Source organism: uncultured Marivita sp., from assembly GCF_947488135.1.
Taxonomy (GTDB): Bacteria; Pseudomonadota; Alphaproteobacteria; order Rhodobacterales; family Rhodobacteraceae; genus Marivita.
The window spans coordinates 1-110259 of record NZ_CANKYW010000006.1 but is presented as its reverse complement, the minus strand read 5'-3'; the positions used below and the strand labels follow the sequence as shown (position 1 = coordinate 110259).

Below are 110259 nucleotides of genomic sequence, written 5' to 3'. Positions count from 1 at the left end.
AAGGTTCTCGCGGGTGAAGGTGGTCTCGGTGGGGCCGTAGCTGAGCACCGTGCCCTTGACGAGAACCGTACGGTCGCAAAATTCGGGAACCGATCCAAGATTGTGGGTCGACACGAGCATCACCCGCCCCTCGTCCCGCAATTCGCGCAAAAGGGCGACGATCTGATCCTCGGTCTGCACATCGACACCGGTGAAGGGTTCGTCCAGCAGGATCACCTGACCGTCCTGCGCCAGAGCGCGGGCCAGAAAGACGCGCTTGCGCTGGCCGCCGGAAAGCTCACCGATCTGGCGATGCCGGAAGTCCTGCATGTTGACCCGCGAAAGCGCCTGATCCACCGCCTCGTAATCGGCAGCTTTCGGACGGCGCAGGAACCCCATCTTGCCGTAGCGCCCCATCATGACGACGTCTTCGACAAGAACCGGAAAGGCCCAATCCACTTCCTCGGATTGCGGGACATAGGCCACGAGATTGCGCTCGAGCGCTTCTTTCACCGTCATGCCGAGGATACGGATCTCGCCCTTTGCCGCAGGTACAAACCCCATGATCGCCTTGAACAGAGTCGACTTGCCAGCGCCGTTGATCCCCACTAGCGCCGTGACCGTGCCACGCGGAATCTCGAAGCTCGCATTCCAGAGCGCGGTATGGCCATTGCGATAGGTGACGGTGACGTCATGGGCCGACAGACCGCTTTTCTTGGGGTCGTGTCGTATCTCCGGTTTCAATTGGCTCTGCTCATCGAGCATGGCGTTTCCTTACATGGTTCGAACGCAGCCGGGAAAGCTGCGTCCAGACTTGGGTGCGTCACCTGCGGAATTGCAATCGGCAACGCGCCGAGCAGTGGCGCTTCGGATCAATTCGTGACCGAAGTCAGCCCGTCGGCAACCGTCCGTGTCGTGACGGTCAACAGATCGAGATAGGTCGGAACGGGACCGCCCTCCTCGCTCAACGAATCAACATAGAGCACGCCGCCATAGCTGACACCCGTCTCACGGGCGACCTGCTCGGCCGGGGCAGTGTTGACGGTGCTTTCGCAGAAGACGACCGGGATGTCGTTTTCCCGCACCCCGTCAATTACAGCCCGCACCTGCTGCGGCGTTCCCACCTGATCGGCGTTCATCGGCCAGAGATACAGCTCCTTCAGGCCAAGATCCCGCGCGAGGTAACTGAAGGCGCCTTCGCAGGTCACCAGCCAGCGCCGATCTTCGGGGATCGTCGCGATGGCGTCGCGCAGCGGTTCGATGGTGGCGCGAAGTTCCTCTTTGTACCGCTCCGCGTTTTGCGCGTAGACCGCCGCATTGTCGGGATCGTGTTCGGAGAAAGCGGCCGCGATATTGTCGATATAGACCAAGGCGTTATCCAACCCCATCCACGCGTGGGGATTGGGTTTGCCTTCGTAACTGCCGGACGAGATGGAAATCGGGTCGATCCCGTCGCTGAGTGTGACGGAGGGCACATCACCGAGGTTCGAGGTGAATTGCTCGAACCAAAGCTCAAGGTTGAGACCGTTCCAGAGAATGAGGTCCGCATCGTAAGCCCGCACAATATCCTGCGGCGTCGGTTCGTAGCCGTGAATTTCGGCGCCGGGTTTTGTGATCGACACAACCTCAGCCGCATCCCCTGCCACATTCGCCGCCATGTCGGCGAGAACCGTGAAAGTCGTGACGACCTTCATCTTCTCATCCGCCAAAGCCGCACCGGCTCCTGCCATCAGCAGCCCGGCAGACACCCACCTCAGAACCCAAGCTCTCATTCTTGCCACCTCCACGCTGAGTATGATCGCGCAAAACTGAAAATGCAAATCACTCGCAAATAGGTAGCGGCTAAATGGAGCGCTGCAAGAGGTCGGGCGGAAAAATATGCGCCAGACAGTCCGCCTGCCTTCGCATACTTTTTTTCAATCTATTCAGGAAGTCAGTGGTGAGCCGTGCAGGATTCGAACCTGCGACCCACTGATTAAAAGTCAGTTGCTCTACCAACTGAGCTAACGGCCCACTGGCGGGCTATCTAGAAAGAGGGTGGAGTGTGGTCAACCCCCAAAACGGCCTCATCGCGGCCTAACTTCAAGTTTGCCGCAGGGTGTGGGACGCGGCGCACTGGAAAGATGTAGCGCGCGGGCGTATATGCGCGGCCATGATGACCCACGCGACGCGCGATATCGCCTTCATGAAGATGCACGGGCTCGGCAATGATTTTGTCGTGCTGGATAGCCGTGCGCATCGCATAGACATGACCGCCGCGCTGGCGCGGGCGATCGGGGACCGGCATCGGGGTGTCGGGTTCGACCAACTGGCGCTCATTCAAAACGGAGCAGACGGTTCGGATGCGCAGCTCGTGTTTTACAATTCGGATGGGTCTACCGCAGGGGCCTGTGGCAACGCCACACGCTGTATCGCGCGTTTCCTGATGGATGAGAGCGGTCGCTCGGACGTGGTATTGAAAACGGAACGTGGGTATCTTGCGGCGCGCGACGCGGGCGATGGGCTGACGTCGGTGAATATGGGGCAACCGCAACTTGACTGGCAGGATGTCCCGCTTGCCCGCGAGGTGGATACGCTCGAATTGCCCATCGACGGCGCCCCGACGGCCACCGGTATGGGCAATCCGCATTGTACATTCTTCGTCGGAGATGCCGAATCGGTCGATCTTGAGATACGCGGTGCGGAGATCGAGCATCATCCGCTTTACCCACGGCGCACCAACGTGCAATTCGCCAGCGTGATCGGAAAGAACCATCTGCGGATGCGGGTGTGGGAACGGGGTGTCGGCGTGACGTTGGCGTCGGGGTCGTCATCCTGCGCAACGGCTGTCGCCGCCGCGCGGCGGGGTCTGACCGACCGGACTGTGGCGATTGATCTCGACGGCGGGCGGATCGAGATCGACTGGCGCGAGGATGGCGTCTGGATGACGGGACCGACGGCGCACGTGTTCTCGGGGATGTTCACTCGGGACTGGTTGGAGCAGGTACGATGACACCGCCCAAGTTCACCACGCTCGGCTGCCGGCTGAATGCTTACGAGACCGAGGCAATGAAAGATCTGGCCGCGCAGGCGGGTCTCGAAAACGCGGTCGTCGTCAACACCTGCGCCGTGACGGCCGAAGCGGTGCGCAAGGCCCGGCAGGAAATCCGCAAGCTGCGCCGGGACAACCCGGATGCCAAGCTGATCGTCACCGGCTGCGCCGCGCAAACCGAGCCCGAAACCTTTGCCCATATGGCCGAGGTCGATGCGGTGATCGGCAATACCGAGAAGATGACACCGGACACATGGCGCGGATTGTCGGCCGACTTCATCGGCGACACCGAAGCGGTGCAGGTCAACGACATCATGTCTGTCACCGAAACCGCGCAGCACCTGATCGACGGCTTCGGCACCCGCAGCCGCGCCTATGTGCAGGTACAGAATGGCTGCGACCATCGCTGCACCTTCTGCATCATCCCCTACGGTCGCGGCAATTCGCGGTCCGTGCCTGCCGGAGTGATCGTCGATCAGATCAAGCGACTGGTCGACAAGGGCTTCAACGAGGTGGTGCTCACCGGCGTCGACCTGACCTCTTGGGGCGCAGACCTGCCCGCACAGCCGAAACTGGGCGATCTGGTCATGCGCATCCTGAAGCTGGTGCCGGATCTGCCGCGCCTGCGGATCAGTTCCATCGACAGTATCGAGGTGGACGAGAATCTGATGCAGGCGATCGCGACGGAACCGCGTCTGATGCCGCATCTGCATCTGAGCCTTCAGCATGGCGACGACCTCATCCTGAAGCGCATGAAACGCCGCCATTTGCGCGAGGATGCCATTCGCTTTGCCGAAGAAGCCCGCAGCCTTCGGCCCGACATGACCTTCGGCGCGGATATCATCGCGGGCTTCCCGACCGAGACCGAGGCGCATTTCGAGAACTCTCTCCGGCTGGTCGAGGAATGTGACCTGACCTGGCTGCATGTCTTCCCCTACTCCCCCCGCGAGGGCACTCCTGCCGCACGGATGCCGCAAGTGGACGGGCGCGCGATCAAGGTCCGCGCCGCGCGTCTGCGGGATGCGGGCGCACAGGCGGTCGAACGGCACTTGCTGGCGCAACACGGCCGCAGCCATCGCGTCTTGATGGAAGCGCCCGACATGGGACGGACCGAGCAATTCACCGAGGTCTCCTTCGCCACCCCGCAGCCCGTGGGCGAGATCGTGCCAGCAATGATCACCGGCCATGACGGACAGCGGCTCGTTGCGTGAAGGTGACAGGTCAATCGAACTTGACCGAGGGCCATCGGCGCAACGGCACAGCCGCGTTGCAAGGTCGGAGCATTTGCGCCAAAACCGCCAAATGACCGATCACGCCCGCGCGCTTTGTGTTCATCTTCTGACCGCTACGGGTGCGGTGTTTGCCATGCTGGCGCTTCTGGCGGCGGCGCAGGAGGAATGGTCGATCATGTTCCTCTGGCTCGTGGTCGCCTTTGCCGTCGACGGCGTGGATGGGCCGTTGGCGCGCAAATTCGATGTAAAGCGGAACGCACCGCGCTTCGACGGGGTGCTGCTCGACCTCATCATCGACTACCTGACCTACGTGTTCATTCCTGCGTTCGCGCTGTTCCAGTCCGGTCTGTTGCCCGGCTGGACCGGGTGGTTCGCAATCATCGTGATCACCTTTGCCTCGGCGCTTTATTTCGCGGACAGTCGCATGAAGACATCGGACAATTCCTTTCACGGGTTTCCCGGCTGTTGGAACATGCTGATCCTCGTCCTCTTCGCCATCGAGCCGAATTTCTGGGTGTCATTAACCTTGGTTGCGGTCCTGGCGGTGGCGATGTTCCTGCCGCTCAAGTTCATCCACCCGGTCCGCACGGAGCGGTGGCGCAGCGTGTCGCTACCGATCGCGTTGGCATGGACGTTTTTCGCGGGTTGGGCGGCCTGGGTCGATTTCCATCCGGAAAGCTGGGCGCATTGGGGCTTGATCGCCACGTCGCTTTACCTTGTTCTGGTGGGCATCGTTCAGCAGATCGTGCCGATGCGCAGCCAGTAATTTCTGAAACCGACCAAGCGGCGCATGACGTCGCCCCCGTTCGGGTTCAAGGCGCAAACCCTGCGCTCGCCGTCCACATTATTTGTGTTGCGCAAAAGGCCGATCAGGCCTTCAGCCGGTAGCCGCGTCGGAAGAAGGACCACGCCAGCACGTTGATCGCAATGGTGCTTGCCAGCGCCACGATCGCTCCCAGAAGAGGACTGCTGTCCGACACGCCGATCATGCCCCAGCGCACCCCGTCGATCAGGTGAAAGATCGGGTTGCCGTGGGTGATGTCATTCAGCAGCGGCGGCAACGCATCGACCGAATAGAAGGTGCCCGACAGAAAGGCGAGCGGCGTCACGATGAAGTTGGTAATCGCGGCCATCTGATCGAACTTCTCGGCGTAGATGCCTGCGACCATGCCGATCCCCGACAAGAGCGCCGCTCCGACGATCACGAAGTAGAGCGCGGCCATCGGATGCTGCGGAACGATGCCGAGAAACACCCAAAGCGCCACGGCGATGGCGATGGCCACGATCAAGCCGCGGGCAACGCCTCCGGCGAGGTAGCCCAGAACCAACTCCCCGGCAGAGAGCGGCGGCATCAATGTGTCGACGATATTGCCCTGCACCTTGGACACCACGATCGAGGACGACGTGTTGGCAAAGGCATTCTGGATCACGGTCATCATCAGGATGCCCGGGGCGATGAAGGTGGTGAAGTCCACTCCCATCACGTCACCCCGGCGGGGACCGATAGCGATGGTGAAGATCAGCATGAAAAGACCCGCCGTGACGAGCGGCGCGAGCAGTGTCTGCGTCCAGACATTCAGGAAACGCAGGATTTCCCGCTGACCCAAGGTGTAAAGGCCCAGCCAGTTCACTCTTCCGAAGCGGCGTTCGTTCGCAATCATCTGCCCTGTCTGCTGCATTGGTGCCCTCTTGCCTGTCAGTGCGGGTTGTAACTCGCCCACGCATGATTAGAATAAGAAGCGACTTAGAGATTTCGGGCGGCCAACGCAAACGGCCGCTCTTTTTGATGGAGGGCACGATGTCCTGGACCGATGAACGTGTGGAACTGCTCAAGAAGATGTGGGGCGAGGGCCAGTCCGCAAGCCAGATCGCCAAAGAGCTGGGCGGCGTGACCCGCAACGCCGTGATCGGCAAGGTGCATCGCCTCGGGCTGTCGAACCGCGCCGGTGCGGCCGGGACGACCAAGGCCGAAGCCAAACCCGCGCCAAAGGCGGAAGCCGCGAAACCCAAGGCCGCGCCCAAACCGGCAGCGCCTGCCAAACCCGCGCAGCCCGAAGTGGTCATGGAAACAAAATCCGCGACCCCTCCGCCCAGCCCGCGAAAGCAGATCATTCCCGCAGGTCAGCCCCTCCCCCCGCAACCATCGGCCAACGAGATCAGCCCCGAGGCCTTGGCCAAGGTAAACGCGGTCGAGAAAAAGGCCAAAAAGCTGACGCTGATGGAACTGACCGAACGGACCTGCAAATGGCCGGTCGGCGATCCGGCAACGCCGAACTTCTGGTTCTGCGGGCTGCCGGTACAGCAGGGCAAACCCTATTGCGAAGCGCATGTCGGCGTGGCGTTCCAACCGATGTCGTCGCGGCGCGACCGGCGTCGGTGAACGAAGGCTCTTATCGACAGAATAGATCAACAAGATTGTTGGATTATAGGGGCGGGTCTACCGCCCCTTAATTCTTTCTCAGACTGGCGGACGGATTTTAAGGACCAATCCGGTCTCTGACGGCTCAAGGTGGATGCGTGTCGGACAAACAACTGCCCCTCCGGCATCGGCGGCGGCACAGCAGCCCAACCCGTCAAGGCAGACCGCCACGTCGCGCCCCGTCAACTGCTTCAAACGCCACGCCAAGCCGCGGGTGTCCAGAATGAACGCCTGCTGCGCGGACGCCAGTGGCAATACATCGTCTGCAATGACCACACGTCCCTCGACCGTCCGGAGATCGGCAGCAAGGACCCGCGTGTCGTCCTGCCACGCCCAATACGCGGAATAGTGGATGATCGTCTGCAATCCGTAGCTCCCGATGATCAGCAAGGCACAGTTGCGCGCCATACGGCCAATCAACCCACGATCCAGCGATACCAGATGCGTGGCCCGCGCGACGATCAGAGCATAGATCAGCCAAATAATCAGGCAGGCACGGGTCGGCACGTAGAGCCCCATTTTGAGAACCTGCAAAAGCAGTATCGCCACGCCGACAGCCATCACCGCAAAAAGATACGCGGCTTCAAGCGGGGCACGGCGCAATAGGATGACGGTCGAGCCTAGCAGCAATCCCAGATGGAAATAGATGGCTGGTTCGAAGTGAAAGGTAGTCTTGGTCACGTAGTCGCGAACGGTCTCGGCCAGAACCGGAGAATTCGCGACGATTCCCGCTAGATCGGACGCCGGTGTCGCGTTGCGCCAATCCGCCACGTGCACGCCAAATACACCGTGAATGTGATAATTGATCGCGTAGACCGTGAGAACTGCGGCGGCGAAACTGACCACGAAAAGCGCCAGCAGAATGGCCAGATCTCGGATTGACCGGTCTTCGGTCCGCAAGACGGCAACCGTGAGGATCAGGAGAGGGTAGTTCGTATAAGACATGAAGCTGAGGATGACGAACACCGGCATAAGGGCTCGCAGCGTGATGGCGGAGGTGAAATGGGCCAATACCGCGTAGGCTGCCACCAATGCGATGCCGGGAAGCAAGGTGTTGAACCAAAGTGAAATCAGCAGCGCCGACGGCGACACCAGCACCAACAAAGCGGCGACGGCTGCGAACCAGCCTGCGTTTTCATGACCCCTGAAGGTCAAGGCCCCAAGACTGGCGGCAATCGTCGCCCAGCATAGCTGGTAGAGGGCATGGTTGAGCCACGCCGGAGTGGTCACTTCGCGCAGGTGCCACAAATAGCCCAGCCACCGTCCTTCATCCTTTGTCTTGTGCCAATAGCCGGTCGGGTCGGCGAACAAGGCGGGATAATCATCGAACCGGATCATCGGGTCGATGAGGTTTGGCGAGGCGATGACCAGCAGCGCGACCAGCGTGACGCAAAGCGTCGGCCAGAGATGATGCGACGCGGCCGAGGCAGAAACGCGCCCGATCCCGATTGGATGTGCGGCGACGTCGGTCATGACTGATGGGCGCTCCGGCGCGCACGGGACGCAATCAGCGCCGCGCGGACCTGTGCGATTTGCGTCACAGCGGCCTGAGGAAGACGCGACACGATCCCGCAGCGCAGACGCCAGGTCAGGTCGCCGACATTCCGAAGTTGTTGACCGCGCGGGACCGCGTGTCCGGTGACGGTTTCGGGAAGGCCGACGAGACCTGCCTCGTTGACGTAGAGAACCGCGTTGTAGCGATACCACGGTTCGACATCGCTCCGGCCGCCGAGATGCGGGCGGATGCAGTCATAGGCGCAATACCCACGGTCTTCGAATTTGTCCTGCCAGAAAGACAGAGGCTGTTCGTTGACATGGCATTCGCCGCCCTGCCCGACCACAGCAGCGGAAAACAGAACGCGATCAGCTGATCGGGTCAAACTGTCGACAAGCGCATCCGATGCCTCAAGAGGCAGGTGTTCGCCGACTTCCAGGCTTTGTGCGAGGTCGAATTTGCGGCCAAGATCGATCGGCCTGGTCAGGTCTTTGGCCGAAAAACTGTCGGACGGAATGGCCAGCGTGTCGCGGTTGACGTAATCGCCGTCCACGCCGTGTACCGTCGCGACACCCGCGCGATGCCATTCGTCAAGCCACACACCGCGCCCGCAACCCAGATCGAGGACGCTTTGCGGCGCAAGCGCGCCTTGCAGCAGCCCGATGAATGCCTGTGCCGAGCGCCGTGCCCCGGTGTCGATATAGTCGAAAAAGGTGTCGCTGTAGACATGGGTCATGACGGGGTCTCCCTAGGGTCAGACGCGCGCATGAATACCCAGCGCGACATGATGAGGTAATTCTGGACCGGCAGGATCAGCGTGACGGTCACAGCCGCCGCGATAGGCGCAAGCCCGAGGCCGGGGCCCAGCCAGCCCGTGATGATTGCGGAGGTGACAAGGCCGCAGGCGATCATCGCGATAAAGCGCCCGATCTGCCGCGGATCGGCCATCGGCGCGCGAAAGGTGTAACCGGCCTGACCGGAATACTGCACCGCGACCGCCAGCAGGAAGGCCAGGCCATTGGCGGAAAATTGCGCCATTCCCAGCCACAGAAACATTGCGTAGAGCGCGATATAAAGTGCCGCGACAGCCGTGCCGACGCAGGCGAAGCGCAGTTTTCTACCCAGCCCCGGAGACATGTCAGGCTCGGGTTTTCAACTGAACCGGAACCGGTGTTTCGGTGTCTTCGGAGATGAAATAAAGGGGCCGGTTCTTGGCTTCGAGATAGAGGCGGCCGATATATTCCCCGAGGATGCCCAGCGTCAGAAGCTGTACCCCGGAAAAGGCGCTGATGGCGACGATGACCGAGGCCCAGCCCGGCACGGTCTGGTAGGCCAGCATCGAATGCAGCACGTAGATCATCATCAGCGCGGCGACGCCAAGGCTCACGAAGGACAGGCGTGTGGCAAGGCGTAGCGGGCGCGTGGAAAAGCCGGTCATGGCGTCCATCGCCAGACGGATCATCTTGCGCAGCGGGTATTTGGTTTCCCCGACGGTGCGCGCGGCACGGGTGTATTCGATGCCGATCTGGCGATAGCCGACCCAGGCGAACATACCGCGCACGAAACGGGCCTTTTCCGGCATCGCCAGCACCGCATCGAGCGCCCGACGGCTGACGAGGCGGAAATCGCCGGTATCGCGAGGGATTTCAACATCGGACATCAGGTTCAGAAGCCGGTAGAAGGCGCTGGCGCTGGCGCGTTTGAACCAGGTTTCGCCTTCGCGTTCCCGGCGACTGCCGTAAACCACATCATAGCCGCGATCCATCATGGCCATCATGTCGGCCAGCAGTTCGGGAGGATCCTGCAAATCAGCGTCGAGCATGAAGATGCGTCCGCCACGCGCCGCTTCGAGCCCCGCGGTCAGAGCGACCTGATGGCCCCGGTTGGACGACATCCGCAATCCGCGGAGTTGCGGAACACGCGATTGTGCGGCGACGATGGCGTCCCAGGTTGCGTCGGTGGATCCGTCGTCCACGAGAATGATCTCGGCCCGCTCCTTATAAGGTGCGATCACCACTTCGAGCCGGGCGACCAGCGCCGGGATGGCGTCTTGTTCGTTCATGCAGGGCACGACGACAGAGAGAAACATTTGGAAACTCCAATCCGTTTGGATCGGAATAGCGGCCGTTTATGTCGACAATCGGGCCAATATTGGATGATTTGCGAGAGTTTTCGGCGCACCGTGGTGGGCAGCGGCGTGCCTATCGTTCTAAGGAGCGTCCGGTTGTGGAGGCTTGCGTATCGGTTCGAGCGTGACCCGGCGGGACGCAAACCAGAGACCGAGCCAGATCGCCGCCCCGACCGCCGCGTAGGTTGCCAGCACCTGAACGAGATCGGACACCGGCATTTCGCCCACGTCGCTGACATTGCGCGACGCGATCCAGAGGCTCAGCGCGAAGGCGATACGGCCCGCGAAGCTCTGGATCGACAGGTAGGTCGCGCGGACGCCGTCGCTTAGCAACGGTTGGATCGTGGCGAGGATGAACGGCCGTGACAGGCTGTCCGGCACCATCCGCATGAAGAGGATCGCAATGGCAAAAAGGCTCTGGTTCAGGGCCAGCACCGCGCAAAGAACGATTTGCAGGGCGAACGCCAGAAGCAGGGTGGCCGCCAGACCGATCCGCGCGCGGAGTTGTGGCGCCGCGAAGGACGCCGCGACCGAGACTGCCATCATGATGCTGGTCACACCCCCGGACACAAGCGGCGCCTCGCCCGACAGTCCAACGGTTTCCAGCGCGCGCAGGATGAAGGGCTGACCGAACACGAACGGCACGTGGGAAAACCCGTACATCACGACGCTGAGTGCAAAGAGCCAGAGCAGGACCGGCTTGCGGAATGCCGATCCAATTGCAGTGCTGAAGGGAACCGAATTGATCTCGTCCACGAGATGCGCGCTGTCGCGCAACCGGGCTGCCAAGATCAGCATCGCAACAAACGCGACGCCCGAAAGCACGAAGGGCAGAACCGGAACTGCGCGCGCCATCAGTCCGCCGCTGACCGCAGAGACCATCAGTGCGGCAAAGGTGAACCGCCAGAAGCGCAACTCGTATTTTTCGACCTCGTCCTCACGCCCCTCGGCGGCGAGCGTTTCGAACAGGAGCGAACTGTCCGTGCCCGACGCGAAGGCCATCGATGCTCCAAGAAGAACCTGCGCCAAGGCGAAAGACGCAAAGCTGTCACCGACGCTGAAGCAGACCATCGCCGCAAGCCCTGCGAGTGCCGAGGCCAGAAGCGTGACGCGTCGGCCGATCTTGTCGGACATGTATCCCGATGGCACTTCGAACACCGTCGTCCCGATGTCGTAGACGGCATAAAGCAGCACGGCTTCGGCTGCGGACAGCGTGTCTTGAAGGAATAGAAACCACGTCGCCTGCCAGAACAGGAGGTTCTGCGTGAACTTGAGCCACGGCAGGAGCGTCAGGTTTCGGGAAAGCGGCGCGTGGTCGATGTTGAGCCTCAAGACTGATGTTCCGCACCGAAACACGATGCCGTTGCGGCTTGCAAGATATCTTACGGGTGACGGACATGCGTGTTCTGGGCTTTCGCCGCCCGGTGCAACGCATTATATGCCGCGCATGTCACAGAACCCTCCTTCCCTGCGCCCCGACCTTGCCCCAGCGGCCCGGATCACGGATGCGCCCCGCTCCGGCCAACCCACCATCGGCATGGTGTCGCTTGGCTGCCCCAAAGCGCTGGTGGACAGCGAGCGGATTTTGACGCGACTGCGCGCGGAAGGATACGGGATCAGCCCGGATTACTCCGGGGCGGATGCGGTGATCGTGAACACCTGTGGCTTCCTGGATTCCGCCAAGGCCGAAAGCCTTGATGCGATCGGAGAGGCGCTTGCCGAGAATGGCCGCGTGATCGTCACCGGCTGTCTGGGCGCAGAGCCCGAGTATATTACCGGCGCGCATCCCAAGGTTCTGGCCGTGACTGGCCCGCATCAATACGAACAGGTTCTCGACGCGGTTCACACTGCCGTGCCGCCGTCGCCTGATCCGTTTATCGACCTGTTGCCCGCCTCCGGCGTGAAGCTGACGCCGCGCCATTACAGCTATCTGAAGATTTCCGAAGGCTGCAATCACAAGTGCAAGTTCTGCATCATTCCGGACATGCGGGGGCTTCTGACCTCGCGGCCTGCCAAGGCGGTGCTGCGCGAGGCGGAAAAGCTGGTTGAAAGCGGCGTGCGCGAATTGCTGGTGATTTCGCAGGACACCTCGGCCTATGGCACCGATTGGAAAGACCGGGACGAGAAATTTCCCATCCTGTCGCTGGCCCGCGATCTTGGGTCCTTGGGCGCGTGGGTGCGGATGCATTACGTCTACCCCTACCCGCATGTGCGCGAACTGGTGCCGCTGATGGCGGACGGTCTGGTGCTGCCCTATCTCGACATCCCGTTTCAGCACGCCCATCCCGACACGCTCAAACGCATGGCCCGGCCTGCGGCGGCGGCGCGCACGTTGGACGAGATTGCCGCGTGGCGAGAGATGTGCCCGGACATCACGCTTCGTTCCACCTTCATCGTCGGCTATCCCGGCGAGACCGAGGACGAATTCCAGACGCTGCTGGACTGGCTGGACGAGGCGCAACTGGATCGGGTCGGCTGCTTTCAATACGAAAACGTTGAGGGCGCGCGGTCGAACGCGCTCCCCGATCATGTGCCAGACGAGGTCAAGCAGGACCGCTGGGACCGGTTCATGGCAAAGGCGCAGGCGATTTCCGAGGCCAAGCTGGCGGCCAAGGTCGGCACGCTCATGGATATCATCATCGACGATATCGACGAGGACGGTATCGCGACCTGCCGCACGAAGGCCGACGCACCCGAGATCGACGGCAATCTGTTTATCGACGAGGGCACCGAGGGCCTTTCGGTGGGCGAGATCGTGTCGGTCGAGGTGGACGAGGCCGGCGAATACGATCTTTGGGGACGGCGCGTTTCGTAATTGAGGTGCGCTTGCCCGTGGGCGCGTTAAACTGACGCCATGACACCCGAGAACCACAGCTTTACCCATCTGATTTCCAGGTCGGGGCGCGCCCTTGAGGCTAACGACCCCGACGCAGCGTATCGCTGGACCCATGTTCAGGGCGACGTGGATTATGTGGCCGGGATCCTTTCCGAATTGTCACTGGACGCGGTGGTCGCGGCTGCCCTGTCCGCCGCCGAAACCCGCCCGCGCTGTACCCCGCATGGCGAAGGCGCCGTGGTGATCCTGCGCGGGATCAACCTGATCGAAGGTGCCGATCCAGAGGACATGATCTCTTTGCGCGTCTGGATCGAGGACGACCGGATCATCAGCGTGGGCATCCGTCCCTTGGGCGCGCTGGACGACATCCTGTCGATGGTTTCCCGCAACCGCGCGCCGGTGTCGACCGGCGACATGCTGGCCAGCATCGCGCTGCGTTTGGTGGATCGTGCGGATCCGGTGATCGCCGACCTGAACGAGATACTGGATGCGATCGAGGACGGGCTGGACGACAGCGATATCGCTGAAACCCGCCGCAGCATTTCCGATACTCGCCGTGTCGCCATCGCGCTGCGACGGTATCTGTTTCCGCAGCGCGATGCTCTGACGACGCTCGAAGTCGAAGATTTTGACTGGATCTCGGAACTCGCAAGAGGCCACCTGCGCGAGGCGGTCGACCGATTGTCGCGGCTCTGCGAAGAACTCGACATGATCCGCGAACGATGCCAGGTGGTGCAGGATCACATGCTCGACATTCGCGCCGAGGCGATGAACCAGCAGATGCTGGTGTTGACGGTGGTGGCGGCGTTTTTCCTGCCGATCAGTTTCCTGACCGGGCTCTTGGGGATCAACGTGGGCGGCGTGCCCTTGGCGCAGAGCGACAACGGGTTCTGGATCATTTGCGGGCTGATGGTGGTGATCGGCGTGCTGGAGTACCTGCTGTTCCGCAAGTTCAAGCTGTTCTGATCAAGTAGACCTGCACTTAGGCTAATGATTTGGACGCTCCGCCTTCTAGCCTCAGAGACCTACTGAAACCAAGCAAGACAGATCGTGGCGCGCTTGACCATAGATATGCCCGGCATAGGTCTGCGGTATGGCAAAGACATCCGACACCCGCGTTCTTTTCAACAACCAGTGCCCGGTTTGTTCGTTCGAGATCAACCACTACGCGGCCTATGCGAAAGACCATGATCTGCCGATCCAGTTCGATGATCTGAATGGTCCTGAACGGGCAGCTTGGGGAATTGACGAAGACACGGCCGCGCGGCGGCTTTACGTCTTGCGGGATGGAGAACTGACCAGCGGCATTCCGGCATTTCTTGTCCTTTGGCGCGAGATGCCGCGCTATCGTTGGTTGGCGCGCGTGGTGGGATTGCCGGGGATCAGGCAAGTGGCCTCGGTCGCCTATGACCATGCCCTTGCTCCGCTGATCTATCGCTGGCACCTGCGGCGCAAAGCGCGGGCAGCTAGCCAATCAGGATAACGACCCAGGCAACACCCACGGCAACGGCCGCGACGGCCACTCCGGCGCTGCCTGCGTCCTTGGCGCGCTTGGCCAGTGGATGCGGATCGGTCGAAATATAGTCGACGGCGTCTTCGATCGCCGTGTTGATCAGTTCAGCCGCAAGAACGAGAACCCCCAGCGCCAGGATCAGCGCCCGCTCTGCTGGTGACAGCGGCAACACAAAGGCGAGCGCCGCGGATATCAGATTGGCCCAGACCCAGCTGCGAAAGCTGTACTCGGTCCGCCAAGTGGCGACCACACCGTGCCAAGACCAGAGGCAGCGCAGTTTGAGGCGTCTGAAAAACTCCATGCGGCGGCTTATCCGATCATTTCGAGGTAATGGCGGACGCAATCCTGAACGTGGCGAAAGCGGTCTCCGCCCAGATGCTTGCCACCGTACCATCGAGTCACCACGATGACATGATCCGTAAGGCCTTCGCGTTCCAGCATTTGCAGGATAATCTGACCTGCCCCGCCTTCGCCGTCGTCGTTCTTCAAAGGCGTGCCATCGGAAAAGACCACGGCCCACGTGTTATGCGTGGCTTTGGCGTATTTCTTGGCGCGCTTGAGGTTTTTCAGGAAGGCGTCGACGTCTTCACGGCTTTTGGCGGGCCCTCCGCTTACCGCGTATTTGGACCCGCGATCCGAAATGACGCCTTCAAACTGTCTCATCTTCCAGATGCAGTTTCATATCCACGAGCACCTGTTGCAGTGCGAGGGTTTCCCGCAGCAGGCGGCGTGCTTCGTTTGCGCTGATCACGCCGTCTTCGATGGACTGGTGGTATTCTGCCATGAGCATGGCAAACCGTTGGCTGAGCGCAACGACGTTGGAATTGACGCCACCCTTTCGGGTCTCGTTGTCACGCCGCTGGTCGAAGGACAGGGTGATGCCGTTCAGTTCTGCAAGGGCGGATGTCACGTGCGGGTAGCTTGACTGCTGTTCAAGCGCCGCAACCGCGTCCACCGGCATGAAGCGCTCTGAATGCTCCTCGTGATCCGCATAGTATCGACCCAGGGTCGCCTTGGACTTGCCGGTCAGTTTGCAGGCCGTCTCGATACCCACATCTTTGACGAGAAGCTCCGTGTGTTTCTTCAGATATGGACCGAACGTGGACATCACAAACTCCCGACACTTTCTCCCACTCCGGTGGGAACCTTCAAGCTTCTTTCCCCTGACGTCCACTTTAATGCAATGCGATAGCTCTACCAGACCCGAAATTGTCGGGCGCAAGGCACATGGGGCAGGCCCCCGGGATGCGCAGTTCAGCCGCTGGCACGGTGCGTGATATACGCCGTGTCACATTTCGCCCTCACGGAAACAGCGGCAGCGCATCCCGGATGTGTCAGACTTGCGCGGCGGCACGGGTTGCGGCACATGGATTTGCATGGCGAAGCTCTACTTCAATTACTCGACGATGAATGCAGGCAAATCGACCCTGCTTCTGCAAGCCGCGCATAACTACGAAGAGCGCGGCATGTCCGTTTACCGTATGACGGCCGCCTTTGATGATCGCGCGGGCAAGGGGCGCATCGGATCACGGATCGGCTTTGCGCGGGAGGCTGACACGTTCTCACCGACGGACGATCTTTATGCGCGGATCGAAAGCCTGCTGGCGGACACTCGACTGGCCTGCATTTTTATCGACGAGGCGCAGTTCCTGACGCCGGAGCAGGTGTGGCAGCTGGCGCGCGTGGCGGATGATCTGGGCGTGCCCGTGATGGCTTACGGCTTGCGCGTCGATTTTCGGGGCGAGCTTTTTCCCGGATCCGCGACGCTTTTGGCGCTTGCGGATTCGCTGCGCGAAGTGCGTACGATCTGCCATTGTGGTCGCAAAGCGACGATGGTGGTGCGGCAAGACGATCAGGGCAATGTTCTGACCACGGGCGCTCAGGTGCAGATCGGCGGCAACGAGACCTATGTGAGCCTGTGCCGCAAACACTGGCGGCAGGAAACCGGCACGCCCTGAGCGCAAAAAGTTCCATCAAAAACGAAAAATATTTCGTGGAACACTGTGTTCGGAAGCGGGGTTGTCTGAGCAGAAACAACGCAACCTAGGAGGATGCCATGAACAAGCTTTTTGCAAGCGCACTCGCACTCACAATCGGAACCACCGGCGCATGGGCGGAAAGCCATTCGTCCAGCGATATGGCGACCGATACCACCGATACTGAGATGAGCCAGACCGCCACAGCTGACAATATGTCGATGGACGATCCGGCGAACCTTATCCGGACCCGCGACATCACTGGCGGTGACATCTACACGATGAGTGCAGCCAACGACGAAGGGTGGTCGATGGATACGGTCCATGACGAAATTGGTGCCGACTGGAACGATATCGGTGAGATCGAAGACATCATTCTGAACAAAAGCGGTCAGATGGTCGGTATCGTGGCTGAAGTCGGCGGTTTTCTTGATATCGCGGACAAGCACGTGATGATCCCCGTCTCCGACGTCAATCTCGTGGCGGTGGACGATCGCAGCTATGCGTTCGTGACGCGGTACAGCGAAGAAGAGTTGGAGCAGATGGAATCGGTCGACGAAGGCTTCTGGAACTAAGTCACCTGACACGTCAGACAAGAAGAGGGCCGCATTGGCCCTCTTTTTTTGTCGACGAAGATAACAGTTTACGCTCGCTCTACCAAAACAGACCCAACAGAGTAGCCTGCCCCGAATGAACAGATCACGCCCCGGTCTCCGGCTTGCATGTCGTCCGAATATTTTGAGAAGGCGATAATCGAACCGGCAGAGGACGTGTTGGCGTAATCCTGAAGAATGTTCGGCTGTTCTCCGGGTTCGGGCGTACGCCCCAGAACCTTTCTCCCGATAAAATCATTCATCGTCTTGTTTGCTTGGTGCAGCCAAAGACGTTTCAGGCTGTCCGCCTCCCAACCCGCGTCGTCCAGATGTCCGAGGATGTGTGCTGACACCATCGGCAGCACTTCCTTGAACACCTTGCGCCCGTTCTGCATGAATTGCATGTCGCGACGGTCTTCCATCTGGTCATGGGTTCGGCGCAAGAAGCCGTTGTTGTTGCGGATGTTGTTGGAAAACTCGGTCGCGCAACGGGTGCCGTGAATTGTGAAATGCGCGCCATTTGCCTGTGCCTCGGGCTCGATCACCACGGCTGTTGCAACATCGCCGAAGATGAAGTGGCAGTCGCGGTCACGCCATTCGAGGTGGGCGGAACAAATCTCGGGATTGACGACAATCGCGCATGTGACCGACCCGGACCGGACCATATCCGCCGCGGCCTGGATCCCGAACGTGGCCGAAGAACAGGCGACATTCATATCAAAAGCGAACCCCCCGGCGCCGATCAGCTTTTGGATTTCGACGGCAATCGCCGGATAGGCGCGTTCGTGGTTCGACGCCGCGCAAATCACCAGATCAACCTCGGACGGATCGCGCCCGGCCTGGGCAAGGGCCTTGGTGATCGCATCGACAGCCATCTCGGCCATGATCGACGGGCTATCGTCATCGCGCGGTGCGAGGCTGGGAAACATGCGGTCGGGGTCAAGAACACCGTCCTTGTCCATAACGAAGCGTTGCTCGATCCCCGAGGCCGACAAGATGAAATCTGCGCTCGAATGCGGAACCGGGTCCATCTTGCCTGCGGCGATGGCCTCGGCGTTGTCGGCATTTATCCGGTCCGCATAGGCGTTGAACGCGACGACCAGTTCGTCATTGGTGATCACCTGCTCGGGCGTGAACACGCCGCTTCCGGTGATGGCTGGCTGGATCATGGGGCTTCCTCCGCGTTTCGCGTGACCAAACGGCAACATCCTGCCGGGGTCAAGCGCGACGCTACGCGATTTCGGAACCTCGTTCTGCGGACCTGCGTTTTGACCCCAAAGGAGGTACAAATGGACCGACTATCTATCATTCTCTCGCTTCTCAGTGGTGCCCTCATCACGGGGACCCTTGTCATCACCGCGTTTTCCATCGGGTACTACAACTGGTGGGTCATCGGCGGCTCGGCAATTGTCGGCTGGCTGATGGCATGGCCCAGCGCCTATTACGTGTCTCGCCTGATCAAGAACAATGATCCCGAATGGCGCACCCAGCGCAATCCGATGAAGAACGGGCCGATCCCTAAACCGAACGCGAAAGAGGTCTAGACAGCATTCGGAAGCGGACGGCCGTCGGCGAAGGCAATCGCATTGTCCACCGCCATCAAGCCCATCGCTGTCCGAACTTCAAGTGCAGCCGTGCCCAGATGGGGTAACAGAGTCACGTTGTCGAGATCGGTGAGCGCCTTTGGCACTTCAGGTTCGAACTCGTAAACATCGAGCCCCGCGCCAGCAATCTGGCCCTCTGACAAGGCCGTGATCAAATCGGCCTCGTTCACGACATCCCCACGCGCAATGTTCACGACATGCGCGTGGGGTTTCATTTTTTGCAGTACCGATGCATCGATCAAATGGTGGGTTTCCGCGCCGCCGGGAACCGCGACCACCAGCACATCGACTTGCGACGCCAGATCGCCAAGAGTGTCAATTTGCTCAGCCGGGAAAGACACGTCTTTCGGGGACCGATTATAGAACTTGATCGTCATGCCAAAGCCGAAATGCGCGCGGTGCGCGATTGCCTGGCCGATACGACCCATTCCCACGATACCGAGCGTCTTGCCCGACATATGCAGCCCCAAGAGCTGCGTCGGGTGCCATCCCTGCCAACGGCCAGCGCGCACCATCCGCTCACCCTCACCGGCGCGCCGACACGTCATCAACATCAGCATCAACGCGATATCGGCAGTCGCATCGGTCACGGCGCCGGGCGTGTTGGTCACTTCGATCCCGACCTTTCGCGCGGCGTCGGCATCAATGTGGTTGTACCCTACACCGAAATTGGCGAGCAGCTTGCAGCGCTGGTGGGGCACCGCAGAGAAGACCTCGGCGCTGTAGGCGTCGCCCAAAGTCGGCAAAACCACGTCATAGTCTTTCAGACTCGACAGCAGTTCCTCGTGATCCATCGGCTGAGTGTTGTCCCGCACCGTTACGTCGAACGTCTCGCGGGCTTTTTCCAGAACCGGGTCGGGCAGTTTTCGGGTCATCAACAGTTTCAGCACAGGCGCGCTCCGTTCGGGGTGTCCTTGTCGGGAACGGCAAGGACAATGGCATCGCCGGCGTCATGGAAGCCGAGAACCAGGGCCTCGGACATGAACGGTCCGATCTGGCGCGGCGGGAAGTTCACCACGCCCATGACCTTTTTGCCGACGAGGGTATCAGGATCGTAATGCACGGTGATCTGGGCCGATGATTTCTTGACACCAATCTCGTCGCCGTAATCGACCCAAAGCTTGATCGCGGGTTTGCGCGCCTCGGGAAATGGCTCTGCCCGGATGACGGTGCCCACGCGGATGTCGACTTTCATGAAATCATCGAAGGTGATCTCAGCCATTGGCCAGCTCCTTGGATCGTTTCGTCGCGGCGTCGATGGTTTTGGCAATCAGGGGCGGCAACCCGGTTTCTTCGTCCATGAGCACCTCCAGACCGGCCTGCGTGGTGCCGTTCGGGCTTGTGACATTGACGCGCAATTGGCTTGGTGTGTCGTCGGCCTGCATCGCCAGCGCCCCGGCGCCGGCCACAGTGGCCTTGGCAAGCGTCATGGCCAGCTCGGGCGCAAGTCCCTGCGCCTCACCCGCGCGGGCCAGGCATTCGATCATGTAGAACACATAGGCCGGACCGGACCCGCTTAGCCCGGTTACTGCGTCCATCTGATCTTCGGTTTCGAGCCGTACGGTCTGACCTATCGCTGACAAAAGCGTTTCGGCCATCTGAAGCTGATGCTCGGTCACATGCGGATTGCCGATGATGGCGGTGATGCCCTGCTTCACGGCGGCGGGTGTGTTCGGAATCGACCGGATCACAGGGGTTTTCGCGCCCAGCATCTCTTCGAACGTGGCGATGGTGATGCCTGCGGCTACTGACAGGAACGTGGTCGTGCCATTGCCCAATGGGGTGAGGGTCGGCAGCGCGTCGCGCATGATCTGCGGCTTGACGGCGACAAGGACAATCGCCGGATCGTTGGGCAGGTCTTCGTTCAAATGCACACCCTGCGCCTGCACCCAATCGGACGGGTTGGGATCGTTGACCCAAACAGAGGCGGCAGGCAGCCCCCCTGCAAGCCAGCCCTCCAGCATGGCCGAGCCCATTTTCCCACAGCCCAAAAGTACAAGGCCGCGCTTGGCGATGTCGGAATTCTGCATGATGCCCCCCACGTTTTGCGTCGGGGGCTAGTGTTACGCGCGCCCGTAAGCCTCTGCAATGGCGACCTGAAGCGCATCCTGTGGGTCGCGATTTCCCCAGACGACCAGCTGGAACGCGGGGTAGTAGCGTTCAGCGCTCATCACCGCGCAGGTGATCATCGTGTCGATCTGTTCCGCGCTGGCGACATTGCCCCCGGCCAGAACCAGACCGTATCGATAGACCACGAGCTTGGCTTCTTCCCAGTAGGTGAAGGCGCCGGCCCAGCATTGGTCGTTCACGCCGTTCAGGCTCTCGTAGAGCGCCGGCATACGGTCTTTCGGCGGCTCCATATCGAAGGTGCAGATCAAACGGAGCGTTTCGTCATAAGGCGACCAGGCCAGCGTGATGGAGTAGGTCCGCCACTGCCCTTCCACCACCATTGCGATCTGGTCTTCCGCAATCCGGTCGAAATCCCAGTCATGGTGCTCGGCGATGTGCTCGACGATATCAATCGGGTGAATGTCTTCTTCAAGATACTGCTCGGACAGGGCCATAACGCCGCCTCCTGTTGCCTGTGCGGAAAGGCGGGTGTGTCCCAACCTTTCGATGCCTGCTCTAGGGACTGCGTCGTTCCACATGCCCCATACAACATATGCTGCATGCGCATCGGCCCTGCGTAAAGCGCTAATTCGGGGATAAGCCCAATAAGTTGTGGAGAAGTCCACCAAATGTGGTGAGCGCGAATAGTGGCACAATTTGTGGATAAAATCACGAGAAAAACGGGTGAGCCGCTCGGGACACCGAAAAACCGCGATGCAAGCGCATCATTCCGCCGTCGACAGGGCCCCTCGACCTGCTTGCGTGCTTGTATAATTTTTATGCAATATTGGACAGAGCGTGCTGCCCGTCGTGCTCCTTCGGTTATCAAATATCTCAGGGGAGGCGCTCAAGAGGCGACCGGGCCAGCGCCCCCGCTTTTTTGCCCATGAAAAAGGGACGATGCGTCTTCGCATCGTCCCCCGATCGGATTGGCGCAGCCAATTCGAAACTGATGTCAGTTCAGCGACGACATAAAATCGTTGACCTCGTTGAGCGAGATGTATTTCTGCTCCTCGATGCCACTTTCCGAGAAGACCCAGGTCACGGCGGGTGCCGAGACGTCGCCATTCTTGTCGAATTGCACGTTTCCGGTGGCGCCTTGGTAGGAGACAGTGCCACCCTCGTCGAGCACCTCTTTGGCCCGAGCGAAGCCTTCCGCATCGGCGGTCACAAGCGTGCCATCGGGATCGGTGATCATACCAACCTTGGCAGCGATATCGGCTCCGGTGGCACCTTCACCCGCGGCGTGCATCGCCAACAGGGCGATCATCGTCGCATCGTAGCTGTTGGCGAGGCCCGGACCGTTGGGCGGACCATCGAACCGTGCGGTGTACGCCTCGACGAAAGCGTCTGCTGACTCCGTGCGCGGTGAGGCCGTGTCGGTTCCGATGAAATTACCAAGGAACTGCATGCCGACATTGTCGCGGAATTCGTCGGATTTGAGCGCGTTGGCCGCAATCATGTTCTGCGATCCGCCCAGCGAGATCCATTCGCGGACGACCTGTGTGCCCTCTTTCGGATACAGCGCCATGTAGATCGCCTCGGGGTTGCCCTTGAGCGCTTCGGTCACTTCGGCGCGGTAGGATGCCTGCGCATCGTTGATTGCGATGGAGGCGGTCACTTCGATGCCCAGCGCTTCGAGGTCTTCGGCGACGAGCCCACCGATATCCTGACCCCAATCGTCGTTCTTGTAGAAGACCGCGACGGATTTGTAGCCCTGTTCCTGCGCGACCATCGCTCCGACTGCGGCTTGAACACCGGAGGTGGCGAAGGTGCGGTAGAAGAGCCCGTTGGTCTTGCCCTCTTCGGCCAGTTTCGTGAACGCCGTCGAGGATGAGCAGCAGGACATCTGCATCACGCCCGCAGGCACCGTGACCGATGTCAGGATCGGCATGGACACACCCGAGGACACGGCACCGAGCAAAAGCTTCACGCCGTCCAGATCGACCAGCGCCTTGGCCGCGTCGACACCGACCTTGGGGTCGACCTGCGTGTCCCGCAGCACCATTTCGATCTGGCAGCCCGCGACGCCGCCGGTTTCGTTGGCAATGTCCACAACATATTGCGCAGTCGCCGCGATCGGCTTGCCCCAATCCACCGAAGTGGGCAGGACCGCACCGATCTTGGTCGTGCAATCCTGCGCAGCGGCATCGGTGCCTAGGCTGGCAAAGCCCGCCGCAAGCCCCAATGCCAGGGCCGAAGTTCTAAGTCCGTTCATTCCATAGCTCCCTGTTCTTCAGTTTTTAAGGTTTCATTTGGTCTTGGCCGATTGCGACACGACCAGGCGTTCCGGGAAAAGGCCCTGTGGTCTCCAAAGAAGCATCCCCACAATGACGAAGCCGATCAGCACGAACTGGATCGACCCGGTATAAAGCTGCACCTCAAGCGGAGCGAAGCGTGACAGCGCCCAGCCGCTCGCGGTCCAGGCCGCCCAGATCAGGAACGTCCCCATCACCGCGCCCTTGTTATTGCCCGCACCGCCGACGATCAGCATCGCCCATATCTGGAATGTCAGGATCGGCAGCACGTCTTGCGGGCTGATGAAGGCATAGAATGTGGCGTAGAGTCCACCGGCAAGGCCCATGATCACCGAACCGGCGACGAAAGACGTCAGGCGAATCCGCGACGGAGATTTGCCCAGCGATTGCGCTGCGGTCTCGTCTTCGCGGATCGCGCGCAAGAGCCGTCCAAAAGGGGACTGGATCAGCCGCTCCAGAAACACGTAGGTGGCAATCAGCAGGACCAGAACAAAGACGAAAAACGCGAGGTTATAGCTAAAGCCGTTGCCCAGTGCCTCGCGCAGCGGCCGCTCAAACCCGCGGATGCCTTGAGCCCCACCAAGCCAATCGGAATTGCGCATCACGTTCTCGAACGCCACAGCGACCCCGAAAGTGGCGATGGCAAGATAATCATGTCTGAGGCGGAGCGTCAGGAGCCCGACGACCCAAGCCACGATCCCTGCAATGACCATTCCGCCAAAAAGGGCGATCAAATACGGCAGTTCGAACCCACCAAGCTGTCCGGCTTGGGGCGTTCCGCCAAGGATCAGTGTCCCGTAGGCCCCTGCCCCGAAAAACGCCACAACGCCGCCGTTGAAGAGGCCGGTGTTGCCCCATTGAAGATTGAGCCCCAACACCGCGATCGACAGGATCGACGCCACCGTGGCAAAGAACACGAGGTATGAGATGATACCGATCACGCGCGCTCTTCCCCGAACAGGCCATGTGGGCGGATGATGAGCACAGCGAGAATGATGAGGAACGGAACCGCCGGGCTATAGCCGGACGGCAGGATCACCAGCGCGAGGTTGGACGCGAGACCCACGAGAAACCCACCAAGCACCGCGCCGTAGATGCTGCCAATCCCACCAACGATGGTGGCTGCGAATATCAGCAGAACGAGGTCGCGCCCCAGAACCGGGTTGATCTGGTTGGTCAGCCCGTAGAACACACCCGCCGCCGCAGCCAGTCCGCCGCCGATCAACCAGATCAGAACGATCATGCGGTTCAGGTTAATGCCAGAGACCTGCGCCAGTGTCGGGTTCTCGGCCACCGCGCGCAGGCTGTAGCCGAATGTCGTGCGCGACAGGATCAGATGCAGGATGAACATGATCAGGAGCGCCGCAACCAAGGTGAACACCTGATCGGGCTTGATCAGCAGGAACGGATCCCGGCTGACCACGATGGCGAAGACGATGTCCTGCGAATAGAGCTTGGGGTTCAGCCCGAAGATCAGGCCAAGGATATTGCGAATGATCATCGCGACGCCGAAGGAGGCGAAGACCATCGACAACTCACCCCCCTTCGCGCGCACGCGTCTGAAGACGAGGCGGTCGATCAGAACCGCCGACAGGCCGGTAAGCGCCATCGAGATCAGGATCGCGATGGAGAGTGACCAGGTCAGGCTTAGGGGCGGGATCGCCTGTGCCAGCGCGGGATGGATCGCCTTGAACAGGCCATCGAACACCAACGCGGCATAGGCCCCGATGGATAGCAGTTCGGCGTGCGAAAAGTTGGCGAAGCGCAGCATGTGCATCGCCATCGTCAGGCCAATCGCACCCAGCGACAGGATCGAGCCGACCAGCACTCCGTCCACCAGGTTCTGGATCATGCCGGCGTCACCCGTTTGCCGCCGAGATAGATCTGGCCAACCACGGGATCGTTCAGCAGGTCCTCAGCCGGTCCATCCACCTGGTTGCGCCCGTCCGCCAAAATGTAACAGTGATCCGCAAGGCGAAGCGCCTGTTTCACGTTCTGCTCGACCAGCAGGATCGTGACACCCTGCTCGGTCAGCGCGCGGGCGTATTCCAGCACCGCTTGCGCAGCTTTCGGGGACAGCCCGGCAGAGGGTTCATCCATCAGGATCACCGACGGATTGATCGCCAGCGCCATAGCGACGGCAAGAAATTGGCGCTGACCACCGGACAGCGCACCCGCCTTTTCGGTTTGCTTGTTGGCCAGCGCGGGAAACTGTGCCAGAAGCCGCTCCCGCCGTGCCACCGCGTCCTTGCCAGCGTTGCGCAACACCAGGTCGAGGTTCTGCCGGATCGTAAGCGAACGAAAGATATTGTCCGACTGCGGGACATAAGCGACGCCAAGCCCACCCATCCGGTCGGGGCGCGGGTTGGTGATCTCTGTCCCATGCAGATGCACCAAGCCACCCGACACCGGGACCAGCCCGGCAATGGCCTTGATCAAGGTCGACTTGCCCGCACCGTTGGGACCGATGATCACAGTTACTTTGGCGGTTTCGGCAGTCAGGGACACGCCTTTGAGGATCGGCAGATCCGGGACATACCCAGCGACGATATTTCGGGCGACCAGAGCGTCGGTCATTCGACCTGGGCCCCGAGATAGGCGTCGAGGAGAACCGTGTTGTTTTGTGCCTCCTCCGCCGTTCCTTCGAATGCTTTGCGGCCCTCGGCCAGCGCGATCACCGGATTGCAGTGCTGCATGACGAAGTCCATGTCGTGCTCGATAATGACAAAGGTTTTCCCATCGCGGTTCAACTCTTCGATCTTTTCGATCAGGATCTTGGTCAGCGTCGGGTTCACCCCTGCCGCAGGTTCGTCCAGCAGGATCAGCTTCGGGTCTCCCATCAGGATGCGAGCCAACTCGAGCAGCTTCATCTGCCCGCCGGAAATTTGCCCCGCCGCATTGTCAGCCAGCGGCGCAAGCGTTACGAAATCGAGCACCTCCATCGCACGTTTGCGGATCGTCGCCTCTTGTTCGCGCATCTTGGACGGTTGCAGGAATCGCCCCCAAAGCCGTTCACCCGCTTGCGCCATCGGAGCAAGCATGACGTTTTCCAGCACGCTCATCTTGGCAAACGGGCGCGGGATCTGGAACGTTCGCCCAAGGCCCAGCGCGAAAAGCGCGTCCGGCGAAAACCGGGTGGCATCCTGACCGTCAAGGAACACCGAACCGCTTGTGGGTTTGAGCATGCCGGTCAGCACATTGAACAGCGTTGTTTTTCCGGCCCCGTTCGGCCCGATCAGCCCTGTGATCGTCCCCGCCCTAATGGAGAGCGACACATCATTGACCGCGCGGAATTCGCCGAAATCGCGGGTCAGCCCGTCGATGCGCAGGATCGGTTCAGCCATCTGCGCCATGAATCGCGTCGTTGGGATTGGTGTTGAGATTGTACTTCATGATCCGACCGTGGCGGCTGGTCCGGTCGCCTTCGAGCGCGTAGACATCGCCCTTCGGTCCGTCCGCCTGATCCAGCACGGCATTCAGAATTGCGATATCGTCCGGCATCAGCTTGAAATCGAACGTCTGCAAAGTCTGTGGCAAGTGACGCGCGTAGCGCGCGCCGACGATGCTGGCGGCGACTTGTGGCTGGTCGAGCACCCACCGGGTCGCGACGGCGGACAGGGACACGCCGTACTTGTCGCCCACCGCTTTCAACGCGCGCAAAAGGGATTGGAACCGCTCCCACGGTCCGAATTCGTCGATGATAAGCCGGTACTTGATAAGGCTTCGATTTTCGAACTCGAACCCCGGGTCAGGTTCGCCCAGCCATTTTTCGGTGATGAAGCCACCGGCCAACGTCCCGTAGCAAATGAGGTGAACGTTGTTCCGAGCGGCCCAGTCAGCAAGCCCATTCGCGGGGCGTCGGTCGAGTACGGAATACTGAACCTGCGCCGAGGCGATATCGAACCCGGCATCGACGAACCGCTGCATCGCCTGACGATCCCAGTTCGTGGTGCCGAGAGTCTTGATCTTGCCCTCTTGCTTGAGGTCTTTCAGCACTCCGAGGGAGTCGACCGCATTGCCCAGCGACAGGTCCCACCAGAAGAACTGCACGAGGTCGAGTTGGTCGACCTTGAGGCGCTTGAGCGAACGATCCACGATGGCGGTCACCTCGTCGGGCCGAAGATCGGCAAGGCGGGTCAGATCGGGCACGAGTTTGGTGTGGACACAGACACGATCCGCAATCGACGCACCCCGGCGTTGACGTAGGTCGGCAATGAAATCGCCGATCATTTCCTCAACGCCGGTGTAGATGTCCGCGCAGTCAAAGGTGAACAGCCCCGCGTCGACAAAAGCTTCCATATCGCGGATCGCCTGCGCGCGGTCCACCGGGCCGTGATCCCCTGCCAGTTGCCAGCCGCCGCGGATAACGCGGCTGATGGTATGGCCGGGGCGCAGGTCGGTCGTTTCAACGCTCATTCTGATTTGTTCCAGTAAGGTGTGCCGCGCTGGTCCGGCAGGCCGGTGGTCTCGGCATGAGAAAAGCTCCGCTTGCCGGTGCGTGTCACACGGAAGCGCCCGCCACAATGCGGATCGGGGCAGGCAATTTCGGCATCGGTGGACATCCAGTCATTCGGCGCGGTCGGGCGCTGTTTGGCGGGCAAGAGCGGCAACAAAGCCGCGAGCGCATACATGGAGACCCTCTTCTGGTCGTCGAAGATCAGCAATTCGCCCTCGACCCGAAAGCTTTCGCCCTCGACATGGCGACAGACCGAAGTGCGGTCGCCGACGACCGTCTCGACGCGCAGATCGTATAGCCAGAAGTCATCCGCGTCCTGCGCCGCGCTCATCGTTCCCCTGACGCGCGGTGTCGCGCGGTTGTTCCCTGTTGTTAACCATATGGTTGCGGGGTTCTTTCGGGGTTGTCAAACGGGTTCGGGGCGGCAACTCATTGGGCGACAGCCGCAAGGAGCCGCCATGACCCAGCCAGACACCATCGCCCTCAGCGACCGCCTGACGATCCGCCGCGCGCTGGTGGGGCTTTGGCAGGTCGCAGATATCGAGAAGGAAGGCGACGTCATGGACCCCGAATTGGGGGCAGATCATCTTGCAGCTTACGCCGATGCCGGGTTCGACACCTTCGATATGGCGGATCACTACGGATCGGCGGAACTCATCACCGGCGCGTTGTTAAAACGCGGAAAATCCGCGACGGTTTGCACAAAGTGGTGCCCGGTGCCCGGCCCGATGACCGCAGACGTGGTGCGGGCCGGTGTGCAGGAACGGCTGGACCGTCTCGGCGTGGATCGGGTCGATCTGTTACAATTTCATTGGTGGAGTTTCGAGCATCCGGCCTGGCTCGACGCGCTGCACGAAATGGCGGAGTTGCGGGAAGATGGGCTGATCGGCGAGATCGGCCTGACGAATTTCGATGCGGCGCATCTGCATCTGGCCCTGGCGGATGGCATTCCGATTGTCAGCAACCAGGTGCCCTGTTCGCTTTTGGATCGTCGCGCGACCGGCCCGTTATCCGAGGTTTGCGCGCGTTGGGGCATAAAGCTCTTGTGTTACGGCACGCTGCAAGGCGGGTTCCTATCCGAGAAATGGCTGGGCCAGCCAGAGCCGACCGACATCACTGATTGGAGCAAGATGAAGTACAAGCGCTTCATCGACACGGCTGGCGGCTGGGACGCGTACCAGACCGTGCTGGAGGCAGCCGCAGATGTGGCGGCGAAGCATGGCGTATCGGTCGCCAACGTCGCTACGCGATGGGTGCTGGAAAACGACGCGGTGGCCGGTGTCATCATCGGCGCACGGCTCGGAGAGGCACAGCACAGCGACGACAATCTCAAGCTGTTCCAGTTTTCGCTGGATGCCGAAGACCACGCATGCTTGAACGCAGCTTTCGACACCACCACGCCGCTGCCCGGCGATTGCGGCGACGAATACCGCAAACCGCCCTTCCTCACCGCAAGCGGCGATCTGAGCCATCACCTCGACACGATGCCATCGGCGGTCACGGTCGAAGACGTCCCCGGACGCCCGGGCGAGCAGCGCGTCTTGTCGGGCAGCGAATGGGAGGACATCGCGGGCTATTGCAGGGCGCGCAGGATCGGCGATCGCATTCTCGTGTCCGGCACGACCGCTACGGCGGGCGTGGATCGGGCCGTGGCGCCGCAGGATGCGGGGGCGCAGACGACCTTCATTCTCGACAAGGTCAGTTCTGCGCTCACGGCGCTCGGTGCGTCACTGGAGGATGTGGTTCGGACGCGGGTCTACCTGAGCGATGCGGAGGATGTACTGGCCGTATCCAAGGCGCACGGCCGCGTCTTTGCAGATATCAAACCGGCCAACACCCTCTTCCAGATCGGCCAGTTGATCGGCGACTACAAGGTCGAGATAGAGGCCGAAGCTATCGTTCGGCCCAAATCATAGTGTTTACTTATTGGCCGCGTCCATCGCATCCAGCCTGGCTTTCAGCATCTCGTTTTCCTCGCGCGCCTTCATCGCCATGGCGCGCACCGCGTCGAATTCCTCGCGGGTGACGAAATCGCGGTCGGCCAACCAACGGTCCATCATGGACTTCATCGCGGTTTCCGCTTCTTCCTTGGCCCCCTGAGCGACGCCCATGGCGTTGGTCATCAGCTGGGAAATGTCTTCGAATACCTTGTTACGGGTCTGCATATGTGCCTCCGGCGTTTGCTTGACCTCTATATGGGCCCCGGACCTGCATGGCACAAGGTTGACTTCGCCGCAGAGCAATGAACAGGTTGCGCGCATGTCGACCGGCCTGCCCTTTCCCGATGTCTCGCCAGAGCTGTTTTCGATCTCTCTCTTCAGGATCGAATTCGCGCTGCGCTGGTACGCGCTCGCCTATATCGCGGGCATTCTCATTGGATGGCGGATCGCCGTCGCGGCCGTCAAGCGGGTCACATTGTGGCCGGCAGACACGCCGCCGATGCGGCCCGAACAGGTGGAGGAGTTACTCACCTGGGTGATCCTCGGGATCATCCTGGGTGGTAGGCTCGGCTTCGTCATGTTCTATCAGCCGGGGTATTATCTCGCGAACCCGGGGCAGATCCTTGCTATTTGGCAAGGCGGGATGTCGTTTCACGGCGGCCTGATCGGCGTGATCGTCGCGGCTTTGATCTACTGCCTGCGGGCCGGTATCCCGCTGCGGCCCACGGCCGACATGATGGCAATGGCAACGCCACCGGGCCTGTTTCTGGGGCGTGTTGCGAATTTCATCAATGCAGAGCTTTGGGGCCGCCCGTCCGACCTGCCCTGGGGTGTGCAGTTTCCCGGTGAGGCCGCGCAGGCCTGCGGGCAGGCGGTCGGAGAGATCTGTGCACGGCATCCGTCACAATTATACGAGGCCCTTCTCGAAGGATTGCTTTTGGGCGCGGTTCTGCTGTGGCTTGCGTTCCGGCGCGGTGCGCTCAAGACACCCGGCAAGATCGTCGGGCTGTTCATCGGCGGGTATGGCGCGGCGCGGTTCTTCGTTGAGTTCTTCCGACAACCGGACGCGCAGTTCGTCTCTGTCGGCAATCCGCTCGGTCTGGCATGGCAGATCGGAGGATACGGGCTGACCATGGGACAGCTTCTGTCGATCCCGATGATCCTTGTCGGCCTCTATCTCTGGACAAGCGCCCGAACCAAATGACCGCCTTGGCAGACATTCTTCGCAAGCAGATCAAGACGACGGGACCGATGACCCTGGCCCAATATATGTCCGCCTGCCTGCTCCACCCGGATCACGGATACTACACCACTCAGGACGCGCTTGGTGTTGACGGAGACTTCACCACCTCGCCCGAAATTAGCCAGATGTTCGGAGAAGTGATCGGGCTTTGCGTGGCGCAAGCCTGGATGGATCAGGACGCGCCGGAGCGTTTTGCGTTGGTGGAGCTTGGTCCCGGACGTGGCACTCTGATCGCGGACGTGATGCGCGCAACGTTGCAGGTGCCCGGTTTTCATTCGGCTGCCGATTTGCATCTGGTCGAGGCGTCGGACCGCATGCGCCGCCTACAGGCCGCAGCACTTCCTGCGCACAAACCGATCTGGCACGATACCGTCGAAAGCCTGCCCGACGATTTGCCCGTCTTCGTGATCGCAAACGAGTTTTTCGACGCCCTTCCCATCCGGCAATTTCAGCGCGATCCAAACGGTTGGCGCGAAGTGGTGGTGGGGATCGGCCCGGACGGCGAATTGCAGCGCGGGCTGAGCGACGCGGCGCCGATTGACGCGTTGAACCATCGGCTGGACGATACGCGCCCCGGTGCTTTGGTGGAAACCTGCGTTCATGGGACCGCCGTTGTCGATACACTGGCCCGGCGCATCGCGTCGCAGGGCGGCATGGCTGTGATCATCGATTACGGCGGCTGGCGGTCAGACGGTGATACGTTCCAAGCGGTCCGCGCGCATCGACCTGTTGATCCGTTCACCGAACCGGGACGTGCCGACCTGACCGCGCATGTGGATTTCGAGGCATTGGCCCGCGCGGCGCTCATTGCCGGTTGCGCGGCCAGCCAATTGACCGATCAGGGCGTGTTCCTGGAACGGCTCGGCATCACCCCGCGTGCCCAGAGCCTGGCCAAGGGGTTGAGCGGGCCCGCGCTAGAGGCGCATGTCGCCGCACATCGGCGGTTGACCCATCCCGACGAAATGGGTTCCCTGTTCAAGGTGTTGGGACTTTATCCCGGCACCGAGTCGCCTCCGCCGGGACTGGATCCATGACGCTCGAAATCATCACGTCGGACAGCCTGGGCCTGCTGCGCCACGGCTTCTTCACGCGCCGGGGCGGCGCGTCTTCCGGGGTGTTCGCGGGCTTGAACTGTGGCTCCGGGTCGTCAGATCAGTCCGAGATCGTAGCCATCAATCGTGCCCGTGTCGCCGACGCCATGCAGGTGCCGCACGATTGCCTTGTGACGGTTCACCAGACGCATTCGGCGGAGGTGCAAAAGGTCGATGGACCCTTGACCGATCCGAAACCGAAAGCGGACGCGATGGTTTCGAACACGCCGGGTGTCGCGTTGGGCATTCTCACCGCGGATTGCCAGCCGGTTCTGTTTGCCGATCCCGAAGCCGGCGTGATCGGTGCGGCACATGCAGGATGGCGCGGTGCGCTGGACGGTGTTCTCGAAGCGACCGTCGAAGAAATGATCGGTCTCGGAGCACAACGCGAGGCGATCACGGCGGTCATCGGGCCGAGCATCAGTCAACGCGCCTACGAGGTCGGGCCCGAATTCCTCGACGCGTTTCTGGCCGAAGACCCGCAATTCGCGCGCTTCTTCGTAAACGGGGCCGATGACAAGTTCCATTTCGACCTTCCGGGCTTCGGTCTGCACAAGCTCCGAGAGGCGGGCGTTTCGGCTGAATGGACACGGCACTGCACCTATTCGGATGCCGACCGCTTCTATTCCTACCGCCGCGCGACACATGCCCGAGAGGCCGATTACGGGCGTCTGATCTCGGTGATCCGGCTTTAGAACACCGCGCGCGTTACCGGCGATCTGCCCAAAATCAATCACGACAATACACCGGGATTGTCCACGTTTGGTCACAAACGCGCCCAAATGCGGGGGTTAGTTAAGCTTAACAAAACAACAGAACACCCCTCGGAGCAGTCCCATGTCGCGCAAATCGAAATTCATCGCTTCTGTCATCGCTACCTCGAAAGAAGACTTGCCGGTGCTTCCGTTCCAGCGCGGCGCGGCGCGCAAGGCGATGTTCGACCGGATCAAATCCGAGGCTGCGAACCATCCGGTCCGCAAGCAGGCGTAATCCTCGCTGCTGCGGTCGCCTCGATCCACGTCGAATATGGCGGGGTTGTTCGAGGCACCAAGACAATTTGCTGAGCCTTCTTGAATTGGTCGCGGTTTCGCGGCCAATTTTCTTTGTTTTTTGACGAATCAAACGGCTTGGGGTCATCTTTCTACTCAAGACATTGCACCGTCCTTCTGGTGTTGTTGGTGGGGGCCAACGCGGATGTGACCTAACGATTAAGGGATCACATGGCCCAGACCTCACCCGATCGCGAAGTGACGACAGATTACAACGCCTATGCGGTTTCCACCGATCAAATTGCCACGTTTGACGGGCAGCCTCGACGCGACCTTCCTCTCACACGCACCATCGAGGCTGCCGCACTCCTGCCCGATCAGTCGATCTCGGAAACCACGTTTACCGTGCCGGCGACTCCGACGTTCGAAGCCTGCGCTTCTGCCTTTGCACGTGGTACACTGATTTCTACCGTGATGGGTCCGATCGCGGTTGAGGATCTGATTCCCGGCGATTTGATCGAAACCCACCGGGGCCCCCAGCCTCTCGTCTGGAAAGGCAGCACCAGCTATCTTCCCGATTTCGCAAGCGACACAACCTCTCTCACCCATTTGCTCCGTTTGCCCGGCATCGACATGGATCAAAGTGATCTCTTGCTTGGCCCGGCCGCAAGAATGGTCATTCGACAAGATCGTTTCAGTGATCTGCTGAATTGCGACGCGGTGCTTGCACCTGCTTCAGATTATATCGATGGTGACCGTGTGCTGGAGATCACGCCGCAGGGGCCAGTGCAGCTATATCATTTTGCGCTCCAACGTCACGGGATAGTCCGCGCCAACGGCTACGAAATGGAAAGCTACCATCCCGGTCGCGTGTCAACGCTCGAAATCGGGGCATCTGTCCGCGAAATGATGCTGTCTATCTTCGGCCATTTGAATGACCTTGAGGGGTTCGGCGATCTTGCCTTCCCGCGCACCACACGGAGCGTCATCGAAACCTTGCGAGTCGCCTGAGACCGTTTCGGCGCTCAACCACCGTCGCCAAGACGGGCTTCAAGGATATCGAAGGGCACCCCGGGTTCGTCTTTTGCGCCACGTATAACGAGCGATGTCTTGACGCTGCCCACATTGGGAGAGGTCAAAAGATCACCGGTCAGGAAACTCTGAAAGGTGCTGAGATCCGGCGCCACGCATTTCAGGATGAAATCCACTTCACCGTTGAGCATGTGGCACTCACGCACCAAAGGCCAGCCCCGACAACGATCCTCGAACGCGCGCAAATCCGCTTCGGCCTGGCTTTGCAACCCGACCATCGCAAAGACCTGCACCTCGAAGCCAAGCTCTCGTGGATCGACTTCTGCATGGTATCCGCGGATGAAACCCTGCTCTTCCAGCGTCCGCACGCGACGCAGACACGGTGGTGCCGATATTCCGACCCGACGGGCCAATTCGACATTCGTCATGCGCCCATCGGCCTGAAGTTCGGCCAAGATTTTGCGATCAATTGGATCCAACCGATGTGATGGCATCCTGACACCCCTTCTTTTTCGCCTTTGTTATAGCATCGGCCAAGCGCGCGCAATATTGTTTCAACCTCGCGCAACAATCCTAAATTTTTGCTGGGGTCGATTGTATCGCACCGCAGCGGCGCGCTTTGGTTTGCGAACCGGGGAACAGGGGCATATATCGAATAATCAGAATAGTAACTTTCTGCCGAAATGCGAGGCTGCCCCATGTCCGACACACGCCACACCAAGGTTCTGATCATAGGCTCCGGTCCTGCGGGCTATACTGCGGGTGTCTACGCGAGCCGCGCCATGCTGGAGCCGATCCTCGTTCAGGGGATGGAGCCTGGCGGTCAGCTAACCACAACCACTGAGGTCGAGAACTGGCCGGGCGACACCGAGGTACAAGGCCCCGATCTGATGGTCCGGATGGAGGCTCACGCCCGTGCGATGGGCACCGAGATCATTGGCGACGTCATTACCTCGCTTGATCTTTCCAAGCGCCCATTCACCGCCCAGTCGGACAGCGGCACGGTCTACACGGCGGACGCTTTGATCCTCGCCACAGGGGCCCGTGCCAAGTGGCTCGGCCTGCCGTCGGAAGAGGCGTTTAAGGGGTTCGGTGTTTCGGCCTGTGCGACCTGTGACGGGTTCTTCTATCGAGGACAGGAAATCGTCGTGATCGGTGGCGGCAACACGGCCGTGGAAGAGGCGCTTTTCCTGACGAACTTTGCCTCGAAGGTAACGCTGATCCACCGCCGCGACGAATTGCGGGCCGAAAAGATCCTACAGGACCGGCTGTTCAAGAACCCAAAGATAGAAACGCTCTGGCACCACCAGCTTGACGAGGTTTTCGGCACCGACATGCCCAAAGGCGTCGAAGGCGTGCGGGTCAAGCATGTGGACACCGGCGAAATCACCGAAATTCCGTGCAAGGGTGTATTCATCGCCATCGGCCACGCACCCGCGAACGAGTTGGTGAAGGATACGCTCGAAACGCATATGGGCGGCTATGTCGTGACCAAACCCGACAGCACCGAAACCTCGATCCCGGGCGTTTTCGCAGCGGGCGACCTGACCGACCACAAGTACCGCCAAGCCGTGACAAGTGCGGGAATGGGATGCATGGCCGCGCTCGAAGCGGAACGCTTCCTCGCGGAACAGGGGGACGATGCCGGCAAGGATGTATCCGAACCGTTGGGATATGGCGCACAGACATCGGCGGCGGAATAACCAACACCCAGAGTTCCGAAAAACAGGCCCTTCTTGCGTCACCCTTGATCGGCTTAGTGCGGCATGTGTTTGCATGTGACCGCCAATTCTGGCGTAAATCCCGCACAATCCGTCCAAATCCGCCGGTACGCGCCCTTGTCGCTGGACTTTGAGGCAGGACCGGGCGTAACCAGCGCGCAAAATCGTATAGTGAGCAAACCAATGTACCCTCAAAACCTCGCCCCGATCCCGGAACTCTTCGTCTCGTATGACAGCGCGCAAAAACTCAAGGTCGAGGCCGGCGACTTGGTCAGTCACGACCTGACGCCGCGCCAGATTTGCGATCTGGAATTGCTGATGAATGGTGGGTTCAACCCGCTCAAGGGATTCCTGAGTGAGGAAGATTACGACAGCGTCGTCGAAAACATGCGGCTGGCGGACGGCACGCTGTGGCCCATGCCGATCACGCTCGATGTGTCAGAGAGTTTTGCCGAAAACCTCGAAATCGGACAGGACATCGCGCTGCGGGATCAGGAAGGGGTAATCCTTGGCACGATGACCGTGACGGACCGCTGGGTGCCGAACAAGGCGCGCGAGGCGGAAAAGGTGTTCGGTGCGGATGATGATGCGCATCCGGCAGTCAATTACCTGCATAACAAGGCAGGTAAGGTGTATCTGGGCGGGCCGGTGACTGGCATCCAGCAACCTGTCCACTATGACTTTCGCGCGCGCCGCGACACGCCGAACGAATTGCGGGCGTATTTCCGCAAGCTGGGTTGGCGCAAGGTCGTCGCCTTCCAGACCCGCAACCCGCTCCACCGCGCGCACCAGGAACTGACGTTCCGCGCCGCGAAGGAGGCGCAGGCCAACCTGTTGATCCATCCCGTTGTCGGCATGACCAAGCCGGGCGACGTCGATCACTTCACCCGTGTGCGCTGCTACGAGGCGGTGCTGGACAAGTATCCGCAATCCACAACGACCATGAGCCTTCTCAACCTCGCCATGCGTATGGCTGGCCCTCGCGAAGCGGTGTGGCACGGGCTGATCCGCAAGAACCACGGCTGCACCCATTTCATCGTCGGACGTGACCACGCGGGCCCGGGCAAGAATTCCGCCGGAGAGGACTTCTACGGACCTTACGATGCCCAGGATCTGTTCCGCGAACACCAGGACGAGATCGGCATCGAGATGGTCGACTTCAAACACATGGTCTACGTCCAAGAACGCGCCCAGTACGAACCGATGGACGAGATTGCCGATAAGGACGATGTGACCATCCTCAATATCTCGGGCACAGAGCTTCGTCGTCGACTGTCAGAAGGGCTGGACATCCCGGAATGGTTTTCCTTCCCCGAAGTCGTCACGGAGTTGCGCAAGACAAAACCGCCGCGTTCGCAACAGGGCTTTACGGTATTCTTCACCGGCCTGTCCGGATCGGGCAAATCCACCATCGCCAACGCTTTGATGGTCAAGCTGATGGAGATGGGAGGCCGGCCCGTCACGCTGCTCGATGGTGACATCGTGCGGAAAAACCTGTCTTCAGAATTGGGTTTCTCAAAGGAACACCGTGATCTCAACATCCGCCGCATCGGGTATGTCGCCAGCGAGATCACCAAGAACGGCGGGATCGCCATCTGCGCCCCGATCGCGCCCTACGCAACGACGCGCCGCGCGGTGCGTGAAGAGATCGAGCAGTTCGGTGCCTTCATAGAGGTCCACGTCGCGACAAGCATCGAAGAGTGCGAGCGCCGCGACCGCAAGGGTCTTTACAAGCTGGCGCGCGAGGGCAAGATCAAGGAATTCACAGGGATTTCGGACCCGTATGATGTTCCGCAAGACCCGGAACTGCGCGTCGAGACCGAAAATGTCGAAGTCGACAACTGCGCGCACCAAGTCATTCTGAAGCTGGAAAGTCTCGGACTCATCGCTGGTCAGTAGACTTACCGTTGCAAGTACCGAAAAGGGGTGGGCTTATGCCTGCCCCTTTTGTGTTCAGGCTTCGCTCACGACAGATGCAGCGAAATACAAGCGTTGAGCCATGAAGCGCCGATATCGTCCGGCGCTTCGAAAACCTTTCAGTGCACCGTCACAGGTGCAAAGTCATTCTGCCGTGCCAGCATGAAGGCAAGCTTTCGGTCCTTCACGAGCGCGAGGCGTTCGCCATCGGCGCGGTGCACGGCATAGATGGTTTCCTGATCCCCGATCTCGTCCTGCACGTCTTCTGGCAGGTCCGCCACAGCCACGGGTCGAACATAAACGAGGTTGGATTGGTCTGCATCTTTGAAGTCAAACGGCGTATTCATGGTCTACCCCTTCTTGATCTGGATTGTCTGAACCACGGTCTCGGGACGCGACAGCGTCAGATCGACATGCAGCAACCCGTTTTCCATGATCGCCTCTCCCACCTCGACACCGTCAGCAAGAACGAAACTCCGCTGGAACTGGCGTGCGGCGATCCCGCGATGCAGGAACACGCGGTCAGCAGCGTCATCCTGTTGACGACCTCTGATGACCAGTTGTCTGTCCTCAACGGTTATGGACAGATCTTGTTCCCGAAAGCCCGCGACGGCGAGCGTGATCCGATACGCGCCTTCGGAAGTTTGTTCGATGTTGAAGGGTGGGTAGCCTTCGTTGCCGGACTTCGCAGTGCGTTCCAGAAGGCGTTCCAGTTGCTCGAACCCGAGCAGATGGGGATAGGATCCCAAGGTCAATTTCGTCATCGACACGTCCTTTTGCATAAAGCGACTGTGTTGCCACGGCCCCGTTTCGGCGACCGGTCTGTTTGAAATATGGGGACGCGACGGCGCGGACGCAAGGGCTTTGCGAAAACGGGGAATGGGGTTATCTTATCGCTCTCAGCCACTTGCAGGGAATTTGCAGCGTCATGAATGCTCCTACTGATCTGTCGATGAAAACAGATGATGTCCTGAGGGTGGAGCTCGAGGTGTTCCGTCGAGAGCATCGCGATCTGGACGATTCCATTCGCGCCTTGCAGGCCACAGGCACCGCCGATCAGCTGACCTTGCAGCGTCTCAAGAAGAAAAAGCTGGTGCTCAAGGACAAGATCGCGCTGATCGAGGACCGCCTGCTCCCGGACATCATCGCCTGAATGTTGGCGCGAGTTGCCCCGCGATCCGATCTGGCTATAGTGCGCGCTCCGAACTCCTAAAGGGGCAAATCCGCCATGTCAGAACCGATCAAAGTGGGCATCATCATGGGCAGTCAATCGGACTGGCCAACGATGAAAGAGGCCGCCGAAATGCTCGACGCTCTTGGTGTGCCGTACGAGTCCAAGATCGTGTCTGCCCACCGGACGCCTGACCGGCTTTGGGAATACGGAAAGACCGCCGTTGACCGTGGTTTGCAGGTGATTATTGCCGGGGCCGGTGGTGCCGCGCATCTGCCAGGCATGATGGCCTCCAAGACGCGCGTCCCGGTGATCGGCGTTCCCGTACAGACCCGGGCGCTCTCGGGTGTGGATAGCCTTTACTCCATACTCCAGATGCCGCGCGGTTTTCCGGTGGCGACGATGGCCATTGGTGCGGCCGGGGCGGCCAATGCCGGGCTCATGGCGGCGGGCATTCTCGCGCTTCAAGACGCAGACCTTGCCGCGCGGCTTGACCAATGGCGCGCGGATCTTTCGGCCTCAATCCCCGACGCGCCCTCTGACGACGGATAAACGAATGACACTGACTCTTCCCATCGGATCGACCATCGGCATCATCGGCGGTGGTCAGCTTGGCCGGATGCTGTCGGTAGCAGCCAGTCGTCTTGGGTTTCGCTGCCACATCTATGAGCCGGGCGCGAACCCTCCGGCGGGACAGGTGGCCAACCAAGTGACGATCGCCGCCTATGACGATCATGCGGCCTTGCGTGCATTTGGCGAGTCCGTCGACATCATCACCTACGAATTCGAAAACATCCCGACAGAGGCACTTGACCTGCTTCAGGACCTCGCCCCAATCCATCCCGGGCGGGAGGCGTTGCGCGTCAGCCAGGACCGCCTGACGGAAAAGATGTTTCTGCGGGACCTTGGTCTCAACACAGCGCCTTTCGCGGATATCACCGACGCTGCCAGCCTAAACGCCGCCTTGGCCGAGATCGGCACACCGTCGATCCTGAAAACGCGGCGCTTTGGCTATGACGGCAAGGGGCAAGCGCGGATCATGTCGCCCGACGATGCCGCGCAGGCCTTGGCGGACATGGAAGGCGCACCTGCAATCCTTGAAGCGTTCGTCACGTTCGCGCACGAAGTGTCTGTCATTGCCGCACGAAGCCTCGATGGCGCCGTCGCCGCTTTCGATCCCGGTGAGAACGTGCATTCCGACGGGATCCTGCGCACGACGACCGTTCCCGCACGGCTGAGCCAAAACCAGCGCACCGATGCGGTTCTGATCGCGGCGGAAATCGCCAATGCGCTGAACTATGTGGGCGTGATGGGGGTCGAATTGTTTGTGACAGCAGACGGCCTGATCGTGAACGAAATTGCCCCGCGCGTGCACAATTCCGGCCACTGGACGCAGAACGGCTGCGCTGTGGACCAATTCGAACAGCATATCCGCGCCATCGCGGGCTGGCCGCTTGGCGACGGGCAGCGATACGCGGATGTGGTGATGGAGAACCTGATCGGGGACGACATGGACCGGGTGCCTGAGCTTGCCAAGACGCCGGACTGCGCGATCCACCTGTATGGAAAGTCTGAGACAAAACCGGGCCGCAAGATGGGTCACGTGAACCACATCAAGCGCGGCTAGGGGTCAGAGGCGAAGAAACCGATCCGCAACCGGCCCTGACATATGGGCCACCTCTCCGCCTGCGATCGTCGCGACGACGCGGCGCGTCTCGGGGTCGAGAACGATCAGATCGGCTCGTTTCCCCGGCACCAGGTCACCGCGATCTCGCAATCCCAGCATTAGCGCGGGACCAGCGGATACCATACGCCAGGACGTTGCCAGGTCGCAAAGCCCAAGCTCTTCCAACCGGAAGGCCGCGCGCAAGGGTGACGGGTAGTGGTAGTCGGAAGCCAGAGCGTCGCACAGTCCCTCGGCCACCAAGTCAAATGCGGCGATATTTCCGGCATGGCTCGCGCCTCTGACCACGTTCGGCGCACCCAGGACGATATGGGCACCGTCCGTCCGGGCTGCCTCCGCCGCCTCGAGCGTTTCGGGAAATTCACTGACGCTGGCGCCACGTTTTGCCCAGATATCTCGGTCTGTCTTCGTCTGGTCGTCATGGCTGCCCATCACGACGCCTCGGCCGCGCAGACTTGCCGACAACTTGTCCAACTGGGCAGGCACCTCGGAGGACCGCGCATGAAGATTTTGCATCAATGCCAGATGGGCCTCGGGGCTGCGTCCGCTTTTCAATGCCTGACCCGCCAAACGCGGTGGCTTGCGGCCTTCGGACAAACGCTGATGCGGCAGGTGATCGTTGAACACGACATAGCCGATACCGAACCGATCAATCGCGGCCTCGGCCCGGGCGAATTCATCGATAAGATGGGTCTCCAACCGCAACTGTAGGCGCAGATCGACAGGCACGGTCGGCCTGACGGCACACACGCTTTCGAACACGTGTTCGGCAAAATCCGGGCCACGCATCCCGCCTTCCCAGCTGAAAAACTGTGCAAGGACGGCAGTTGTGATTCCGTTCACTGCAAGCTCGGACGCGGCGGCGATCACGCCATGATGCGCCTCGCGCAGGGCGCCACGGCGCGGGGCCATGTGGCGTTCGAACCCATCGCCATGCGCGTCGACGATCCCCGGCAGGACTTGGTAGCCGGACAGGTCGATATCGGGGCCAGCGTCCGGGGCGAGGATAACACCATCGCCAATGGACAGGGCATCGGTGCTCCATCCCTCCGGCGTCAGAACCGACGCGCCGACGATCCTGCACTCAATTGCCATCCAACGGCTCCGGACAGATGCCGAAGATGCAGACCAATTCTTCGGAATTGATCGCATCGGTCCAATCGAGTTCCGGATCGAAGCGCCCTGTGCGAAGAAACAGATCTACTTGGGCAATTACCGAAGGCGCTTGCATGATGAAGGTATGGGTCACTGGCATCGTCAGGTGCGATCGCATGCCTTTGACCTTCGTGGATTCGACAGAAACCTTGCCATCATCCTCACCCGGAATCAGGCTCGAGAAGAACGGGTTGAGCGACCTGTTTCCGGCGATCACCCCGAGTTCGAAATCAACCGGCGGCAGGGATTTCGGCAGATCGTTCGGCGACGTTCCAAGCTGCTGACCCGCCGGGCCGTTGAGCCATTCGAAAAGCTCAAGCCCGCCAAGCTGGTCCACAAGTTCGCTGCCCTGGTTCGGCGGTGCCAGCATGACCACCCGCCCCAGATTGGCCGGACGGTTGTCTTTGAGCCAGAGCCGCAGCAGGATGCCGCCCATCGAATGGGTGACGAAATGCACCCTGTCGTTCCCGCAACTTGCCACTGCGGCGGGCAGCGTTTCGTCAACGAGAGTCTGGATACGCGCAGACGTCGACGGATAACCCGGGGCATGGACCGAATAGCCTTTGGCCTCGAGCACATTCTCCATCAGAACAAACGACGTTTCCGTCCGCGCGAGACCGTGCAGGAGGATCACACACTCCGCCCGGGCGGATCCCGCAACCGAGATCAGCAGCGAGGTGACGATGGAAAGGCCAAGGGCACGGATCATTCCGCTCAGATACGCTGTGTCTGCCCCTTTAGAAAGAGCCTAGCGGCGCGACGTTACGGCGATGAGGACACCTCCGAGCACAAGAAGCGCTGCGATCAACAGACGCATGCCCAGATCCTCGGACAACAGCACCGCTCCGGCCGCCATCGCAATGACCGGGACGGTCAATTGCGCCACCGCGGCCGTACTGCCGCGCAGTTGGGGAAGCACGGTGTACCACAGCGCGTAACCCAGACCAGACGTGACCGCACCTGACAGGATCGCCATGCCGAAACCGAAGGTGCTAGCGGAGGCAAGCGACGTACCGGCCCCCATCATACCAGCGATGATCACGACACCGACTGCGATACCCGCCGCCAGAGCGAAGTTGGCTGCTGTCGCGCCAAGAGCGTCACCAGTACCGCGTCCGTTCAGAGAGTAAACGCCCCAGCCGATCCCGGCAGCGGCCATCAAAAGCGCATGGCCGAGACTGGGCGCTGCACTCTGGCCTGGCCAGAGCAGCCAGACCAACCCACCGAACGCCAAGATCGCCCCGGCCCAACGTTGCAGAGCCGGTCGCTCGCCGCCGATCAGCGATCCTGCGAACATGGTGATCTGCACCATGCCGAACAGGATCAGCGCTCCCAGCCCGGCATCAAGGCTCTGATACGCGAGCGAGAACCCGAAAATATAGAGGAGAAGGGAGACAACACCGACCGCCCTGCCCGGACCTCCGAATGACAACGGGCGACGACGGAGATACACAAGCCCTACCAGCATGACCGCCCCGGCGCACACCCGGACAACGCCGAAAGCAACCGCGTCGATGTCGCCATTTGCCAGCGCGACCCGGTTCAGGATCGAGTTCGCGGCAAAGGCGATCATGGTAAGGGATGTGAGCAAAACAAGGCGCATGGCCTTGGGTAGCGCGCGCCGGAACCGGACGCCATAGGGTCACGGGCGAAAAGCTATGCCGATGTTTCTGACGCTGAAACGACGCGGATCAGAGAAAGTAACCCCAGGCATGACAAAGGCGCCCGAAGGCGCCTTTGCGAAAGTTTCGAGGTAAGATTCCGCGATGCGAAATCCGGCCTGATTACATCATGCCGCCCATGCCGCCCATGTCGGGCATGCCGCCACCAGCACCTGCGCCTTCTTTTTGCGGCTTGTCGGCAACCATCGCTTCGGTGGTGATCAGCAGGCCAGCGATCGAGGATGCATCCTCAAGCGCGGTGCGGACAACCTTGGCCGGATCGATCACGCCGAACTTGAACATGTCGCCATATTCGTCGGTCTGCGCGTTGTAGCCAAACTTCAGGTCTTCGCTTTCGCGGATCTTGCCTGCAACGACGGAACCGTCGACACCTGCGTTTTCCGCGATCTGGCGAAGAGGTGCTTCCAGAGCCTTGCGCACGATGGCGATACCGGCGTTCTGATCGCTGTTCGCACCTGTCAGACCGTCAAGCTTCTTCGCTGCCTGAACCAGAGCGACACCGCCACCAACGACGATACCTTCCTGAACGGCCGCACGGGTTGCGTTCAGAGCATCGTCAACGCGATCCTTGCGCTCTTTCACTTCGATCTCGGTCATGCCGCCAACGCGGATGACAGCGACACCGCCTGCGAGTTTCGCAACACGCTCTTGCAGCTTTTCGCGGTCGTAGTCGGACGTGGTCTCTTCGATCTGGTTGCGGATCTGGGCCACGCGTGCCTCGATCTCGGACTTCTGGCCAGCGCCATCGACGATGGTTGTCTCGTCTTTGGTGATCTGGATTTTCTTGGCGGAGCCAAGCATGTCCATCGTCACGTTCTCGAGCTTCATGCCGAGGTCTTCGGAGATGACCTGGCCGCCGGTCAGGATAGCGATGTCCTGAAGCATCGCCTTGCGACGATCGCCAAAGCCCGGTGCTTTCACGGCAGCAATCTTGAGGCCGCCGCGCAGCTTGTTGACCACGAGGGTCGCCAGCGCTTCGCCTTCAACATCTTCTGCGATGATCAGCAGCGGCTTCTGCGACTGGATCACCTGCTCGAGCAGCGGAACCATCGGCTGGAGCGACGACAGTTTCTTTTCGTGCAACAGGACCATGCAGTCATCCAGCTCTGCGGTCATCTTGTCAGCATTGGTGACAAAATAGGGGCTGAGGTAGCCACGGTCGAACTGCATACCTTCGACAACGTCGGTCTCTGTTTCGAGGCCTTTGTTTTCTTCGACGGTGATAACGCCTTCGTTGCCGACCTTCTGCATCGCGTCGGCGATCTGACGGCCGATTTCGGCCTCGCCGTTTGCAGAGATGGTGCCAACCTGGGCGACTTCGTCGCTGTCGGTCACGTCACGTGCCGCCGCTTTGATCGCGTCGACCACTTTGGATGTCGCGAGGTCGATACCGCGCTTGAGGTCCATCGGGTTCATGCCCGCTGCGACCGACTTCATGCCTTCTTTGACGATGGCTTGAGCGAGAACAGTCGCGGTTGTGGTGCCGTCACCGGCTTCGTCGTTGGTGCGGGAAGCGACTTCCTTCACCATCTGCGCGCCCATGTTCTCGAACTTGTCTTCCAGTTCGATTTCCTTGGCGACAGAGACACCGTCCTTGGTGATGCGCGGCGCGCCGAAGGATTTGTCGAGGACCACGTTCCGGCCTTTCGGGCCGAGGGTCACTTTCACGGCGTCAGCAAGAATGTTGACACCTTTCAGCATGCGCGAACGCGCGTCTGTGTTAAATTTTACGTCTTTTGCAGACATCATAGGTCTCCACTAATGTAGTCAGAGGGTTTCGTTTGCGATCAAAACGGGCGTTCAGGCAGCTTTGGCCGCCGCGTCGTCCGTGATGATGCCGAGGATGTCCGACTCCTTCATAATCAGGAGTTCTTCGCCATTGACCGTCACTTCCGTGCCCGACCACTTGCCGAAGAGGATCTTGTCGCCTTCCGAGACAGCCATCTCGATCAGCTCGCCACTATCCTTGCGCGCGCCTTCGCCACACGCAACAACCACGCCTTCTGCCGGCTTTTCTTTGGCGCTATCTGGAATGATCAGGCCACCAGCAGTTTTTTCGTCACTTTCAACGCGACGGACCAGCACGCGGTCATGAAGCGGTTTGAATGCCATCTTCGAGTCTCCTTGCTCAAAGTTTCCACTAAAGTCCCTCGCTCCCCGAAGGACTGTTGTCACTCTCGTCAGTCGAGTGCTAACGGCGGATAACTAGGCATCGCGACTTCGCGAGTCAACACGCTTGTGGCCAATTTTTCGGGGTTTGGGCCGATCGTAGCTCGGGTCGATCAATAACTGGGGGACCGCTCTGCCCAGCCTGCAAAGATCTTCTCCAACGCGACGACCACGTAATAGAGAACAATCCCCATCAGCGCGAGCGCGATCAGGACGGCAAACATCAGCGGATAATCCGAATTGGTCTTGCCGGAGTCGAACAGCGCGCCAAGCCCACGCCCGTGCGGAGACACGATCTCCATGAGGTTGGTGCCGATAAACGCCAACGTCACAGCCACCTTCAAGGCACCGAAAAACTCGGGCAGAGTCTTCGGCAACGCGATCTTCCAGAAGATCGTCGTCTTGGACGCGCCGAGCGATCGCAGAATGTCGCGGTATTCCGGTTCGAGCGTACTCAGCCCGATCGACACCGAAACAGCGATTGGAAAGAACGAAATCAGGAACGCGATCATCACCGTGTTGAAATTGTGCTGCCCCACGAAAAGCAGCGCGACGATCGGCACCAGCGTTGCCTTGGGGATGGCGTTGAAACCCACAAGCAATGGATACAGAGCATCGCGCATGAGTTTGGAAAACCCCATCACCATGCCAAGAAGCACGCCAACCACGATGGCGAGCACGAGACCGACAACCGTACGCCAAAGCGTTTGCCACCCCATGACGATGAACAGCTCCCAATAACGCGCGTAGGCAGGCGGCAGGTCAGACGGCGATGCCATGACGTAATTCGGCCAGCCATTCACCCAGACCAGCAGTTCCCAAAGGACACCGAAAAGAGCCAAGGCCGCGACCGGGACAAGGATATTGCGAATGGTCATCAGGCCACCTCCCCGGCATCGGTGCGCCCTTGGGCGATCTGGATCTGGTGACGCAGGATGTTGAGCGCCTCGGCGGATTCAGGCGTGTAGAGATGTTCGATGTCTCTTTGCCCCGTCAGATGCACGTCCATCACGTATTGCGTCTTTGCGGGCCGACCGGACAGCACCACGACCTGATCCGCGAGGAAGATCGACTCCCGCAGGTCATGAGTGATGAGCACGCCGGTAAAAGGCTCTTCGGCTTTGACCTTGTGCATGGTCTGCCACAGGTCTTCGCGGGTGAAGGCATCCAGCGCGCCGAAGGGTTCATCAAGGATCAGAACTTCGGGCTTGTGGACGATGGACCGGCAGAGCGACGCGCGCTGCCGCATACCGCCGGACAATTCGCTGGGGCGTTTGTCCTCGAAGCCCTCCAGCCCGACCAGCGCAAGCAATTTGCGTGCGCGCTCTTCCTGTTCCCGTTTTGACATCTTCGTCGGCACGATCTCGAGCGGCAACATCACGTTTTGCAAAATGGTGCGCCACTCCAGCAAAACGGGGTTTTGGAAGGCCATGCCCACGGTCGATTTCGGCCCTTTGACCAAATCGCCGTGCAACCACACCTCGCCCTTGTCAGGTTTCATCAGCCCGGCGATCAACCGTGTCAGGGTGGACTTGCCACATCCCGAAGGACCAACGACAGCGGCAAACCCGCCCTCGGGCACGCTCAACTCAAGACCATCAAGAACGGGAAGAGGCCCGGCCTTGGTCTGATAGGCGTGGCGCACGCCCTTTATTTCAATAAGATTCTCGGACACGCGCTGCGCCTTGTTTCTTGGGCCAACAACGCGATCCGCAGTTGGCCCGATGATTTTTTACTTCAGCATCCGCGCGTCGGCGTCAGGCAGATAGGCATCCGTGAAATACAGGCTCGCATCTGGTGCGTTCTGGAATTCGTAGGTCTGGGCGATCTGCTCCAGCGACTTGGCCATGCGGTCCGCGTCGATACCCCCCATACCGTTCGCCAGCGCGTACTCGGTCGCCACATTGGCGTCGATGGACAGTTCAAGACGGCGTTGTTCGAGTTCCGCATCGGCGGCCGGGTTGCGTTCGATCAGGCTTTCGATAGCAGAGGCCGGGTCCGCAATCGCGTCCTTCCAACCGGCCGCAATCGCTCCGAGGAAGCCCGTGATCACCTCGGGATTTGCTTCGGCGAAATCGGTGTTCACAATGATGGCGTTGCCATAGAGCGCCAAGCCGTAATCCGCCATCAGGATGGTCGAGATATCCTCTTCCGGCACTCCAAGACGCACGAGGTTCAGGTAAGACGAAAACGAAAAGCCTGTGACGGCTGCCACATTGCCTTCGGCTAGCATGGGCTCTCGCGTCGGGAAGCCAACGGGCTCAACCGTTATCGCGTCGACATCCAGATCGTTGGCAATGGCAAAAGCCGGGAATTGCGCCCAGGCACCATCGGGGGGCGGCGCGCCAAGCACGCGTCCTTCGAGGTCTTTCGGAACTTCGACACCAAGGGATTTCCGGCCAATGATTGCGAACGGCGGCTTGTCGTACACCATCATCACGGCCGTCACGGGTGCGCCGGGGTTCTGGTCAAGAAACTTGATCAGCGAATTGATATCGGCAAAGCCGACCGGAAACGCGCCGGTCGCAACTTTCGGAATAGCGTCGAGCGATCCCTGCCCCGCAGAGATTTCGACCGAGAGATCGGCCGCTTCGAAATGTCCGTTGTCGATCGCAACGAAATACGGCGCGGCTGGACCTTCGAATTTCCAGTCGAGCGCGAAGGGCAAATCCGTCTGGGCAAAGACGGATCCGGCCATGCTCAGCGTGGCGGCGACAGCCGCAAGTGTGTGTTTCAGCATTTGGTATATCCCCATTTTTTCCGCGCCAAACTGCGTCAGAGCCTCGGGAAACGAAACGGATAACAACACCGAAACGCTCGCCCAGACCTGCCGCAGGCCGGTATTGCACAAATTTTAACCGTTCGCCTTCGACTTGGGCAACATCAATATCGAGAGCCTCGCAGATTTTTCGGCCGAGACCGCCAAGGGACTGTGCAGATCGCGTCGAAAGTGTTTTTCTGCTCCCATTGAAACCCGAGATTTGAGGACGCCGCGATGCGATCTGCCCTAGCCTTTTCCCTGACCTTCCTCGCCACGATGGCCACTGCGCAAAACCAACCCAATACCGTGCTTGTCATGGATGGGTCCGGGTCAATGTGGGGCCAGATCGACGGGGTCGCGAAGATCACCATCGCGCAAGAGGTGGTTGGCAACCTGCTGTCGGATTTTCCGTCGGAACAGGGGCTTGGCCTTACGGTTTACGGACATCGGGAACGCGGGGAATGCACCGATATCGAAACTGTCGTCGCACCGGCACCCGGAACGGCAGGGCAGATTGCGAATGCCGTGAACGCGATAAAACCGCTGGGCAAGACACCAATGGCCGATGCCGTGATCGCCGCCGCGCAGGCACTGCGTTATACCGAGGAGAAGGCGACCGTCATCCTCGTCAGCGACGGAGTCGAGACCTGCAATCCCGATCCTTGCGCCACGGCGCGTCTGCTTGAAGAGGCCGGGATCGACTTCACCGCGCATGTGATCGGATTCGACGTTGGCTCCGACGCCGAGGCTTTGGCACAGATGCAGTGCATCGCAGAAGAAACCGGCGGGCAATTCCTTACTGCCGACACGGCGGATCAGCTCACCGCCGCACTAACCCAAGTCGCGGCCGCAGCCCCTGAGCCCGAACCGGAACCCGCATTGGTTCCGACCACGTTGACCGCCGTCATCGAAGGGTCAGAAACGCTGGTATCCGGCCCGGTCCTTTGGGAACTGACAAGCAACACAGGCACGGTTCTGAGCGATACCGAGGGCAACCCGCTGGAACTCGAACTGCCCGAGGGATCTTACACGCTAATCGCCTACAGCACCGCGCTCGAAATGGAGATGACCCGTCAATTCGTCGCCATCGGCGATGCCGCCTCTGTCCAGGTCGCCTTCCCCGAGCCACAAGAAACAGCGCGCGTGTTGGCACCGGCAACCGCCGTGGCAGGCAGCACCATCCAGGTCGGATGGGACGGGCCGAACTATGAAGACGACTATATCGGCATCGGCGCGGCGGATGCGGACGGCGCGAATATGTGGCGCAACTGGTCCTATACCGCATCGGGCAATCCTGTAGATCTGGTCGTTCCGCCTGTGGAGGGGCCGCATGTCATCCGCTACTTCAAACGCGAAGGTCGCGAGGCACTGGGCGAGACACAGATCATGGTCACCCCGGCCACCGCGACGCTGAGCACCGTACCCGAAGCGCCCGCCGGGTCCGAAATTACGGTGGACTGGACCGGACCAAACTACAAGGAAGACTACATTGGCATCGGCAAAGTCGGTGCTGACGGGGCCAATCAGTGGGAAAACTGGACTTATGTCGCGTCAGGCTCCTCGGTGAAGTTGACGGTTCCGGCTGAACCGGGTGATTACAAGATCACCTATTTCATGCGACAGGATCGCACGCCTTTGACGACCGTCGCCTTCACCGCGACAGATGTGACCGCCAGTATTGTCGCCCCCAGCGAGGCTGCGGTCGGGTCGACCATCGAGATCGGCTGGACCGGGCCGGATTACGACGAGGATTACATCGGCATCGGCAGGGCCGACGCGTCGGGTGCCAACCAATGGGAGAACTGGGTCTACACCCGCACCGGCAATCCGACCAAACTGGTCATGCCCGCGACGCCCGGCGAATACCTGATCACCTATTTCCAGCGACAGGACAGAACCCCGCTTGTATCCGTCCCGATCACTCTGAAGCCCGTGGAAGCAAGCCTCACTGCACCGTCCGAAGCTTTGATCGGATCGACGATTGAGGTCACCTGGACCGGGCCGGATTACGACGAAGACTACATCGGCATCGGCAAAGCCGACGCGTCGGGTGCCAACAAGTGGGAAAACTGGGTCTACACCCGAACCGGCAATCCCGCCGATCTCGTCATGCCGACAGAGCCGGGCGACTACCTGATCACCTATTTCCAGCGGCAGGATCGCACGCCGCTGGTTTCGGTTCCAATCACTCTGAAACCAGTCGAGGCATCGCTTTCCGCGCCATCCGAAGCACCGATGGGATCGACCATCGAAGTCACCTGGACAGGACCGGACTACGCCGAGGATTACCTCGGAATAGGGGCCGTAGATGCATCCGGCGCGAACCAATGGGAGAACTGGGTCTATACCCGTGACGGAAACCCGGCGCGGCTGTTGGTGCCTGCCGCCGCCGGTGACTACGTCATCCGCTACTTCGTCCGGCAGGACCGCAATGCGATCGCGGAAATTCCCATCACGGTCACACCGGTGGAGGCGACACTGACCGCTCCTGCGACCGCAGCGCCCGGATCGACGATTCAGATCGGCTGGACCGGACCGGACTATGCCGAAGACTATATCGGCCTTGGCCCGGTGGGGGCCTCCGGCGGTGCGCAGTGGCAAAGCTGGGCCTACACGCGCAACGGCAATCCGGCGACACTCACCGTACCTGAAACTCCGGGGGATTACGTGGTGCAGTATTTCATCCGGCAGGATCGAAGCGGCATTGCGCAGACCACGATCAAGGTGGAGTGACGCTCACCGCACCGCACGTCAACCAATTGCGATCTATCCAAGGCTGTCGCCCCAATCGGCCAAGCCCTGACGCCCCTGCGGCGTCAGGGCATAGACCCCGGTTTCCACCCGCTCGAACCATCCGTAGTGATTGTCGCGCATCAGCGTCGTGGCGTTTTCCACGCCGGTCGCCTTGGCGATGATGGCTCCTTTTTCGGCTCCCGCTTCGGCCAGGTACAAGGCACAGCGCAACGCATCCTGCCGATAGGCGGTTACGATCCCGTGCCTTGTCGCGCCTCCGTCGTTGGGATCACCTTCAAGCCGGTCGAATTCCCGCAAAAGCTTCGCCCGCTTTTTCGCGTTCTTGCGCGGAGCGTACGGGCCCGGATCGCACTGCGCCTCGACCGCGCCGTCCTTGCGAACCGTCAGAAACCCAAGCCCGAGCCTGCGGCAGAGCATCGTGTTCTCCCTAAGCGCCCGACGGGCGGATTTGCCCGAAGGTTTCGGCACCGCAAGATAGACGAGATCGGTGATGGCCAGACGCGCAACGGCCTGATGGTACAGGGTCAGGTTCAATCGCAGTTTCAGTTCCACGATCACCGGCTCATCGTCGCTGCGCGTTGCGACAAGATCCGCCGCGCCGACCTCTCCCTTGACGGTAAAGCCCTGTCTTTCGAGATACGCCTTGATATGCGGATAAAGATCGGCCTCGCGCTTCATGGCCTATCAATGCGCGACTGCCTTGCCGGTGGCAAGCGCAGCCCTTAGCTTGCAGCGCAACCGCTGCGAAAGGATCACCGGATGTTCATGCGCTTGTTGTCGCTTCTCTGTTTTGTGCTGGTGGCACAGCCTGCCCTGGCGGTCTGTGCCGGGCAGGATCTGCGGACAACACTGACCGCCGACGAACAGGTCCGGTTGCAAGAGGCGCTCGAAGATGCGGTGTTTCCGGAAGGCAATCATTGGCGCGCCACGCGGGGGGATCGGACGCTCCACCTGATCGGAACCATGCACCTGACTGACCCAAGACTCGACGCCCCGGTCGACCGCCTGCGGGAAACGATCGAGACCGCGGACCTTTTGCTGCTTGAGATGACCGACGAGGATCAGGCAGCGTTGGAACAGCGGCTTTCCACCGATCCAGGCCTGCTTCTCCTCCCGGATACCACCCTTCCCGAATTGCTGATGGAAGAAGAGTGGCAGAAGATGTCCGAGGCTTTGACGGCCCGCGGGATGCCACCTTTCATGGCGGCGCGTTTTCAGCCTTGGTACGTTTCGGTCCTGCTGGCCGTGCCGCCTTGTGCGGCCGCGCCCGAACTCGCCGATAGCGGGTTGGATGCCCAGCTCGAAGCCATCGCGAGGTCTGCCGGCGTTCCCCGTGGGGCGCTCGAGAATGTCGAGACGATCTTTATGGCCTTCGCCGACCAGCCGCGCGCAACGCAGATCGACATGATGTTGTCCTCGCTCGTCGATCCTTCGGTCAGCGAAGACCTGTTCGCGACGCTTCTCGCCAGCTATTTCGACGAAAGTCATGCCGAAGGCTGGGCGGTATCCTCCATTCTGGCCGAACGCTACAGCCCCATCGACCCGTCTGCTGCGGCAGAGGTTTTTACAACGATAGAACAAGAACTTCTGATCGATCGGAACCGCGCCTGGATCCCGGTCCTGCTCGACGCGACCGAACAGAACGTAACCGTCGTTGCCGCTTTCGGCGCAGCCCACCTTCCGGGGGAAGACGGCGTGTTGGCCTTGCTGGAGAACGAGGGGTTCACGTTGGAACGGCTACCCTTCTAGCCTCGCTCGCCCTCTGACCTGGCTGTCGTCCTTGAGCAACAGTGCCAGGGCCGACATGGTCAGCGCGACCCCTCCAAGGATCATGAGCGGCGGAAGCGGTCGATTGAGTGCCATCTCCCACAGGATCACCCAGCTTGGTGTCAGGTAGGTATAGGCCATGACCTTGGCCGACGGGATCCGCAGGCTGGCATATTGCAATAACAGGAAGGTGGCCGCGCTGGCGAAGACCGACGTGTACGCGGTGGTGATCCAGACGATTGTTGGCAAAGCAGCCCAATCGGTTCTCATCATCGACGGCGCGCCCACCACCAGCATCAGTAAGGCTCCGGCAACCAAGGTGCAGAACGTGAACACCGCTGGACGTTCGCCTCGGTTCAGGGTTGGAACAAGCGGCGTGTAGATCGCGTGCGCCACGCATCCGAAGAAAAAGATCGTCTCGCCACGACCGATGCCAAAGGCGAGGAAGGCGCCGAAATCCGCCCGGAAGATCACCCAGAGCGCCCCAACAGCGCCGATACAAAGGGCGAGCGCCATTCTTGGCGTCAGGACCTGCCTCAGCAGAAGCCATCCAAATCCGGCGGCCAGCAATGGCGTCAGGGTAAAGACCGCCGCCATCGAAACCGGCGCCCCGGTTTTCAGGCCTTCGAACATCAGCACGAAATAGGTCGAGAAGAAAACGGCCAGCACCAGATACCGCCACGGTGCTTTGAGCGCGGACCGATCGAGACCGCCGGTCGCGGCGACCAGCGCCCCAAGAACACCCGCGGCCACCACGAAGCGCACGGCGTTCAGCGCTTGCGGCGCAATATGCGGCGCGGCCATTGACCCCAAAGAAAAAGACCCCGCGACAAGCGCGGAGAATGCCAACATCGCCAGATGGCCGCGCTTGGCTTCGGTCATGTCAGGAATTCGCCCCGTCGGTGTCTTTCACCGCGGCCTTGAGATGCGCCAGCAGCGCTTGCACCTTGGCGGTGCGGTGCAGGTCCACATGCGTCACAAGCCACAAAGATGCCGCCCATTCATCGAGTGCGGGCATCACCTCGACCAAGTTGTCGTCAGAATCCCCCTGATCGACGGTCATGAACCCGATCCCGGCGCCGCTGCGCACGGCGGACATCATGCTGAAGGTGTCGGTCGTCCGAAAGACGACACGGTCATAGGGCACTCTGGACCGCAACCATTTCTGAAACGGGGCACGGCCATCGGGATTGTCATTGCCGACAAACATATGGTTGGCCAGATCGCTCTCGTCTTTCGGCAATCCGTGTGCCTCGACATAGCTCTTGGCGGCGTAGAGACCGATGCGCAGCTTCATGAGCGGCTGCACCACGTTGTCCGGTTCTTCCGGTGCTGTCCCCGCGCGGATCGCCACATGCGCCTCGCCGTATTCCAGGCGGAACACCCGCGTATCGGTCAAATACCGCACCACCACATCGGGATATTCTGCTTTGAAGCCCGACAAGACCGGAACGAGGAAATCCGACAATTCGATGATCGAAGTGACAACCAATTCGCCGCTCACATCCGCACCGCGACCGCGAATGCGGCCCACCAATTGTTGCAACTGGTCCTCAGTGGTTTGCGCCACCCGCGCAAGGTCCTCGCCGGATTCTGTCGGCGTATATCCCCGTGCGTGACGCTGAAACAGCTTCACGCCCAGCCGGGATTCCAATGCATCGATATGGCGGATGACCGTTGCATGGTGGACACCCAGAACCTCTGCCGCGCCGCTGACCGTCCCTTGCCGCGCCACCTGATACGCGGTGCGCACCTCATCCCAATGCTCCATTTCGACCCTCTGTGCATTCACTCACATCTTATGCGCATTTCTTGCCATTCCGTGCGCCAGAACAAGACTTAAGTAAAGTCTCAAGAGAAACAATGACAAATTGGAAAAGAGCCATGACACACACTGTTCTACGCATCGACGCATCCGCCCGCCACGAAGGTTCCGAAAGCCGCGCCCTGACGCAGCGGATCATCGACCGACTTTCGCCGAACACCGTCATTCACCGCGATCTGGCCGTTGCCGTTCCAGCCATTGACGCCGATTGGCTGACCGCCAACTGGACCCCGGCAGCAGACCGCAGCGAGGCTCAACGCGAAAAGCTGGCCCTGTCGACCACGCTGATCGACGAGATCAAGGCGGCCGATACGATTGTCATCGGCACACCGATTTACAACTTCAGCATTCCCGCCTCGCTGAAGGCGTGGATCGATCAGATCGCGCGAGCGGGTGAGACCTTTCAGTATTCCGAAGCGGGGCCGAAGGGCCTCCTGACCGGCAAGCGGGCCATTGTCGCGATCGCCTCGGGTGGTACGCAGGTTGGCTCGGACATCGATTTCGCCAGCGGTTATCTGCGCCACATCCTCGGGTTCATCGGCATCACCGACGTGCAGTTCGTCCCGGCAGACCAATTGATGGTCGACGCCGATGCGTCCCACGCCAAGGCGGATGCCGCACTTCAGGCTTTGGCGGCATGACGGACAGGGGCACGGCTTGACTCCGCGCTCCGTTTTCGCCTAAACGCCATTCCACTCCGGGAAGCCTGACTTTCCGGTCCCTTGGACCCATGTCCGGGATCGCCCCCCACCAGCGTGTTACGCCCGTGGGGGCAAAACTGTTTGTTCGCGTCCCTACGGGGCGACACGTTTGGCATATGCGCCGCTGATCCTTACATCAGGGTCACACCAGCGGCAAAGGAGGCGAAGGCCCATGTTTGAAAATCTGTCCGACCGCCTAGGCAGCGTCTTCGATCGGCTCACCAAACAGGGCGCCCTGTCCGAGGATGACGTCAAAACAGCGCTGCGCGAGGTGCGCGTTGCATTGCTTGAAGCGGACGTGTCCCTTCCTGTCGCCCGCGATTTCATCAAGGCTGTCCAGGCCAAGGCCACGGGCCAAGCTGTCACCAAATCCATCACACCGGGCCAACAGGTCGTCAAGATCGTCCATGACGAACTCAAGCACGTCCTGACGGGTGACGAAGACCCCGGTGCGCTCAAGATCGACAACCCGCCCGCACCGATCCTGATGGTCGGTTTGCAGGGCGGCGGTAAGACCACCACGACCGCCAAGATCGCCAAGCGCCTCAAGGAACGTGACGGCAAAAAGGTGCTGATGGCGTCGCTCGACGTCAATCGACCCGCCGCGATGGAGCAGCTCGCCATCCTCGGTGCCCAGATCGGCGTCGACACCCTGCCCATCGTCAAGGGCGAAGACCCGGTCGCCATCGCCAAACGCGCCAAGACGCAGGCGTCATTGGGCGGCTATGACGTCTACATGCTCGACACCGCAGGCCGCCTCTCCATCGACGAAGAGCTGATGGCGCAGGTTGAAGCAGTGCGCGACGTCGCTAATCCGCGCGAGACGCTGTTGGTGGTCGATGGCCTGACGGGTCAGGATGCGGTTCATACGGCAGAGAACTTCGACGAGCGTATCGGCATCACCGGTGTCGTCCTCACCCGGATGGACGGCGACGGGCGTGGTGGCGCCGCGCTCTCGATGCGGGCCGTAACCGGCAAGCCGATCCGCTTTGTTGGTCTTGGCGAAAAGATGGACGCGCTCGAAACCTTCGAGCCGGACCGCATCGCAGGCCGCATCCTCGGCATGGGCGACATCGTCGCGCTGGTCGAAAAAGCGCAGCAGACGCTCGAGGTCGAACAGGCCGAGCGCATGATGAAGCGCTTCCAGAAAGGTCAGTTCAACATGAACGACCTGAAGATGCAGCTGGAACAGATGATGAAGATGGGCGGTATGGAAGGCATGCTGGCGATGATGCCCGGCGCGCAAAAAATGCAGAAGCAGATGGACGGTGCCGGGATCGACGACAAGATGCTGCGCCAGCAGATCGCGCTCATCAACTCCATGACCAAGAAGGAACGCGCGAACCCGCAGATCCTTCAGGCCAGCCGCAAGAAGCGCATCGCCAAGGGCTCGGGGCTCGAGGTCAGCGACCTCAACAAGCTGCTCAAAATGCAGCGCCAGATGTCCGACATGATGAAGAAAATGGGCAAGATGGGCAAAGGCGGGATGCTGAAACAGGCCATGAAAGGCATGTTCGGCAAGGGCGGCATGCCCGAAGGTATGGACCCAAGCCAAATGGACCCCAAGGCGCTTGAAGCGGCGGCAAAGGCGATGGGCGCCAAAGGCGGCTTGCCCGGTTTGGGCGGGGGTGGCGGCTTGCCACCGGGCCTGAGCGGGTTCGGCAAGAAGAAGTAAGTGACGACCGCCCCCGTCATAACCACGGCGCGCCTGCGCCTGCGCGGCCACACTTTGGCCGATCTGGAACAGTTGTGCGATCTGTTCGAGACCGACCGCGCCGTGCATATGGGCGGGCCGATTCCCCGCAAGGACGCGTGGCGCTGGATGGCCTCCGAGGTGGCCATGTGGGACCTGATGGGTCACGGCGCCTGGGGCATCGAAACGGCTGAGGGCGAATTCATCGGTCAGGTCGGTTTACTGAAACCGCCGCATTTCCCGGAAGTCGAACTGGGCTGGACCCTGCTCGAACAGGCGGAAGGCAAAGGCTATGCGTTCGAGGCGGCGATGGGCGCGATGCTTTGGGCGTGGGAGCAAGGTTTTAAAACTCTCGTCAGCTACATCACTCCCGAGAACACGCGCTCGCGCGCACTTGCCGAACGACTTAGCGCGATGCGCGATGCAAACGCCGCATTGCCCGAAGGCGAAACACCGGAAGAAACCATCGTCTACCGCCATAGCCCGGACACCGATGGCACGCCGGAGGCTTACGCATGAGCCTGACCAACGCGCCCACGCTTGAAACCGATCGCCTGATCCTGCGCGGCCCCAAAAAGGCCGACGCCGAGGCGATGATTGCGTTTCTGATGGATGACACCCGGGCCGAAGGTTTCGGCGGCTACACCAACCGCGCGGAGTCTTGGCGTTGGTTCACGCTCAATGTCGGCCACTGGCACTGGCACGGCTACGGGTACTTCACGATTGAAGACAAGACGAGCGGCAAACCGGCCGGGGTCTCTGGCATCTGGAACCCCGAAGGTTGGCCCGAGCCCGAGGTTGGCTGGGTCGTGTTCGACGGATTCGAGGGCTTGGGGCTGGCCTACGAAGCTGCCTGCCGCGCGCGCCAATGGGCTTACGAAGACCTCGGCTTTACGACATTGACGTCCAATATCGTACCCGGGAACACCCGGTCGATCCGCCTCGCCGAACGCATGGGGGCCACTTACGAGCGCACCTATGACAACCCGACCATGGGCGAGGACATGCTCTACCGCCACCCGGGACCGGAGGCGCTGGCATGAGCTTGGACATTCCCGTGATCGAAACCGATCGTCTGATCCTGCGCGAACCACGTTTGTCGGATCACGCTGCGTTCTGCGCCTATTTTGCCCAACCGCGTAGCAAATGGAACGGCGGACCGCTTGATCCGCATCAGGTCGAAGGCATGATCACCTCGGCAGCGGGTGGATGGGCGCTGCGCGGTTACGGCCTTTGGTTCGTGACGCTGAAAGGCGGCGATGACGCCATCGGGTTTGCCGGAATTTTCCACCCGTTCGATTGGCCCGAACCCGAACTCGGTTACGGCATCGCAAGTGCCTATGAGGGCAAAGGCATCGCCTTCGAGGCGGCAACGGCCGCACGTTCTGCCGCTGCCACGCATCTCGGCTTGACCCACCTGCCCAGCTACATCTCCCCGGACAATGCGCGTTCGCAAGCGCTTGCACTGCGCATGGGCGCAACCCGCGAAGCTAATATCACGCTTCGGGATAAGGTGGCGCATGTCTACCGCCATCCCGCGCAGGAGGCTTTGACATGAGCCACCGCGACATTCCCGTGCTCGACACCAAGCGCCTGCAACTACGTGGGCCAGAGCCGCAGGACTACCCTGACTTCAAGGCGACCTTCGCCTCTTATCGGTCCCGGTTCATGGGCGGGCGCTCAATGCTTACGAGGCTTGGATGCTCTACGCAGCCGAGATCGGGCATTGGGAGATCCGGGGCTTCGGTATGTGGATGGTGCATCTGCGCGACACCGACGAGACCGTGGGCATGGCGGGCGGCTGGTCTCCGGCGAAATGGCCCGAGCGCGAGATCGCCTGGATCATCTGGCCCGACAAGGCCGGCAGGGGGTTCGCGCTCGAAGCCACGCATCGCGTGCGTCGCTATTTCTACGAGCACAACGGCTGGGACACCGCGGTCAGCTATCTCGACCCCAAGAACCTCGACAGCATCCGATTGGCAGAGCGGTTGGGCGCCAAGAAGGACCACGACGCCCCGACCGTCGACGGCAGCGACGTTGTCTATCGCCACCCCAGCCCGGATGCGCTGCGCGGCACGCAACTTGCCCACGGCATCGACATGGAAATCGCCCATTACCAAGACCCCCTGTTCAAACCGAAAGGCTGGGCCATTGACTGACACGACCAACGATCCCGTGACCCGCGCCGCAGAGGTGCTCAAGGGGCACCGCGAAAGCATCGACCGTCTGGACGCGATCCTCGTGTTCACGCTGGCCGAGCGGTTCAAACATACGCAGGCCGTTGGTGTGCTCAAGGCACAGCACGACCTCCCGCCCTCAGACCCCGCGCGCGAAGCAAAGCAGATCGCGCGGCTCGAAGAGCTTGCGTCTCAGGCCGATCTTGACCCTGAGTTCGCCAAGAAATTCCTGAATTTCATCATTCAGGAAGTCATCCAGCACCACAAACAGAAGCAATCCTGACGGGTTCTCCCGTCATCTCGAAAACCTAGGAGAATACAAATGGCTATCAAAATTCGTCTCGCCCGTGGCGGTTCCAAAAAGCGCCCCTTCTATCGCATCGTCGCTGCCGACAGCCGCATGCCGCGCGACGGTCGCTTCATCGAAAAGCTGGGCACCTACAACCCGCTCCTGCCGAAAGACAGCGAAGATCGCGTGAAAATGGACGTCGAGCGCATCCAATACTGGATGAGCCAGGGTGCCCAGACCACCGATCGCGTGTCGCGCTTCCTCGAAGCGGCCGGCGTTGTTGAGAAGAAAGAACGCAACAACCCGAAGAAAGCCCAGCCGGGCAAAGCTGCGACCGAACGCGCCGAAGCGAAAGCCGCCAAGGCTGCGGAAGCGGCGGAAGCCGACGCAGCTCCGGCCGCAGAAGAGGCGTCCGCAGAATAATCGCGGAGTGCCTCCCCGGATGGCCGGCCCACCCGGCCATCCGACCTTCACCGGTCCAACTGTCCGAATTATGTCACAACAGATGCTGCGCGGTTCGCAATCGTCTGAATTCACCGGACCGCCCGAAAGCCGTGACTTGACGGACACCCACGGTCGCATCATGTCCAGTAGCAACCGTTTTTGCTCCAATAGGATTCGATTGCCATGACCGCGCGCCTTGCCACCGTTACCAGCCTTGCTTTTGCCATTGCCGTCCCAGCTTTCGCAGCCGGGCCGGACACGAGCGCGTCGCAAACCGATGTCATCGCTCCTGCCGTGGCCCCGGCACCGACGCGCCCGCAACTGGTGTTCACGCTGCGTGGTGGCGTTGCCGCATCGCCCGAGTATTTCGGATCGGACGAATACGCCGTTGGTCCGGATCTCGGTTTCCGATTCAACTACCTGTCGCTTCGCAATGGACGCAGCCTTGGCAACCCTGATCCCTGGGCGGACAGCATGGGCCTGACCTTCGGCGGGTCGTTCCGCTTCATTCAGGAACGCGACACGGATGATTTCGACGAACTTGCGGGGCTTGACGATATCGACGCCGCAGTCGAACTCGGCGCCTCGGTACGTTACGGGACGGAATATTTCGCCGCCTTCGGTGAAGTACGCCGTGGTTTCGGCGGTCACGAAGGCTGGGTCGGCGAAGTCGGCGCGGATGCCATTCTGCGCCCGACCGATCGCCTGCAACTGACCTTCGGCCCGCGCGTCTTTTTTGGTGACGATACCTACACCGACACCTATTTCGGCATCACCGCAGATGAAGCCAGTGCGGCACTTCCCGCATACGACCCGGAAGGCGGAATGGTTTCTGCCGGGATCGAATTCGGCGCGCGTTACCAGATCAACGATCTCTGGGGCCTCGAAGGCGCCGTGACCTGGGAAAAATACACGGATGACGCTGCCGACAGCCCGATCGTCGACCAGGGCGAGGACGAACAATGGGGCATCCGTTTCGGCGTAACGCGAGTGTTCAGCATCGGGGGCTGATCGCGTCACCGGAGATTGCCTCTGGGCATCGGTCTGGTCTATCCAGTCGTTCAAAGCGACCGGGAGCACATTTCAGTGAGTGACAAAGTCTGTGTCGGAGCGATTGCCGGAGCCTTCGGCGTCCGGGGTGAAGTGCGCCTGAAAAGCTTCACGGCGATCCCGGAAGACATCGCCTCTTACGCGCCGCTTGAAACCGAGGACGGTGCGCGCAGCTTTACTGTCAGGATCACCCGGCAAATCAAGAACGGCCTGGCTGCACGGCTTTCAGGCGTGTCCACAAAAGAAGCCGCGGACGACCTACGCGGCACGCAGCTTTTCGTGCCGCGCGACAGGCTTCCGTCTTTGCCTGACGACGAGTTCTATCACGCCGACCTGATCGGGCTCGAAGTGACCGACACGGGCGGCGTGTCCTTGGGCAAGGTGTTGGCCGTGATCAACAACGGTGCCGACGATCTTCTCGAACTGAGTGCGCCGGGGCAGAAGCAAACCGTGCTACTGCCGTTTACCAAGGCCGTGGTCCCGACCGTAGACCTCACGCAGGGGCGAATCGTAGCCGACCCGCCCGAGGGTCTGTTTTCGTGACGACACAGATTGTCATTCACGCAGGATTTCACAAAACCGGAACGACAAGTGTACAGTCCATGCTGCGCGAGAATGCTGCGCTTCTGGACCCACATCTGCGTGTGTTCCTGAAGAACGCCTTTGAAGACTTGACCGACAAGGCGCGCAGCTTTTCGATCGATCCAAAGGAAAAGACCCTTGGGCAAGTGTCAAAAGCGGCCACGGCCTTTTTCGGCACGATAGACACAAGCGATCCGCGGCCGATCCTTATCTGTTCCGAGGACCTGTCGGGACACATGCCCGGGCGCCACGGCCTTGAATGCTATGACAGCGCGGGTTTGGTGATGAAGTGCCTCGCCGACGCGGCTTTCGGACGTTTCGGTCCAGAAACGGACATCATCTTCTACTTTTCGACCCGTGCACGCGACCCGTGGCTTCGGAGCACGTGGTGGCAAAACCTGCGCAGCACACGGCTGACCAAGGATTTCGCCGCGTACAGTGCGCAATTCGACGAGGCCCGCGATCTCGAGGACATTCTCGAAGAAGTCGCGGTCGACGTCGCCCCTGCGCACGTCACATCCTGTCCGCTCGAGACGTTATCGGAACTGCCAATGGGCCCGCTTGAGCCGATCCTGGCCTTGTTCGACCTACCCGACCTTGATCGAGGGGCGTTGCGCGCACTACCGCCGGAAAACGTGCAACCCGATATAGGGATCGATGCCGTCTTTCTGGCCCTGAACCGGAGCGCGTTGCCGGATAAGGACGTGCAGGACGCAAAACGCATGATCCGCAAAATGGCGCGGCGGGTCACGGATTAGCCTGCGCTGACGTTTCGCCACAAAAATACCGACTGCGCGCCGCTTTGGCGGCGGTAATTCGCCACTCCGAACGGCTAGGAACGCGTATCTGCTTGGGGAAGCATCTGCGTGTGAATTTCGTAAAACGTCGTTTATTGCTGAGTTTGGCGGCACTCTCACCGGGTGTGGTGACGATTGCGCTTCAGGAATTTGCCGTTTCTGTCGCCTTCATGGTGCTTGGCCTCTTCGGGGCGATCGGCATCGCGGCGGTGGCCGTCGCAGCATCGCCGCAGATCAAGGAACTCCACGACAAATCCGGCGCAACCAAAGTCGCCTACCAATCCCTGTTGGTGCCCTCGGCCTTGGCAGATCTCAGGGAAACCGCGCCGGATCCAATGGTGATCCGGTCCACGCTTCAAACCCTGATGACACCGACCCGCACGATACCCGGTTTCGCGACCGAGGACGAAAAGATCGCGATGGTTATCGCGCAGATCATAGCCCGTTGGGAGCACACCGAACCGCTGGCCCTATCCGATGATCAGGCACGGGAACTGTGGTTGGTCGAACGCCTGATGCGTGCAAGCCCCGCCGAAGCAGGCGCGCTTGCCGGGTACTTTGCGGCACCGAATGCCATGCTAACGATGCGTGACCGTATCGCTGCGCCCGTACCGGCCTGATCTGGCAATTCGCGCACCGACCGACTAAAGCCATCGTCGTCACAACAGGCAAATCCGATGGACACTCCCAAAACGCCTCCGCAGAAATCCCACGGTCGCAAGACCATCCGCCCGACGTTGAAACCGCGTGAATTGATGGAATCGGCGCCGGATCTCGCGCGCGCATGGAAGGCGCAGGTGATCACCTTGCTGCCCGATGCATTTCCGGGAATCTTGGGGGAGTCGCTGACGGGACGCGCGCTGAAGGACGGGCTTTGGCAACTCGAAACCATTGCCTTGCGTGAATTCGGCGAAGGCAAGCATCGCAATGTCGATGACACGCCCGCCGGTGGTGGCGCGGGCATGGTGCTGCGACCGGACATCATGGCCGCTGCCATCGACCACGCCCGGGCACGCATCCAACCTGCCGCACCGCTGGTCTATCTCAGCCCACGCGGGCGACCTTTCACGCAAGCCATAGCCCAGGATCTTGCCCAAGGCCCCGGGGTCAGCCTGATTTGCGGACGCTTCGAGGGTCTGGATCAACGGGTGATTGACCACTACCGGATTGCAGAGATCAGCCTTGGCGATTTCGTCCTCACCGGCGGAGAAATCGCGGCGCAGGCGGTGATAGATGCGACGATCCGCTTGTTACCCGGAGTTCTCGGAAACGAGGCATCCACCGAAGAGGAAAGCTTTTCCGACGGGCTTCTGGAACATCCTCAATACACCCGCCCCGCCGAATGGCGCGGCCAGAAGATTCCAGACGTTCTGATGTCCGGTCATCACGGCGAAATCGCGAAATGGCGCCGTGCGCAGTCCGAGGGATTGACCCGGCAACGGCGACCGGACCTTTGGGCAGCGCATCACCCGAAACCGAATTCGGACTGAACGCCGGGGCGCGCCGCACCAAAGGAACTCCATGTGCCTGCAAACGCCCCTTGATTTGCACGGCCTCTTCTGGTTTACGGCGCGTGTTCCGGGTGTCAGCCCGGTGCGGTGATTCCGTATGTTCTTCGCGTCGGCTGTAACCACACCCATCCCGGACCTGACAAGACAAAGACGACCTGATCTCTGGCGGGCGCAGATGCGGACCCGGACGAAGACCAAGAGCTCTGAGGACGCGCACACCTTTGCGGAGCAACCGCAAGCAGTTTTAGGAGAGAAGCGATGGACCTGATCGCTCAGTTGGAGGCGGAACAGATTGCCGCCCTCGGGAAAGACATTCCCGATTTCAAAGCAGGCGACACCATTCGTGTCGGCTACAAAGTGACCGAAGGCACCCGTACCCGCGTGCAGAACTACGAAGGCGTCTGCATCAGCCGCCGTCAGGGTGCCGGCATTGCCGGTTCGTTCACTGTTCGCAAGATTTCGTTCGGTGAAGGCGTGGAACGTGTCTTCCCGCTCTATTCCACAAATATCGACAGCATCGAGGTTGTCCGCCGTGGTCGCGTCCGCCGCGCCAAGCTGTACTACCTCCGCTCGCGTCGCGGCAAATCGGCCCGTATCGCGGAAGATGCAACCTACAAGCCCCTCAAAGGCGCAGACGCGTAAGGATTGCCGAGATGAAAAAAGACATCCATCCCGAATACCACGTCATCAACGTCAAGATGACCGATGGCACGATGCTTGAAATGCGCTCCTGCTGGGGCAAGGAAGGCGACACGCTTTCGCTCGACATCGACCCGACAGTGCACCCGGCCTGGACCGGTGGCAGCTCGCGCCTGATGGACTCCGGCGGTCGCGTCTCCAAGTTCAAGAAAAAGTACGAAGGTCTGGGCTTCTAAGCCTTCTTCGTTTCGATTTCGATCAGGCCGTCCGTCTCAGGGCGGCCTTTTCGTTTCTGCGACCCGGCTGACCCAGCGTACCTGAGTCCGTGCCGCCGCAATTGCCAGCAAATCGCACCCGACCCCGTTGCAACATTCCGCTCAATCAGGTCATAGGTTTTGCAAAGGCAAGGTGAGCGGACACATGGCACACATCATCGTCGTGGGAAACGAGAAGGGCGGCGCGGGCAAATCGACCGTGTCGATGCACGTCGCCACGGCCCTTGCGCGGATGGGGCACAAGGTTGGCGCGCTTGACCTCGACCTGCGGCAGAAAACGATGGGCCGCTATGTCACCAACCGGAAAAAAGAACTCGAGCGAGAGGGGTTGGACCTGCCGACGCCGCGCTATCTCGAGCTTCCCGAAGTCGATCCCGATAGCCTGCAACCGGGCGAAAACATCTATGATCACCGCCTGTCCGCAGCGGTTGCCGAATTGGAGCCAGGCAGCGACTTCATCCTGATCGACTGCCCCGGTTCACATACCCGTCTGAGCCAGGTCGCCCATTCCCTTGCCGACACCTTGATCACGCCACTGAACGACAGCTTTGTCGATTTCGATCTGCTTGCCCATACCGACGCGTCCGGCGAAAAGATCGAAGGGCCGTCGGTCTATTCCGAAATGGTCTGGAACGCCCGCCAGTTGCGCGCACAAGCAGGGCTGCCGCCGATCGACTGGGTGGTGTTGCGCAACCGACTTGGCGCGCAGCAGATGGTCAACAAGGCCAAGATGGAAAAGGCGCTGGACCGGCTTTCGAAACGTATCGGCTTCCGCGTGGCACCCGGTTTCAACGAACGGGTGATCTTCCGCGAATTGTTCCCGCGCGGTCTCACCCTGCTGGACCTCAAGGACGTGGGCGTCAAACAGCTCAACATCTCGAACATCGCCGCCCGCCAGGAGTTGCGGGACCTGATTAAAGCTTTGAAGCTTCCGGGCGTTACCGTGACCTTCTGAATGAACGGACCGACGCGAAATGAGCTTTGGTTTCGTCTGGTGTTCAGCCTCGCGGGTCTTGCGCTTCTCATTGCGGTGGTCCTGACCCGCGGCATCTCGAATGCCGCTGCCTTGGTCGAGGTCGTCGGGATCGCGGGACTGTTCTTTGGAGGAACCGCGATCTGGTCAGCCCTCAAGCTTTGGCGCAGCCGCGGCTGATCGGTACCGAGAAGAAAAAGGACATCCATGCCAGTTCCGACCAACGATTTCAAAGCGCGCTTGACCTCCGACACGCCGCAGCTTGGTCTGTGGCTGGCTCTTGGGTCTGGCTACACGACCGAGATCGCAGCGGGCGCCGGTTTCGATTGGCTCTTGATCGACGGAGAGCACGCGCCCAACGATCTTTTGACGATCCGCGATCAGTTGATGGTTCTCGTCGGTCATGACGTGTCCCCGGTTGTCCGCATTCCGCATAACGATCCTGCGTTGATCAAGCAGATGCTCGACATTGGCGTCCAATCCCTTCTTTGCCCGATGGTCAATTCGGCGGATGAAGCCCGCGCCATCGTCGAAGCGATGCGGTATCCGCCTCTTGGGATCCGGGGTGTTGGTCATATGCTTGGGCGGGCGTCCGCGTTTAACGGGATCACCGATTATCTGGGCACGGCCGAAGATCAGCTTTGCCTGATCGTACAGGCCGAAAGCGTTGCCGCGATGGAGGCGCTCGAAGAGATCTGTGCGGTCGATGGCGTAGATGGCGTGTTCATCGGCCCGGCGGATCTGTGTGCCGATATGGGGCTTCTTCCCGACATGGCACATCCCGACCTGCGCGCCGCTGTCCAGGACGGCCTCAAGCGCATTCGAGCAGCGGGAAAAGCGGCTGGCATCATCGACGGCGAGCCGATCCTGATCCAGCAAGACATCGACGCGGGAGCGAATTTCGTGGCGCTCGGAGCCGACGTTCTGTTGCTGGCAGATGCGATGCGAGGTCTTGCCAAAACGTGGAAAGCCCGGATCACCTGACCCGGGCTTTCGGTTCGTATCCGCGAATTGGTTATTCGGCAGGCACCGCGTTGGCCGCAACCGCGCGCCGTGCGAAATGCTGACGGTTCAGGCGAAGTACCAGCGCGATGGCGACGACCTGCGCCACGATGGCGACGCCGGTTACGCCCCAATACGCGATGCCGAACTTTTCAACCGCACCCGCCGCCACGAGCCCCTTGTTGAGGAAGAACTGGATCATCACCGACAGGGCAACGGCAGGGCAGACCAGCGCATAGGATCCGGGCGATGTCTTCGAACCGATGACGAAATCGCTGAAATACCCCTGACGCATCATCACGACGCCGCCCAAAAGCAGGAACGCCACCTGGATCGACAGAAGTTGCGCGAGAAAGATCATGGTCTCACCGGCTTGCGCATGGGTGTCGAAAGCGACGTGCAGACCGTGGCTTTGGCGCAGGAACATGATCCCCAGAACCGTGACGATGGGCACGATGATCATGAGCGTCGGACCGGATTCGCGCGCAGTGCCGTGCTGGAGCATCGACGCAAAGGCGGTGGTCGCTGCGATCACGGTATAGAGGATCGCCGCCACGCCAAAGAAGGTGGACAGCATCAGTGCAATGGCAACCGTGGCCGACGAGGTGCTCATCGCGGCAGGGGCTGCAAATCCGACACTGACCATCGCGATGCTGAAGGCCGGCAGAAGCTGGGCAAACGAATTATGCGCAGTCACGTCGAACACGCCCCCTTTGGACAGCACCCGGCCCAAGAACGCGCCGATCATGCGGAAGGCCAGAACACCGATGGCCGCAAAGGCAAGGAGAGACAATGGGAACAGGTATTCGACGACGCTCCAAAGCTGCGGCACGAAGACCAGACCGACGATGAACATCGCGTTCACGCTCATGGCCATCGCCAGCGGCATGGCAAGCAAGGTTGCCTCGGCGTTGGTTTCACGCAGCTTTGCGTAAGAATCGGTTTTCTTGAAAACCGACAGCGATTGAAGGTTCCAGATCAGCGATTTGATGTTGAGAAACGCAAAGACCGCAATCCCGATCAGCGCGATGGCAATGGCGCTTTGGAGAGGCAGGCCGCCTTGCGCCAAAGCCGTGGCGATGTCCTCGAAAACCGGGACAGGCTGGTTCGGGTGCGGAACCCAGAACATCAGGAACATGAAGAATGTCACAGTAATCCCCCCGGCCCCGAGAGACGCGAGGAAATAGATTGGCGAATAGGTGTCTGCGGGTCTGGTGACGGAACGGTCCATGACGAGTCTCCTTATATTCCGTTTTCAGAATATAAATACATTCAAAAATTAGAATGTAAAGTCTCTCTTGGTACCCTCCGTTGGTGTCGAGTTCCTCAGCACCATTGAGCAGCCGCCAGTTACCTCAATATCTTGTGGATAATTCATCGCGAATAACGACATACGGAACCAAAGCGTTGACTCGATGCCAGACGCCGCGACACACTGTCCGTCAAAACGGGAATCAGGCAGGCTACACAGGTGCGCTTTTCCAAACTCCGTCTGACGGGCTTCAAAAGCTTCGTTGACCCCACCGATCTGATCATCGCCGATGGTCTGACCGGCGTCGTGGGGCCGAACGGCTGTGGGAAATCGAACCTTCTCGAAGCGCTTCGATGGGTCATGGGCGAAAACCGCCCCACCGCGATGCGTGGTGGAGGCATGGAAGACGTGATCTTCGCTGGAGCCGCCACCCGGCCTGCCCGTAACTTTGCCGAGGTGTCGATCCAGATCGACAACTCGGACCGTTTGGCCCCCGCCGGCTTCAACGATCAGGACCAGCTCGACATCGTCCGCCGCATCACCCGCGACGTGGGCAGCGCCTACAAGGCCAATGGCAAGGACGTGCGCGCGCGCGATGTGCAGATGCTGTTCGCGGATGCGTCCACCGGGGCGCATTCGCCTGCGCTCGTCCGGCAGGGCCAGATCAGCGAATTGATCAACGCCAAGCCCAAGAACCGCCGCCGCATCCTCGAAGAGGCTGCTGGCATTTCCGGCCTATACCAGCGTCGGCACGAGGCGGAACTCAAGCTCAAGAACACCGAGGCCAATCTGCTGCGCGTCGATGACGTGATCGAACAGCTCGCCGCGCAATTGGCCCAGCTGGCGCGGCAGGCGCGCCAAGCCGCCCGTTATCGCGCCATCGGCGAAGAGCTGCGCCACGCCGAAGGTTTGCTGCTGTACCGCCGCTGGAAAGACGCGGATGTCGCGCGTGCCGAAGCCGATGCGCAACTCCGCGAACGCACAACCGACGCCGCCAAGGCCGAGACCGCCGCGCGCGAGGCGACGAAGGTCCGCGAACAGGCCGATGGGGCCTTGCCGCCCCTCCGCGAAGAAGCGGCCATCGCCGCTGCCATTGTCCAGCGCCTGACCCTGCAACGCGACACCCTGTCCGAACAGGAACGCCGCGCCGAGGAAACCATCGCCACCCTGACCCGGCGCATCGACCAGATGACCAAGGACATGGAGCGCGAAAACGGGCTCAACCGCGACGCTGGCGAAACCATCCAGCAACTTGAATGGGAAGCGCGCGAGCTTGAGAAGGCCTCCGAAGGACACGAGGACAAACTCGCTGCCGCAATCGAAGCAGCCCGCGAAGCCGGGGCCGTCTTGCAGGCACGCGAGGCCGATCTCAGCCAAAAGACCGAAGACGTCGCCCGCCTCGCCGCGCGCCATCAATCCGCGCACCGTTTGCTGTCCGACAGCCAGAAGACGCTGGACCGCAACGAAGCCGAAACCAAACGTGCGCGGGACGCGATGGCCACGGCAAAGCAGGCGCTTGCCGACGCGAAATCGGCCGCATCGCAAGCCGAAACAGAGCAAACCGCCGCCCGTGATCTGGCAGACCGCGCCGACCAGGTGTTGACCGAGGCCGAGGCCGCCCGTGCAGAAACCCAGTCGCGCGAAGCCGATGCCCGGGCGGAACGTTCTGAGGCCGAAGGCGAGATGAACGCGCTCAGCGCGGAGACGACGGCCCTTGCCCGCCTGCTGGATCGGGACACCGCCGAGGGTGGGCAGATCCTCGACCGGTTGCAGGTGGAACAGGGGTTCGAGAAGGCGCTGGGTGCTGCCCTTGCCGATGACCTGCGCGCGCCCGAGGTTGACGGCGATGGCCCCACCGGCTGGACCGCCCTTCCCCGCTACGACACCGACCAACCGCTACCCGAGGGCGTCACACCGCTCACCCATCATGTTTCAGTGCCAGAGGTGCTCGAGCGGCGCATGGAGCAGATCGGGCTGGCCGATGCCGAGGATGCCGCACGGCTACAACCCTTGTTGATGCCCGGCCAACGGTTGGTCAGCCTTGAAGGCGACCTGTGGCGATGGGACGGCTATCGCGCCTGGGCCGAAGATGCGCCATCTGCCGCTGCTCTTCGCCTCGAGCAGTTGAACCGTCTTGAAACGCTGAAACAGGAAACCGCCCGCGCGTCGGCCCGCGTCGATGGTGCCCGCGCGGCGCATGAAAGCCTCACGCAAAGGCTGGCTGATCTCGCGCAGGCCGAAAAAGCTGCCCGCCAGGCGCGCCGCGATGCGGATGCCGCCGTCACCGATGCTGCACGCAAGCTTAGCCGGGCCGAGGCCGACCGCGACATGGCAGAAGGCAAGCTGGAGAGCCTGTCCCTCTCTGTGTCCCGCCACGAGGACGAAGCCACGACCGCGCGCGCGCAATTGGTCGAAGCGCAGCGCGCCGTGGCCGAACTTGAACCGCTCGACATCGCGCGCGCCGAGGTCGAGGACCTCAAGATGACGGTCGAAGCCGCACGCATGACGATGATGGCCCGCCGTTCGGCACAAGACGAATTGCGCCGCGAAGGCGACGCCCGCAAAGCGCGCGCGCAACAGGTCACCAAGGAACTTAGCGGCTGGCGGCATCGTCTTGAGACCGCCGAAAAGCGGAGCGCCGAGTTGGCGGAACGCCGGGCAGCCGCGCAAACGGAACTGGACGCCGCCGCGAACACGCCCGCAGAACTGGCCGCGCAGCGTGACAGCCTTGGGCATGAGATCACGCAGGCCGAGGCGCGAAAAGCCGCCGCCGACGACGCGCTTTCGACAGGTGAGGCTACGCTGCGCGCCGCCGATCAGTCGGAACGCGAGGCCGAACGCAAGGCATCCGAAGCGCGCGAGGCCCGTGCCCGGTCCGAAGCCCGTGCCGAAGCCGCGCGCGAAGCCGTCAACGCCGCCGCAGAGCGCATCGCCGAAGAACAAGAGACCAGCCCAAGCCAGCTACTGCACAAACTGGGGGCCAATCCCGATAACCTCCCCAAGGCAAAGGCAATCGACGCCGATGTGAACCGGCTGAAACGCCAGCGTGATGCCCTGGGCGCGGTGAACCTGCGGGCCGAGGAAGACGCGCGCGAAGTGCAGGAAGAGCACGACACGCTTCTGGCCGAAAAACAGGACCTCGAAGAAGCGGTCAAAACCCTTCGGTCGGGTATCGCCAGCCTCAACCGCGAGGGACGGGAGCGCTTGCTGACCGCGTTTGAGCAAGTGAACAGCAACTTCTCCCTGCTCTTCACGCATCTCTTCGGCGGAGGCGAAGCAAACCTTGTGATGGTGGAAAGCGACGATCCTCTTGAGGCCGGGCTAGAGATCATGTGCCAACCTCCCGGTAAGAAACTGTCGACGCTGTCGCTGCTGTCGGGTGGTGAACAAACCTTGACGGCGCTTGCCCTGATCTTTGCCGTGTTCCTTGCGAACCCTGCCCCCATCTGCGTGCTTGACGAAGTCGATGCGCCGCTGGACGACGCCAACGTGACGCGTTTCTGCGATCTGCTGGACGAAATGTGCCGCCGCACCGAGACGCGTTTCCTCATCATCACACACCATGCGGTAACGATGTCCCGCATGGATCGACTCTTTGGCGTGACCATGCAGGAACAGGGTGTCAGCCAACTCGTGTCCGTCGATCTGAAAAAAGCGGAGCGCATGGTCGCGTAAACGTGTCTCGATACGCAGCGGTTTTTCCGTACCGTATAACGATGTTCCGCTCCGTGCTTCTCCTTGGCCTGATCCCAATTGCCCTTTCGGCGCAAAACTGGGGTCCGCGTGACAGCGATACCTTGTTCGACAAGTCCGCTCTGGACGACCGCCTCCGTGGCGCGACCATCACATTCTTCGACAACGGTCGATCACGGTTTTTCGACGATGGGCGCTATACCTATACCTACGCAAATGACGGCGGGACCGGATATGGCTACTTCACTGTTCTGGATGACAGCAGGATTTGCATCGAATTCGTCACCGGTGCGTCCAGATGCGATCTCTACGTCATTGACGCAGAGGGACGGCTGACCGTTATCACTGCCGCGGGGGACCGTTTTCCGACACGACCTTGAGCAGAGAGAGTTAACGCGTCAGCGGCTGAAGGTTACAACCTATACGCGACGCTGTGGACAGAATCGCTAGATATCGGCCATGATCCGCTCATATTCAGCATTTGACAGCTTTCCTTACCCGCACGTTAACAATTTATTATCTTATCAGGGCTGACTGTGACGCAGCCTGCTTCCACATAAGGACCCGTAACTTCCCATGAACGTGCTGATTGTGCAGAACAAGGCCAGCCTCGGCCAATTGTGGCAACGCCACCTGCAGCGGCATGGGCATTTTGCGGATATCGCTCTGGATCAGGACGCCGCGACCGAGAAACTCTCCGAACGGTTCTATCCGATCATCATCCTCGATGTCGTTCTAGAGAACGGCAGCGCGATCGCTGTTGCCGATTATGCAAGCTATCGCCATCCAGACGCGCGCGTGATCTTCGTCACGAACACGAGCTTTTTCTCGGATGGGTCGATCTTCCAGCTTTGTTCGAACGCCTGCGCCTTCGTGCCCAGCGCGACCCAGCCTGACGACCTGACCGCGATGGTCGAGCACTACGCCAAAGCGACCTAAGCCGCTTTCAGCCGGTCCCGCCCGTGTGGCGCGTCGAAATCGAGAACCGGATTGATCGGGATGATCCGGTGCGGATTGATCGTTTCGTGACTGTAATGATAGTGCCGCACGATATGGTCGAGATTGACCGTATCGGCCACACCCGGCCATTGATAAAGCTCACGCGTGTAGGCCCAAAGGTTCGGGTAATCGACAATCCTGCGTCGGTTGCATTTGAAATGCAGGTGATACACCGAATCGAAGCGCACGAGAGTGGTGAACAACCGCCAATCCGCTTCGGTGATGCGGTCCCCCATCAGGTAGCGACGTGTCGATAGGCGCTCTTCCAACCAATCCAGACTGTCGAAAAGCGGCCCTACAGCCTCTTCATAGGCCTCTTGCGTCGTGGCAAAGCCGGATTTGTAGACACCGTTATTCACCGTGTCGTAAATCCGGTCATTTACCGGGGCGATGTCATCGCGCAACTCTTCGGGCCAATAATCGTCCTGATTTCCGGTGATCGCGTCGAAGGCAGAATTGAACATGCGGATGATCTCGGAGCTTTCGTTGGACACGATGGTCTCGCGCTCCTTGTCCCAGAGGATCGGCACCGTGACCCGCCCAGAGATCTCGGGGTCCGCCTTCAGATAGATATCGCGCGCAAACGGCAAATCGTAGAGCCGATCGCCGGTCGCTCCGGGAAAGTCCGTATCGAAGGTCCAGCCATCACCGAGCATGTCGGGGTGAACCACCGACACGTCAATGTGATCCTCAAGACCCTTGATCGCACGAAAGACCAGCGTGCGATGCGCCCACGGGCAGGCGAGGCTCACGTAAAGATGGTAGCGCCCGGATTCAGCTGGAAACCCGCCCTCTCCGGTCGGTCCCGCGCTGCCATCGGCGGTGATCCAGTTGCGAAACTTGGCCGTGCTGCGCTTGAACGCACCGCCCGTGCTTTCGGTGTCGTACCATTGATCTTTCCAAACGCCGTCGACCAGATGTCCCATGTCTTGCTCCTGTGTTCCCTTGAATACGTAGATAGACCTCAGCAGAATTCCACCAAACACCCACCACCGCGCAGGATGCTCCGTGTTTACGCACAACGGGGAGCGAGACGCGTGATCCTCCGTTTTCTCCCCACACGCGTCACGTCGCGCCGTCTGTTGCCGTATTGCCCCCTCACATCACACGGACCCGACGTTTTAGAGTGCTCGGCTTGGCTTCTGACCAACGCCACGGTAAGGGACGCGCAAACATTGGGACGGGTGAGGGTCCCGGCCAGTCTTTTCGGCCGCCTATCCGCCGACCACCCCATCACGTGACGACACCGAAAAAGACCGCGCTTCCGATCGCGGCCTATGGGCAAAGAACTTTCATGATTTCCTTCGCACAATATCAGCGCCAATGGACTCATAACATTCGCGGCGACCTTCTGTCGGGTTTGGTCGTGGCCCTGGCGTTGATCCCAGAAGCCATCGCGTTTTCGATCATCGCGGGTGTCGATCCCAAGGTGGGGCTCTACGCGTCCTTCTCCATTGCCGTCATCACCGCAATCACCGGGGGACGTCCCGGCATGATCTCCGCAGCGACGGCCGCCACGGCGGTTCTGATGGTGACGCTGGTGCGGGATCACGGGCTCGAATACCTGCTCGCCGCGACCGTACTGGCCGGGCTGCTTCAGATCGGGGCCGGGTTTCTGAAGCTTGGCTACGTGATGCGCTTCGTGTCGAAATCCGTGATGACCGGGTTCGTCAACGCGCTCGCGATCCTCATCTTCATCGCGCAGTTGCCGGAACTCGATCCGTCGCGTGTGCCGCCCCTGACCTACGCGTTGGTCGCTGCCGGTCTCGCGATCATCTACCTTTTCCCGATGCTGACCAAAGCCATCCCGTCACCTCTGGTCACGATCATCGTGCTCACGGCCCTCGTGGTCGCGATGGGATGGGACGTGCGCACCGTGGGCGATATGGGCGATCTGCCCGATACGCTGCCGGTGTTCCTCATCCCCGACATTCCGCTGACCTTCGAGACGCTTCAGATCATCTTCCCCTACTCAATCGCGGTGGCAGTCGTGGGCCTGCTGGAAAGCCTGATGACCCAGCAGATTGTCGATGACCTCACCGATACAACCTCGAGCCGCAATCAGGAGTGCATTGGTCAGGGCCTAGCAAACACGGCCACCGGATTTATCGGCGGCATGGCGGGTTGCGCGATGATTGGCCAGTCCATCATCAACGTGAAATCCGGCGGGCGCGGGAGACTGTCGAGCTTTGTCGCGGGCGTGTTCTTGCTGATCCTTGTCGTGGCGCTTGGCGATATCGTGGCGATCATCCCTATGGCTGCTCTGGTAGCGATCATGATCATGGTCTCAATCGGCACGTTCTCGTGGTCGTCGATCAAGAACCTGCGCGATCATCCCAGATCGTCGTCCATCGTGATGCTGGCGACCGTGTTCTTCGTGATATACACCCATAATCTCGCCATCGGCGTTCTGGTCGGGGTGCTGCTCTCGGGCATCTTCTTCGCGTGGAAAATCTCGCAGCTCTTCCGCGTCCGGTCGACCATCACGCCGGACGGGAACCACCGCACCTACACCATCGAAGGCCAGCTTTTCTTCGCCTCGTCCGAGGATTTCATGAAGGCGTTTGACTTCAAGGAAGCGCCCGAGAAAGTCACCATCGACCTGAGCCGCGCGCATATCTGGGATATTTCCTCGGTTGCAGCGCTGGACATGGCTGTGCTCAAGTTCCGTCGGGAAGGCGCGGAGGTCGAGCTGATCGGGCTGAACGAAGCCTCTGAAACCATCGTTGACCGTCTTGCCATGCACGACAAGCCGGACGCGATGGATCAATTGCTCGGCCACTAGGGAGGCACCACCATGACCAGCAACACCCTCATCGCCCTTGTGGACGGTTCTGCCTATTCCGAAAGCGTCTGCCATCACGCGGCGTGGATCGCCGGGCGGAACGACTGGACGGTCAAGATCTATCACGTGATGGGCCGCCGCGACGCGGTCGAGAAACAGGACCTTTCGGGCGCGATCCGTCTCGGGGCCCGCAGCGCGCTGCTGGAGCAACTGTCGGAACTGGACGCCGCCCGTGCGAAACTGGCGCATGAACACGGCCGCGCGATCCTCGAAGACGCCAAGGCGCTGATCCAGCGCGACAGCGATATCCGCGTCGAAACGCGCCTTCGACAAGGAGACCTGGTTGAGACGATCAGCGCCAAGGAACAGACCGGCGACATGATCGTCATCGGCAAGCGCGGCGAGGCGGCCGCCTTGGCGATGGAGCATCTTGGCTCCAATCTCGAACGCATTGTCCGGGCGAGCCACAACCCGGTCTTCATCGCAAACCGCGCCTTCAAGCCGATCAAGTCGGTTCTCGTGGCCTTCGACGGCGGGGCGTCATCGCTCAAGGCGGTGGACTACATCGCCCGAAGCCCCCTGTTCGCGGACCTCAAAGTGACGCTCGTCTTTGCGGGCAAGGACACCCCGGCAATCCAGAAATCCCTCGCGGATGCAGCAGCGACGCTCAAGGCCGGCGGTTTTGATGCTGACACTGTTCTACAAAGCGGGGAGCCCGAAAAGGTACTGGCCCAGATCACCTCGAACGGCGCGCACGAATTGCTCGTGATGGGAGCCTACGGCCACAGCCGCGTGCGCAGCTTCATCATCGGCTCCACGACCACCGAGATGCTCCGCTCCTGCAAGGTGCCCGTGCTCATCATGCGGTAACTACGCTAGCAAAGACCGAAAACAGTATGAGAACACTGATTCAATCAGGCCCCGATAATCTGGATCCTTTTGCGATCCCGGTGGTTGCACTTGCGCACAACGAAGCCAACATCCTGTGCGACTTTCTTGACCACTACCGTGCGTTAGGACCGGTAACGTTCTTGATCGTCGACGACAACTCTACGGACGGCACCAGCGACATCCTTTCGAAGATGCCAGACGTCACGGTATTCCGTCCTGCCCACGGCTCGTCCTATAAAGAGCACAAAGCCATCTGGCGGTCGGAACTCTTGGACACCTTTGCGGACGAGCGGTGGTGCCTCGTTCCTGATCTGGACGAACATTTCGTTTTCGCCGGCGCGCCCGATTTGTTGGGCTACATCTCGCAATTGGACGAGGAGGGTGCGTCAGCTGTCGCGACGTTGATGATTGACATGTACACGGACCGCCCGCTTGCAGATCATCTTCACCCACAAGGCAGCAAGATACCCCTCCGTCAACGCTTTCAGCATTTCGATGGACCAGAGGGGTATGCCATGCGCCCTGTTATTGGAAAAGTGGGTGCTAAATATCCAACGCCTCCGGTCGCCTTTCACGGAGGTCCAAGACACAGGATGAACAGAGGCCCTCTTTTTGAAGACCTCGATTTCCCAAAAAGGACGTTGCTGTGCAGACATCTCGGCTTGAGCAATTCGATCAATGCCGACCACGGTTTGATATGGCGCTTGACGGTCGGCCAGATGGCGCGCCGCTATTTCAACGAAGCACTCAATATGACTAAAGTCGGATTATTGCGTTGGCAACGCGGGATGCGCTTCAACGGAGGCGCACATAAATTGAATCGATCTATGCCCGTCTCTGAAAGTATCGCCGGATTCCTGCACTACCCGTTCACCCGCGGCGCGAAGGGTATCAGATATGTCGCGGATCGCGGACAGCATGTGGGCGAAGGAAAGCACTACAGAGCATTGCTGGAGTCCGGCACTTTGGCAAAGTCGTTCGCCTTTGATCAAACTAGAATTTATCAATCAGTTTCAGATTTGACCGGATTGATCCGGCCAATCCGAGGTAACACTGCGTTGTCTTCGACCACCACTATCTGACGTCGTTAACTATGAGCAATTTATACATCTGAGACGACCTTTTCGTCACCATTTCGAACGCAGTTTCTGCACCACCCAGATGACGATCATCGCACCGAGAACCGCGCCCACAAGTCCCGCGACAGCGCCACCTGCCAGCAGCAGAAAGCGGATAACCATACCGCCAATCAACGCGCCCGCGATCCCGATCAGCACGGTCTGAAGCGTTCCCATCTCGACCCGCATCAGTCGCGTGGCCAGGAATCCTGCCGCAGCGCCGATGACGAGAAGAAACAGGACGGGCATGATCTACCTCCGCCGCCGATCCCGCACCGACGCCCTCCAATGGGTTGGCACGATGATCAAGGCACCCAGCGATGACACGATGGCATTCATCCCCGGCGATCCAAATCCAATCCCGAACATGATGCGTACGAAATAGGCGAGGAAGGCCCCACCCACGCAGATGATGATGCTCTGAACGATGCCGTTATTGGTGAACCCGGTCTTTTCAGAGATGTAACCGACGATCCCTGCGATCACGACGGTGCCCATCAGGATCATGAACATGGTTACTCTCCTATCCGTGTCCCTTTCGGGACAGCCATGCCGCGCAGGAACGTCTCTGCATCCTGCGCGCCTTTTCCAGCGCGTTGCGCCCGGGTGATCGTAACCGCCCCATCGCCGCACGCAATGGTGAACCGGTCATCCAGGACGGTTCCCGCCGTGCCCTGAGCGTCTGCTACTACGCTGCCCAGCATTTTCACCCGCTCCTCGCCGATCATCGTCCAGGCCCCGGGAAATGGTGACAACCCCCGGATCAGCCGGTCGACCTCGACAGTGGGGCGGGTCCAATCGACCTTTGCCTCGGCCTTGTCGATCTTCTCGGCATAGGTGACGCCGTCGTCGGGCTGCGCCTGCGGACGAAGCTCGGGCAGTCGGTTCAAAGCCGTGACAATGAGCCGTGCCCCCATCTCGCTCAATCGGTCGTGCAGTTCACCCGTCGTTTCCGTGGCACCAATCGGCGTCGCTTCGCGCAGCAGCACCGGCCCGGTGTCCAGCCCCGCCTCCATCTGCATGATGCAGATGCCGGTCTCTGCATCCCCCGCCATGATCGCGCGGTGGATCGGCGCAGCCCCGCGCCAACGTGGCAAGAGCGATGCGTGGATGTTCAGACAGCCGTATTTCGGCGCGTCCAGAACGGCCTGCGGCAGGATCAACCCATAGGCCACCACCACCGCGACGTCGGCATTCAGAGCGGCGAACTCACGCTGGGCGTCTTCATTCCGCAACGTTTTCGGGTGCCGCACCTCGAGCCCAAGCGCGTCGGCCCGGGCTTGGACGGGGGTCGGACGGTCCTTCTTGCCGCGCCCCGCCGGGCGGGGGGGCTGGCAATAGACGGCTGCGATCTCGTGACCAGCCTCGACCAGAGCGTCGAGCACTGGAACAGAAAAGTCGGGCGTGCCCATGAAGATGATCCGCATGTCCTAGCCTTTCAGCTTTTTCGCCCGCCGCAACAGGATGTCCCGCTTGGTCTTGCTCAGATGATCGAAATACATCTTCCCATTCAGATGGTCGATCTGGTGCTGGACCGAGGTCGCCCACAGTCCAACGAAATCCTGTTCCCGTACCGTACCATCCGCACCGATGAACCGTACGGTTACAGCGCGCGGGCGCTCGATGGACGCGGAGACGCCCGGAAGGTTCGGGCTGGCCTCTTCATGCGGCCGCAGCTGAACCGAAGCGTGCAGGATTTCTGGGTTCGCCATGCGCACCGCCTTGCCGCGCTCCTCGGAGGCATCCACGACCGCAAGACGTTTCAAGACACCGATCTGGTTCGCCGCCAAACCCACGCCGGGCATTGCCTCCATCGTGTCGATCATATCGTCCCAGAGCGCACGAATCTCGTCGGTGATCTCGTCCACCGGCGCGGCCGGGGTGCGCAGGCACTTGTTCGGCCAGGGCAGGCAGCGCCGCACTGTCAAGACAGCGCCGCATAGTCGGTTTCAAGCTGCGGCCTTTCCGCAGCGGGCAGCCGGTCGAAGATCACCACTCCGTTCAGATGGTCCAATTCATGCTGTGCGCAGATCGCGGCAAATCCGGTCAGATGTGCTTCACACCGCGCGCCGGTTTCGTCGCTATAGGCCAGAGTGATCTCAGTGGGACGGGTCACCTCGGCGGACACGCCCGGAATGGAAAGGCACGCTTCGGGGCCGGAGGCCACACCGTCAGAGGCGGACACGATCTCGGGATTGATGCACACATAAGGCGTCCGGTCGCCTTCTTTCCATGTGGGGTCCATGACGAAAACCCGCTGCATGACACCCACCTGCGGCGCGGCCAATCCACGACCCGGAGCGTCGTACATCGTATCGAACATATCCTGTATCAGGTCGCCGAGAGCCGCCGCGTCATCGACGGGCGCGCAGACCTGCGATAACCGCCGATCGGGCCACTTGACGATGGGCAGAACGCTCATGCCCGTGCCAGTTCGCGCTTCAGCTTGACCATCTTCCGCGTGATCATCTGGCGCTTCAGCGGCTTGAGGTAATCGATGAACAGTTTGCCGTTCAGATGGTCGATCTCGTGCTGAACGCAGGTCGCCCAAAGACCGTCGAACTCTTCCTCCTGCGGGTTGCCGTTTTCGTCGATCCAGCCGACCTTGACCGCATCGGGGCGGGTGACGTCCGCGAACTGATCGGGGATCGAAAGGCAACCTTCCTCGTAGACGTTCATATCGTCCGACGACGCGATGATTTCGGGGTTGAACATCACCAGAGGACGGGGCGCCGCGTCTTCTTCCTTGACGCAATCCAGCACGATCAGCCGCGACAATACACCCACCTGCGGCGCGGCAAGCCCGATGCCCGGCGCGTCGTACATGGTTTCAAGCATGTCTTTGGCCAACACGCGCAAATCGTCCGACAGATCGGGCACGGGGTCGCAGACCTTTTTCAGACGCGGGTCCGGGTGGATGAGGATCGGCAATTTCATGGCAGTGATCTAGTTAATCCATGCCGCAAGGGCAATAGAGCGGGGGCTTGCACCTGCCGTTCACTGGGATAGCGTCGCGCCAAATCGGAGCTTAGCGGAGTGGAAAATGCGTGATCTGTTCAACCAACCGAATGACCGTCGCGGCACCAACAGTTCCAAATGGGACATGCTGGAAAGCAAGTTCGACGTGCCGCTGGAAGACGGGCTGTCGATGTGGACCGCCGACAGCGATTACCCCACGGCGCCCTGCGTTCTCGCGGCGTTGCAAAAGGCCGTGAATCACGGTGTCTTCGGCTACTGGGCCGACAACACCGATTATCACAACGCGATCCAGTGGTGGATGACAAACCGCCACGGCTGGGACATCGACACCGACTGGATCCTGACGACACAGGGTCTTGGTAACGCCATCGCCTTCTGCATCGATGTCTGGACAGACCCCGGCGACCGCATCGTGACGTTCAACCCGGTTTACCACGAGTTTGAATTCAAGATCCGCAGGGCCGGACGCGCGCCGGTCCAAGTGTCGCTTGCCCGCGACGGCGATACCTACAATCTTGATTTCGAGGCGGCGGAAGCGGCTCTGGACGGCACCGAAAAGATGCTGATCTTCTGCTCGCCGCAGAACCCGTCGGGCCGCATCTGGTCGTCAGATGAGCTGCGCCAGGTCGCCGAGTTTGCCAAGCGCCACGATCTGATCATCGTGGCGGACGAAATTCACCACGACTTTATCTATCCCGGCTTCACCTTCACCCCGTTCGACGTCGCCGCCCCCGATGCGCGAGACCGGTTGGTCGTGCTTACCGCGTCATCCAAAACGTTCAACATCGCGGGGCTGAAGACCGGGAATATGATCATCCCGGACGACAGGCTCCGCGCCGCAATGACACAGCGCCTGCGGTCTTTGGACTATGCCCCGAACCGACTGGGCCTTGAAATGGTGACTGCCGCCTACACACCCGAAGGTGCCGCGTGGGTCGATGCCCAGATCGCGCATTTGGCGGACCTCAAGTCGACTTTCGACGACGGCGTGAATGCCATACCCGGCGTACGGTCGCTGCCGCTTCACTCCACCTACCTCGCCTGGGTCGATTTCTCGGGCACCGGGATGAGTTTCGACGAGATCAGCCGCCGGGTCCGGCAGGATGCCCGTATCGCACCCAGCCCCGGCCCGGAATTCGGCCCCGGTGGAGAGAGCTTCCTGCGGTTCAACCTCGCCACGCAGCGCTACCGCGTCGAGGACGCCGTCGCGCGTTTGCAAACCGCCTTTGCAGATTTGCAATAGGCGTCTTTGGGCTGCAAGTACCTCGGGGTTTGGGGCAGAGCCCCAATCCGACCGTGGTCAGCGGCGCGGCGGGCGGGATTTGTAGACCGGCAGCCGCCACCCGAAGGCGATGGACCCCGCGCGGAGAGCGAATGTCAGCGCGGCCGAGGCCAGCACCGTGACTGTCGCATCAAGGCCGACAAGCGGTGCAAGCGCCACAACCGACGCTCCGGCCACGGCGCAGGTCACGTAGAGTTCGCCCTGTTTCAGGACGAGCGGAACCTCATTGGCCACCACATCCCGCATCAGACCTCCAAGACAGCCTGTCACCGTCCCCATCACCACGACGATGGACGCGCTCTGGTCGAGGGTCGACGCAATCCGCGCCCCGGCAGCGACGGCAAAGGACAGGGCTGCCGCGTCCAGCCAGAGGATCGCCGTGTAGCGGCTTTCGATCAGGTGGGCGGTGAAGAACACCACGAAGGCGGCAAAGACGGCCACGGCAAGATAGGTCGGGTCGGCCATCCAGAACACCGGGTTCCGGTCCAGGAGCACATCGCGCAACGTGCCGCCACCCACCCCGGTCAGGATCGCGAGAAAGGCAAAACCGATGATGTCGAGCTGCGCCCGGCTGGCGACCAGCGCGCCGGTCAGGGCAAAGACCAGCACGGCGGCATGGTCGAGCAGCGCGATCAGGGTCACGCAGCACCCTTTTTGTAGGGCTTCATGCCTTCACGCGCCAATTCATCGGCGCGCTCGTTTTCGGGGTGGCCCGCGTGGCCCTTGACCCATTCCCAGGTCACGTCATGCCGCGCCTGCGCCTCGTCCAGCCGTTGCCAGAGTTCGACATTCTTGACTGGCTTCTTGTTTGCGGTCTTCCAGCCATTGCGCTTCCAGCCGTGGATCCAGCCGGTGACGCCATTCTTCACATAGGCGCTGTCGGTCACGATGGTCAGCGCGGATGGGCGCGATAGCGTTTCCAGCGCGTGGATCGCGGCCAGAAGCTCCATCCGGTTGTTCGTGGTGTTGGCTTCACCGCCCGACAAGGTGCGTTCCTTGACCACCGTCTCGCCGTCCTTGGCCTGCATCAGCACACCCCAGCCTCCGGGTCCGGGGTTTCCCGAACAGGCTCCGTCGGTATAGGCGTAAAGGTCAGGCATGGGCGGTTACGGATATCCAGTCTGCGTCCTCGCCCGATAACCCTTTGTCGCGTCCGCGTCGATAGGGGCCCACGGAAAAACCCGCCGCCTGCAAGAGGTCGGTCAGTTCCGCTTCGGTATAGTAGGTGTAGAGCCGGTTGATGCTGTCCCGGTGCGCGCCCGTGCCTTCCTTGACCGCGATGTGAAACAGACCGCCCGGTTTCAGCGCGGTGTGGATCGCGGAGAGGTGGCGCGGCATGTCGGCGCGCGGCGCGTGCAGCAGACTGAAATTGGCCCAGACACCGTCATAGATCGCGGTTACGCTGATGTCGTCGAAACTGGCCTGTCGCGCGGTGACGCCGTCTATGGCCGATGCCAACCCGATCATCTCGGCCGAGGCGTCAAGCGCATCGACAACACACCCCGCCCGCACCATGTGGCGCGCCGAGGTGCCGGGACCGCAGCCCAGATCAAGCACTCTCGCGCCCGTCGGCAGGGCTACAATGAAGGCAGCCAGAGTCGCGCTTGGCGTGTCAGAGGTTTCGAGCTTGGCATAATCCCCAGCGCGAGCATCGTAGACGGCGATGGTCTCGCGATCGGTCACAGGAACACTCCGACCGAAAGGCAGACCACCACCAGCGCGGTGAGCAACACCCGCAACTGCATCCACCATTTCGGCGCAAGGCCCCAATGCCAAAAGGCGAAGTCGAGGACCAGAAGCCCCAGAAATCCGAAGATCAGATTCATCCCCGCCGATACCGGCCCGCCGCCGGTCATGAAGAACGCCCAAAGCGCCGGGATGACCGAAAGCGCATAGCCGGTCGCCGCCTGCCCGCCCTCGGCCTTGGTGGCAAAGCCCCACAGCACACCCGACATGAAGCTGAGGATCACCATCCCGTAGGACAGTTGAACATACGGCCCGATGAACCGAGGCCCCAATGTGTCCAGCCCCCATTGCGCCACGCCATCCGACAGAAGCGTCAGCGCGCCCCATGCGAAGGGGATCACGCCAGCGAGGCCGAGGATCAGGGCGGAGCGGGGGATGTGCGTCATGTCAGTTGGGTCCGGTCACTTGGGCAGTCGGGAGGCCAGATAGGTCAGGCCCGTTCCAGTGCCAACCGTCCGGCAAGCGCGGCAAAGATGCCGGCGAAGGACCGATTGAGCCACCGCATCACGCGCTCGCTTCCCAAGAGCCACGTCCGCGCGGCCGCTGCGAAAACGCCGTAAAGCACGAACACGGCAAAGGTCATGGCCATGAAGATACCGCCAAGCACCGCCATTTCGACCGTGGCCGTGGCGGGATTGCCCGACAGGAAGGGTGGCAACAGGGCCAGGAAGAAGATCGACAGTTTCGGGTTTAGGATGTTGATCAACGCCCCCCGCCGCGCGATGCGCAGACCGTTTTCGGCGCTGCGATCCGCCGACACCGCCAACGCACCCCCGGACTTCAGCGATTGCCAGGCAAGCCAGAGAAGGTAAGCGACACCCGCGAACTTCACCACGTTGAACAGAAGCGCAGAGGTGTGCAGCACTGCCGCCAGCCCCAAAGTCGCCGCCAGAAGATGCGGAACGATCCCGAAGGTACAGCCCAGCGCGGCCCAGATCGACGGCCACCGCCCCTGCCCCAATCCGACGGCCAGCGTGTAGATCACCCCGGTGCCGGGTGCGAGGACGACGACCAGGGCGGTCACGAGAAATTGCAGGCTGATCATGGCGGCTCTCCCATAGGTGCGCTGCGATGACGCTATACATTTGTGCCCCGATGATCTAGACGCGCGCTTTGGCCTTCTGATGGCCGCCCCTACAAAGAAGACAACACTCGTGAAAAAAGCCCTGCAAGACGCTCTTGATGCCCGTGGATACGACACGCTGACCCCGGTTCAGGAGGCTGTGCTCAATCCCGGCTATGTCGGTGCCGACCTTCTGGTTTCGGCGCAGACGGGATCCGGCAAGACGCTGGGCTTTGGCCTTGCCATCGCGCCGACCATCCTTGAGGACGAAACCTTCGGTGCCGCCGGTGCGCCGCTGGCGCTGGTGATTGCGCCGACGCGCGAATTGGCGATGCAGGTGAAGCGCGAGTTGGCGTGGCTTTACGCGCAAGCCGGTGTCGTCATGGCCTCGACCGTGGGGGGCATGGACATGCGCGACGAACGCCGGGCGCTGGAACGCGGGGCGCATATCGTTGTCGCCACGCCGGGCCGTCTGCGCGACCACATCATGCGCAACTCCATCGACCTGTCCCAATGTCGCGCCGTGGTGCTGGACGAAGCGGACGAGATGCTGGATCTGGGGTTCCGCGAAGACCTCGAGTTCATCCTTGGCGAAGCTCCCGAAGACCGGCAGACGCTTCTCTTCTCGGCCACCGTTCCACCGCAGATCGCCAAGCTTGCCAAAAGCTACCAGCGCGATGCCATCCGCGTGGTCACGAAATCGGAATCGAGCCAGCACGCCGACATCGCCTATCGCGCCATGCTGGTGAACGACCGCGACACAGACAACGCCGTCATCAACACGCTGCGGTTCTACGAAGCCCCGAATGCCATCGTCTTCGCCAACACCCGCGCAATGGTGAACCGCCTGACCACCCGCCTGTCGAACCGTGGATTTCAGGTGGTAGCCCTGTCCGGCGAGTTGTCCCAGACCGAACGCACCCACGCACTGCAAGCCATGCGCGACGGGCGGGCGCAGGTCTGTGTGGCCACCGATGTGGCAGCGCGCGGGATCGACCTTCCCAATCTTGATCTGGTGGTTCATGCCGAACTGCCGTCGAACCACGAAACCCTGCTGCACCGTTCGGGCCGGACAGGTCGCGCCGGGCGCAAGGGGGTCTCTGCGCTGATCGTGACACCGAAAGTGCGCAAGAAGGCCGAGCGCATTCTGGGCATGGCCAAGCTCAAGTCGGAATGGGGGCCTGCCCCATCTGCCGACGAAGTGCTGGCGCGCGATGAGGGTCGGATGTTCGCCGACCCGTCATGGGATGTCCCGGTCGAGGAGTCGGAGGCATCGGTCGTGGCCCGGCTGGTGGCAGAAAAGACCCCCGAACAAATTGCCGTTGCTTACCTGCGCATGTTCCGCGAACAGCACACGGCGCCCGAGGACCTTTCGGATCCGAATGAAAAGCGCGCCCCGCGCGAGGAATTCGGCCCAAGCGTGTGGTTCGCCGTGTCCGGGGGCCGCGCCGCAGAGGCCGAACCGCGCCGCATCCTGCCGATGATCTGCGGGGCCGGTGATCTGAGCAAGGAAGACGTGGGCGCAATCCGTATCCAGCAGGATCATTCCCTCGTGCAGATCCGGGAATCATCGGTCGCGCGGCTGCTCAACGCGGTCGGGCCAGAGATGGAACTGGAAAAGGGCGTGACCCTGACCAAGCTCGATCAGGCCCCGGCGTTCGAGCGCGGTGCGCGTCCTGCGGGTAAGTCGGGGCCAAAACCCGAGCGGAAGCCTTACAAGGACGGCCCAAAATCGGACCACAAATCCAAGCGCGACACGCGCGAAGACGCACATCCACCGGCAGAGGCGAAGCCTGCACCCACGCCTAAGTCCGCAACGCCCATTGACTGGAACGACGAACCGGCTCCGCGTGTGCGCAAGCCGAAGCCTGCGGATCGGAAGGGCGGCAAACCCGCTGGAAAGCCGTATGGGAAATCTGCGGGCAAAGCCGATGGCCCTTCGCGCGACCGCAAGCCCTACAGCGACAAGCCGGGGGGCGACCGTCCGCCGCGGCGGACGGAAAGCGAATTTCAGGCACAGCCCTACAAGGGCAAAGGCAAACCCAAAGGCCCGCCCCCACCGGAAGGCAAACCCAACAGCAAAAAGAACGTTGCGCGGGCCAATGCCAGCGATCCCTCACAGAGTATGCGCAAGCCTCGTGCGGGTGCAGGCAAGCCGGGTGGCAAACCTGCGGGCAAATTCGGCAAAAAGCCGGGCGGCAAACGCTAGGGCCGAAACCCTTCAAAGGGTTTCGCCGGTTCCTTCGAAGGAACCGGCAACGGCTCAGGCCGGAATGCGCAACACGCGTGGCACCTTGAATTCGACGTTTTCGACCGCCGTTTCGACCATCTCGACGGTCACATCGAACCGGTCCCGGAAGGCGTCGATCACCTCTGTGATCAGCTCTTCCGGCGCGCTGGCTCCGGCGGTGATGCCGACGCTGGTGATCCCCTCGAGCGCGCGCCAATCGATATCGGGGGCGCGCTGGACGAGTTGCGCGTAGGGGCAGCCCGCCTTGCTGCCGACCTCAACGAGGCGGCGCGAGTTGGATGAATTGGGCGCCCCGACGACCAGCATCGCATCGCATTTGGGTGCCATCGCCTTGACCGCTTCCTGACGGTTGGTCGTGGCATAGCAAATGTCTTCCTTATGCGGGCCCACAATCCTGGGGAACCGCGCCTTGAGCGCCGCGACGATGTCGATCGTGTCATCCACGGAAAGCGTCGTTTGCGTGACAAAGGCCAGCCGGTCAGGATCGCGCACCTCGACCTCGGCCACATCCTCGACCGTCTCGACGAGCAGCACTTCGCCTTCGGGCAGTTGCCCCATCGTGCCGACGGTTTCCGGGTGGCCTTCGTGACCGATCATGATCATCTGCAAGCCGCTCTCATGGTGACGCGCGGCTTCGATATGCACCTTGCTGACCAGCGGACAGGTCGCGTCGACAAAGATCATCTCGCGCTTGGCGGCCTCGGCTGGAACGGCCTTGGGAACGCCATGCGCAGAAAAGATCACCGGGCGGTCATCTGGGCACTCGTGCAGTTTTTCGACAAAGACCGCGCCCTTGTCGCGCAGGGAATCCACCACGTATTTGTTGTGCACGATCTCGTGGCGCACGTAGACCGGTGCGCCCCATTTCTCGAGCGCCATCTCGACGATCTTGATCGCGCGATCGACGCCAGCGCAGAAACCGCGCGGCGCGGCGAGGTAGAGGGTCAGGGGCGGTTTGGTCATGTCTGTCTCCGTCATGTCCCAGACCTAAAGCTTCAGGGCGCTCCGTTCCAGTGCAATGCGACTCTCACAGAGCCGTGAATTGACCTTCCCGCACGGGAACTTGCCAAAAAGCGCTACGCTGAAGGGGAGAACAGAATGCGGAAAACAGTTTCTATAGGTCTGGCGGCGGGTGTGCTTCTTGCGGGCACGCTCCTGATTGTCGGACCGGGATGGTCGGAAAACCCGGAAAGCGGCGCGCTCCCCTATCTGGATGCCGAACGGGTCGCAGAGGGCCGCGAAATTTACGAAGGCTATTGCGCGAGCTGCCACGGGGCTAACCTCGAAGGTGAAGCGAATTGGCAGAGTAGCGACGCCGATGGCTATCTGCCAGCGCCGCCGCATGACGAAACCGGGCATACATGGCATCACGACACCGCGCTTCTGACGCGGATCGTGCGCGAGGGAACGGAAGCGATTGTGGGCGGTTCGTACAAATCGAACATGATGGGCTTTGGCGACGTGCTCAGCCACACCGAAATCGCGAGCGTTCTTGGGTACATCAAGAGCACCTGGCCCGCGGAAATTCAGGACATCCATAACGAGATCGATACGCGCAGCCTGCCGTAGCGGGCGACCACGGTCCGGCGGGTGCTTTGTAGCTTGCAACGCGCCGGGCTTGGAGGCATGCCGATGTCATGCGCCTGACCGATTTCCTTCGCGCGAACGCGCCTTTTCTGACGGCAGGTGCCATGCTCACCTTCCTGTCATCCTTTGGGCAAACCTATTTCATATCGCTCTTTGCCGGAGAGATTCGCCTGGCCTTCGACCTGACCCACGGCGCGTGGGGCGGCATCTACATGATCGGGACGATGGCCTCGGCGGCGGTGATGGTCTGGGCCGGTGGATTGACCGACCTCTTCCGCGTGAGACACCTCGCCCCGGTCGTGTTGGCCGGGCTTGCAACGGCCTGTCTGGCGATGGCTTTCAATCCTTGGGTCTGGGCCTTGCCCGTTATCATCTTCGCGCTGCGTTTTTTTGGGCAAGGCATGTGTTCGCATATCGCGGTCATCGCGATGGCCCGCTGGTTCGTCGCCACGCGCGGACGGGCGTTGTCAATTGCCTCGCTGGGGTTCGCCCTGGGCGAGGCGCTGGTTCCGATGGCCGTGGTCGCTGCGATGACCGTCTTTGCCTGGCAAAACCTATGGGTCCTGGGCGCGGTGGTCTGCCTTGGGGCCATTCCCTTCCTGTACCGTCTGCTGACGCAGGAACGGACCCCCGCATCCCATGCCGAATCCGACGTGTCGTTCGGCATGAACGGGCACCACTGGCGACGGTTGCAGGCGCTTCGGCATCCGCTGTTCTGGTGCATGGTCCCGGCGGTCCTGGGGCCGTCAGCCTTCAACACCGCGTTTTTCTTTCACCAGGTGCACGTGGCCGAGGTGAAGGATCTGGAACACCTCGTTTTCGTGAGCTTCTTCCCGCTTTACACAGCCGTCGGCATCGCTTCGATGGTCCTGTCGGGCTGGGCGTTGGACCGGTTGGGCACCGCGCGGCTCACGCCGTTCTATCAACTGCCGATGGTGGCGGCCTTTCTGATCTTCGGGCTGACACACAGCCCCCTTGGACTGGCGGTCGGCTTTGTCTTTCTCGGGATGACATCCGGGGCGAACGCGACTCTGCCCAACGCGTTCTGGGCAGAATTTTACGGCACCGCTCATATCGGGTCGATCAAGTCGATGGCCACGGCGGTGATGGTTCTGGGCTCAGCCATTGGTCCGGGGCTCACGGGCCTCCTGATCGACATCGGGGTCGGAATTGAAACGCAGTTCATCGGTATTGCCGGTTTTTTCTGCGCGACCACCGCTCTCATGCTGTTCGGCATCACGCGCGCGGCCCGTGATCTGCCGCTGGCGATGACCGGTCCGGACTTCAGAACGCCGCAGCCGTGATCATGGCGACGACGATGTAACGGATCGTTTTGGCGATGCTGACGAGCAGGAAGAACAGCCAGACATTCGTCCGCATGACACCCGCAACGATGGTCAACGCATCCCCGAGTGGCGCCCAACTGAATAACAGCGTCCAGACGCCCCATTTCAGATACCACTCCCGCGCGCGCTCAAGTTGTGCATCGGAGACCGGGAACCAGCGTCGGCCGTGAAACCGCTCCAGAACGCGGCCCAGAGCGTAGTTCAGTCCCGACCCGAGGATATTGCCCACGCTGGCAAAGAGAATGATCAGTTCGATCGCAATGTCGCCGCGTAATTGAAGCGCGACGAATACGATTTCGGATTGGAACGGCAGAATGGTCGCCGCGCCGAACGCCACGAGGAACAGACCGCCCAAAGAAAGCAGGTCACTCCACATCAGCCGTCCGGCGCGGGATCAAGATCAGTCCTGTTCGGCGGCCACGGGTTCACGATCCGGCATCGGATCGCGCGGCGGACGACCGATCACGTCGCGCAACTCGTCCAGCTCGATGAAGTTGTCGGCCTGGCGGCGCAATTCGTCCGCGATCATCGGCGGCTGGCTCCGGATTGTGGAGACGACCGACACGCGCACGCCTTTGCGTTGCAGGCTTTCCACCAAGGGCCGGAAGTCGCCGTCACCGGAAAAGAGCACAATGTGATCGACGTGGTCCGCGAGCTCCATGGCATCGACCGTCAGTTCGATATCCATGTTGCCCTTGACCTTACGGCGACCCTGGCTGTCGGTATATTCCTTGGCCGGTTTTGTCCGCATGTTGAAGCCGTTGTAATGCAACCAATCCACCAGTGGCCGGATGGGGGAGTACTCGTCATTTTCCAAAAGCGCTGTGTAGTAGAACGCGCGAAGCAACTTGCCGCGCCTTACAAACTCCTGCCGCAGCAACTTGTAGTCGATGTCGAAGCCCAGAGACTTCGCAGCCGCGTAGAGATTGGAACCATCAATGAACAGCGCCAAACGCTCGTCTTTGTAGAACATGAATTAAGCCTTTCAAATAAAGCATTGGCTGCGCCAGCATCCGGGAGTGGTTGTTCCGAAGCCTCATGGCAAAGCCGCGTCGGGTGATTTAATGATTCGACCTAGCATCGCAAGGTGCAATTTCCGGTCATGCTCTCACATATGACAGATTTATGAATGAATTTTACATCGCTCTAGGTGCCAATCTACCTTCCGGCGAAGGTTCGCCGAAAAGGACACTTCTTGCGGCTCTTGAGAGGATCGAGCGCGCGGGAATCTCGGTTGCGTCCGTAAGTCCCTTTTATCAAACGCCTTGTTTCCCCGCGGGCAACGGTCCGGATTACGTGAACGCCGCCGCAAAGCTTTCCTCGGATCTGACGCCCGAGCGCATGCTGGAGCGGTTGCACGAGATCGAAGCGCATTTCGGCAGGGAGCGAAAAGAACGTTGGGGCATGCGGACGCTCGATCTTGATCTGATCGCGGCCGGAGACGCGATTTTGCCGAATCGTAAAACCTTCGAGCAGTGGCGATCCCTGCCACCGGAGACGCAGAGAAGCACGGCTCCGACCGAGCTTATTCTCCCGCATCCGCGATTGCAGGATCGCGCATTTGTTCTTGTGCCGCTCCGCGATATTGCGGCAGACTGGCGCCATCCCGTGCTCAATTGCACGGTCAAGGAGATGTGCACCGCGCTCGCGCCAGAGGCTCTGGCCGAGATTGTTGTGCTTGAAACCTGATATCGACTTGTATTCGCGCCTGTGCGGCTATATCTGTCAGGTTTCCACAGGCTGCCCGATGAATTGGAGTTCCCATGGCCCGCGTGACGGTTGAAGATTGCGTAGATAAAGTCCCAAATCGTTTTGAGCTGGTGATGCTGGCTGCACACCGTGCCCGCGAAGTGTCTGCCGGTGCGGCGATCACCGTGGATCGTGACAACGACAAGAATCCGGTTGTTGCGCTGCGCGAGATTGCGGACGAAACTCAGTCTGCAGACGAGCTTCGCGAACGTCTGATCGAATCGAACCAGACCCAGATCGAAGTGGACGAACCGGAAGAAGACGCAATGGCGTTGCTCATGGGTGCTGAACCCGACAAGCCCGCCGAAGACGACCTTTCCGAAGAAAAGCTGCTGCGCGCCCTGATGGAGGCGCAAGGTCAGGGCTAAGGCCCGCCGCGATGCGGGCCGCATGAGAATGAGGCGCCGATGATCGCGGCTGACGACCTTGTTGCGCTTGTCCGCAACTACAATCCGAAAACCAACGAGGCGCTCATTCGCGCGGCCTATGATTATGGCCGCGAGATGCATGAGGGGCAATTCCGCCACTCCGGAGAGCCATATTTTTCGCACCCCGTCGCAGTTGCCGCTATTCTGACCGAGCAGCAGCTGGACGATGCCACCATCATCACGGCACTGCTTCACGACACCATCGAAGATACGAAATCCACCTATTCCGAAGTTGCGGTGCGGTTCGGCAATGAAATCGCCATGCTCGTCGATGGCGTGACCAAGCTGACCAACCTTCAGCTGTCGAGTTCGGAAACCAAGCAGGCCGAGAATTTCCGCAAGCTCTTCATGGCGATGTCCAAGGACTTGCGGGTCATTTTGGTCAAACTTGCCGACCGTTTGCACAACATGCGCACGATCAAAGCGATGCGCCCGGAAAAGCAGGTGCAAAAGGCGCGTGAAACGATGGACATCTATGCGCCGCTCGCAGGCCGCATGGGTATGCAGTGGATGCGCGAAGAGCTTGAGGACCTGGCGTTCCGCGTGCTCAATCCCGAGGGTCGCGCCAGCATCATCCGCCGTTTCATCACGCTTCAGAAAGAAACCGGCGACGTGATCCACCGGATCACCAGCGATATGCGCAGCGAGCTCGAGAAAGCCGGGATCGACGCCGAGGTTTTCGGTCGTGCCAAGAAACCCTATTCGATCTGGCGCAAGATGCAGGAAAAAGAGATCGGGTTTTCCCGCCTGTCCGACATCTATGGCTTCCGGATCATCACGCGCTCGAAGGCCGATTGCTATGCCACGCTCGGCGTGATCCACCAACGCTGGCGTGCCATTCCGGGGCGGTTCAAGGATTACATCAGCGAACCGAAATCCAACGGATACCGGTCGATCCACACCACCGTATCGGGCCGTGATGGCAAGCGGGTCGAAGTGCAGATCCGCACCCGTCAGATGCACGATGTGGCCGAAACCGGTGTTGCGGCCCACTGGTCCTATCGCGACGGCGTGCGCAGCGAGAACCCCTTTGCCGTGGACCCGGCGAAATGGGTCGCTTCCCTGACCGAGCAATTCGTCGGAGAGGACGATCACGAGGATTTCCTCGAAGCCGTGAAGCTCGAAATGTACCCTGACAAGGTGTTCTGCTTCACGCCCAAGGGCGACGTGGTTAAGCTGCCGCGCGGGGCGACGCCGCTCGATTTTGCCTATGCGATCCACACGCGGATCGGGTCCGGCTGTGTCGGCGCCAAAGTCGATGGCATCCGCGTGCCACTTTGGACGCGGCTCAAGAACGGGCAGTCCGTCGACATCGTCACTGCCGAGGGACAAAGCCCGCAGGCGACGTGGCTGGATATTGCGACCACCGGGAAAGCGAAATCTGCGATCCGCCGGGAATTGCGTGAAGCGGGACGCGAACGGTTCGCCCAACTGGGCCGCGAACTGGCGCGATCGGCGTTCGAGAACGTGGGCAAGAAAGCCAGCGACAAAGTGCTCGAGATGGCGGCTCGAAACCTGCGTATCCCGGACGCGCAAGAGCTTCTTGCCCGCCTCGGCAGCGCCGAGATGTCAGCACGCGAGGTCGTCGCCGCGGTCTACCCCGATCTTGCGCCGGAACCGTCCGAGTTCATCGAAATGCAAAGCGCGGTGATCGGGCTGGAACGCGGGCAGGCGTTCGAACGCGGCACCTGCTGTCAGCCTCTTCCCGGTGAACGGATTGTCGGCATTGTGCAACGTGGCAAGGGTGTGGTGGTCCACAGCATCGATTGCGGCGCGCTTGCGGCTGTCGAAGATCAATTGTCCCGATGGCTCGATCTGCATTGGGAATCCGGGAACCACCCCCCGGTCTATGTCGTTTCCCTTGAGCTTACCATCGGCAATGACGCGGGCGTACTGGGACGGATTTGCACATTGATTGGTGAACAGAAGGCCAATATCTCGGATCTCAATTTCGTGGATCGGAAACCGGATTTTTACAAACTCGTGATGGATATCGAACTCAGCGACGCCAACCATCTGCACGCCGTCATGTCGGCGCTCGAAGCAGAGAGCGATGTGGCCTCGGTGGTTCGAAGACGGGATCCCGCGTTATCGATGCAAACGGCTGCGGCCGAGTAGAGAGATCGAAGGGGCGCAACTTGGTTTTCAAACGGCGGGACAGGCGGTCGATCGTGACCACCCTCCGCGAGGCGCTTTGGCCCCGCGGGGGCTGGACTCGCGCCGCCCGTTACGTCCAGCATCGCCTCAACCGTTTGCCCGATCCCCCCGAACGCATTGCGCGCGGCATTTTTGCCGGAGTTCTGACGACCTTCACCCCGTTCTACGGTTTGCATTTCGTCACCGCAGGGATCCTGGCCTGGGTGATGCGGGGCAATATCCTTGCCGCCCTGCTCTCAACTTTCTTCGGCAACCCGCTGACCTATGTGCCCATCAGCGTGGCCTCGCTCCAGACAGGCTACTGGTTGTTGGGACTGGGCGAGATCCGGCATGCGCATGGCAGCATCGGATACAAGTTCGCCAAAGCCGGCGAAGACCTCTGGCGCAATTTCGTCGCGATCTTCACCGACGCCCAAGCGAACTGGGGCGGTCTCAAGATCTTCTATGACGAGGTGTTCTTCCCGTGGCTTGTCGGGGGCATCCTGCCGGGGATTTTGTGCGGTTTGGTGTGCTACTATCTCTCCGTCCCGCTGATCCGGGCCTACCAGAACCGCCGCAAGGGTGTTCTCAAGGCGAAACTGGCGTCTCTCAAGAAAAAGAAGAAACAGGCTGACGACGGGTCGGCGGCGGACTAGGTTCAGCCTCAACCAAGGAGGCGAGAATGACCGAATATGCGGGCCGCTTGCGGCTGGGTGTGAACATCGACCACGTGGCGACCCTGCGCAATGCGCGCGGCGGAGACCTGCCCGATCCGGTGCGGGCGGCACAAATGGCCGAAGAAGCAGGTGCCGACGGGATCACGGCGCACCTGCGCGAAGACCGCCGCCACATCATCGACAGCGATATCGACCGTCTGATGGACACCCTGCGCGTGCCGCTGAATTTCGAGATGGCCGCGACCGAAGAGATGCAAAAAATCGCTCTGCGCCACAAACCCCACGCGGTGTGCATCGTGCCCGAAAAGCGCGAGGAGAGGACAACTGAAGGCGGGCTTGAAGTCGCGCGCGAGGAAAACCGCCTCAAAGGGTACATCGCGCCGTTACGAGACGCCGGATGCCGCGTGTCGATCTTCATCGCCGCGGATGAACGGCAGATCGCCGCCGCCCACCGGATTGGTGCTGAAGTGATCGAACTGCACACCGGTGCCTATTGCGATGCTCATGCCGAAGGCCGGTTCGAGGAGCGCAACAAGGAACTCGCCATGATGCGCGAAATGTCCGCCTATGCGCATTCGCTCGGGCTCGAAGTGCATGCCGGGCACGGTCTGAATTACGAGACGGTCGCGCCCGTCGCAGCCTTTCCCGAAGTCATGGAGCTGAACATCGGGCATTTCCTGATCGGTGAATCCGTCTTCCGTGGCCTAGGCCCCGCCATCGCCGAGATGCGCCGCCTGATGGACGCCGCCCGCGCATGATCCGCCTCTGCGCGATATTGGCGCTTTGCTTTTCGGCATCCGCTGCCACGGCGCAGGATGTCCGCGATTGCGACTGGCCCGCCAGCGCGCGGAACCTCGTCGAACCGTGGAGCGACCACACGCGCACATTCGCCAACGGCAAAACGCGTCTCGCCCTGCTGGACACGGCGGGGGAACCCGCGGCCGGATCGTATTACCTGCTGGTTCTCTCGCCGCCCTACGCGGAATTGGGAGACCGGCAATGCCGGGTCATCGGTCACGGAGCGATAGGTTTTGGTTATATCGACTTTGAAAACTTGGGTGCCGCCTATGAACCGGCTAATGGATTCACCTTCGATGTGCCTGTGGAGATCTACGATGGCGAAACTTTCGTTGCGCATCACCTGACCTTCACGCTCAACCAGAGCACGGGCGAGATCGTGACACGGCTGGTCGAGTGATGAAAGACCTGTGGCGCGCGATCGCGATGGTGCTGGTGGCGGTTATCGCCATAGTCGTGCTCGAAACCGCGCGATCCGGCGTGACGTTCACCAACACTGTCGTGGGCCAAACGCCCGTTACAACGCTTGCCAAAGCAGACGCCGACGGCCCGCACGTGGTCGTCGCGCATGGCTTTGCCGGATCGCGCGAGATGATGCAGGGCTACGGCCTTGTCCTCGCGCAGGCCGGGTACCGGGTTCATATGTTCGATTTCGAAGGCCATGGCGCACACTCGGTGCCGATGTCGGGTGACGTCACCCGGATCGAAGGCACGACCCAACGGCTCATGGACCAGACTATTGCGGTCGTGGAGGCCTTTGCAGACGATCAGCCCGTCGCGCTTCTGGGGCATTCGATGGCGACGGATGTCCTGATCCGGGTCGCTGCCGAGAGACTGACGGGCCCGCTGGTTTTGCTTTCTGCGTTCTCACAGGCGGTCAGCGAAGACGTGCCTGAAAACATGCTCCTGATCTCAGGCCAGTGGGAACCGCACCTGCGCGAATTCGGTGTCGAGACACTTCGGATGATCGATCCACAGGCAAAAGAAGGCGACACGGTCCGCGCGTCGGGCGTTGTGCGCTCTGCCATCTATGCACCCTGGACGGAACACGTCGCCATCCTTCACTCGCGGGTCGGGCGCGCTGCGGCGCTTGAGTGGCTGAACGACTTCTACGACCGCAGCGCGACAGCCGCCGTCCCGCCCACCGGATGGGCGTTTCTTGCGCTCATGGCGTCGATCACCGCCCTGTCGCTGCCCCTTGCGCGCCTTTTAATGCGGTCCGAAGAGTTGCCGGACCCGCCGGACCTACCGACGTGGAAGGTGGCTGTGTGGAAGGTGGCTGTAGTGCTGGTGGTGCCGATGCTCTTGGCACCGGGTCTCGCGCAGTTGATCGACATTGACGTATTGCCCGTATTGGTCGCCGATTACCTTGCCGTCCACCTTGGGCTTTACGGGCTTTGCACGCTTGTTCTTTTCCCGATCCTCTCGGTGAAAACGCCGTACGGACGGCTGCGCCCGTTGGCGCTCGTCGCCTTGGTGGCCTGGGGCATAGGGGTATTCGGGTTCGCGCTCGACCGCTACGGCGCGAACTTCTTTCCCATCTCGGAACGCGTGCCGATCATCGCGGCGCTGGTGCCGGGCGCCGTGCTCTTCATGATCGCGGATTCCGTGGTCGTGTGGCGGGCTTCGGTCTGGCGCAGGATCGCGTCGCGCGCGGCATTCCTTGCCTCGCTGGGAATCGCGGTAGCGCTGGATTTCGAGGGGCTGTTTTTCCTGATCATCATTGCACCGGTGATCCTGCTGTTCTTTTTCGTGCACGGAACGATGGGTCGCGCCATCGGCAAGCGCGCGGGGCCGCTGACCGCCGGGCTTGGGCTCGGGATTATCCTTGCCTGGGCGCTTGGCGTCAGCTTTCCGATGTTCGCAGCCGCGGGAGGCGGATCATGATTATCGGCATCGGCACCGATCTGGCCAATATCGACCGCATCGCTGGCACGCTTGAGAGGTTCGGCGACCGCTTCCGCAACCGCGTGTTCACCGAAACCGAACAGCGCAAGGCCGAACGCCGCCGCGATGTGGCCGGCACCTATGCGAAACGCTGGGCGGCGAAAGAGGCGTGCTCCAAGGCGCTTGGAACGGGCCTGCGCATGGGCATCGCGTGGAAGGATATGTCGGTGCGCAATCTGCATACCGGGCAGCCCGTGATGGAGGTCACGGGCTGGGCCAAAGCCCGCCTTGATGAACTGACGCCCGAGGGGCACGAAGCGATCATTCACGTCACGTTGACCGACGACCATCCATGGGCGCAAGCGATGGTGCTGATCGAGGCCCGCCCAAAGGAATAGGCGCTTGGCTTGACACCCGCGCCGCCCCCGCTCATGTAGCGCGGGACAATCGAGCAAAAGGCAGGAACATGGCGTCTGAACCCAAGAAAAGCGGCGGCATCGTCGAGACGATCAAAACCATCGTCTACGCGCTCTTGATCGCTGGCGTGTTTCGGACGCTGTTCTTCCAACCCTTCTGGATCCCGTCCGGGTCGATGAAAGACACGCTGCTGATCGGCGACTTCCTGTTCGTCAACAAGATGTCCTACGGCTATTCCTACGCCTCCTGCCCGTCGCTTTACCTGCCGAACCTTGGCATCGACGTCGACGCCAGTGACCTGTGCGGATGGGCGGACGGAGACAACAGCCGACTCTTCGGCTCGGAACCCGACCGTGGGGACGTGGCGGTGTTTCGCCACCCGGTCACGGGGCGCGACTTCATCAAGCGCGTGATCGGCCTGCCGGGGGACGAGGTGCAGATGATCCGGGGCGTGCTGCACATCAACGGCGAAAGCGTCCAACTGGAACCACAGCCCGATTTCGAGGAAACCGCAGCACCACAGGGCCCGCAAGGTCTGCGTCCCCGCTGTGCGAACGGGCCTGTCGGCACTGGCGGCACCTGCATCAAGGAGCGGTTCCTCGAAACGCTCCCGGGTGGGACGACGCATTCGATCCTGAATATCGGCAACCAGGGGTCGGACAACACGCCGGTCTACACGGTCCCCGAGGGCCATTACTTCATGATGGGCGACAACCGCGACAATTCCTCGGACAGCCGCGTGCCCAGCGTTGCGGGCGGTGTCGGCTTTGTTCCGTTCGAGAACCTTGTGGGCAAGGCCAATCGTGTGATGTTCTCCTCCGCCGGATCGTCCATGCTGTTCTTCTGGACATGGCGTGGCGACCGCTTTTTCGAGAAGATCGAGTAGTGAAGCTGTCGGCTGACCTTCAGGCGCTGTCCAAGCGTCTGGGGCATCGGTTCGACCGCCCCGAGTTGCTGGTCCGTGCAGTGACACATTCGTCGCGCGCGGGCATCAACCGCGAAGACAACCAGCGGCTTGAGTTCCTGGGTGACCGTGTGCTTGGCCTTGTCATGGCCGAGGCGCTTCTGGCCGTGGACAAGACCGCCACCGAAGGCCAGCTTGCGCCCCGCTTCAACGCGCTGGTCCGCAAGGAAACCTGTGCGGATGTCGCGCGCGAGATTGATCTTGGGGCTGCGCTGAAACTGGGTCGGTCCGAGATGCTGTCGGGCGGTCGCCGCAAGCAGGCCCTTCTGGGCGATGCGATGGAGGCCGTCATTGCGGCAGTCTATCTGGACGCGGGCTTTGACGCCGCCAAACAGCTCGTTCTGCGCCTCTGGGGCGATCGGATCGGCACCGTCAAGGAAGACGCGCGGGATGCCAAAACGGCGTTGCAGGAATGGGCACAGGCGCGGGGAATGCCCCCGCCCGCCTATATCGAGGTGTCTCGCGACGGCCCCGACCACGCGCCAAATTTCGTGATCTCCGTCCGGCTTGAAAACGGCAAGTCCGCCGAGGCCAAGGCCGGGTCGAAACGACAGGCCGAACAGGCCGCAGCGAAGGCGCTTTTGGGAACGCTCGAAGAGAGCGGGTCTTGACCGACAACCTGCGCGGCAGCCTGTTCATGGTGCTGGCCATGCTCGGGTTCGCCATCGAAGACGCGTTCTTCAAGGCGGCCACCGGCACGGGGGACGTGTCGGCCGGTGTCGGCACCATGCTGTTCGGGGCCTTCGGCACCGCGTTCTTCCTGCTTTACGCGATCTGGCTCAGGGAACCGCTGGTCAGTCGCGCCTATATCGAAGGCCCGCTGCTCGTTCGCTCTGCGTTCGAGATTTTGGGGCGTCTGTTCTTTGCGCTCAGCCTTGCATTCGCGCCTCTGTCGACCACCTCCGCCATTCTTCAGGCAGCACCGCTTGTCGTGACCCTCGGCGCGGCTGTCGTGCTCAAGGAAAAGGTCGGCCTGCGCCGCTGGATTGCCATGTCCATCGGCTTTGCAGGGGTCCTCCTGATCCTGCGTCCGACGCCGTCCGGTTTTGACGCGACCGCGATCTTCGCGGTGCTGGGCATGATTGGGTTTGCCGGACGGGACCTGATGACCCGCGCCAGCCCGCCCGAGGTCACGGCGACGCAACTGGGCATCCTGGGCTTCCTGATGGTCTTCATCGCGGGCGTCGTCATCACGGCGTTCGAAACCGCACCGCTGGCCGCGCCAAGCTTTCCGGCGCTGGCGATGCTCATGGGCACCGGGCTTGCTGGCCTCGTCGGCTACAGCGCCTTGACCAAGGCCATGCGCACCGGCGAGGTCTCGGTGGTGGCCCCGTTTCGCTATTCCCGCCTTCTGATCGCGCTGGTCTTTGCCTATCTCATCTTCGGCGAACCGCCCGATGCGTTCACCCTGATCGGTGCGACCTTGATTGTCGGAAGCGGCGTCTACACTTTGGTGCGCAGCGGGCGCAAAGTCGGGGCTGGTTCTGTGCCACGATCTGGCGTATGACGCCGGACTTCTGAATATGGAAACATCTATGATAACGCGCGCAGGTTTCGTCGCCTTGATCGGAGAGCCCAATGCGGGCAAATCCACGCTGACCAACCAGATGGTCGGGGCGAAAGTCTCGATCGTCACCCATAAGGTGCAGACCACCCGCGCCCGTATTCGCGGAGTTGCCATCGAAGGTGACGCTCAGATCGTTCTGGTGGACACGCCCGGCCTTTTCAAACCGCGCCGCCGTCTGGACCGCGCGATGGTCGCTGCCGCGTGGTCCGGCGCGTCGGACGCCGATATCGTAGTGCTCTTGATCGAAGCGCATCGCGGCATCACCGAAGGGGTCGATGCGATCCTTCAGAATCTGGGCGACGTGGTGGGCAAGCGCCCCGTCGCCTTGGCCATCAACAAGATCGACCGGGTCGAGGCGCCGCGCCTGCTGGCGCTGACCAAGGAGATGAACGAGAAGTTCCCCTTCACCGAGACCTTTCTGATCTCGGCTGAAAAGGGTCATGGCGTTAAAGCCCTGCGCACATGGCTGGCGGGTACCCTGCCGGAAAGCCCGTGGCTTTATCCCGAAGACCAGATCGCCGATCTGCCGCTGCGCATGATCGCGGCAGAGATGACGCGCGAAAAGCTGACGCTGCGGCTGCATCAGGAATTGCCCTATCAGTTGACGGTCGAGACCGAGAGTTGGGAAGAACGCGACGACGGGTCGGCGCGGATCGACCAGATCATCTATGTCGTGCGCGATGGTCACAAGGGCATCGTGCTTGGCAACAAGGGCGAAACGATCAAGGCGATCAGCAAAGCTGCGCGCGAGGAATTGGAAGAATTCCTTGGCCGCCGCATCCACCTTTTTATGCAAGTGAAGGTGCGCGAGAAATGGCTGGACGAGGCCGAGCGGTATTCCGAGATGGGTCTCGATTTCAAGGACGGCAATGGCTGAGGCCCGGCTGGCCAGCGGGTTCTGGGTGCAGGCCTACCTGCGTCGGCTTTCGCTGTTCGACATCCCGGCTTTCGTGACGGCGCACGGAGACGATACCGCCGGAGCCATTCTGGTGAAGCTGAACACTCTGGACGGTCACGCCAAGGCGTTTGTGCGCCAATACGACCTGATGACCGGCGCGCGTGCCTGGCAGGTTCTGGCCGACGGTGCCGAACCTGACGTGGACGCCAGCATCGCCCGGCAACGCAGCTTCGACAGCGACCTGTGGGTGATCGAAGTCGAGGATCGCGCGGGACGGCATCTTCTGGATGAAGACGGGCTCTCGGGCTAACGTCGTATCATGGATTGGCGCGATACAGGCATCCTTCTCAGCAGCCGCCGTCACGGCGAAAGCGCGATGATCATCGACGTGTTCACGCCGGAACGCGGACGCCATGCCGGCGTCGTTCGCGGCGGTGCGTCCCGCAAGATCGCACCTATCCTTCAACCGGGCGCACAGCTTGACCTTGCGTGGCGGGCGCGGCTTGAGGACCATCTGGGAAGTTTCACGGTAGAGCTGCAACGGTCCCGTGCGGCCATTGCCATGCAGAACCGGACAACGCTGGCAGGGCTGAATGCCGCTCTGGCGCTGTTGGCCTACGTCTTGCCGGAACGCGAAGCACATCCGAAACTATACGCGCACACCCAGAACCTTCTTGATCTCATCGATCAGTCCGAACTCTGGCCTCTTGCCTATCTGCGCTGGGAAGCAGCGTTGCTGGACGATCTTGGATACGGGCTCGACCTGACCTGCTGTGCAGTCACCGGCAGCACCGATGATCTTATGTACATCTCACCGAAATCCGGCCGCGCGGTGTCTGCGAAAGGTGCCGGGGATTGGGCGGATCGGCTTCTTCCTCTGCCAGACGCACTCAAGGGCGAAGGCGCGGCCGAGGACGCAGACATCGCAACGGCTCTCGCCGCCACCGGTTACTTCCTCGAACACAAACTGGCAGCCGAACAGATCGGCAAACCGCTGCCTGCGGCGCGGGCAAGGTATATCGACTTGTTGGCTCGAAAGTCATTGGCCTAAGCCATGCGATCTGCCGCGTTCGGCATCCCGACGGGAAAGCCAGATGAGCGAAGTTACGAAAACTCCCCAACCGTCTCTTTTCAGGACCCGGCAGTCGCGATAGGTAATGGTTATGAACATGACGGTGCCAAATATTCTGACTGTCCTGCGCTTGTTGGCAGCGCCGGGGGTGGCGCTGATGTTTCTTTACTTTTCACGGCCCGCTGCCGACTGGTTCGCGCTCATCCTGTTCGTCCTCGCTGCCGTGACAGACTGGTTCGACGGCTATCTGGCCCGCGCGTGGAAGCAGGAAAGCAAATTGGGCGCGATGCTCGACCCGATTGCCGACAAAGCGATGGTCGTGATCGCGCTCATGGTGATCGTGGGCTATTCGTCCATGTCGCCCTGGCTGGTGCTGCCCGCGACCTTCATCCTGTTCCGCGAAGTGTTCGTATCGGGGCTGCGCGAATTTCTTGGCGACACGGCAGGCACGCTCAAGGTGACGCCGCTTGCCAAGTGGAAAACCACCCTCCAGATGATCGCCATCGCCGTTCTGTTCGCGCAGGGCGTGTTCGAGCATTACCTTGGCATGTCGGCCATGGGCATGAACCCGGAGATCTTCCAGAGCGTGATGGCAGGCGAAACCGAAGATCTGCACGGCCTCTGGTGGAAGCACGCAGGCATGGTCTGGACCGGAAACGCGGGATTGCTCCTGCTTTGGCTTGCTGCCTTTCTCACGCTCGTCACGGGATGGGATTATTTCCGCAAGGCCGTGCCGTTTTTGAAGGATTGAGCTGATGGACGTGTTGTATTTCGCATGGGTCCGCGAACGGATTGGACTGCCAAAGGAGAGCGTGACCACGGACGCCGAAACCGTGGCCGAACTGGTAACCGAACTGCGCGCACGAGAGGATCGCTACGACCTCGCCTTCTCTGATCTGAACGCCCTGCGCGTGGCGGTGGATCAGGAGCTCACTGATTTCGACGCATCGATCAAAGGCGCGCGGGAAGTGGCGTTTTTCCCGCCGATGACGGGCGGCTGATGCGGATTGTCGTTCAGGAACAGCCCTTCGATTTCGGGGCCGAGGCCGACGCCTTTGCTGATGGTCGCCACGACATGGGCGCGATCGTCACTTTCACAGGCGTGGTGCGGGATTTCGGCGGCGGCGGGCTCGATGCGATGGAGATCGAACATTATCCGGGCATGACTCAGAAGGCTCTGGAGAAAATCGCGTCGGAAGCCGTTGACCGCTGGTCGCTTGGCGATGCGTTGGTCATTCACCGCTACGGACGGATGGAACCGGGCGAAAAAATCATGATGGTCGCGACCGCCGCACCCCATCGCAAGGACGCGTTCGAGGCGGCGGATTACCTGATGGACTACCTCAAGTCCCGCGCGCCGTTCTGGAAGAAAGAACACGCGGTCTCGGGCGAAACCGGCTGGGTGGCCGCAAAAGACGAAGATGAAGATGCCCTGACACGGTGGTAGCTTGTCGGCGGGCCACTTTGGTCATATCATTTGACCAATCCGCAGCAGTCTGAGCATCATGCCCTTCCAACCTGTCACCCCGGAAAAGCTGTCCACTTCAGTCACACGCCAGATCGAAAAGCTGATCCTGCAAGGCATTCTGCGCCCCGGCGAACGCCTGCCGTCAGAGCGCGAGCTGTCGGAGCGGCTCAACGTATCGCGCCCGTCGTTGCGTGAATCCATTGCGGACCTCTCGGAGCGCGGATTGCTGACCAGCCGCGCGGGGGCCGGCGTCTATGTGGCCGATGTCTTGGGGTCCGCGTTCTCGGACTCATTGATCCAGCTTTTCGCCAATCACGACGAGGCGGTCTTTGACTACCTGTCCTTCCGCCGCGACATGGAAGGGTTGGCCGCCGAACGCGCGGCGCGGCTGGGGTCGGACACGGATCTCAAGGTGATCAACGCCGTGTTCGAACGCATGGAAGCCGCGCACGCCAAGCGCGACCCCTCCGACGAAGCAGCGCTGGACGCGGAGTTTCATCTGTCCATCATCGAGGCCAGCCACAATGTCATCATGCTCCACATGATGCGGTCGATGTACCAATTGCTGCGCGAAGGCGTGTTCTACAACCGCCAGGTCATGTTCCGCCAAAAGACCACCCGCGCGACCCTGCTGGACCAGCACAGGGCCATCAACGACGCCCTACAGGCCCGCGATCCCGAAGGCGCGCGGCAGGCGGTGGTGGATCATCTGAGCTATGTCGAAGCGTGCCTTGCGGACAACCGCAAGGCCGAGGCGCATGAGGCAGTGGCCCGGCAACGATATGAGCACGCGGTGACCAAGGGCTGAAATGCTTCGAAGCATTTCCCCAAAACCTTCGAAGGTTTTGGCTCTTAACTCGCCACGCGCGCCTTCATCAAACCCTCTTGCTCGAGCTTCGCGTGACACTCGTCCAGCGACGTCCACGCCCGCTCGATCAACGTGTCGATCTCATCCTTCGAAATCACCAGCGGCGGGGAGATGATCATCCGATCCCCGACATGGCGCATCACCAGATTGTTGGCAAAGCACCGCTCGCGGCAGATGAAGCCGACAGTGCCCTCATCCGCTTCGAACTTGGCGCGGGTGGCTTTGTCGGGGGTCAACGCGATGGATCCCATCATGCCGACGATCTTGGCCTCGCCCACCAGCGGGTGATCCGTCAGAGTGGCGAACTTCTCGGCCAGGTACGGCCCCGTTTCCTCGCGGACGCGGGTGACGATGCCTTCCTCGTCCAGAATCCGCAGGTTCTCGAGCGCCACGGCGCAGGCGACCGGGTGGCCGGAATAGGTATAGCCGTGGTTGAACTCGACGGCATTCATGACCTCGGCGACCTCGTCGCAGATGATCGACCCGCCAATGGGCTGGTAGCCCGAGCTCAGCCCCTTGGCGATGGTCATGATATGCGGGCGGATGTTCATGGTCTGTGACCCGAACCAGTTGCCGGTGCGCCCGAAGCCGCAAATCACCTCGTCCGCGATCAGCAGGATGCCATATTTGTCGACGATGCGCTGGATCTCAGGCCAGTAGGTCTCGGGTGGGATGATCACGCCACCTGCGCCCTGCACCGGTTCGGCGATGAAGGCCGCCACGCGGTCGGGGCCAAGCTCTTCGATCGCGGTCTCCAACTGGCGCGCGCGCTCGAGGCCGAATTCCTCGGGTGTCATGTCGCCGCCTTCGGCCCACCAATTCGGCTGGTCGATATGGTGGATGTTGGGAATGGGCAGACCGCCTTGCATGTGCATCCCCTTCATGCCGCCAAGCGAACCCGACCCGACGGACGAACCGTGATAGGCGTTCCACCGCGAGATCACGATGTTCTTGTCCGGCTGCCCTTTTTCCGCCCAATAGGTGCGCACCATGCGCAGATTCGTGTCGTTCGCCTCGGACCCCGATCCGGCGAAGAAGACCTGGTTGAAGCCCTCAGGCGCCAGTTCGGCCAGCTTTTGCGACAGCGCGATCGCCGGGACATGGGTCGTCTGGAAGAACGTGTTGTAGAACGGCAGCTCTTCCATCTGCCGGGCCGCGACCCGCGCCAGTTCCTTGCGACCGTAGCCGATGTTGACGCACCAAAGCCCCGCCATCGCATCGAGAATGCGGTTCCCGTCACTGTCGGTGAGCCAGCAACCATCCGCCCGCGTGATGATGCGCGCGCCTTTTTCGGACAGTCCGGCACCATGCGTAAACGGGTGCATGTGGTGCGCGGCATCCAGCGCCTGAAGCTCTTTCGTGGGCATGTGATTGGTGATCGTGGCCATCGGAAAATCCTCTCAGAAGGGTCTCGGCCAAAATATGATCAAATTACTGCAAGTCAATCGAATCACATCAGCCCCTGCCGGATTTGTTCCATCCCCTGCACCACGTCGCCTTCCATCGCGCGTGCCGCTGCGTCAGCGTCGTTCGCGGACAGCGCGGTCAGCACGTCCTTGTGCCGGTCCGGCAGGTTTCGCGTGCCGAATTGACCGCAGACAACCCGAAGGGACGGGCCGAAGCGCAACCAGAGGTGATCCACGATCTCGGTCAGGATCGGAGCCTGCGCGAGGCTGTAAAGATCGACGTGGAACTGATGGTTCTCGACAAGATAGCGCTTCACGTCCCCGCGCCGGATCGCAGCGTCCAGCCGGGCGTCTATCTCAGTCAGTTGGGAGACATCGTCTTCAGTGGCCCGCTGCGCCGCGCGACGGGCAAGTTCGGGTTCGAGCGCCTTGCGCGTAAAGGTCAATTCATCCACGGCCTGCGCATTCAGCACCGGTACTGCGATCCGGCGGTTGCCCAGAAATTCCAGCGCGCCCTCGGCGGTCAGCCGCCGCAGCGCCTCGCGCACCGGGGTCATCCCGACACCCAGAGCGTCGGTCAAACCCTGGATCGTGACCGGTTGCCCGGGTTCGAATTCACCGAACAGGATCTGATCGCGCAAGCGTCTGTAAACCCGTTCATGCGCCGGAAGTCGGGCCGGTTCGGGAACAACGTCCAGTGTTGTCTGATCGGTCATCCTGCTTCTCACAAACTGCCGCAGCTTTGGGCACAATGCCCGAAAGGCCGCCTGTGACAAGTCATCTTGCACGTGACAGGCTGGCGTGAAAACATGATTTCTATTGCCTGAAGAGGCAAGATTTGATCAAATTCAAATCCATTGGGCCGCAAGCGCCCGAGGATCAACGGGAGACTTTCATGAAAACCCATCTGCTGACCATGACCGCAGGTGCCGCACTAATGGCTTCACTTGCCCATGCCGACGAAGTGCGCGTCTACAACTGGTCTGACTATATCGACGAATCCCTGCTCACGAAGTTCGAGGAAGAAACCGGGATCGACCTGATCTACGACGTGTTCGACAGCAATGAACTGCTCGAAACCAAAATGCTGGCCGGCGGCTCCGGTTACGATGTCGTCGTTCCCACCGGGACTTTCCTTCAGCGGCAAATTCAGGCGGGTGCGTTCCAGAAGCTGGACCCGTCCAAACTGCCGAACCTCGACAACATGTGGGAGGTTATCGAAGAGCGCACCGCGCAGTACGATCCCGGCAACGAATACTCGATCAACTACATGTGGGGCACGACCGGCCTTGGCGTGAACACCGGCAAGGTGACCGAGATCCTGGGCGCGGATGCCCCGATCGCGTCGCTGGACCTGATCTTCAATCCCGAAAACATGGAAAAGCTATCCGAATGTGGCGTGCATTTCCTTGACGCCCCGACCGAGATGATCCCGGCCGCACTGACCTATGCCGGGCTCGATCCCGATCGCAAGGACGACGAAGCGTTGGCCGCCGCCGAGGAAGTGCTGATGGCCGTGCGGCCCTACGTGCAGAAATTCCACAGCTCCGAATACATCAATGCGCTGGCCAATGGCGACATCTGCGTGGCGTTCGGCTGGTCCGGCGACATCCTTCAGGCCCGCGACCGCGCGGCCGAAGCCGACAATGGCGTCGACATCGCCTATAACGCGCCCAACGAAGGTGCTCTGATGTGGTTCGACCAGATGGCGATCCCAGTCGACGCTCCGAACCCGGACGCGGCGCACACGTTCCTGAACTTCATCATGGACGCGCAGAACATGGCGGCGGCGTCGAATTATGTCTACTATGCCAACGGCAACAAGGCGTCTCAGGAATTTCTAATCGAGGACGTGATCGACGACCCGGCGATCTATCCGGACGAGGCGACGCTTGGAAACCTCTACACGGTGACGCCGTTCCCGCCGCGCGAACAGCGATCGCTGACGCGGATGTGGACTTCGGTCAAATCCGGCACCTGAGTCAGAGTGCATTTCCTGCCCGGCGGGTCCATCCTGCCGGGCAGACATCCCGTGTCCAAGGAATACACAGTGGCCCAAACCGTCTTTGCTCCGTGGGAAGACCCCAACGAAAAACCATTGATCCAGTTTCGCAACGTGACCAAACGGTTCGGCGACTTCACGGCCATCGACGATCTGACACAGGACATCTTCGCCAAGGAATTCTTTGCCCTGCTGGGCCCGTCCGGATGCGGCAAGACCACGATGATGCGGATGCTGGCCGGGTTCGAAGCCCCCACCAAGGGCCAGATCTTCATCGCCGGGCAAGACATGGCCCGGATACCGCCGAACAAGCGCGCGGTGAACATGATGTTCCAGTCCTACGCGCTGTTCCCGCACCTGTCCGTCTGGGACAACATTGCCTTCGGTCTGAAACGCGAAGGCAAGGACGCCGAGACCATCAATGCGCGCGTCGAAGAAATGCTCCGCCTCACGCGTCTGAGCAAATTCGCCAAACGCAAACCCCACCAGATTTCCGGCGGTCAACGCCAACGCGTGGCCCTCGCGCGGTCTCTGGCCAAGGCGCCCAAACTGCTGCTTCTCGATGAACCTCTCGGCGCGCTCGACAAGAAGCTGCGCCAGGATACCCAGTTCGAGCTGATGGATATCCAGGAAAAGACCGGCACCACCTTCGTCATCGTCACCCATGATCAGGAAGAGGCGATGACCGTTGCCTCCCGCGTGGCGGTTATGGACGAAGGCCGCATCATCCAGGTCGCCACACCCGCACAGATCTACGAAGCACCGAACTCCGTCTATGTCGCCGACTTCATCGGAGACGTGAACATCATCTCGGGCCGCGCCGATCCGAACGGCGAAAAAGTTGCCATTCAGTGGGCCGAAGGCCAACCCGATATCATCGGCACAACGACCACCCGCTTCGACAAGGGGCAGGAGATCCACTTCGCCATCCGCCCCGAAAAGGTCGGCATCAGCACCGAGGAACCGCAGGACGCCGCCAACAAGGTGCAGGGCAAGGTGCTCGACATCGCCTACCTGGGCAACATCTCGACCTACCACGTCGAATTGCCCACAGGTCACGTCATCAAGGCGCAGACCGCCAACACCCGCCGCCTGTCGCGGCGTCAGATCACCTGGGAAGACCCGGTCTGGATCAGCTGGACAGACACCGCCGGTGTCCTGTTGGAGCGCTAGAGGATGCGCCGCGCCTTCCTCATCGCGGTGCCGTATCTGTGGCTCGTCGCGCTCTTCCTGATCCCGTTCGTGATCGTCCTGAAGATCGCGCTGTCGGACGTGGCGCTGGCCCGCCCGCCCTACATGCCGCAGCTTGATCTATCAGCGGGATGGGACGGCATCACGGCGTTCTTCGCGGCGCTCGATTTTGAAAACTTCTGGTTCCTGACCACCGATGATCTTTACTGGAAAGCCTATCTCAGCTCGCTCCAGATCGCGTTGATTTCGACCGTCATGACCCTGCTGGTCGGTTACCCGATCGCCTATGGCATGGCGCGGGCCGCTCCCGAATGGCGCCCGACCTTGCTGATGCTGGTAATCCTGCCGTTTTGGACCAGCTTCCTGATCCGCGTCTACGCGTGGATGGGCATCTTGTCGAACGAAGGCCTGCTGAACCAGTTTCTGATGTGGACCGGCATCATGAGCGCACCGCTGACGATCCTGAACACCAATACCGCCGTCTATATCGGCATTGTCTACACCTACCTGCCATTCATGATCCTGCCCATCTATTCGGCGCTCGAACGCATGGATGACAGCCTGCTCGAAGCCGCCGAGGACCTGGGCTGTTCGCGCACCAGCGCCTTCTGGCTGGTCACGATCCCGCTGTCGAAAAACGGCATCATCGCCGGGTGTTTTCTCGTCTTCATTCCGGTCATCGGCGAATTCGTGATCCCGTCCCTGCTCGGCGGCTCCGGAACGCTGATGATCGGCAAGGTCCTGTGGGAAGAATTCTTCTCCAACCGCGACTGGCCCGTCGCCTCGGCAGTCGCCGTGATCCTGCTGTTGATCCTCGTGATCCCGATCATCCTCTTCCAGCGCAACGAACAAAAACAACGCGAGGCCGAGGGATGAGACAAGACGGCCTCTTCATCTTGCCCGGTAAACTCTGGGGGTCCGGGGGTGAAACCCCCGGCCGGGGGGCCCCCGCGGGGGGGGGGACCGCCAGGGGGGCGCCCACCAAACAATTTTGGGGTTGGGGGGCCCCCCCCCCCCCCCCGGGGGGGGGAGAAAGTGAAAGACCAAAAACAAACAAGAGGGTGGAAGCAACAAAA

At 61.0% G+C, this 110259-nt stretch carries 127 protein-coding genes, 1 tRNA gene and 1 pseudogene (1 of these 129 only partly in view); 72 read left to right on the top strand and 57 right to left on the bottom strand.

Going from position 1 to position 110259, the window contains the following annotated elements:
• The 3 genes from Q1B16_RS16445 to Q1B16_RS16435 form a co-directional block, all read right to left on the bottom strand.
• On the bottom strand, positions 1 to 744 hold the 5' portion of the coding sequence (locus Q1B16_RS16445) for a manganese/iron ABC transporter ATP-binding protein (RefSeq protein WP_299791222.1). Its footprint begins 156 nt before the window's first position; the window shows 744 of its 900 coding nt (coding positions 1-744); it begins with the start codon at positions 742 to 744; its stop codon lies off the left edge, out of view.
• A 107-nt stretch (positions 745 to 851) separates the two neighbouring features.
• Positions 852 to 1751 (bottom strand): metal ABC transporter substrate-binding protein, encoded by a 900-nt coding sequence (locus Q1B16_RS16440; protein WP_299791220.1) that lies wholly within the window; start codon positions 1749 to 1751, stop codon positions 852 to 854.
• Positions 1752 to 1916: 165 nt separating this feature from the next.
• Positions 1917 to 1992: transfer RNA gene (locus Q1B16_RS16435), tRNA-Lys, on the bottom strand.
• 139 nt (positions 1993 to 2131) lie between these two features.
• Between Q1B16_RS16435 and dapF the strand changes: the two genes are divergently transcribed.
• The 3 genes from dapF to Q1B16_RS16420 all read left to right on the top strand — a co-directional run bounded on the left by dapF (position 2132) and on the right by Q1B16_RS16420 (position 5008).
• Entirely contained in the window at positions 2132 to 2971 is an 840-nt protein-coding gene (gene dapF, locus Q1B16_RS16430) for a diaminopimelate epimerase (RefSeq protein WP_299791217.1), read from the top strand.
• Positions 2968 to 4221, top strand: coding sequence for a tRNA (N(6)-L-threonylcarbamoyladenosine(37)-C(2))-methylthiotransferase MtaB (gene mtaB / locus Q1B16_RS16425; RefSeq protein ID WP_299791214.1), 1254 nt, complete (start codon positions 2968 to 2970; stop codon positions 4219 to 4221). Before dapF ends, mtaB begins: the two co-directional genes overlap by 4 nt.
• Positions 4222 to 4312: 91 nt before the next feature.
• Positions 4313 to 5008 carry a CDP-alcohol phosphatidyltransferase family protein gene (locus tag Q1B16_RS16420; RefSeq protein ID WP_299791211.1) on the top strand — a complete coding sequence of 232 codons (696 nt, stop codon included), beginning with the start codon at positions 4313 to 4315 and terminating at the stop codon, positions 5006 to 5008.
• A 103-nt stretch (positions 5009 to 5111) separates the two neighbouring features.
• Here Q1B16_RS16420 and Q1B16_RS16415 read toward each other — a convergent pair whose 3' ends face one another.
• On the bottom strand, positions 5112 to 5921 hold the full coding sequence (locus Q1B16_RS16415) for an ABC transporter permease (protein WP_299791208.1): 810 nt from the start codon (positions 5919 to 5921) through the stop codon (positions 5112 to 5114).
• A 119-nt stretch (positions 5922 to 6040) separates the two neighbouring features.
• On the opposite strand from Q1B16_RS16415, the gene Q1B16_RS16410 reads away from it, so the two are divergent.
• On the top strand, positions 6041 to 6622 hold the full coding sequence (locus tag Q1B16_RS16410) for a GcrA family cell cycle regulator (RefSeq protein WP_299791205.1): 582 nt from the start codon (positions 6041 to 6043) through the stop codon (positions 6620 to 6622).
• Positions 6623 to 6700: 78 nt separating this feature from the next.
• On the opposite strand, the gene Q1B16_RS16405 is transcribed toward Q1B16_RS16410, so the two are convergent.
• The 5 genes from Q1B16_RS16405 to Q1B16_RS16385 all read right to left on the bottom strand — a co-directional run bounded on the left by Q1B16_RS16405 (position 6701) and on the right by Q1B16_RS16385 (position 11616).
• On the bottom strand, positions 6701 to 8134 hold the full coding sequence (locus tag Q1B16_RS16405; RefSeq protein WP_299791202.1) for a hypothetical protein: 1434 nt from the start codon (positions 8132 to 8134) through the stop codon (positions 6701 to 6703).
• A complete protein-coding gene (locus Q1B16_RS16400; RefSeq protein WP_299791199.1) occupies positions 8131 to 8892 on the bottom strand; it encodes a methyltransferase domain-containing protein in 762 nt (253 codons plus the stop codon). The genes Q1B16_RS16405 and Q1B16_RS16400 overlap by 4 nt, the downstream gene beginning before the upstream one ends.
• Positions 8889 to 9293: a GtrA family protein gene (locus Q1B16_RS16395; protein WP_299791196.1), complete on the bottom strand. Its 405-nt coding sequence runs from the start codon at positions 9291 to 9293 to the stop codon at positions 8889 to 8891. The genes Q1B16_RS16400 and Q1B16_RS16395 overlap by 4 nt, the downstream gene beginning before the upstream one ends.
• 1 nt (position 9294) lies before the next feature.
• A complete protein-coding gene (locus Q1B16_RS16390) occupies positions 9295 to 10245 on the bottom strand; it encodes a glycosyltransferase family 2 protein (RefSeq protein ID WP_299791193.1) in 951 nt (316 codons plus the stop codon).
• A 120-nt stretch (positions 10246 to 10365) separates the two neighbouring features.
• Positions 10366 to 11616, bottom strand: coding sequence for an MFS transporter (locus Q1B16_RS16385; RefSeq protein ID WP_299791190.1), 1251 nt, complete (start codon positions 11614 to 11616; stop codon positions 10366 to 10368).
• 106 nt (positions 11617 to 11722) lie between these two features.
• On the opposite strand from Q1B16_RS16385, the gene rimO reads away from it, so the two are divergent.
• From rimO to Q1B16_RS16370, 3 genes are all read left to right on the top strand, one after another.
• Positions 11723 to 13099, top strand: a complete 1377-nt coding sequence (gene rimO / locus Q1B16_RS16380; RefSeq protein ID WP_299791187.1) for a 30S ribosomal protein S12 methylthiotransferase RimO — start codon at positions 11723 to 11725, stop codon at positions 13097 to 13099.
• 39 nt (positions 13100 to 13138) lie between these two features.
• Entirely contained in the window at positions 13139 to 14086 is a 948-nt protein-coding gene (locus Q1B16_RS16375; protein WP_299791184.1) for a zinc transporter ZntB, read from the top strand.
• A gap of 127 nt (positions 14087 to 14213) precedes the next feature.
• Entirely contained in the window at positions 14214 to 14603 is a 390-nt protein-coding gene (locus Q1B16_RS16370) for a DUF393 domain-containing protein (protein ID WP_299791180.1), read from the top strand.
• Here Q1B16_RS16370 and Q1B16_RS16365 read toward each other — a convergent pair.
• The 3 genes from Q1B16_RS16365 to Q1B16_RS16355 are packed head-to-tail and all read right to left on the bottom strand — an operon-like array spanning position 14587 to position 15741.
• A complete protein-coding gene (locus Q1B16_RS16365) occupies positions 14587 to 14934 on the bottom strand; it encodes a diacylglycerol kinase (protein ID WP_299791177.1) in 348 nt (115 codons plus the stop codon). The two genes, Q1B16_RS16370 and Q1B16_RS16365, sit on opposite strands and share 17 nt — an antisense overlap.
• 8 nt (positions 14935 to 14942) lie before the next feature.
• A complete protein-coding gene (locus tag Q1B16_RS16360) occupies positions 14943 to 15296 on the bottom strand; it encodes a YigZ family protein (protein ID WP_299791174.1) in 354 nt (117 codons plus the stop codon).
• Positions 15283 to 15741 carry a hypothetical protein gene (locus Q1B16_RS16355; protein WP_299791171.1) on the bottom strand — a complete coding sequence of 153 codons (459 nt, stop codon included), beginning with the start codon at positions 15739 to 15741 and terminating at the stop codon, positions 15283 to 15285. The genes Q1B16_RS16360 and Q1B16_RS16355 overlap by 14 nt, the downstream gene beginning before the upstream one ends.
• 268 nt (positions 15742 to 16009) lie before the next feature.
• Between Q1B16_RS16355 and Q1B16_RS16350 the strand changes: the two genes are divergently transcribed.
• Complete coding sequence (locus Q1B16_RS16350; protein WP_299791168.1) at positions 16010 to 16591, top strand: thymidine kinase; 582 nt, start codon at positions 16010 to 16012, stop codon at positions 16589 to 16591.
• A 98-nt stretch (positions 16592 to 16689) separates the two neighbouring features.
• Positions 16690 to 17184 carry a PRC-barrel domain-containing protein gene (locus Q1B16_RS16345; protein ID WP_299791165.1) on the top strand — a complete coding sequence of 165 codons (495 nt, stop codon included), beginning with the start codon at positions 16690 to 16692 and terminating at the stop codon, positions 17182 to 17184.
• A 68-nt stretch (positions 17185 to 17252) separates the two neighbouring features.
• Here Q1B16_RS16345 and Q1B16_RS16340 read toward each other — a convergent pair whose 3' ends face one another.
• Positions 17253 to 18371 (bottom strand): beta-ketoacyl-ACP synthase III, encoded by a 1119-nt coding sequence (locus Q1B16_RS16340; RefSeq protein WP_299791162.1) that lies wholly within the window; start codon positions 18369 to 18371, stop codon positions 17253 to 17255.
• Between the two features lie 120 nt (positions 18372 to 18491).
• Here Q1B16_RS16340 and Q1B16_RS16335 point away from each other — a divergent pair, with 120 nt between their 5' ends.
• Positions 18492 to 18746, top strand: a complete 255-nt coding sequence (locus Q1B16_RS16335) for a hypothetical protein (RefSeq protein ID WP_299791159.1) — start codon at positions 18492 to 18494, stop codon at positions 18744 to 18746.
• Here Q1B16_RS16335 and Q1B16_RS16330 read toward each other — a convergent pair.
• The 11 genes from Q1B16_RS16330 to Q1B16_RS16280 form a co-directional block, all read right to left on the bottom strand.
• Entirely contained in the window at positions 18743 to 19693 is a 951-nt protein-coding gene (locus Q1B16_RS16330; protein ID WP_299791595.1) for a D-glycerate dehydrogenase, read from the bottom strand. The genes Q1B16_RS16335 and Q1B16_RS16330 overlap by 4 nt on opposite strands.
• Positions 19690 to 20028: a tRNA-binding protein gene (locus Q1B16_RS16325; RefSeq protein ID WP_299791156.1), complete on the bottom strand. Its 339-nt coding sequence runs from the start codon at positions 20026 to 20028 to the stop codon at positions 19690 to 19692. The genes Q1B16_RS16330 and Q1B16_RS16325 overlap by 4 nt, the downstream gene beginning before the upstream one ends.
• Positions 20021 to 20836, bottom strand: a complete 816-nt coding sequence (gene proC / locus Q1B16_RS16320) for a pyrroline-5-carboxylate reductase (RefSeq protein ID WP_299791153.1) — start codon at positions 20834 to 20836, stop codon at positions 20021 to 20023. Before proC ends, Q1B16_RS16325 begins: the two co-directional genes overlap by 8 nt.
• Positions 20837 to 20869: 33 nt before the next feature.
• The gene (locus tag Q1B16_RS16315) at positions 20870 to 21370 is read right to left on the bottom strand and encodes a YbjN domain-containing protein (RefSeq protein WP_299791150.1); all 501 of its coding nucleotides are present in this window, start codon (positions 21368 to 21370) and stop codon (positions 20870 to 20872) included.
• Positions 21371 to 21870: 500 nt separating this feature from the next.
• Entirely contained in the window at positions 21871 to 23133 is a 1263-nt protein-coding gene (locus tag Q1B16_RS16310; RefSeq protein WP_299791147.1) for an ABC transporter substrate-binding protein, read from the bottom strand.
• A 33-nt stretch (positions 23134 to 23166) separates the two neighbouring features.
• Positions 23167 to 24114, bottom strand: coding sequence for a branched-chain amino acid ABC transporter permease (locus Q1B16_RS16305; RefSeq protein WP_299791144.1), 948 nt, complete (start codon positions 24112 to 24114; stop codon positions 23167 to 23169).
• Positions 24111 to 25025: a branched-chain amino acid ABC transporter permease gene (locus Q1B16_RS16300; RefSeq protein ID WP_299791141.1), complete on the bottom strand. Its 915-nt coding sequence runs from the start codon at positions 25023 to 25025 to the stop codon at positions 24111 to 24113. The genes Q1B16_RS16305 and Q1B16_RS16300 overlap by 4 nt, the downstream gene beginning before the upstream one ends.
• On the bottom strand, positions 25022 to 25750 hold the full coding sequence (locus tag Q1B16_RS16295) for an ABC transporter ATP-binding protein (RefSeq protein ID WP_299791138.1): 729 nt from the start codon (positions 25748 to 25750) through the stop codon (positions 25022 to 25024). Before Q1B16_RS16295 ends, Q1B16_RS16300 begins: the two co-directional genes overlap by 4 nt.
• Positions 25747 to 26526 (bottom strand): ABC transporter ATP-binding protein, encoded by a 780-nt coding sequence (locus Q1B16_RS16290; RefSeq protein ID WP_366140159.1) that lies wholly within the window; start codon positions 26524 to 26526, stop codon positions 25747 to 25749. The genes Q1B16_RS16295 and Q1B16_RS16290 overlap by 4 nt, the downstream gene beginning before the upstream one ends.
• Entirely contained in the window at positions 26510 to 27589 is a 1080-nt protein-coding gene (locus Q1B16_RS16285; RefSeq protein ID WP_299791135.1) for an aldo/keto reductase, read from the bottom strand. Before Q1B16_RS16285 ends, Q1B16_RS16290 begins: the two co-directional genes overlap by 17 nt.
• Entirely contained in the window at positions 27586 to 27960 is a 375-nt protein-coding gene (locus Q1B16_RS16280) for a TIGR04076 family protein (RefSeq protein WP_299791132.1), read from the bottom strand. The genes Q1B16_RS16285 and Q1B16_RS16280 overlap by 4 nt, the downstream gene beginning before the upstream one ends.
• A gap of 127 nt (positions 27961 to 28087) precedes the next feature.
• Here Q1B16_RS16280 and Q1B16_RS16275 point away from each other — a divergent pair, with 127 nt between their 5' ends.
• Positions 28088 to 29545 (top strand): aldo/keto reductase, encoded by a 1458-nt coding sequence (locus tag Q1B16_RS16275; protein ID WP_299791129.1) that lies wholly within the window; start codon positions 28088 to 28090, stop codon positions 29543 to 29545.
• A 3-nt stretch (positions 29546 to 29548) separates the two neighbouring features.
• On the opposite strand, the gene Q1B16_RS16270 is transcribed toward Q1B16_RS16275, so the two are convergent.
• Complete coding sequence (locus tag Q1B16_RS16270; protein WP_299791126.1) at positions 29549 to 29794, bottom strand: accessory factor UbiK family protein; 246 nt, start codon at positions 29792 to 29794, stop codon at positions 29549 to 29551.
• 94 nt (positions 29795 to 29888) lie between these two features.
• Here Q1B16_RS16270 and lgt point away from each other — a divergent pair, with 94 nt between their 5' ends.
• From lgt to Q1B16_RS16245, 5 genes are all read left to right on the top strand, one after another.
• Positions 29889 to 30773 carry a prolipoprotein diacylglyceryl transferase gene (gene lgt / locus Q1B16_RS16265; protein WP_299791123.1) on the top strand — a complete coding sequence of 295 codons (885 nt, stop codon included), beginning with the start codon at positions 29889 to 29891 and terminating at the stop codon, positions 30771 to 30773.
• A complete protein-coding gene (locus Q1B16_RS16260; protein WP_299791120.1) occupies positions 30770 to 31846 on the top strand; it encodes an SAM-dependent methyltransferase in 1077 nt (358 codons plus the stop codon). Before lgt ends, Q1B16_RS16260 begins: the two co-directional genes overlap by 4 nt.
• A complete protein-coding gene (gene pgeF / locus Q1B16_RS16255) occupies positions 31843 to 32598 on the top strand; it encodes a peptidoglycan editing factor PgeF (protein ID WP_299791117.1) in 756 nt (251 codons plus the stop codon). Before Q1B16_RS16260 ends, pgeF begins: the two co-directional genes overlap by 4 nt.
• 142 nt (positions 32599 to 32740) lie before the next feature.
• Complete coding sequence (locus tag Q1B16_RS16250) at positions 32741 to 32893, top strand: hypothetical protein (protein WP_299791114.1); 153 nt, start codon at positions 32741 to 32743, stop codon at positions 32891 to 32893.
• Positions 32894 to 33123: 230 nt separating this feature from the next.
• Positions 33124 to 33903 carry a Hint domain-containing protein gene (locus Q1B16_RS16245; RefSeq protein WP_299791111.1) on the top strand — a complete coding sequence of 260 codons (780 nt, stop codon included), beginning with the start codon at positions 33124 to 33126 and terminating at the stop codon, positions 33901 to 33903.
• Positions 33904 to 33917: 14 nt separating this feature from the next.
• Here the strand turns inward: Q1B16_RS16245 and Q1B16_RS16240 are convergent, their stop codons facing one another.
• Positions 33918 to 34418 (bottom strand): Lrp/AsnC family transcriptional regulator, encoded by a 501-nt coding sequence (locus Q1B16_RS16240; RefSeq protein WP_299791108.1) that lies wholly within the window; start codon positions 34416 to 34418, stop codon positions 33918 to 33920.
• Between the two features lie 204 nt (positions 34419 to 34622).
• On the opposite strand from Q1B16_RS16240, the gene trxB reads away from it, so the two are divergent.
• Both trxB and Q1B16_RS16230 read left to right on the top strand, forming a co-directional pair.
• On the top strand, positions 34623 to 35627 hold the full coding sequence (gene trxB / locus Q1B16_RS16235; protein WP_299791105.1) for a thioredoxin-disulfide reductase: 1005 nt from the start codon (positions 34623 to 34625) through the stop codon (positions 35625 to 35627).
• Positions 35628 to 35828: 201 nt separating this feature from the next.
• Positions 35829 to 37544, top strand: coding sequence for a bifunctional sulfate adenylyltransferase/adenylylsulfate kinase (locus Q1B16_RS16230; RefSeq protein WP_299791102.1), 1716 nt, complete (start codon positions 35829 to 35831; stop codon positions 37542 to 37544).
• 137 nt (positions 37545 to 37681) lie between these two features.
• Here the strand turns inward: Q1B16_RS16230 and Q1B16_RS16225 are convergent, their stop codons facing one another.
• Together Q1B16_RS16225 and Q1B16_RS16220 are read right to left on the bottom strand one after the other, a co-directional pair.
• Positions 37682 to 37909 (bottom strand): DUF1150 family protein, encoded by a 228-nt coding sequence (locus Q1B16_RS16225; protein ID WP_299791099.1) that lies wholly within the window; start codon positions 37907 to 37909, stop codon positions 37682 to 37684.
• A 3-nt stretch (positions 37910 to 37912) separates the two neighbouring features.
• Positions 37913 to 38326, bottom strand: a complete 414-nt coding sequence (locus Q1B16_RS16220; protein WP_299791096.1) for an Hsp20 family protein — start codon at positions 38324 to 38326, stop codon at positions 37913 to 37915.
• A 164-nt stretch (positions 38327 to 38490) separates the two neighbouring features.
• On the opposite strand from Q1B16_RS16220, the gene Q1B16_RS16215 reads away from it, so the two are divergent.
• The 3 genes from Q1B16_RS16215 (at position 38491) to Q1B16_RS16205 (ending at position 40360) form a co-directional block, all read left to right on the top strand.
• Positions 38491 to 38715, top strand: a complete 225-nt coding sequence (locus Q1B16_RS16215) for a DUF465 domain-containing protein (RefSeq protein ID WP_299791093.1) — start codon at positions 38491 to 38493, stop codon at positions 38713 to 38715.
• 75 nt (positions 38716 to 38790) lie between these two features.
• Positions 38791 to 39285 carry a 5-(carboxyamino)imidazole ribonucleotide mutase gene (purE, locus tag Q1B16_RS16210; RefSeq protein WP_299791090.1) on the top strand — a complete coding sequence of 165 codons (495 nt, stop codon included), beginning with the start codon at positions 38791 to 38793 and terminating at the stop codon, positions 39283 to 39285.
• A 4-nt stretch (positions 39286 to 39289) separates the two neighbouring features.
• Entirely contained in the window at positions 39290 to 40360 is a 1071-nt protein-coding gene (locus Q1B16_RS16205; protein WP_299791087.1) for a 5-(carboxyamino)imidazole ribonucleotide synthase, read from the top strand.
• A gap of 3 nt (positions 40361 to 40363) precedes the next feature.
• Here the strand turns inward: Q1B16_RS16205 and Q1B16_RS16200 are convergent, their stop codons facing one another.
• The 8 genes from Q1B16_RS16200 to Q1B16_RS16165 all read right to left on the bottom strand — a co-directional run bounded on the left by Q1B16_RS16200 (position 40364) and on the right by Q1B16_RS16165 (position 48163).
• Complete coding sequence (locus tag Q1B16_RS16200) at positions 40364 to 41512, bottom strand: alpha-D-ribose 1-methylphosphonate 5-triphosphate diphosphatase (protein ID WP_299791084.1); 1149 nt, start codon at positions 41510 to 41512, stop codon at positions 40364 to 40366.
• Positions 41502 to 42281 carry an alpha/beta fold hydrolase gene (locus Q1B16_RS16195; protein WP_299791081.1) on the bottom strand — a complete coding sequence of 260 codons (780 nt, stop codon included), beginning with the start codon at positions 42279 to 42281 and terminating at the stop codon, positions 41502 to 41504. Before Q1B16_RS16195 ends, Q1B16_RS16200 begins: the two co-directional genes overlap by 11 nt.
• 39 nt (positions 42282 to 42320) lie before the next feature.
• On the bottom strand, positions 42321 to 43163 hold the full coding sequence (locus Q1B16_RS16190; protein WP_366140158.1) for a DMT family transporter: 843 nt from the start codon (positions 43161 to 43163) through the stop codon (positions 42321 to 42323).
• Between the two features lie 193 nt (positions 43164 to 43356).
• Positions 43357 to 45000 (bottom strand): chaperonin GroEL, encoded by a 1644-nt coding sequence (gene groL, locus Q1B16_RS16185; protein ID WP_299791076.1) that lies wholly within the window; start codon positions 44998 to 45000, stop codon positions 43357 to 43359.
• A 54-nt stretch (positions 45001 to 45054) separates the two neighbouring features.
• Positions 45055 to 45366, bottom strand: coding sequence for a co-chaperone GroES (locus tag Q1B16_RS16180; protein WP_299791074.1), 312 nt, complete (start codon positions 45364 to 45366; stop codon positions 45055 to 45057).
• A gap of 170 nt (positions 45367 to 45536) precedes the next feature.
• On the bottom strand, positions 45537 to 46304 hold the full coding sequence (locus Q1B16_RS16175) for an ABC transporter permease (RefSeq protein ID WP_299791589.1): 768 nt from the start codon (positions 46302 to 46304) through the stop codon (positions 45537 to 45539).
• Positions 46301 to 47098 (bottom strand): ABC transporter ATP-binding protein, encoded by a 798-nt coding sequence (locus Q1B16_RS16170; RefSeq protein ID WP_299791072.1) that lies wholly within the window; start codon positions 47096 to 47098, stop codon positions 46301 to 46303. The genes Q1B16_RS16175 and Q1B16_RS16170 overlap by 4 nt, the downstream gene beginning before the upstream one ends.
• Before the next feature lie 57 nt (positions 47099 to 47155).
• Positions 47156 to 48163, bottom strand: coding sequence for an ABC transporter substrate-binding protein (locus tag Q1B16_RS16165; RefSeq protein ID WP_299791070.1), 1008 nt, complete (start codon positions 48161 to 48163; stop codon positions 47156 to 47158).
• Positions 48164 to 48418: 255 nt separating this feature from the next.
• On the opposite strand from Q1B16_RS16165, the gene Q1B16_RS16160 reads away from it, so the two are divergent.
• A complete protein-coding gene (locus Q1B16_RS16160; RefSeq protein ID WP_299791068.1) occupies positions 48419 to 50917 on the top strand; it encodes a VWA domain-containing protein in 2499 nt (832 codons plus the stop codon).
• A gap of 33 nt (positions 50918 to 50950) precedes the next feature.
• Here the strand turns inward: Q1B16_RS16160 and Q1B16_RS16155 are convergent, their stop codons facing one another.
• Positions 50951 to 51616: a DUF2161 family putative PD-(D/E)XK-type phosphodiesterase gene (locus tag Q1B16_RS16155; RefSeq protein ID WP_299791065.1), complete on the bottom strand. Its 666-nt coding sequence runs from the start codon at positions 51614 to 51616 to the stop codon at positions 50951 to 50953.
• Positions 51617 to 51697: 81 nt separating this feature from the next.
• On the opposite strand from Q1B16_RS16155, the gene Q1B16_RS16150 reads away from it, so the two are divergent.
• Entirely contained in the window at positions 51698 to 52687 is a 990-nt protein-coding gene (locus tag Q1B16_RS16150; RefSeq protein WP_299791062.1) for a TraB/GumN family protein, read from the top strand.
• Here the strand turns inward: Q1B16_RS16150 and Q1B16_RS16145 are convergent.
• Both Q1B16_RS16145 and Q1B16_RS16140 read right to left on the bottom strand, forming a co-directional pair.
• The gene (locus tag Q1B16_RS16145; RefSeq protein WP_299791059.1) at positions 52676 to 53587 is read right to left on the bottom strand and encodes a DMT family transporter; all 912 of its coding nucleotides are present in this window, start codon (positions 53585 to 53587) and stop codon (positions 52676 to 52678) included. The genes Q1B16_RS16150 and Q1B16_RS16145 overlap by 12 nt on opposite strands.
• A gap of 1 nt (position 53588) precedes the next feature.
• Entirely contained in the window at positions 53589 to 54476 is an 888-nt protein-coding gene (locus Q1B16_RS16140) for a LysR family transcriptional regulator (RefSeq protein WP_299791056.1), read from the bottom strand.
• Between the two features lie 113 nt (positions 54477 to 54589).
• Here Q1B16_RS16140 and Q1B16_RS16135 point away from each other — a divergent pair, with 113 nt between their 5' ends.
• The 18 genes and pseudogenes from Q1B16_RS16135 to Q1B16_RS16050 all read left to right on the top strand — a co-directional run bounded on the left by Q1B16_RS16135 (position 54590) and on the right by Q1B16_RS16050 (position 66645).
• Complete coding sequence (locus Q1B16_RS16135; protein ID WP_299791053.1) at positions 54590 to 55171, top strand: NAD(P)H-dependent oxidoreductase; 582 nt, start codon at positions 54590 to 54592, stop codon at positions 55169 to 55171.
• A gap of 232 nt (positions 55172 to 55403) precedes the next feature.
• Entirely contained in the window at positions 55404 to 56906 is a 1503-nt protein-coding gene (gene ffh / locus Q1B16_RS16130; RefSeq protein WP_299791050.1) for a signal recognition particle protein, read from the top strand.
• Positions 56907 to 57443: a GNAT family N-acetyltransferase gene (locus tag Q1B16_RS16125; protein WP_299791047.1), complete on the top strand. Its 537-nt coding sequence runs from the start codon at positions 56907 to 56909 to the stop codon at positions 57441 to 57443.
• A complete protein-coding gene (locus tag Q1B16_RS16120; protein ID WP_299791044.1) occupies positions 57440 to 57967 on the top strand; it encodes a GNAT family N-acetyltransferase in 528 nt (175 codons plus the stop codon). Before Q1B16_RS16125 ends, Q1B16_RS16120 begins: the two co-directional genes overlap by 4 nt.
• Positions 57964 to 58482, top strand: a complete 519-nt coding sequence (locus Q1B16_RS16115; protein WP_299791041.1) for a GNAT family N-acetyltransferase — start codon at positions 57964 to 57966, stop codon at positions 58480 to 58482. The genes Q1B16_RS16120 and Q1B16_RS16115 overlap by 4 nt, the downstream gene beginning before the upstream one ends.
• A pseudogene (locus Q1B16_RS16110) lies at positions 58479 to 59083 on the top strand (GNAT family N-acetyltransferase). Before Q1B16_RS16115 ends, Q1B16_RS16110 begins: the two are co-directional and overlap by 4 nt.
• Positions 59076 to 59384, top strand: coding sequence for a chorismate mutase (locus Q1B16_RS16105; RefSeq protein ID WP_299791038.1), 309 nt, complete (start codon positions 59076 to 59078; stop codon positions 59382 to 59384). The pseudogene Q1B16_RS16110 and the gene Q1B16_RS16105 overlap by 8 nt, the downstream one beginning before the upstream one ends.
• A 39-nt stretch (positions 59385 to 59423) precedes the next feature.
• Positions 59424 to 59813 (top strand): 30S ribosomal protein S16, encoded by a 390-nt coding sequence (rpsP, locus tag Q1B16_RS16100; RefSeq protein ID WP_299791035.1) that lies wholly within the window; start codon positions 59424 to 59426, stop codon positions 59811 to 59813.
• Positions 59814 to 60017: 204 nt separating this feature from the next.
• Positions 60018 to 60845: a MipA/OmpV family protein gene (locus tag Q1B16_RS16095; RefSeq protein ID WP_299791032.1), complete on the top strand. Its 828-nt coding sequence runs from the start codon at positions 60018 to 60020 to the stop codon at positions 60843 to 60845.
• Between the two features lie 75 nt (positions 60846 to 60920).
• Positions 60921 to 61427, top strand: coding sequence for a ribosome maturation factor RimM (gene rimM / locus Q1B16_RS16090; protein ID WP_299791029.1), 507 nt, complete (start codon positions 60921 to 60923; stop codon positions 61425 to 61427).
• Positions 61424 to 62224 (top strand): hypothetical protein, encoded by an 801-nt coding sequence (locus Q1B16_RS16085; RefSeq protein WP_299791026.1) that lies wholly within the window; start codon positions 61424 to 61426, stop codon positions 62222 to 62224. The genes rimM and Q1B16_RS16085 overlap by 4 nt, the downstream gene beginning before the upstream one ends.
• Before the next feature lie 110 nt (positions 62225 to 62334).
• Positions 62335 to 62883: a hypothetical protein gene (locus Q1B16_RS16080; protein WP_299791023.1), complete on the top strand. Its 549-nt coding sequence runs from the start codon at positions 62335 to 62337 to the stop codon at positions 62881 to 62883.
• 57 nt (positions 62884 to 62940) lie between these two features.
• Positions 62941 to 63753 (top strand): tRNA (guanosine(37)-N1)-methyltransferase TrmD, encoded by an 813-nt coding sequence (trmD, locus tag Q1B16_RS16075; protein ID WP_299791020.1) that lies wholly within the window; start codon positions 62941 to 62943, stop codon positions 63751 to 63753.
• Positions 63754 to 64032: 279 nt separating this feature from the next.
• Entirely contained in the window at positions 64033 to 64416 is a 384-nt protein-coding gene (rplS, locus tag Q1B16_RS16070) for a 50S ribosomal protein L19 (protein WP_299791017.1), read from the top strand.
• An 11-nt stretch (positions 64417 to 64427) separates the two neighbouring features.
• Complete coding sequence (gene rpmE, locus Q1B16_RS16065) at positions 64428 to 64649, top strand: 50S ribosomal protein L31 (protein ID WP_299791014.1); 222 nt, start codon at positions 64428 to 64430, stop codon at positions 64647 to 64649.
• Positions 64650 to 64833: 184 nt separating this feature from the next.
• Positions 64834 to 65643 (top strand): division plane positioning ATPase MipZ, encoded by an 810-nt coding sequence (locus Q1B16_RS16060; RefSeq protein WP_299791012.1) that lies wholly within the window; start codon positions 64834 to 64836, stop codon positions 65641 to 65643.
• Positions 65644 to 65841 (top strand): hypothetical protein, encoded by a 198-nt coding sequence (locus Q1B16_RS16055; protein WP_299791010.1) that lies wholly within the window; start codon positions 65644 to 65646, stop codon positions 65839 to 65841.
• A gap of 27 nt (positions 65842 to 65868) precedes the next feature.
• Positions 65869 to 66645, top strand: coding sequence for an HpcH/HpaI aldolase/citrate lyase family protein (locus tag Q1B16_RS16050; protein ID WP_299791008.1), 777 nt, complete (start codon positions 65869 to 65871; stop codon positions 66643 to 66645).
• Positions 66646 to 66676: 31 nt separating this feature from the next.
• On the opposite strand, the gene Q1B16_RS16045 is transcribed toward Q1B16_RS16050, so the two are convergent.
• A complete protein-coding gene (locus tag Q1B16_RS16045) occupies positions 66677 to 67894 on the bottom strand; it encodes a hypothetical protein (RefSeq protein WP_299791006.1) in 1218 nt (405 codons plus the stop codon).
• A 240-nt stretch (positions 67895 to 68134) separates the two neighbouring features.
• On the opposite strand from Q1B16_RS16045, the gene smc reads away from it, so the two are divergent.
• The 3 genes from smc (at position 68135) to Q1B16_RS16030 (ending at position 72547) form a co-directional block, all read left to right on the top strand.
• A complete protein-coding gene (gene smc / locus Q1B16_RS16040) occupies positions 68135 to 71590 on the top strand; it encodes a chromosome segregation protein SMC (protein ID WP_299791004.1) in 3456 nt (1151 codons plus the stop codon).
• Between the two features lie 53 nt (positions 71591 to 71643).
• A complete protein-coding gene (locus tag Q1B16_RS16035; protein ID WP_299791001.1) occupies positions 71644 to 71988 on the top strand; it encodes a hypothetical protein in 345 nt (114 codons plus the stop codon).
• A 196-nt stretch (positions 71989 to 72184) separates the two neighbouring features.
• Positions 72185 to 72547: a hypothetical protein gene (locus tag Q1B16_RS16030; RefSeq protein ID WP_299790998.1), complete on the top strand. Its 363-nt coding sequence runs from the start codon at positions 72185 to 72187 to the stop codon at positions 72545 to 72547.
• Here the strand turns inward: Q1B16_RS16030 and Q1B16_RS16025 are convergent.
• Entirely contained in the window at positions 72544 to 73533 is a 990-nt protein-coding gene (locus tag Q1B16_RS16025; protein ID WP_299790995.1) for a glutathione S-transferase family protein, read from the bottom strand. The two genes, Q1B16_RS16030 and Q1B16_RS16025, sit on opposite strands and share 4 nt — an antisense overlap.
• Before the next feature lie 368 nt (positions 73534 to 73901).
• On the opposite strand from Q1B16_RS16025, the gene Q1B16_RS16020 reads away from it, so the two are divergent.
• From Q1B16_RS16020 to Q1B16_RS16010, 3 genes are read left to right on the top strand one after another with little or no spacing between them, the layout of a single operon-like run.
• Positions 73902 to 75392, top strand: coding sequence for a SulP family inorganic anion transporter (locus Q1B16_RS16020; RefSeq protein ID WP_299790992.1), 1491 nt, complete (start codon positions 73902 to 73904; stop codon positions 75390 to 75392).
• A 12-nt stretch (positions 75393 to 75404) separates the two neighbouring features.
• Positions 75405 to 76262, top strand: a complete 858-nt coding sequence (locus Q1B16_RS16015) for a universal stress protein (RefSeq protein ID WP_299790989.1) — start codon at positions 75405 to 75407, stop codon at positions 76260 to 76262.
• Between the two features lie 26 nt (positions 76263 to 76288).
• Complete coding sequence (locus Q1B16_RS16010) at positions 76289 to 77365, top strand: glycosyltransferase family 2 protein (protein ID WP_299790986.1); 1077 nt, start codon at positions 76289 to 76291, stop codon at positions 77363 to 77365.
• A gap of 45 nt (positions 77366 to 77410) precedes the next feature.
• Here the strand turns inward: Q1B16_RS16010 and Q1B16_RS16005 are convergent, their stop codons facing one another.
• Genes Q1B16_RS16005 through def (Q1B16_RS15980) form a run of 6 tightly spaced genes read right to left on the bottom strand, consistent with a single transcriptional unit; the run spans position 77411 to position 80338 of the window.
• The gene (locus Q1B16_RS16005; protein WP_299790983.1) at positions 77411 to 77650 is read right to left on the bottom strand and encodes a GlsB/YeaQ/YmgE family stress response membrane protein; all 240 of its coding nucleotides are present in this window, start codon (positions 77648 to 77650) and stop codon (positions 77411 to 77413) included.
• A 3-nt stretch (positions 77651 to 77653) separates the two neighbouring features.
• Positions 77654 to 77914, bottom strand: coding sequence for a hypothetical protein (locus tag Q1B16_RS16000; protein ID WP_299790980.1), 261 nt, complete (start codon positions 77912 to 77914; stop codon positions 77654 to 77656).
• Between the two features lie 2 nt (positions 77915 to 77916).
• Entirely contained in the window at positions 77917 to 78828 is a 912-nt protein-coding gene (fmt, locus tag Q1B16_RS15995) for a methionyl-tRNA formyltransferase (RefSeq protein ID WP_299790977.1), read from the bottom strand.
• A gap of 3 nt (positions 78829 to 78831) precedes the next feature.
• Entirely contained in the window at positions 78832 to 79329 is a 498-nt protein-coding gene (gene def, locus Q1B16_RS15990) for a peptide deformylase (RefSeq protein WP_299790974.1), read from the bottom strand.
• On the bottom strand, positions 79326 to 79823 hold the full coding sequence (gene def, locus Q1B16_RS15985; protein ID WP_299790971.1) for a peptide deformylase: 498 nt from the start codon (positions 79821 to 79823) through the stop codon (positions 79326 to 79328). Before def (Q1B16_RS15985) ends, def (Q1B16_RS15990) begins: the two co-directional genes overlap by 4 nt.
• The gene (gene def, locus Q1B16_RS15980) at positions 79820 to 80338 is read right to left on the bottom strand and encodes a peptide deformylase (protein ID WP_299790968.1); all 519 of its coding nucleotides are present in this window, start codon (positions 80336 to 80338) and stop codon (positions 79820 to 79822) included. Before def (Q1B16_RS15980) ends, def (Q1B16_RS15985) begins: the two co-directional genes overlap by 4 nt.
• Before the next feature lie 106 nt (positions 80339 to 80444).
• Here def (Q1B16_RS15980) and Q1B16_RS15975 point away from each other — a divergent pair, with 106 nt between their 5' ends.
• Complete coding sequence (locus tag Q1B16_RS15975; protein ID WP_299790965.1) at positions 80445 to 81623, top strand: PatB family C-S lyase; 1179 nt, start codon at positions 80445 to 80447, stop codon at positions 81621 to 81623.
• A 57-nt stretch (positions 81624 to 81680) separates the two neighbouring features.
• On the opposite strand, the gene Q1B16_RS15970 is transcribed toward Q1B16_RS15975, so the two are convergent.
• The 5 genes from Q1B16_RS15970 to Q1B16_RS15950 are packed head-to-tail and all read right to left on the bottom strand — an operon-like array spanning position 81681 to position 84453.
• Complete coding sequence (locus tag Q1B16_RS15970; RefSeq protein ID WP_299790962.1) at positions 81681 to 82304, bottom strand: trimeric intracellular cation channel family protein; 624 nt, start codon at positions 82302 to 82304, stop codon at positions 81681 to 81683.
• Positions 82301 to 82762, bottom strand: a complete 462-nt coding sequence (gene rnhA / locus Q1B16_RS15965; RefSeq protein WP_299790959.1) for a ribonuclease HI — start codon at positions 82760 to 82762, stop codon at positions 82301 to 82303. Before rnhA ends, Q1B16_RS15970 begins: the two co-directional genes overlap by 4 nt.
• The gene (locus Q1B16_RS15960) at positions 82755 to 83345 is read right to left on the bottom strand and encodes a class I SAM-dependent methyltransferase (protein WP_299790956.1); all 591 of its coding nucleotides are present in this window, start codon (positions 83343 to 83345) and stop codon (positions 82755 to 82757) included. The genes rnhA and Q1B16_RS15960 overlap by 8 nt, the downstream gene beginning before the upstream one ends.
• Positions 83342 to 83794 (bottom strand): DUF3429 domain-containing protein, encoded by a 453-nt coding sequence (locus Q1B16_RS15955; RefSeq protein ID WP_299790953.1) that lies wholly within the window; start codon positions 83792 to 83794, stop codon positions 83342 to 83344. Before Q1B16_RS15955 ends, Q1B16_RS15960 begins: the two co-directional genes overlap by 4 nt.
• A 44-nt stretch (positions 83795 to 83838) precedes the next feature.
• Complete coding sequence (locus Q1B16_RS15950) at positions 83839 to 84453, bottom strand: LysE family translocator (RefSeq protein ID WP_299790950.1); 615 nt, start codon at positions 84451 to 84453, stop codon at positions 83839 to 83841.
• A gap of 109 nt (positions 84454 to 84562) precedes the next feature.
• Between Q1B16_RS15950 and Q1B16_RS15945 the strand changes: the two genes are divergently transcribed.
• Positions 84563 to 86680 carry a DEAD/DEAH box helicase gene (locus Q1B16_RS15945; protein WP_299790946.1) on the top strand — a complete coding sequence of 706 codons (2118 nt, stop codon included), beginning with the start codon at positions 84563 to 84565 and terminating at the stop codon, positions 86678 to 86680.
• A gap of 54 nt (positions 86681 to 86734) precedes the next feature.
• Here the strand turns inward: Q1B16_RS15945 and ispH are convergent, their stop codons facing one another.
• Entirely contained in the window at positions 86735 to 87685 is a 951-nt protein-coding gene (gene ispH / locus Q1B16_RS15940; protein ID WP_299790943.1) for a 4-hydroxy-3-methylbut-2-enyl diphosphate reductase, read from the bottom strand.
• Positions 87686 to 87820: 135 nt separating this feature from the next.
• Between ispH and Q1B16_RS15935 the strand changes: the two genes are divergently transcribed.
• Together Q1B16_RS15935 and Q1B16_RS15930 are read left to right on the top strand one after the other, a co-directional pair.
• Positions 87821 to 88291 carry a c-type cytochrome gene (locus tag Q1B16_RS15935; protein ID WP_299790940.1) on the top strand — a complete coding sequence of 157 codons (471 nt, stop codon included), beginning with the start codon at positions 87821 to 87823 and terminating at the stop codon, positions 88289 to 88291.
• A 68-nt stretch (positions 88292 to 88359) separates the two neighbouring features.
• The gene (locus tag Q1B16_RS15930) at positions 88360 to 89613 is read left to right on the top strand and encodes an MFS transporter (RefSeq protein WP_299790937.1); all 1254 of its coding nucleotides are present in this window, start codon (positions 88360 to 88362) and stop codon (positions 89611 to 89613) included.
• On the opposite strand, the gene Q1B16_RS15925 is transcribed toward Q1B16_RS15930, so the two are convergent.
• Both Q1B16_RS15925 and Q1B16_RS15920 read right to left on the bottom strand, forming a co-directional pair.
• Positions 89594 to 90031 carry a YqaA family protein gene (locus Q1B16_RS15925; RefSeq protein ID WP_299790934.1) on the bottom strand — a complete coding sequence of 146 codons (438 nt, stop codon included), beginning with the start codon at positions 90029 to 90031 and terminating at the stop codon, positions 89594 to 89596. The two genes, Q1B16_RS15930 and Q1B16_RS15925, sit on opposite strands and share 20 nt — an antisense overlap.
• Before the next feature lie 24 nt (positions 90032 to 90055).
• The gene (locus Q1B16_RS15920; RefSeq protein WP_299790931.1) at positions 90056 to 90628 is read right to left on the bottom strand and encodes an NYN domain-containing protein; all 573 of its coding nucleotides are present in this window, start codon (positions 90626 to 90628) and stop codon (positions 90056 to 90058) included.
• A 152-nt stretch (positions 90629 to 90780) separates the two neighbouring features.
• On the opposite strand from Q1B16_RS15920, the gene folK reads away from it, so the two are divergent.
• From folK to Q1B16_RS15830, 18 genes are all read left to right on the top strand, one after another.
• Positions 90781 to 91344, top strand: a complete 564-nt coding sequence (folK, locus tag Q1B16_RS15915; RefSeq protein ID WP_299790928.1) for a 2-amino-4-hydroxy-6-hydroxymethyldihydropteridine diphosphokinase — start codon at positions 90781 to 90783, stop codon at positions 91342 to 91344.
• 74 nt (positions 91345 to 91418) lie between these two features.
• Complete coding sequence (gene rpoZ / locus Q1B16_RS15910; protein WP_299790925.1) at positions 91419 to 91772, top strand: DNA-directed RNA polymerase subunit omega; 354 nt, start codon at positions 91419 to 91421, stop codon at positions 91770 to 91772.
• 39 nt (positions 91773 to 91811) lie between these two features.
• On the top strand, positions 91812 to 93950 hold the full coding sequence (locus Q1B16_RS15905) for a bifunctional (p)ppGpp synthetase/guanosine-3',5'-bis(diphosphate) 3'-pyrophosphohydrolase (RefSeq protein WP_299790922.1): 2139 nt from the start codon (positions 91812 to 91814) through the stop codon (positions 93948 to 93950).
• A 20-nt stretch (positions 93951 to 93970) separates the two neighbouring features.
• Positions 93971 to 94624, top strand: a complete 654-nt coding sequence (locus Q1B16_RS15900; RefSeq protein ID WP_299790918.1) for a DUF2062 domain-containing protein — start codon at positions 93971 to 93973, stop codon at positions 94622 to 94624.
• A 26-nt stretch (positions 94625 to 94650) separates the two neighbouring features.
• Complete coding sequence (locus tag Q1B16_RS15895; protein WP_299790915.1) at positions 94651 to 95403, top strand: pyridoxine 5'-phosphate synthase; 753 nt, start codon at positions 94651 to 94653, stop codon at positions 95401 to 95403.
• A complete protein-coding gene (locus tag Q1B16_RS15890; protein WP_299790912.1) occupies positions 95400 to 95843 on the top strand; it encodes a hypothetical protein in 444 nt (147 codons plus the stop codon). The genes Q1B16_RS15895 and Q1B16_RS15890 overlap by 4 nt, the downstream gene beginning before the upstream one ends.
• Positions 95843 to 97330, top strand: coding sequence for an alpha/beta hydrolase (locus tag Q1B16_RS15885; RefSeq protein WP_299790909.1), 1488 nt, complete (start codon positions 95843 to 95845; stop codon positions 97328 to 97330). The genes Q1B16_RS15890 and Q1B16_RS15885 overlap by 1 nt, the downstream gene beginning before the upstream one ends.
• A complete protein-coding gene (gene acpS, locus Q1B16_RS15880; RefSeq protein ID WP_299790906.1) occupies positions 97327 to 97728 on the top strand; it encodes a holo-ACP synthase in 402 nt (133 codons plus the stop codon). Before Q1B16_RS15885 ends, acpS begins: the two co-directional genes overlap by 4 nt.
• Before the next feature lie 68 nt (positions 97729 to 97796).
• Entirely contained in the window at positions 97797 to 98633 is an 837-nt protein-coding gene (gene lepB, locus Q1B16_RS15875; protein ID WP_299790903.1) for a signal peptidase I, read from the top strand.
• Positions 98633 to 99322 (top strand): ribonuclease III, encoded by a 690-nt coding sequence (gene rnc, locus Q1B16_RS15870; RefSeq protein ID WP_299790900.1) that lies wholly within the window; start codon positions 98633 to 98635, stop codon positions 99320 to 99322. The genes lepB and rnc overlap by 1 nt, the downstream gene beginning before the upstream one ends.
• Positions 99319 to 100218: a DMT family transporter gene (locus Q1B16_RS15865; RefSeq protein ID WP_299790896.1), complete on the top strand. Its 900-nt coding sequence runs from the start codon at positions 99319 to 99321 to the stop codon at positions 100216 to 100218. Before rnc ends, Q1B16_RS15865 begins: the two co-directional genes overlap by 4 nt.
• Before the next feature lie 28 nt (positions 100219 to 100246).
• Positions 100247 to 101155, top strand: a complete 909-nt coding sequence (gene era / locus Q1B16_RS15860) for a GTPase Era (protein WP_299790894.1) — start codon at positions 100247 to 100249, stop codon at positions 101153 to 101155.
• Positions 101148 to 101486, top strand: a complete 339-nt coding sequence (locus tag Q1B16_RS15855; RefSeq protein WP_299790891.1) for a DUF1491 family protein — start codon at positions 101148 to 101150, stop codon at positions 101484 to 101486. The genes era and Q1B16_RS15855 overlap by 8 nt, the downstream gene beginning before the upstream one ends.
• Positions 101487 to 101495: 9 nt before the next feature.
• Positions 101496 to 102227 carry a DNA repair protein RecO gene (gene recO / locus Q1B16_RS15850; RefSeq protein ID WP_299790888.1) on the top strand — a complete coding sequence of 244 codons (732 nt, stop codon included), beginning with the start codon at positions 101496 to 101498 and terminating at the stop codon, positions 102225 to 102227.
• A 112-nt stretch (positions 102228 to 102339) separates the two neighbouring features.
• Positions 102340 to 102999, top strand: coding sequence for a CDP-diacylglycerol--glycerol-3-phosphate 3-phosphatidyltransferase (gene pgsA / locus Q1B16_RS15845; RefSeq protein WP_299790885.1), 660 nt, complete (start codon positions 102340 to 102342; stop codon positions 102997 to 102999).
• A gap of 4 nt (positions 103000 to 103003) precedes the next feature.
• Positions 103004 to 103249 carry a molybdopterin converting factor subunit 1 gene (gene moaD, locus Q1B16_RS15840; protein WP_299790882.1) on the top strand — a complete coding sequence of 82 codons (246 nt, stop codon included), beginning with the start codon at positions 103004 to 103006 and terminating at the stop codon, positions 103247 to 103249.
• A complete protein-coding gene (locus Q1B16_RS15835; RefSeq protein ID WP_299790879.1) occupies positions 103249 to 103695 on the top strand; it encodes a molybdenum cofactor biosynthesis protein MoaE in 447 nt (148 codons plus the stop codon). The genes moaD and Q1B16_RS15835 overlap by 1 nt, the downstream gene beginning before the upstream one ends.
• A 58-nt stretch (positions 103696 to 103753) precedes the next feature.
• Entirely contained in the window at positions 103754 to 104524 is a 771-nt protein-coding gene (locus Q1B16_RS15830; RefSeq protein ID WP_299790876.1) for an FCD domain-containing protein, read from the top strand.
• Between the two features lie 44 nt (positions 104525 to 104568).
• Here the strand turns inward: Q1B16_RS15830 and Q1B16_RS15825 are convergent, their stop codons facing one another.
• Complete coding sequence (locus Q1B16_RS15825; RefSeq protein ID WP_299790874.1) at positions 104569 to 105972, bottom strand: aspartate aminotransferase family protein; 1404 nt, start codon at positions 105970 to 105972, stop codon at positions 104569 to 104571.
• Between the two features lie 62 nt (positions 105973 to 106034).
• A complete protein-coding gene (locus tag Q1B16_RS15820; RefSeq protein ID WP_299790871.1) occupies positions 106035 to 106706 on the bottom strand; it encodes a GntR family transcriptional regulator in 672 nt (223 codons plus the stop codon).
• 179 nt (positions 106707 to 106885) lie between these two features.
• Between Q1B16_RS15820 and Q1B16_RS15815 the strand changes: the two genes are divergently transcribed.
• The 3 genes from Q1B16_RS15815 to Q1B16_RS15805 all read left to right on the top strand — a co-directional run bounded on the left by Q1B16_RS15815 (position 106886) and on the right by Q1B16_RS15805 (position 110059).
• Positions 106886 to 107971: a polyamine ABC transporter substrate-binding protein gene (locus Q1B16_RS15815; protein ID WP_299790868.1), complete on the top strand. Its 1086-nt coding sequence runs from the start codon at positions 106886 to 106888 to the stop codon at positions 107969 to 107971.
• A 69-nt stretch (positions 107972 to 108040) separates the two neighbouring features.
• Positions 108041 to 109165 carry an ABC transporter ATP-binding protein gene (locus Q1B16_RS15810; RefSeq protein WP_299790865.1) on the top strand — a complete coding sequence of 375 codons (1125 nt, stop codon included), beginning with the start codon at positions 108041 to 108043 and terminating at the stop codon, positions 109163 to 109165.
• 3 nt (positions 109166 to 109168) lie between these two features.
• On the top strand, positions 109169 to 110059 hold the full coding sequence (locus tag Q1B16_RS15805; RefSeq protein WP_299790862.1) for an ABC transporter permease subunit: 891 nt from the start codon (positions 109169 to 109171) through the stop codon (positions 110057 to 110059).
• The last annotated feature ends 200 nt before the right edge of the window (positions 110060 to 110259 follow it).

Bases quoted from the DNA above. Each gene is read 5' to 3' on its own strand.
- Q1B16_RS15895 (WP_299790915.1), top strand. From the start codon at position 94,651: ATGACCGAATATGCGGGCCGCTTGCGGCTGGGTGTGAACATCGACCAC.
- purE (WP_299791090.1), top strand. From the start codon at position 38,791: ATGTCAGAACCGATCAAAGTGGGCATCATCATGGGCAGTCAATCGGAC.
- Q1B16_RS16340 (WP_299791162.1), bottom strand. From the start codon at position 18,371: ATGATCCAGCCAGCCATCACCGGAAGCGGCGTGTTCACGCCCGAGCAG.
- Q1B16_RS16390 (WP_299791193.1), bottom strand. From the start codon at position 10,245: ATGTTTCTCTCTGTCGTCGTGCCCTGCATGAACGAACAAGACGCCATC.
- Q1B16_RS16010 (WP_299790986.1), top strand. From the start codon at position 76,289: ATGAGAACACTGATTCAATCAGGCCCCGATAATCTGGATCCTTTTGCG.
- Q1B16_RS16375 (WP_299791184.1), top strand. From the start codon at position 13,139: ATGACACCCGAGAACCACAGCTTTACCCATCTGATTTCCAGGTCGGGG.
- dapF (WP_299791217.1), top strand. From the start codon at position 2,132: ATGATGACCCACGCGACGCGCGATATCGCCTTCATGAAGATGCACGGG.
- rnhA (WP_299790959.1), bottom strand. From the start codon at position 82,762: ATGCCTGACCTTTACGCCTATACCGACGGAGCCTGTTCGGGAAACCCC.
- Q1B16_RS16165 (WP_299791070.1), bottom strand. From the start codon at position 48,163: ATGCTGAAACACACACTTGCGGCTGTCGCCGCCACGCTGAGCATGGCC.
- Q1B16_RS15955 (WP_299790953.1), bottom strand. From the start codon at position 83,794: ATGACGCACATCCCCCGCTCCGCCCTGATCCTCGGCCTCGCTGGCGTG.
- moaD (WP_299790882.1), top strand. From the start codon at position 103,004: ATGGACGTGTTGTATTTCGCATGGGTCCGCGAACGGATTGGACTGCCA.
- ffh (WP_299791050.1), top strand. From the start codon at position 55,404: ATGTTTGAAAATCTGTCCGACCGCCTAGGCAGCGTCTTCGATCGGCTC.
- fmt (WP_299790977.1), bottom strand. From the start codon at position 78,828: ATGCGGATCATCTTCATGGGCACGCCCGACTTTTCTGTTCCAGTGCTC.
- Q1B16_RS16350 (WP_299791168.1), top strand. From the start codon at position 16,010: ATGGCGAAGCTCTACTTCAATTACTCGACGATGAATGCAGGCAAATCG.
- Q1B16_RS16395 (WP_299791196.1), bottom strand. From the start codon at position 9,293: ATGTCTCCGGGGCTGGGTAGAAAACTGCGCTTCGCCTGCGTCGGCACG.
- Q1B16_RS16250 (WP_299791114.1), top strand. From the start codon at position 32,741: ATGTCGCGCAAATCGAAATTCATCGCTTCTGTCATCGCTACCTCGAAA.
- Q1B16_RS16410 (WP_299791205.1), top strand. From the start codon at position 6,041: ATGTCCTGGACCGATGAACGTGTGGAACTGCTCAAGAAGATGTGGGGC.
- Q1B16_RS16405 (WP_299791202.1), bottom strand. From the start codon at position 8,134: ATGACCGACGTCGCCGCACATCCAATCGGGATCGGGCGCGTTTCTGCC.
- Q1B16_RS15825 (WP_299790874.1), bottom strand. From the start codon at position 105,972: ATGGCCACGATCACCAATCACATGCCCACGAAAGAGCTTCAGGCGCTG.
- Q1B16_RS16420 (WP_299791211.1), top strand. From the start codon at position 4,313: ATGACCGATCACGCCCGCGCGCTTTGTGTTCATCTTCTGACCGCTACG.
- Q1B16_RS16275 (WP_299791129.1), top strand. From the start codon at position 28,088: ATGACCCAGCCAGACACCATCGCCCTCAGCGACCGCCTGACGATCCGC.
- trmD (WP_299791020.1), top strand. From the start codon at position 62,941: ATGGACACTCCCAAAACGCCTCCGCAGAAATCCCACGGTCGCAAGACC.
- Q1B16_RS15930 (WP_299790937.1), top strand. From the start codon at position 88,360: ATGCGCCTGACCGATTTCCTTCGCGCGAACGCGCCTTTTCTGACGGCA.
- Q1B16_RS16440 (WP_299791220.1), bottom strand. From the start codon at position 1,751: ATGAGAGCTTGGGTTCTGAGGTGGGTGTCTGCCGGGCTGCTGATGGCA.
- Q1B16_RS16115 (WP_299791041.1), top strand. From the start codon at position 57,964: ATGAGCTTGGACATTCCCGTGATCGAAACCGATCGTCTGATCCTGCGC.
- Q1B16_RS16055 (WP_299791010.1), top strand. From the start codon at position 65,644: ATGAACGGACCGACGCGAAATGAGCTTTGGTTTCGTCTGGTGTTCAGC.
- Q1B16_RS15950 (WP_299790950.1), bottom strand. From the start codon at position 84,453: ATGATCAGCCTGCAATTTCTCGTGACCGCCCTGGTCGTCGTCCTCGCA.
- Q1B16_RS15855 (WP_299790891.1), top strand. From the start codon at position 101,148: ATGGCTGAGGCCCGGCTGGCCAGCGGGTTCTGGGTGCAGGCCTACCTG.
- Q1B16_RS16180 (WP_299791074.1), bottom strand. From the start codon at position 45,366: ATGGCATTCAAACCGCTTCATGACCGCGTGCTGGTCCGTCGCGTTGAA.
- Q1B16_RS16140 (WP_299791056.1), bottom strand. From the start codon at position 54,476: ATGGAGCATTGGGATGAGGTGCGCACCGCGTATCAGGTGGCGCGGCAA.
- Q1B16_RS16335 (WP_299791159.1), top strand. From the start codon at position 18,492: ATGGACCGACTATCTATCATTCTCTCGCTTCTCAGTGGTGCCCTCATC.
- Q1B16_RS16245 (WP_299791111.1), top strand. From the start codon at position 33,124: ATGGCCCAGACCTCACCCGATCGCGAAGTGACGACAGATTACAACGCC.
- recO (WP_299790888.1), top strand. From the start codon at position 101,496: ATGGATTGGCGCGATACAGGCATCCTTCTCAGCAGCCGCCGTCACGGC.
- Q1B16_RS16355 (WP_299791171.1), bottom strand. From the start codon at position 15,741: ATGTCCACGTTCGGTCCATATCTGAAGAAACACACGGAGCTTCTCGTC.
- Q1B16_RS15820 (WP_299790871.1), bottom strand. From the start codon at position 106,706: ATGACCGATCAGACAACACTGGACGTTGTTCCCGAACCGGCCCGACTT.
- Q1B16_RS16345 (WP_299791165.1), top strand. From the start codon at position 16,690: ATGAACAAGCTTTTTGCAAGCGCACTCGCACTCACAATCGGAACCACC.
- Q1B16_RS16200 (WP_299791084.1), bottom strand. From the start codon at position 41,512: ATGGCAATTGAGTGCAGGATCGTCGGCGCGTCGGTTCTGACGCCGGAG.
- Q1B16_RS16290 (WP_366140159.1), bottom strand. From the start codon at position 26,526: ATGGCGCAGATGGCTGAACCGATCCTGCGCATCGACGGGCTGACCCGC.
- proC (WP_299791153.1), bottom strand. From the start codon at position 20,836: ATGCAGAATTCCGACATCGCCAAGCGCGGCCTTGTACTTTTGGGCTGT.
- Q1B16_RS15905 (WP_299790922.1), top strand. From the start codon at position 91,812: ATGATCGCGGCTGACGACCTTGTTGCGCTTGTCCGCAACTACAATCCG.
- folK (WP_299790928.1), top strand. From the start codon at position 90,781: ATGAATGAATTTTACATCGCTCTAGGTGCCAATCTACCTTCCGGCGAA.
- Q1B16_RS15885 (WP_299790909.1), top strand. From the start codon at position 95,843: ATGAAAGACCTGTGGCGCGCGATCGCGATGGTGCTGGTGGCGGTTATC.
- Q1B16_RS16145 (WP_299791059.1), bottom strand. From the start codon at position 53,587: ATGACCGAAGCCAAGCGCGGCCATCTGGCGATGTTGGCATTCTCCGCG.
- pgsA (WP_299790885.1), top strand. From the start codon at position 102,340: ATGAACATGACGGTGCCAAATATTCTGACTGTCCTGCGCTTGTTGGCA.
- Q1B16_RS16225 (WP_299791099.1), bottom strand. From the start codon at position 37,909: ATGAATACGCCGTTTGACTTCAAAGATGCAGACCAATCCAACCTCGTT.
- Q1B16_RS16230 (WP_299791102.1), top strand. From the start codon at position 35,829: ATGTACCCTCAAAACCTCGCCCCGATCCCGGAACTCTTCGTCTCGTAT.
- rpmE (WP_299791014.1), top strand. From the start codon at position 64,428: ATGAAAAAAGACATCCATCCCGAATACCACGTCATCAACGTCAAGATG.
- Q1B16_RS16285 (WP_299791135.1), bottom strand. From the start codon at position 27,589: ATGAGCGTTGAAACGACCGACCTGCGCCCCGGCCATACCATCAGCCGC.
- Q1B16_RS15890 (WP_299790912.1), top strand. From the start codon at position 95,400: ATGATCCGCCTCTGCGCGATATTGGCGCTTTGCTTTTCGGCATCCGCT.
- rpsP (WP_299791035.1), top strand. From the start codon at position 59,424: ATGGCTATCAAAATTCGTCTCGCCCGTGGCGGTTCCAAAAAGCGCCCC.
- Q1B16_RS16155 (WP_299791065.1), bottom strand. From the start codon at position 51,616: ATGAAGCGCGAGGCCGATCTTTATCCGCATATCAAGGCGTATCTCGAA.
- pgeF (WP_299791117.1), top strand. From the start codon at position 31,843: ATGACGCTCGAAATCATCACGTCGGACAGCCTGGGCCTGCTGCGCCAC.
- Q1B16_RS15835 (WP_299790879.1), top strand. From the start codon at position 103,249: ATGCGGATTGTCGTTCAGGAACAGCCCTTCGATTTCGGGGCCGAGGCC.
- Q1B16_RS16020 (WP_299790992.1), top strand. From the start codon at position 73,902: ATGATTTCCTTCGCACAATATCAGCGCCAATGGACTCATAACATTCGC.
- Q1B16_RS16215 (WP_299791093.1), top strand. From the start codon at position 38,491: ATGAATGCTCCTACTGATCTGTCGATGAAAACAGATGATGTCCTGAGG.
- Q1B16_RS15830 (WP_299790876.1), top strand. From the start codon at position 103,754: ATGCCCTTCCAACCTGTCACCCCGGAAAAGCTGTCCACTTCAGTCACA.
- Q1B16_RS16280 (WP_299791132.1), bottom strand. From the start codon at position 27,960: ATGAGCGCGGCGCAGGACGCGGATGACTTCTGGCTATACGATCTGCGC.
- trxB (WP_299791105.1), top strand. From the start codon at position 34,623: ATGTCCGACACACGCCACACCAAGGTTCTGATCATAGGCTCCGGTCCT.
- def (WP_299790968.1), bottom strand. From the start codon at position 80,338: ATGAAATTGCCGATCCTCATCCACCCGGACCCGCGTCTGAAAAAGGTC.
- Q1B16_RS16325 (WP_299791156.1), bottom strand. From the start codon at position 20,028: ATGGCTGAGATCACCTTCGATGATTTCATGAAAGTCGACATCCGCGTG.
- Q1B16_RS16205 (WP_299791087.1), top strand. From the start codon at position 39,290: ATGACACTGACTCTTCCCATCGGATCGACCATCGGCATCATCGGCGGT.
- Q1B16_RS16400 (WP_299791199.1), bottom strand. From the start codon at position 8,892: ATGACCCATGTCTACAGCGACACCTTTTTCGACTATATCGACACCGGG.
- Q1B16_RS15925 (WP_299790934.1), bottom strand. From the start codon at position 90,031: ATGTGGAGTGACCTGCTTTCTTTGGGCGGTCTGTTCCTCGTGGCGTTC.
- rpoZ (WP_299790925.1), top strand. From the start codon at position 91,419: ATGGCCCGCGTGACGGTTGAAGATTGCGTAGATAAAGTCCCAAATCGT.
- lgt (WP_299791123.1), top strand. From the start codon at position 29,889: ATGTCGACCGGCCTGCCCTTTCCCGATGTCTCGCCAGAGCTGTTTTCG.
- Q1B16_RS16025 (WP_299790995.1), bottom strand. From the start codon at position 73,533: ATGGGACATCTGGTCGACGGCGTTTGGAAAGATCAATGGTACGACACC.
- ispH (WP_299790943.1), bottom strand. From the start codon at position 87,685: ATGACCAAACCGCCCCTGACCCTCTACCTCGCCGCGCCGCGCGGTTTC.
- Q1B16_RS15920 (WP_299790931.1), bottom strand. From the start codon at position 90,628: ATGTTCTACAAAGACGAGCGTTTGGCGCTGTTCATTGATGGTTCCAAT.
- Q1B16_RS16260 (WP_299791120.1), top strand. From the start codon at position 30,770: ATGACCGCCTTGGCAGACATTCTTCGCAAGCAGATCAAGACGACGGGA.
- Q1B16_RS16365 (WP_299791177.1), bottom strand. From the start codon at position 14,934: ATGGAGTTTTTCAGACGCCTCAAACTGCGCTGCCTCTGGTCTTGGCAC.
- acpS (WP_299790906.1), top strand. From the start codon at position 97,327: ATGATTATCGGCATCGGCACCGATCTGGCCAATATCGACCGCATCGCT.
- Q1B16_RS16000 (WP_299790980.1), bottom strand. From the start codon at position 77,914: ATGTTCATGATCCTGATGGGCACCGTCGTGATCGCAGGGATCGTCGGT.
- Q1B16_RS16160 (WP_299791068.1), top strand. From the start codon at position 48,419: ATGCGATCTGCCCTAGCCTTTTCCCTGACCTTCCTCGCCACGATGGCC.
- mtaB (WP_299791214.1), top strand. From the start codon at position 2,968: ATGACACCGCCCAAGTTCACCACGCTCGGCTGCCGGCTGAATGCTTAC.
- Q1B16_RS16295 (WP_299791138.1), bottom strand. From the start codon at position 25,750: ATGACCGACGCTCTGGTCGCCCGAAATATCGTCGCTGGGTATGTCCCG.
- Q1B16_RS16120 (WP_299791044.1), top strand. From the start codon at position 57,440: ATGAGCCTGACCAACGCGCCCACGCTTGAAACCGATCGCCTGATCCTG.
- Q1B16_RS15805 (WP_299790862.1), top strand. From the start codon at position 109,169: ATGCGCCGCGCCTTCCTCATCGCGGTGCCGTATCTGTGGCTCGTCGCG.
- Q1B16_RS16310 (WP_299791147.1), bottom strand. From the start codon at position 23,133: ATGAACGGACTTAGAACTTCGGCCCTGGCATTGGGGCTTGCGGCGGGC.
- Q1B16_RS16135 (WP_299791053.1), top strand. From the start codon at position 54,590: ATGACACACACTGTTCTACGCATCGACGCATCCGCCCGCCACGAAGGT.
- Q1B16_RS16240 (WP_299791108.1), bottom strand. From the start codon at position 34,418: ATGCCATCACATCGGTTGGATCCAATTGATCGCAAAATCTTGGCCGAA.
- Q1B16_RS16220 (WP_299791096.1), bottom strand. From the start codon at position 38,326: ATGACGAAATTGACCTTGGGATCCTATCCCCATCTGCTCGGGTTCGAG.
- Q1B16_RS15935 (WP_299790940.1), top strand. From the start codon at position 87,821: ATGCGGAAAACAGTTTCTATAGGTCTGGCGGCGGGTGTGCTTCTTGCG.
- Q1B16_RS16270 (WP_299791126.1), bottom strand. From the start codon at position 29,794: ATGCAGACCCGTAACAAGGTATTCGAAGACATTTCCCAGCTGATGACC.
- Q1B16_RS16195 (WP_299791081.1), bottom strand. From the start codon at position 42,281: ATGATCCGTGCCCTTGGCCTTTCCATCGTCACCTCGCTGCTGATCTCG.
- Q1B16_RS16370 (WP_299791180.1), top strand. From the start codon at position 14,214: ATGGCAAAGACATCCGACACCCGCGTTCTTTTCAACAACCAGTGCCCG.
- rimO (WP_299791187.1), top strand. From the start codon at position 11,723: ATGCCGCGCATGTCACAGAACCCTCCTTCCCTGCGCCCCGACCTTGCC.
- Q1B16_RS15815 (WP_299790868.1), top strand. From the start codon at position 106,886: ATGAAAACCCATCTGCTGACCATGACCGCAGGTGCCGCACTAATGGCT.
- rplS (WP_299791017.1), top strand. From the start codon at position 64,033: ATGGACCTGATCGCTCAGTTGGAGGCGGAACAGATTGCCGCCCTCGGG.
- Q1B16_RS16360 (WP_299791174.1), bottom strand. From the start codon at position 15,296: ATGAGACAGTTTGAAGGCGTCATTTCGGATCGCGGGTCCAAATACGCG.
- Q1B16_RS16415 (WP_299791208.1), bottom strand. From the start codon at position 5,921: ATGCAGCAGACAGGGCAGATGATTGCGAACGAACGCCGCTTCGGAAGA.
- Q1B16_RS16015 (WP_299790989.1), top strand. From the start codon at position 75,405: ATGACCAGCAACACCCTCATCGCCCTTGTGGACGGTTCTGCCTATTCC.
- Q1B16_RS16095 (WP_299791032.1), top strand. From the start codon at position 60,018: ATGACCGCGCGCCTTGCCACCGTTACCAGCCTTGCTTTTGCCATTGCC.
- Q1B16_RS16050 (WP_299791008.1), top strand. From the start codon at position 65,869: ATGCCAGTTCCGACCAACGATTTCAAAGCGCGCTTGACCTCCGACACG.
- Q1B16_RS16005 (WP_299790983.1), bottom strand. From the start codon at position 77,650: ATGCCCGTCCTGTTTCTTCTCGTCATCGGCGCTGCGGCAGGATTCCTG.
- Q1B16_RS16060 (WP_299791012.1), top strand. From the start codon at position 64,834: ATGGCACACATCATCGTCGTGGGAAACGAGAAGGGCGGCGCGGGCAAA.
- Q1B16_RS16030 (WP_299790998.1), top strand. From the start codon at position 72,185: ATGAACGTGCTGATTGTGCAGAACAAGGCCAGCCTCGGCCAATTGTGG.
- groL (WP_299791076.1), bottom strand. From the start codon at position 45,000: ATGTCTGCAAAAGACGTAAAATTTAACACAGACGCGCGTTCGCGCATG.
- Q1B16_RS16315 (WP_299791150.1), bottom strand. From the start codon at position 21,370: ATGGCCCTGTCCGAGCAGTATCTTGAAGAAGACATTCACCCGATTGAT.
- def (WP_299790971.1), bottom strand. From the start codon at position 79,823: ATGAGCGTTCTGCCCATCGTCAAGTGGCCCGATCGGCGGTTATCGCAG.
- Q1B16_RS16045 (WP_299791006.1), bottom strand. From the start codon at position 67,894: ATGGACCGTTCCGTCACCAGACCCGCAGACACCTATTCGCCAATCTAT.
- era (WP_299790894.1), top strand. From the start codon at position 100,247: ATGATAACGCGCGCAGGTTTCGTCGCCTTGATCGGAGAGCCCAATGCG.
- Q1B16_RS15975 (WP_299790965.1), top strand. From the start codon at position 80,445: ATGCGTGATCTGTTCAACCAACCGAATGACCGTCGCGGCACCAACAGT.
- Q1B16_RS16150 (WP_299791062.1), top strand. From the start codon at position 51,698: ATGTTCATGCGCTTGTTGTCGCTTCTCTGTTTTGTGCTGGTGGCACAG.
- Q1B16_RS16300 (WP_299791141.1), bottom strand. From the start codon at position 25,025: ATGATCCAGAACCTGGTGGACGGAGTGCTGGTCGGCTCGATCCTGTCG.
- lepB (WP_299790903.1), top strand. From the start codon at position 97,797: ATGGCGTCTGAACCCAAGAAAAGCGGCGGCATCGTCGAGACGATCAAA.